General features: G+C 43.5%; 90 protein-coding genes (1 of these 90 running past the window's edge). 44 read left to right on the top strand and 46 right to left on the bottom strand.

What is annotated here, in order from left to right; translation table 11 throughout:
- The 3 genes from ACTUJY_RS00005 to ACTUJY_RS00015 all read left to right on the top strand — a co-directional run.
- Positions 1-640: hypothetical protein (locus tag ACTUJY_RS00005; RefSeq protein ID WP_463613974.1), on the top strand; the 640-nt coding region annotated here is incomplete at its 5' end.
- 219 nt (positions 641-859) lie between these two features.
- Positions 860-1,201: a helix-turn-helix domain-containing protein gene (locus ACTUJY_RS00010; protein WP_463613975.1), complete on the top strand. Its 342-nt coding sequence runs from the start codon at positions 860-862 to the stop codon at positions 1,199-1,201.
- Positions 1,202-1,221: 20 nt separating this feature from the next.
- Positions 1,222-1,839: a hypothetical protein gene (locus tag ACTUJY_RS00015; protein WP_463613976.1), complete on the top strand. Its 618-nt coding sequence runs from the start codon at positions 1,222-1,224 to the stop codon at positions 1,837-1,839.
- 38 nt (positions 1,840-1,877) lie between these two features.
- On the opposite strand, the gene ACTUJY_RS00020 is transcribed toward ACTUJY_RS00015, so the two are convergent.
- From ACTUJY_RS00020 to ACTUJY_RS00030, 3 genes are all read right to left on the bottom strand, one after another.
- A complete protein-coding gene (locus ACTUJY_RS00020; RefSeq protein WP_463613977.1) occupies positions 1,878-2,171 on the bottom strand; it encodes a hypothetical protein in 294 nt (97 codons plus the stop codon).
- A 1-nt stretch (position 2,172) separates the two neighbouring features.
- Entirely contained in the window at positions 2,173-9,258 is a 7,086-nt protein-coding gene (locus ACTUJY_RS00025) for an RHS repeat-associated core domain-containing protein (protein WP_463613978.1), read from the bottom strand.
- Positions 9,259-9,502: 244 nt separating this feature from the next.
- Positions 9,503-9,694: a hypothetical protein gene (locus ACTUJY_RS00030; RefSeq protein WP_463613979.1), complete on the bottom strand. Its 192-nt coding sequence runs from the start codon at positions 9,692-9,694 to the stop codon at positions 9,503-9,505.
- Between the two features lie 505 nt (positions 9,695-10,199).
- Here ACTUJY_RS00030 and ACTUJY_RS00035 point away from each other — a divergent pair.
- The 5 genes from ACTUJY_RS00035 to ACTUJY_RS00055 all read left to right on the top strand — a co-directional run bounded on the left by ACTUJY_RS00035 (position 10,200) and on the right by ACTUJY_RS00055 (position 15,690).
- Positions 10,200-10,424 carry a GIY-YIG nuclease family protein gene (locus tag ACTUJY_RS00035; RefSeq protein ID WP_463614499.1) on the top strand — a complete coding sequence of 75 codons (225 nt, stop codon included), beginning with the start codon at positions 10,200-10,202 and terminating at the stop codon, positions 10,422-10,424.
- A gap of 336 nt (positions 10,425-10,760) precedes the next feature.
- Positions 10,761-11,066 carry a helix-turn-helix domain-containing protein gene (locus ACTUJY_RS00040; protein WP_463613980.1) on the top strand — a complete coding sequence of 102 codons (306 nt, stop codon included), beginning with the start codon at positions 10,761-10,763 and terminating at the stop codon, positions 11,064-11,066.
- A gap of 23 nt (positions 11,067-11,089) precedes the next feature.
- Positions 11,090-12,328 carry a type II toxin-antitoxin system HipA family toxin gene (locus ACTUJY_RS00045; RefSeq protein ID WP_463613981.1) on the top strand — a complete coding sequence of 413 codons (1,239 nt, stop codon included), beginning with the start codon at positions 11,090-11,092 and terminating at the stop codon, positions 12,326-12,328.
- A 593-nt stretch (positions 12,329-12,921) separates the two neighbouring features.
- Complete coding sequence (locus ACTUJY_RS00050) at positions 12,922-13,128, top strand: dodecin (protein WP_463613982.1); 207 nt, start codon at positions 12,922-12,924, stop codon at positions 13,126-13,128.
- A 105-nt stretch (positions 13,129-13,233) separates the two neighbouring features.
- On the top strand, positions 13,234-15,690 hold the full coding sequence (locus ACTUJY_RS00055) for a helix-turn-helix domain-containing protein (protein WP_463613983.1): 2,457 nt from the start codon (positions 13,234-13,236) through the stop codon (positions 15,688-15,690).
- 56 nt (positions 15,691-15,746) lie between these two features.
- Here the strand turns inward: ACTUJY_RS00055 and ACTUJY_RS00060 are convergent, their stop codons facing one another.
- Both ACTUJY_RS00060 and ACTUJY_RS00065 read right to left on the bottom strand, forming a co-directional pair.
- Entirely contained in the window at positions 15,747-17,174 is a 1,428-nt protein-coding gene (locus ACTUJY_RS00060; RefSeq protein ID WP_463613984.1) for an endonuclease, read from the bottom strand.
- A gap of 311 nt (positions 17,175-17,485) precedes the next feature.
- On the bottom strand, positions 17,486-18,364 hold the full coding sequence (locus ACTUJY_RS00065; protein ID WP_463613985.1) for a LysR substrate-binding domain-containing protein: 879 nt from the start codon (positions 18,362-18,364) through the stop codon (positions 17,486-17,488).
- A 109-nt stretch (positions 18,365-18,473) separates the two neighbouring features.
- On the opposite strand from ACTUJY_RS00065, the gene metE reads away from it, so the two are divergent.
- Both metE and ACTUJY_RS00075 read left to right on the top strand, forming a co-directional pair.
- On the top strand, positions 18,474-20,756 hold the full coding sequence (metE, locus tag ACTUJY_RS00070; protein WP_463613986.1) for a 5-methyltetrahydropteroyltriglutamate--homocysteine S-methyltransferase: 2,283 nt from the start codon (positions 18,474-18,476) through the stop codon (positions 20,754-20,756).
- 131 nt (positions 20,757-20,887) lie between these two features.
- Positions 20,888-21,355, top strand: coding sequence for a Dps family protein (locus ACTUJY_RS00075; RefSeq protein ID WP_463613987.1), 468 nt, complete (start codon positions 20,888-20,890; stop codon positions 21,353-21,355).
- Between the two features lie 5 nt (positions 21,356-21,360).
- Here ACTUJY_RS00075 and ACTUJY_RS00080 read toward each other — a convergent pair whose 3' ends face one another.
- Entirely contained in the window at positions 21,361-22,143 is a 783-nt protein-coding gene (locus tag ACTUJY_RS00080) for a TatD family hydrolase (RefSeq protein ID WP_463613988.1), read from the bottom strand.
- A gap of 127 nt (positions 22,144-22,270) precedes the next feature.
- On the opposite strand from ACTUJY_RS00080, the gene ACTUJY_RS00085 reads away from it, so the two are divergent.
- The 4 genes from ACTUJY_RS00085 to ACTUJY_RS00100 all read left to right on the top strand — a co-directional run bounded on the left by ACTUJY_RS00085 (position 22,271) and on the right by ACTUJY_RS00100 (position 30,193).
- A complete protein-coding gene (locus ACTUJY_RS00085) occupies positions 22,271-24,325 on the top strand; it encodes a TonB-dependent receptor plug domain-containing protein (RefSeq protein WP_463613989.1) in 2,055 nt (684 codons plus the stop codon).
- Positions 24,326-24,472: 147 nt separating this feature from the next.
- Positions 24,473-24,907 (top strand): YfiR family protein, encoded by a 435-nt coding sequence (locus ACTUJY_RS00090; protein WP_463613990.1) that lies wholly within the window; start codon positions 24,473-24,475, stop codon positions 24,905-24,907.
- A 5-nt stretch (positions 24,908-24,912) separates the two neighbouring features.
- Positions 24,913-27,753, top strand: a complete 2,841-nt coding sequence (locus tag ACTUJY_RS00095; protein WP_463613991.1) for an ATP-binding protein — start codon at positions 24,913-24,915, stop codon at positions 27,751-27,753.
- Positions 27,722-30,193, top strand: a complete 2,472-nt coding sequence (locus ACTUJY_RS00100; protein WP_463613992.1) for an EAL domain-containing protein — start codon at positions 27,722-27,724, stop codon at positions 30,191-30,193. The genes ACTUJY_RS00095 and ACTUJY_RS00100 overlap by 32 nt, the downstream gene beginning before the upstream one ends.
- A 37-nt stretch (positions 30,194-30,230) precedes the next feature.
- On the opposite strand, the gene ACTUJY_RS00105 is transcribed toward ACTUJY_RS00100, so the two are convergent.
- Complete coding sequence (locus tag ACTUJY_RS00105; protein ID WP_463613993.1) at positions 30,231-32,516, bottom strand: TonB-dependent receptor plug domain-containing protein; 2,286 nt, start codon at positions 32,514-32,516, stop codon at positions 30,231-30,233.
- Between the two features lie 440 nt (positions 32,517-32,956).
- Between ACTUJY_RS00105 and ACTUJY_RS00110 the strand changes: the two genes are divergently transcribed.
- Together ACTUJY_RS00110 and ACTUJY_RS00115 are read left to right on the top strand one after the other, a co-directional pair.
- Entirely contained in the window at positions 32,957-34,900 is a 1,944-nt protein-coding gene (locus ACTUJY_RS00110) for a diguanylate cyclase domain-containing protein (protein ID WP_463613994.1), read from the top strand.
- Positions 34,901-34,940: 40 nt separating this feature from the next.
- Positions 34,941-35,573, top strand: coding sequence for a hypothetical protein (locus ACTUJY_RS00115; protein ID WP_463613995.1), 633 nt, complete (start codon positions 34,941-34,943; stop codon positions 35,571-35,573).
- A gap of 15 nt (positions 35,574-35,588) precedes the next feature.
- Here ACTUJY_RS00115 and ACTUJY_RS00120 read toward each other — a convergent pair whose 3' ends face one another.
- The 7 genes from ACTUJY_RS00120 to ACTUJY_RS00150 all read right to left on the bottom strand — a co-directional run bounded on the left by ACTUJY_RS00120 (position 35,589) and on the right by ACTUJY_RS00150 (position 40,548).
- Entirely contained in the window at positions 35,589-36,176 is a 588-nt protein-coding gene (locus ACTUJY_RS00120; RefSeq protein WP_463613996.1) for an Hsp20/alpha crystallin family protein, read from the bottom strand.
- Between the two features lie 15 nt (positions 36,177-36,191).
- Entirely contained in the window at positions 36,192-37,547 is a 1,356-nt protein-coding gene (locus tag ACTUJY_RS00125; RefSeq protein ID WP_463613997.1) for a DegQ family serine endoprotease, read from the bottom strand.
- A 64-nt stretch (positions 37,548-37,611) separates the two neighbouring features.
- Positions 37,612-38,181 (bottom strand): Hsp20/alpha crystallin family protein, encoded by a 570-nt coding sequence (locus ACTUJY_RS00130; protein WP_463613998.1) that lies wholly within the window; start codon positions 38,179-38,181, stop codon positions 37,612-37,614.
- Between the two features lie 67 nt (positions 38,182-38,248).
- On the bottom strand, positions 38,249-38,740 hold the full coding sequence (locus tag ACTUJY_RS00135; protein WP_463613999.1) for an Hsp20 family protein: 492 nt from the start codon (positions 38,738-38,740) through the stop codon (positions 38,249-38,251).
- 270 nt (positions 38,741-39,010) lie between these two features.
- Positions 39,011-39,544 carry a DUF4166 domain-containing protein gene (locus tag ACTUJY_RS00140; RefSeq protein ID WP_463614000.1) on the bottom strand — a complete coding sequence of 178 codons (534 nt, stop codon included), beginning with the start codon at positions 39,542-39,544 and terminating at the stop codon, positions 39,011-39,013.
- A 25-nt stretch (positions 39,545-39,569) separates the two neighbouring features.
- The gene (locus ACTUJY_RS00145) at positions 39,570-39,989 is read right to left on the bottom strand and encodes a DCC1-like thiol-disulfide oxidoreductase family protein (protein ID WP_463614001.1); all 420 of its coding nucleotides are present in this window, start codon (positions 39,987-39,989) and stop codon (positions 39,570-39,572) included.
- A 28-nt stretch (positions 39,990-40,017) separates the two neighbouring features.
- A complete protein-coding gene (locus ACTUJY_RS00150) occupies positions 40,018-40,548 on the bottom strand; it encodes a GbsR/MarR family transcriptional regulator (RefSeq protein WP_463614002.1) in 531 nt (176 codons plus the stop codon).
- Positions 40,549-40,811: 263 nt separating this feature from the next.
- On the opposite strand from ACTUJY_RS00150, the gene ACTUJY_RS00155 reads away from it, so the two are divergent.
- Together ACTUJY_RS00155 and ACTUJY_RS00160 are read left to right on the top strand one after the other, a co-directional pair.
- Complete coding sequence (locus tag ACTUJY_RS00155; RefSeq protein ID WP_463614003.1) at positions 40,812-41,360, top strand: hypothetical protein; 549 nt, start codon at positions 40,812-40,814, stop codon at positions 41,358-41,360.
- A gap of 157 nt (positions 41,361-41,517) precedes the next feature.
- On the top strand, positions 41,518-43,620 hold the full coding sequence (locus tag ACTUJY_RS00160; RefSeq protein WP_463614004.1) for a tetratricopeptide repeat protein: 2,103 nt from the start codon (positions 41,518-41,520) through the stop codon (positions 43,618-43,620).
- A gap of 7 nt (positions 43,621-43,627) precedes the next feature.
- Here ACTUJY_RS00160 and ACTUJY_RS00165 read toward each other — a convergent pair whose 3' ends face one another.
- The gene (locus ACTUJY_RS00165; RefSeq protein ID WP_463614005.1) at positions 43,628-44,101 is read right to left on the bottom strand and encodes a hypothetical protein; all 474 of its coding nucleotides are present in this window, start codon (positions 44,099-44,101) and stop codon (positions 43,628-43,630) included.
- Between the two features lie 410 nt (positions 44,102-44,511).
- Here ACTUJY_RS00165 and ACTUJY_RS00170 point away from each other — a divergent pair, with 410 nt between their 5' ends.
- From ACTUJY_RS00170 to ACTUJY_RS00180, 3 genes are all read left to right on the top strand, one after another.
- Positions 44,512-45,060 carry a hypothetical protein gene (locus ACTUJY_RS00170; protein ID WP_463614006.1) on the top strand — a complete coding sequence of 183 codons (549 nt, stop codon included), beginning with the start codon at positions 44,512-44,514 and terminating at the stop codon, positions 45,058-45,060.
- 3 nt (positions 45,061-45,063) lie between these two features.
- Positions 45,064-46,137, top strand: a complete 1,074-nt coding sequence (locus tag ACTUJY_RS00175) for a metal-dependent hydrolase (protein ID WP_463614007.1) — start codon at positions 45,064-45,066, stop codon at positions 46,135-46,137.
- A gap of 177 nt (positions 46,138-46,314) precedes the next feature.
- Positions 46,315-46,506: a DUF6316 family protein gene (locus ACTUJY_RS00180; protein ID WP_463614008.1), complete on the top strand. Its 192-nt coding sequence runs from the start codon at positions 46,315-46,317 to the stop codon at positions 46,504-46,506.
- Positions 46,507-46,601: 95 nt separating this feature from the next.
- Here ACTUJY_RS00180 and ACTUJY_RS00185 read toward each other — a convergent pair whose 3' ends face one another.
- Positions 46,602-46,832 (bottom strand): DUF6316 family protein, encoded by a 231-nt coding sequence (locus ACTUJY_RS00185; RefSeq protein WP_463614009.1) that lies wholly within the window; start codon positions 46,830-46,832, stop codon positions 46,602-46,604.
- Positions 46,833-47,227: 395 nt separating this feature from the next.
- On the opposite strand from ACTUJY_RS00185, the gene ACTUJY_RS00190 reads away from it, so the two are divergent.
- Together ACTUJY_RS00190 and ACTUJY_RS00195 are read left to right on the top strand one after the other, a co-directional pair.
- Complete coding sequence (locus ACTUJY_RS00190) at positions 47,228-48,568, top strand: NfeD family protein (RefSeq protein WP_463614010.1); 1,341 nt, start codon at positions 47,228-47,230, stop codon at positions 48,566-48,568.
- Between the two features lies 1 nt (position 48,569).
- Positions 48,570-49,316, top strand: coding sequence for a slipin family protein (locus ACTUJY_RS00195; RefSeq protein ID WP_463614011.1), 747 nt, complete (start codon positions 48,570-48,572; stop codon positions 49,314-49,316).
- Positions 49,317-49,612: 296 nt separating this feature from the next.
- Here ACTUJY_RS00195 and ACTUJY_RS00200 read toward each other — a convergent pair whose 3' ends face one another.
- Positions 49,613-51,721 carry a sensor domain-containing diguanylate cyclase gene (locus ACTUJY_RS00200; RefSeq protein ID WP_463614012.1) on the bottom strand — a complete coding sequence of 703 codons (2,109 nt, stop codon included), beginning with the start codon at positions 51,719-51,721 and terminating at the stop codon, positions 49,613-49,615.
- A 298-nt stretch (positions 51,722-52,019) separates the two neighbouring features.
- Here ACTUJY_RS00200 and ACTUJY_RS00205 point away from each other — a divergent pair, with 298 nt between their 5' ends.
- A complete protein-coding gene (locus ACTUJY_RS00205; RefSeq protein WP_463614013.1) occupies positions 52,020-54,194 on the top strand; it encodes a putative bifunctional diguanylate cyclase/phosphodiesterase in 2,175 nt (724 codons plus the stop codon).
- 88 nt (positions 54,195-54,282) lie between these two features.
- On the opposite strand, the gene modC is transcribed toward ACTUJY_RS00205, so the two are convergent.
- From modC to ACTUJY_RS00220, 3 genes are all read right to left on the bottom strand, one after another.
- Positions 54,283-55,344, bottom strand: a complete 1,062-nt coding sequence (modC, locus tag ACTUJY_RS00210; RefSeq protein ID WP_463614014.1) for a molybdenum ABC transporter ATP-binding protein — start codon at positions 55,342-55,344, stop codon at positions 54,283-54,285.
- Positions 55,345-55,352: 8 nt separating this feature from the next.
- Positions 55,353-56,051, bottom strand: a complete 699-nt coding sequence (gene modB / locus ACTUJY_RS00215) for a molybdate ABC transporter permease subunit (protein ID WP_463614015.1) — start codon at positions 56,049-56,051, stop codon at positions 55,353-55,355.
- Between the two features lie 184 nt (positions 56,052-56,235).
- Positions 56,236-58,587: a putative bifunctional diguanylate cyclase/phosphodiesterase gene (locus ACTUJY_RS00220; RefSeq protein WP_463614016.1), complete on the bottom strand. Its 2,352-nt coding sequence runs from the start codon at positions 58,585-58,587 to the stop codon at positions 56,236-56,238.
- Between the two features lie 529 nt (positions 58,588-59,116).
- Between ACTUJY_RS00220 and ACTUJY_RS00225 the strand changes: the two genes are divergently transcribed.
- Genes ACTUJY_RS00225 through ACTUJY_RS00235 form a run of 3 tightly spaced genes read left to right on the top strand, consistent with a single transcriptional unit; the run spans position 59,117 to position 62,544 of the window.
- Complete coding sequence (locus ACTUJY_RS00225) at positions 59,117-60,676, top strand: ATP-binding protein (protein ID WP_463614017.1); 1,560 nt, start codon at positions 59,117-59,119, stop codon at positions 60,674-60,676.
- Positions 60,677-60,680: 4 nt separating this feature from the next.
- Positions 60,681-61,130 carry a response regulator gene (locus ACTUJY_RS00230; protein ID WP_463614018.1) on the top strand — a complete coding sequence of 150 codons (450 nt, stop codon included), beginning with the start codon at positions 60,681-60,683 and terminating at the stop codon, positions 61,128-61,130.
- A gap of 13 nt (positions 61,131-61,143) precedes the next feature.
- Positions 61,144-62,544 (top strand): sensor histidine kinase, encoded by a 1,401-nt coding sequence (locus ACTUJY_RS00235; protein ID WP_463614019.1) that lies wholly within the window; start codon positions 61,144-61,146, stop codon positions 62,542-62,544.
- A 218-nt stretch (positions 62,545-62,762) separates the two neighbouring features.
- On the opposite strand, the gene ACTUJY_RS00240 is transcribed toward ACTUJY_RS00235, so the two are convergent.
- Complete coding sequence (locus ACTUJY_RS00240; protein ID WP_463614020.1) at positions 62,763-64,997, bottom strand: tetratricopeptide repeat-containing diguanylate cyclase; 2,235 nt, start codon at positions 64,995-64,997, stop codon at positions 62,763-62,765.
- Positions 64,998-65,180: 183 nt separating this feature from the next.
- Between ACTUJY_RS00240 and ACTUJY_RS00245 the strand changes: the two genes are divergently transcribed.
- From ACTUJY_RS00245 to ACTUJY_RS00265, 5 genes are all read left to right on the top strand, one after another.
- The gene (locus ACTUJY_RS00245; protein ID WP_463614021.1) at positions 65,181-65,702 is read left to right on the top strand and encodes a hypothetical protein; all 522 of its coding nucleotides are present in this window, start codon (positions 65,181-65,183) and stop codon (positions 65,700-65,702) included.
- Entirely contained in the window at positions 65,680-66,195 is a 516-nt protein-coding gene (locus ACTUJY_RS00250; RefSeq protein WP_463614022.1) for a hypothetical protein, read from the top strand. The genes ACTUJY_RS00245 and ACTUJY_RS00250 overlap by 23 nt, the downstream gene beginning before the upstream one ends.
- Before the next feature lie 269 nt (positions 66,196-66,464).
- Complete coding sequence (locus tag ACTUJY_RS00255) at positions 66,465-68,741, top strand: pre-peptidase C-terminal domain-containing protein (protein WP_463614023.1); 2,277 nt, start codon at positions 66,465-66,467, stop codon at positions 68,739-68,741.
- Between the two features lie 302 nt (positions 68,742-69,043).
- Positions 69,044-70,066, top strand: a complete 1,023-nt coding sequence (locus ACTUJY_RS00260; RefSeq protein ID WP_463614024.1) for a porin — start codon at positions 69,044-69,046, stop codon at positions 70,064-70,066.
- 86 nt (positions 70,067-70,152) lie between these two features.
- Positions 70,153-73,269 (top strand): response regulator, encoded by a 3,117-nt coding sequence (locus ACTUJY_RS00265; RefSeq protein ID WP_463614025.1) that lies wholly within the window; start codon positions 70,153-70,155, stop codon positions 73,267-73,269.
- Positions 73,270-73,281: 12 nt separating this feature from the next.
- Here ACTUJY_RS00265 and ACTUJY_RS00270 read toward each other — a convergent pair whose 3' ends face one another.
- The 11 genes from ACTUJY_RS00270 to ACTUJY_RS00320 all read right to left on the bottom strand — a co-directional run bounded on the left by ACTUJY_RS00270 (position 73,282) and on the right by ACTUJY_RS00320 (position 88,965).
- The gene (locus ACTUJY_RS00270; RefSeq protein ID WP_463614026.1) at positions 73,282-74,163 is read right to left on the bottom strand and encodes a GGDEF domain-containing response regulator; all 882 of its coding nucleotides are present in this window, start codon (positions 74,161-74,163) and stop codon (positions 73,282-73,284) included.
- On the bottom strand, positions 74,144-77,563 hold the full coding sequence (locus tag ACTUJY_RS00275) for a response regulator (RefSeq protein WP_463614027.1): 3,420 nt from the start codon (positions 77,561-77,563) through the stop codon (positions 74,144-74,146). Before ACTUJY_RS00275 ends, ACTUJY_RS00270 begins: the two co-directional genes overlap by 20 nt.
- 239 nt (positions 77,564-77,802) lie before the next feature.
- Positions 77,803-79,488: a sensor domain-containing diguanylate cyclase gene (locus tag ACTUJY_RS00280; protein ID WP_463614028.1), complete on the bottom strand. Its 1,686-nt coding sequence runs from the start codon at positions 79,486-79,488 to the stop codon at positions 77,803-77,805.
- A gap of 138 nt (positions 79,489-79,626) precedes the next feature.
- Positions 79,627-80,358: an ABC transporter permease gene (locus tag ACTUJY_RS00285; RefSeq protein WP_463614029.1), complete on the bottom strand. Its 732-nt coding sequence runs from the start codon at positions 80,356-80,358 to the stop codon at positions 79,627-79,629.
- Positions 80,359-80,396: 38 nt separating this feature from the next.
- Complete coding sequence (locus ACTUJY_RS00290; RefSeq protein ID WP_463614030.1) at positions 80,397-81,308, bottom strand: copper resistance D family protein; 912 nt, start codon at positions 81,306-81,308, stop codon at positions 80,397-80,399.
- Positions 81,309-81,320: 12 nt separating this feature from the next.
- Entirely contained in the window at positions 81,321-81,695 is a 375-nt protein-coding gene (locus ACTUJY_RS00295; RefSeq protein WP_463614031.1) for a copper resistance CopC family protein, read from the bottom strand.
- A 40-nt stretch (positions 81,696-81,735) separates the two neighbouring features.
- Entirely contained in the window at positions 81,736-84,849 is a 3,114-nt protein-coding gene (locus ACTUJY_RS00300) for an efflux RND transporter permease subunit (RefSeq protein ID WP_463614032.1), read from the bottom strand.
- Positions 84,846-86,552: an efflux RND transporter periplasmic adaptor subunit gene (locus ACTUJY_RS00305; protein ID WP_463614033.1), complete on the bottom strand. Its 1,707-nt coding sequence runs from the start codon at positions 86,550-86,552 to the stop codon at positions 84,846-84,848. Before ACTUJY_RS00305 ends, ACTUJY_RS00300 begins: the two co-directional genes overlap by 4 nt.
- Positions 86,545-87,894, bottom strand: coding sequence for a TolC family protein (locus tag ACTUJY_RS00310; protein ID WP_463614034.1), 1,350 nt, complete (start codon positions 87,892-87,894; stop codon positions 86,545-86,547). Before ACTUJY_RS00310 ends, ACTUJY_RS00305 begins: the two co-directional genes overlap by 8 nt.
- 73 nt (positions 87,895-87,967) lie before the next feature.
- Complete coding sequence (locus ACTUJY_RS00315; RefSeq protein ID WP_463614035.1) at positions 87,968-88,387, bottom strand: hypothetical protein; 420 nt, start codon at positions 88,385-88,387, stop codon at positions 87,968-87,970.
- Positions 88,388-88,551: 164 nt separating this feature from the next.
- Positions 88,552-88,965, bottom strand: a complete 414-nt coding sequence (locus ACTUJY_RS00320) for a MerR family transcriptional regulator (RefSeq protein ID WP_463614036.1) — start codon at positions 88,963-88,965, stop codon at positions 88,552-88,554.
- 79 nt (positions 88,966-89,044) lie between these two features.
- Here ACTUJY_RS00320 and ACTUJY_RS00325 point away from each other — a divergent pair, with 79 nt between their 5' ends.
- Genes ACTUJY_RS00325 through ACTUJY_RS00335 form a run of 3 tightly spaced genes read left to right on the top strand, consistent with a single transcriptional unit; the run spans position 89,045 to position 89,951 of the window.
- The gene (locus ACTUJY_RS00325; protein WP_463614037.1) at positions 89,045-89,281 is read left to right on the top strand and encodes a GDCCVxC domain-containing (seleno)protein; all 237 of its coding nucleotides are present in this window, start codon (positions 89,045-89,047) and stop codon (positions 89,279-89,281) included.
- Positions 89,271-89,666, top strand: coding sequence for a hypothetical protein (locus tag ACTUJY_RS00330; protein ID WP_463614038.1), 396 nt, complete (start codon positions 89,271-89,273; stop codon positions 89,664-89,666). The genes ACTUJY_RS00325 and ACTUJY_RS00330 overlap by 11 nt, the downstream gene beginning before the upstream one ends.
- Positions 89,667-89,951 carry a heavy-metal-associated domain-containing protein gene (locus ACTUJY_RS00335; RefSeq protein WP_463614039.1) on the top strand — a complete coding sequence of 95 codons (285 nt, stop codon included), beginning with the start codon at positions 89,667-89,669 and terminating at the stop codon, positions 89,949-89,951. It abuts the gene before it with no gap.
- Positions 89,952-90,072: 121 nt separating this feature from the next.
- Here the strand turns inward: ACTUJY_RS00335 and ACTUJY_RS00340 are convergent, their stop codons facing one another.
- The 3 genes from ACTUJY_RS00340 to ACTUJY_RS00350 form a co-directional block, all read right to left on the bottom strand.
- Positions 90,073-90,309 carry a YheU family protein gene (locus ACTUJY_RS00340; RefSeq protein WP_463614040.1) on the bottom strand — a complete coding sequence of 79 codons (237 nt, stop codon included), beginning with the start codon at positions 90,307-90,309 and terminating at the stop codon, positions 90,073-90,075.
- Positions 90,302-91,087 carry a methyltransferase domain-containing protein gene (locus ACTUJY_RS00345; RefSeq protein ID WP_463614041.1) on the bottom strand — a complete coding sequence of 262 codons (786 nt, stop codon included), beginning with the start codon at positions 91,085-91,087 and terminating at the stop codon, positions 90,302-90,304. The genes ACTUJY_RS00340 and ACTUJY_RS00345 overlap by 8 nt, the downstream gene beginning before the upstream one ends.
- 274 nt (positions 91,088-91,361) lie before the next feature.
- The gene (locus tag ACTUJY_RS00350; RefSeq protein ID WP_463614042.1) at positions 91,362-96,293 is read right to left on the bottom strand and encodes a PAS domain S-box protein; all 4,932 of its coding nucleotides are present in this window, start codon (positions 96,291-96,293) and stop codon (positions 91,362-91,364) included.
- Between the two features lie 238 nt (positions 96,294-96,531).
- Between ACTUJY_RS00350 and ACTUJY_RS00355 the strand changes: the two genes are divergently transcribed.
- Positions 96,532-97,821: a hypothetical protein gene (locus ACTUJY_RS00355; RefSeq protein ID WP_463614043.1), complete on the top strand. Its 1,290-nt coding sequence runs from the start codon at positions 96,532-96,534 to the stop codon at positions 97,819-97,821.
- 60 nt (positions 97,822-97,881) lie between these two features.
- On the opposite strand, the gene feoB is transcribed toward ACTUJY_RS00355, so the two are convergent.
- The 4 genes from feoB to ACTUJY_RS00375 all read right to left on the bottom strand — a co-directional run bounded on the left by feoB (position 97,882) and on the right by ACTUJY_RS00375 (position 102,517).
- Positions 97,882-100,008, bottom strand: coding sequence for a ferrous iron transport protein B (gene feoB, locus ACTUJY_RS00360; protein WP_463614044.1), 2,127 nt, complete (start codon positions 100,006-100,008; stop codon positions 97,882-97,884).
- Positions 100,005-100,238 (bottom strand): FeoA family protein, encoded by a 234-nt coding sequence (locus ACTUJY_RS00365; protein ID WP_463614045.1) that lies wholly within the window; start codon positions 100,236-100,238, stop codon positions 100,005-100,007. The genes feoB and ACTUJY_RS00365 overlap by 4 nt, the downstream gene beginning before the upstream one ends.
- Before the next feature lie 142 nt (positions 100,239-100,380).
- A complete protein-coding gene (locus ACTUJY_RS00370) occupies positions 100,381-100,749 on the bottom strand; it encodes a PilZ domain-containing protein (RefSeq protein WP_463614046.1) in 369 nt (122 codons plus the stop codon).
- A gap of 10 nt (positions 100,750-100,759) precedes the next feature.
- Positions 100,760-102,517, bottom strand: coding sequence for a DUF1631 family protein (locus tag ACTUJY_RS00375; protein ID WP_463614047.1), 1,758 nt, complete (start codon positions 102,515-102,517; stop codon positions 100,760-100,762).
- Between the two features lie 321 nt (positions 102,518-102,838).
- On the opposite strand from ACTUJY_RS00375, the gene ACTUJY_RS00380 reads away from it, so the two are divergent.
- The 4 genes from ACTUJY_RS00380 (at position 102,839) to ACTUJY_RS00395 (ending at position 105,268) form a co-directional block, all read left to right on the top strand.
- On the top strand, positions 102,839-103,030 hold the full coding sequence (locus ACTUJY_RS00380; protein ID WP_463614048.1) for a hypothetical protein: 192 nt from the start codon (positions 102,839-102,841) through the stop codon (positions 103,028-103,030).
- Positions 103,031-103,220: 190 nt separating this feature from the next.
- Positions 103,221-103,691, top strand: a complete 471-nt coding sequence (greB, locus tag ACTUJY_RS00385) for a transcription elongation factor GreB (protein ID WP_463614049.1) — start codon at positions 103,221-103,223, stop codon at positions 103,689-103,691.
- A gap of 12 nt (positions 103,692-103,703) precedes the next feature.
- Positions 103,704-104,531 carry a MipA/OmpV family protein gene (locus tag ACTUJY_RS00390; RefSeq protein ID WP_463614050.1) on the top strand — a complete coding sequence of 276 codons (828 nt, stop codon included), beginning with the start codon at positions 103,704-103,706 and terminating at the stop codon, positions 104,529-104,531.
- The gene (locus ACTUJY_RS00395) at positions 104,504-105,268 is read left to right on the top strand and encodes an alpha/beta fold hydrolase (protein WP_463614051.1); all 765 of its coding nucleotides are present in this window, start codon (positions 104,504-104,506) and stop codon (positions 105,266-105,268) included. The genes ACTUJY_RS00390 and ACTUJY_RS00395 overlap by 28 nt, the downstream gene beginning before the upstream one ends.
- A gap of 59 nt (positions 105,269-105,327) precedes the next feature.
- On the opposite strand, the gene ACTUJY_RS00400 is transcribed toward ACTUJY_RS00395, so the two are convergent.
- From ACTUJY_RS00400 to ACTUJY_RS00420, 5 genes are all read right to left on the bottom strand, one after another.
- Complete coding sequence (locus ACTUJY_RS00400) at positions 105,328-106,125, bottom strand: transporter (RefSeq protein WP_463614052.1); 798 nt, start codon at positions 106,123-106,125, stop codon at positions 105,328-105,330.
- A 155-nt stretch (positions 106,126-106,280) separates the two neighbouring features.
- Entirely contained in the window at positions 106,281-107,954 is a 1,674-nt protein-coding gene (locus ACTUJY_RS00405; protein ID WP_463614053.1) for a glutamine--tRNA ligase/YqeY domain fusion protein, read from the bottom strand.
- A gap of 109 nt (positions 107,955-108,063) precedes the next feature.
- Positions 108,064-108,522, bottom strand: a complete 459-nt coding sequence (gene mlaD, locus ACTUJY_RS00410; protein WP_463614054.1) for an outer membrane lipid asymmetry maintenance protein MlaD — start codon at positions 108,520-108,522, stop codon at positions 108,064-108,066.
- Positions 108,523-108,550: 28 nt separating this feature from the next.
- On the bottom strand, positions 108,551-109,339 hold the full coding sequence (locus tag ACTUJY_RS00415; RefSeq protein ID WP_463614055.1) for an MlaE family ABC transporter permease: 789 nt from the start codon (positions 109,337-109,339) through the stop codon (positions 108,551-108,553).
- Positions 109,332-110,159, bottom strand: coding sequence for an ABC transporter ATP-binding protein (locus ACTUJY_RS00420; protein ID WP_463614056.1), 828 nt, complete (start codon positions 110,157-110,159; stop codon positions 109,332-109,334). The genes ACTUJY_RS00415 and ACTUJY_RS00420 overlap by 8 nt, the downstream gene beginning before the upstream one ends.
- 236 nt (positions 110,160-110,395) lie before the next feature.
- Between ACTUJY_RS00420 and ACTUJY_RS00425 the strand changes: the two genes are divergently transcribed.
- Positions 110,396-110,662 (top strand): hypothetical protein, encoded by a 267-nt coding sequence (locus ACTUJY_RS00425; RefSeq protein WP_463614057.1) that lies wholly within the window; start codon positions 110,396-110,398, stop codon positions 110,660-110,662.
- Between the two features lie 131 nt (positions 110,663-110,793).
- On the opposite strand, the gene ACTUJY_RS00430 is transcribed toward ACTUJY_RS00425, so the two are convergent.
- The gene (locus ACTUJY_RS00430) at positions 110,794-111,717 is read right to left on the bottom strand and encodes a flagellar motor protein MotB (protein WP_463614058.1); all 924 of its coding nucleotides are present in this window, start codon (positions 111,715-111,717) and stop codon (positions 110,794-110,796) included.
- A 15-nt stretch (positions 111,718-111,732) separates the two neighbouring features.
- Complete coding sequence (gene pomA / locus ACTUJY_RS00435; protein ID WP_463614059.1) at positions 111,733-112,491, bottom strand: flagellar motor protein PomA; 759 nt, start codon at positions 112,489-112,491, stop codon at positions 111,733-111,735.
- A gap of 215 nt (positions 112,492-112,706) precedes the next feature.
- Between pomA and ACTUJY_RS00440 the strand changes: the two genes are divergently transcribed.
- The 3 genes in view from ACTUJY_RS00440 to dxs are tightly spaced (at most 39 nt apart) and all read left to right on the top strand, a layout consistent with a single transcriptional unit that may run on beyond the window.
- The gene (locus ACTUJY_RS00440; RefSeq protein ID WP_463614060.1) at positions 112,707-112,964 is read left to right on the top strand and encodes an exodeoxyribonuclease VII small subunit; all 258 of its coding nucleotides are present in this window, start codon (positions 112,707-112,709) and stop codon (positions 112,962-112,964) included.
- The gene (gene ispA / locus ACTUJY_RS00445; protein ID WP_463614061.1) at positions 112,961-113,851 is read left to right on the top strand and encodes a (2E,6E)-farnesyl diphosphate synthase; all 891 of its coding nucleotides are present in this window, start codon (positions 112,961-112,963) and stop codon (positions 113,849-113,851) included. Before ACTUJY_RS00440 ends, ispA begins: the two co-directional genes overlap by 4 nt.
- 39 nt (positions 113,852-113,890) lie before the next feature.
- A protein-coding gene (gene dxs / locus ACTUJY_RS00450) for a 1-deoxy-D-xylulose-5-phosphate synthase (protein ID WP_463614062.1) crosses the window boundary here: on the top strand, positions 113,891-115,343 show its 5' portion. 413 nt of this gene lie beyond the right edge of the window; only the first 1,453 of its 1,866 coding nucleotides appear in the window; its start codon is at positions 113,891-113,893; its stop codon lies off the right edge, out of view.

A 115,343-nucleotide genomic window follows, 5' to 3' on the forward strand; every position in this document is an offset into this window, starting at 1 on the left:
CGAGCCAAAATATTGGGCACAGTGCCAGTGCTACATGCATAAAACCAAACTGAAACACGCCGTATTTATTGTGTATAACAAAAACAATTCGGATTTGTATATTGAAATCATCGATTATGATCCCGATGCCTGGTACACTTTCTTAGCGCGAGCTGAAGCGGTAATGGATGATCGACTGCCCGAATCGTCCTACCCGCATCGTAATCATTATGAAATCAAAAACTACAAATCAGAAGAGTATCAAGCCATTTATTGGGGTGACAAACTGCCGCGCGACGTCAATTGTCGAAATTGCATGTATGGATTTCCAAACACAAAAGAACCTGGTGCAAAGTGGCATTGCTCAAAATTCAATATCCCCCTCACGATGGAGCAACAACAAAAAGGTTGTACGCACCACGCTTGGCACTCAGATTTAGTCCCACTCAAGTTTATGAAACGTGACGAAGCGGGTGTTCACTATAAGACGAATTCTGGTCGCGTTATTGTCAACTGTGCAGAAGATTTTAAATTGCTTCCAGACCATTTATCGAGCCAGGAAATGATCACTGCTTCTGATTTTGAGTTTAGTGAAGCGTTTTTTGAATCGAAAGTTCAAGGTATTCGTGATACATTTAATACTAGAATCAATGGCAGTTAAATTTTGTGGTGCAACGTATTAATAGTTTTTTTGCAATCGTTGAACTGGATGTCAATTAGTTTTCAATGACAACTTCCCCAAACCGTTGTATAAAACTTCATGCCGTCAGTGATTTTTATAATTACGATAGCAGTGAGATAATTTTTACGACGGTATTTGAGAAATATTACGACGGGAGTTTGGCAAACAAAAAATATGCTACGATGAGAAAGTGGCAAAATGGTCGTAAAACTTCAAAATTCTACGACTGAAAATTTGGAAAAAACTACGATGGCAAAAAAGCACTCTACAGCGATTGAACTACATGTAAACCAGATTAAACGGTACGAAGCAGGTACAGCACAGCCTACCTTAGAGACCTTGGTCAAACTGGCTAAGGCACTGCATGTGACCTTGGATGCTCTGGTATTTGGTGAGGACAAGCGCGGCCCTAGCGAAGATTTCAGAATGCAGTTTGAAGCATTGGCACATTTCAGTGCTGATGAGAAGCGCGTGGCTAAGGAGATATTAGATAGCTTGATACTGAAGCATACAGCCAACCGATTGTCGACCAATTCTTAAAATAGTGTTCAGGAGAGAATATGGAATACACTAAAAACTTAGAATCAGGCTCCTCCCCAAAGATCAGAAAGGCAGCTGAAATCATATTTAAAAAAAAGCTAGAGGGGTATTGCTCTTATCTTATCGATGCCTTAGTTAAAGAAATTGAAAAGCCAAAAGCATGGAAGACACAGTGTCAGCTAATCAAGGCCATCGCTGCAACCAACTGTACAGATGCTCTGCCAACACTGAAGCAGCTTGTCGAGCGAGAATATGACAGCACAATTCTTTATAAGGAATTAGGTTTTGCCATATTCATCCTTGAGAATACTGGAGCTTTAAATCTTGAGTTCCTTTACCAGTCAATAGAAAAAGGTAATGAGCTTCAAATATGTGGTGTCTGCTCAGGAATATTATTTAAAAAAGTAATTCCACCGTCAGATGATATTAAGAAAATTATCGCTGGGATTGCCCGATATACCGAAAACGAAGGCCCTAAAATAACGCCTCGTTGCTATATTGCTGCTGTGGCTCACCTGTGGCCAAAAGAGGAAACCACAGACTTCTTACAGTCATGCCAAAAATCAACATGGGGCGGGTTGGTTGAAATTTCAAACAACGCATTACAAGGTAAAGAGAGCAAAATACAGCTCATATAAGTAAGCGATCCCCCCTTACGGGGGATCTTGGCATTTCATTATTCAGTAGAATAAATCCACTTATCTCCAACATGCTTTCTTCTTGCCACTTTATTTAGAGGGAGGTCAGCCAATTCAGAAAGAGATCCATCGAGACTCAACACATCACCAAGGCTAACCAATAACATCTTATTCATGTCATAGTCGCCATTCCCACAGTGAAACTGCCAGATCTCGCCTTCTTCTTCATCATATTCATGCGACACGTAAAGAATTGGCATATTTTCATTAACTACATATGTAGAAGTTACGACAGCCGTATTCTCCGGGATACCAAAAGAAAATTTGCTCATATTAATTATTCCATTTATCCCTATTCTGTTTTCTTGAAAGTATTTGCAAATTGGTGCTGGTTCTCGTGCCACCTTTATCTACAGAAAGAATATGGTCTATCTGAGCCTCATTTGAAGGTGGAGTAACACCTCTCATTGACTTCTTAGAGTCAACCAATATCGTGCCATCCATATCTGACCTCAATAAACCGTCATTATGCTCTCTATTGAGGCGCTTCATTTCGCGTACTTGACGAGGTGTTGGTTTGGTATTCACCAAATTTTTGGGATCAGGAATACAACTGTAATCACAAGGTCCTTTCCATCCCCCCTTTGTAACACCTTCCTTAACGGTTTCCTTGGCAGCTGTCGCTAATGCCGCTGTTGCCTTTACACTTTGATATACACCAACAGCACTCAATACAGGATAAACGGGTTCTAATGCCCCACTTTCCATAGCTAAGTTGCGTGTGCGAAGCAAATTTCCTTCGCTATCAAATGTCTTTATCGTACCATCATCATAAGCGAAGTTATACTCACCTTCAATAAGGCTAGGTATCGGAGTACCTGTGATAATTTTATTATGAGGAAGATTCATCCCACTTGGGGGAGTAAACTTATCAAAATCATTCACAAACGCATTAGTTTCTTTTTTCCGTTCACTATCTGTATCCGAGTTTGTCTTTTTAATCTTCGAATCGCTGCCATTATCAAATTGCACCAAATGTTCTATAAACGAAATCGAGCGTCTATGTTGTTCGCACTGAAGATTTCCACCACATTCACTAAGTGTTTGCGAAAGATACCCCGTCGGGTCCGTTCCCATAACCGGGTTATTCATAATGTACGAATACGGATTCAAGCTTTGCGCATTGGTTGGAAATTGAATGAAAGGATCGACCGATAAAAAGCGCCCCAACTCCGGATCGTAAGCGCGTCCATTCATATGAATGATACCCACTTCATCGTAATGGTCGTGCCCGGTAAAACCGCGGCTGCTGATGTTGGACCATAAGCCTTTCACGCCGCCCCATGCATTGTCACCCATCCAGCTGGCGTTGCGGACTTTTCCAAAGGCATCAAACCCACGTTGCTGCACCGGATTACCACTGGCATCGGTAACGGTGTCAACACTGCCGAGCCGGTCGGTGTGCAAATAACGCCACTGCCCCTGATTGCGCACATTGTCCCAAGTGTATTGCGCGTAATCGCCAATGTAGTATTTTTCGTCGTTGGCACTGCTGCCTTCGGTGATTTCCAACAGTTTGCCCACTTTCCACACTTTCGAGACTGCACCACTGCTACTCGTGCTTTTTTCGAAATACCGGCTGTTGTCGGCGTCGTAATAAAAAGACACGCTGGCGTTGCCTTTGTGGATTTGCGTGGGCACGTTTTGCACGTTGTAAATGAGGCGTTTGATTTGCGCGCCATCATCCAGTACCGATGTTAAGTTACCGTTGTTATCGTACTCAAACGATCGTGTTTTACCATTCAGTAAAGTGACAAGCCCCACCTGGTGCGCTTTATAAGCTTTACCCGCCAGTGAGCCGTATTTCATGGCCGACGAATGATTTTGCGAGTAATCACTTTTACTGATTAAGTTTCCGAGCTCATCGTAACGGTAGTTCTGTGTGATGATGACACCTTTACCAAACAAGGAACCGCTGCGCGAACTCGATACCAAACGCTGCCGACGGTCGTAACTGAACGTTTCAGTGACGTTATTCACATGATTGCGCTGCTTCGCCAAGTTGCCATAAACGTCGTACTGTTCATATTCAATACCCTGCACCGCACTGGCATCGTAAGCGGTACAGTTGGCAGCGCCAGTACACACGCTGGTCATACGGCCGGTTTGTGCATCAAAGGTTTTATGAGACGACAAGCCATTGCCCCATTTAATGCCCGTTTCGTTGCCAAACACATCCATCGATTGCACGTCTTTAATGACGCGGCCCGTGGTCACATCCGTAACGGTATCGAGCACGCCATCGGTGCTGTAACCATAACGCAACTGAACTCGGCTGTTCGGGTAAGTCACCTGATACGGCCGCCATTGGCTGTCATAACTGGTGCTGGTGGTAAACGACTTACTGCTTTCTCCAGGCGGAGACAAAGTTAATTTTTCCTGTTCCAATAATCCGTTGTTGTTGTAACAGTAATTGTGTGTGACTTCGCGTGTGCTGCTGTTAAGCCATTTGGTCATTTGCGTGACTTGCCCTGGCACTTGGGTACCGCCCGAGCAAGATTGCTCGTTATCGTACACCCAGCTGGCTTTCTTCACATTATTTTCAAAACGAAGCGTAGGACGCCCCAACACATCGTATGTGATTTGAGTGACGTTGCTGTTGGCATCCGTTTGCGACGTCAGCTGTCCAAGTACATCGTAATCGAACACCCAGCGGCCTCGATCCGGATCGGTCATTTCGGTTTTACGATTCAATAAATCATACTGAGCCGTGTTTTTGATCACTTGCCCCGTCGAGGGTTGCGTGCGTTGAATTAACACTGGGTTACCATCGGCATCGTAACGAAAATGAGTGGTTAACGATTTACTGTTACCGTATCCACTTTCCGATCCTTGATCGGTCACACTCCACCATTGATCCAACGCATTTTTACTGCGCGTAACGGTATACGCCGTATCACTGCCCACCTGAACTTTTGTTTCAAGTCCGTTGTAAGTGTAATGAATACTGAGTTGATCGTGATACCCATTAGGAAGGGTTTTCTGAGCAGGTCGATTCAGTACATCGTAGCCTGTATAGGTGGTGAAATAGCGCGCTTCACCCGTTGTGTAAGGCATGGACGTTTGCGTCACACGTCCTAAATTGTCGTATTCGGTATCTTGGTAAACATCGGTATTTAAATGCTTGGTGTGCGTTCGGATCACACGTCCCAAGGCATCAAAATAACGTGTACTCTCCGGGGCAACACCGGGCTGACTCACCGTTTGTTTGTATTTTGCGCCTGTCACACCTTCACAGCCATCGCACCAACTTAACGATGTGGTGGCAGCGGTTAAGTGAGCGGTTTGCGACGAAATCAGTCGACCAAACCCATCGTATTTTTGAGTAACGGTAACACCTTGCGCATCGGTTTGAGTTAACGCTTGCCCATACGCAGGCTCAACCGTCGACTCCACATAATGCCCCAATGCATTGTATTGCCGCTCGACAAAATACCCTTCGCTGTCAAAACAGTTCTCGGTACTTCTTGATGAGATATCGGAACCACTTACCGTGGTTTTGGTGACATTCCCGTAACGTTGAGCACCACAATAAGCGTTAACATTTTCATGGTCGTAATAGGTTCGCGTTAACAGATAATCACTGCCATTGCCGAATAACTTGGTGCTGATGATCCGGCGTCGGCTGTCCCAGGTGAATTCCGTTTTATGCACCCGCTCCTGGTTCAATACATTCGCCGGCTGTGGCGACGCGATGGAGGTCAATTTATTAGTGACGGTAGTGCTCTTCCGTTTGTTCAACCACCATTGAGTCACATCAGCCGCTTCGTACACATGCGTTTCAGTCGATTGATGCGTCACAAACTGTTGGTCGGTGGTCACCGTGGTTTTGCTCAACGGTTGCCCGTAATTGTTCAGGTTTTGTGTACTGGTCACCTGCGATACCAAGCTACCATTCTTAGGTTCGTATCGTTTACTGATGGTTTGTTCCACATACGTTAAATAGGTTTTGTTATCGATAAAACCGGTACCTTTACGATGCGCTCGAACATCCACGCGCAAATCACTGTCGTAAGGGCCATACCATTTGAGGCTGTGTTGAGTATCGGATAACAATCGACTGTCGGAATGGCGATACACTTTGACCGACTTCACCTGGCCATTCATCGGAAAGCCCTGCTCAAATTCGGTTTCGGTACGTCGATTGGCCTCAACTTCAATCGCAATGATTTTCTTAAAACCTAAGTAACCGCGCCCATGAAAATTTTGACGGCCGTTTTCGTATTTAAAGCGAACGTTTCGTTTCCCACCCACGCCATCGCTTTGACTCATTTGGTTGACCACCACCGAACGATTATAAATAAAAGGTTCAGGATAAACGGGCGCTTCGGTCACCTCGTAAATATTAGCGTTGGCGTCGTTGAGTTTTGAATAACTAAAGTCGGTATGATTGCCTAAAGAATCCGTCACGCTCTGCAATTTATCAAAACCATTCGAAACATTATTTCGATGGATTTTGTGAACGCCCCACACGGGATAATGAGCACTAGCATTGGGTCTACCTTGCGCGATGACATCCAAGTCACCGTCCAAATCGGCATCGACAATTTGCAAGTTTAAGTTAGATTCAATATTGGTGGCTGCGCTTTTAAACGTATTCGTCGCTGGATCAAACCAATATTTATTCCACCGATAAACATCCAAGTTATACGGACGGAACATGCGACACGTTCGTAATTGAAGCATCGCTTCGGCTTGGTCGCCATCGGGATTACTGGGTGCCGTAACAATGTTCAAATAGCGGTGCAACTCTTGCCATTCGTCAGTATTCAATCGTCGTTGGTTGCTGTAATACAATTGACGTTCCGCAGCTTCTTCTTCGGTCAACACATAGTCGCCAGGAATGTCTTCATAACATTGCTCGACCGTTCGTGACGGCACATAGTCGTAAGTTTTCACACCCGGTGCGTAAAACTCCGTTCGACCATCCATATCCAGGTCACCCGCAACGGCGCCAGTGAAGGTTACTGGCAAATTAATGTTACTGTTCACAAATAAATTTTGCGGGTCACCGGTGTTCCAAAAAAGCGTCGAACCACAAAAGAAATCGGGATAACCGTCGGCATTCATATCCAACAGATAGTTAAACGAGCAACCCGGAATGGTCGTGTTCGACTCATTAAAGGTCGAACCGTTCGATAACAGCACGCGTTTGATATCCGTGCCACTTATACGATACACATCGCCTTTACCGTCGGCGTTAATATCGAGTGTCGAATATTTTTTCCAAAACATTTCGATTTCATGGATTTCGCCTTGCGCAGTGTAGCCACTGCCATTGTTTATAAATATTTGAATTCTTAATTCCGCATTTTGCGCGGGACTGGTGGTAAAGCCCGTCGGTGCCAGCAAGTCATCCAATCCATCACCATTGATGTCCAAATGCAATAAACGCAAGCCACTGATGACTTTTATCCCGGTTAAGGTTTCAACAAATTGATCGCTGTTTTTGTCATAGCGAGCCACCGCCAATTCAACCAAAGGCCGAGCGCGATAAGTATGATCAACCACATGACCACTACTGGATTTATGACCTAAGAAATCGGGAATACCGTCACCGTTAAAATTGATGAACTGGTGCGCCATGTAATTGTGTTGCACAAAATAAATTTTATCGGATTTCTCCGGATGCCCTCTTTCGATGTGAATGGTGCCCGGTCCGCTCGAATAGTTGAACGAACTTTTCACTCGATCGTTGTATCCGTCGCCATCAATATCCTGGCCGACTCGAACAAAACCACCAACCATTTGATTGTCGTTGAGCGAAAACAAGTCAACGTTTTCAAATAGGTTTGCATTCGTTTCCTCACCCCAGTTAAACACCGTCGGCATCAGACACTCACGCTGCCCACTTGCGTCGGTCGCGCAGCGTTTGATGGACTTTAATAAACTCACACCCGAAGTTGCAGAGACCACATACCCCAACAAATATTCGTTCACCAACGTGGTGTTATTGACGTAGGTTTTAATCGCACTCACACGCTTTTTACGCAGGTGCTTACCTCCAGAAACGTACACCATACCGCTGGTCGCATCTTCCTCCCACTCAATCGATACTTTTCGATTGCCCAGCGTATTTTCGAATCCGGTGTATTGAATGTGTTGCAGTCGATGCTCACCGGTTGACGTATTGCGTTGGTACACGTAATCCATGCGATTGCCGTGTACGTCTTGCACTTTATTGATGGCCCAGGCGATTGGTAAACTTTGGCCTGCGTAAACCACTTTGGCATCGTTGGTGCTACCGAAAAAGCGTTGAGTACCGGACTGATCAAGCACTTCAAAATAACGGCTGCTTCCGCTGGAGCGTGCAATCACTTTTATCCAGCTTTCTTTTTCGGTGCGGTAAATTGAGTTTGCGGCACCGTAGCTTCCACCGACCAACACCAACCGTTCACCGTTCAAGCACAATGCGTCTTGGCTGTTAAATTGAATGGCTTTCATTTGATCGTCTTGTGCGAAAGTTTTGGCACAACGCTGAATTTGAGAACCCGCATTTAATGACCAACCAAACCCGGCTTCACGACTGCCACTTTTACTGGAATAACTCAGAGACACATCAGGCTGCAAACCGGCACGACCGGGTGGCACCACAATTGGCAATTGATACGTTGACGCGCCGCCTTGCACATCGGCAACACCGCCCAAGTCACCGACCACTTCCTCTCCGGTAATTTCGACACCGCCATTACCACTGCCGCCATCGCTTGGATCATCGGATTGAATAAGAACCGACACCTGTCCTACCGCGCTGAATCCAGAACATGCACTGCTGTTGCAAGCTTTTATGCGAAAGCCATAAGTCCCATTCGTTCGCGTGGTGCTGTAAGTGGTATAGGTTGTGTTGCTGATCACGGTGTTCCATGCACCGCCGTTAGCTTGCTCCTGCACCGCGTAATACGTCACTTCGCCCGAGGGTTGATCCCAAAACACGTTAACTTGCCCGACATTATCGGCCGTTACCATCGGGGTCGAAGGTGTTTCAGGTGGAGGCGTCGACACTCCCACCTTCACCACATTACTGGGTGACGACATACTGCACTCGAGTCCTGAGCCGAATCTGAGAAAACACGCTTCTACTTTGTAGGAATAATTAGCCTGTGCACGGTCTGAAACCGTAAAGCTGGATGATGTGTTCGACGAGGCTTGCGTCAGTGTATAGCTGCCAGCATTAACGCTTTCATACAGTCGGTGAATGGGTGGATTAGAGGTCGAACGCGTATAGGTAATGGTGTAGGTGCCATCGGCATCCGTAGCGGGCCCTTTGACATTCGTCGCAGGATAAGGCGCAGCGGCCGATAAAGTGGTAGCAAAAAACGCGGCCAAAAACAGACCGAGCGCAGATAAAACGCGGTGCATGAGTGTCCCCTGAAAAATCGATGTGATACTTTTTTCGTTTGCGAAATGTTTTTATTGGCGCAAACGGTTATTCATTTGGTGTCCCTGTGAAGCAACTACTCCCTGATGAGACGGCGCGAAGTATCGCAAAAGTGAAAAGTTGGCTCAAGTGAGAAATGTCTCAAATGACACTCATACATTCACCATTCCAGGTAAATATTCACATGTGAGATATATCAAAAATCAAACGGAATAATACGCCGTTTTAAGAAACTTTTAACCTCGAGTCCCGCTCAATCCCATCGGCCAATTGACGAAGACGATCTGCTACTTCTTTCGCGGTCATTTGTTTTTCAAGACGAGCGCCGTGATAGCGATCATTGATAAAAGAAATTGAAATCATTTTTCCAGAATCGTTTTCACAAACGATCTTCATATCCTTAAACGTAGGTTCCACAAAACTTCCTTAATTACTTCTAAAAAACTGTTGTTTATTACGCGCTTCCTTACGCAGCGCTGAGAGATCCTACTGCTCCAAATTTGAATCAGCAACTGTGAAAATTACACCAAGTTCAAACAAACCAACTTACTAATGATATTGGTATTAATTGTGTTCTCAACTTTGTAAAAGGTGTTAAAGTGAAAAAAGCTCTACGGCACCCAGTACATCGAAAAGTACTTCAAATACAATGTAACACCAAAAGTAACACCGAGACATTGTTAGATTAGCTAATTCTTTTTATATCAGATAGATAGAATACAGTTTCGATTCCCGCCGGCTCCACCAGTCTTCGTTCCTCCCAGCAAAGCTTGGAGGAACTTCGCCTTGGCGAACCCCTGCGAGTTCAAGCGAACTCGAAGGGGAAGGCCGCCACGGCGTAGCTATAAGCGAAGCCGGGCTATAAAACAAATTAAGGATAAGTGACGTTTAGTATGGAAAAGGAAACTTCCATTATGTTTACATTCTTACCAGCATTAATCACTCAGGAAAACATTACACTGGTGTGACTCAAAACCTTTCTGCTCGACTGAAAAAACATAACTCAGGCGAAGTAAAACATACTTCCAAGCTTCGACCATGGCAAATTGAAACGGCTATTGCAATACGGTCCCGAGAAAAAGCCTTCGCATTAGAGAAATACCTTAAATCTCACTCAGGTCGTGCTTTTGCTTCGAAGCATTTTTGAAGAAACTGATATTTATGACCTATAAAGCAAGGCCAAAGAAGGTTTAGAACACATCCCTCAGACCGTCATTGCTTCAGTGTCACTTCGCTCACCTGCAAACGACTGCATAGCTCTCTTTGCGTCATAAGTGCTTGATATTCATTCATATTGATCATCCAGTGTATTTCAGACTTAAGCTTATTTACCTAACTTTCTGACAATTTCTGTAAAACTTTCAAATGGCTACGATTCATTCCGAGATTTACGTAGAAGCTAGTTTTTATACAAAACAACATGACACAAACACAATCTGAAACTATACTTTCATTTAAGCGAATAATTGTGAGGTTTAGTTTCATGAGCGTCCGTTCAGCCGTTGTATTCCCCAAAGATTTAGAGGTTCTAAAGCAGCTTGGAGAAAATATCGCTTTAGCGATGAAACGAAGAAAAATAACTCAAACCAAACTTTCCGAGCGTACAGGACTTTCCATGCCAACACTTCGCAACATCATTCGAGGAGAAGCCAGCGTTTCAATTGGCCATTACGTCATGGTGCTTTCATCTCTCGGTTTAAGTGACGATATGGCAAAAGTGGCTTCAGATGACGCGTTTGGGCGAAAACTGCAAGATATAGAACTCCTTAAAGGTAATCGAAGCAAGTAAAGCAATAAAGGAAGTCAAACAGAATGAGTAAATCAATAGTGGTATACGCCGACTGGAGCTCCATGGATAAGCCGTTGCAAGTCGGTAAACTGGAGGTTGATCTGGTGCGGGGCACAGAAGTATATCGCTTTGCTTATGCAAATAGCTGGCTAGAGTCCCCTTATGCCATTCAAATCGACCCCCAACTCAATCTCTTTACAGGCGACCAATTCAACAATGACGCACGAAATTTTAGAGCTTTTTTAGATTCTTGCCCCGATCGATGGGGACGGCTGTTAATGCAGCGCAGGGAGGCGGTATTAGCTAGGCGCGAAGGACGACGTGTCAACAAACTCAATGAATCAGACTTTCTTCTCGGTGTACACGACACCTATCGCATGGGCGGTCTACGCTTTAAACTTTCCGAAGAAGGTCCTTTTCTCGATAACAATCAACAATTAACCGCCCCCCCAGTGTCAAGCCTGCGAGAGTTAGAATTCGCCGTTAGCCAAATTGAGCAACAACCTGATTTAGATGATCCTGACTATCTCAAATGGCTGTTTATGTTGATTTCTCCTGGCTCATCTTTAGGTGGAGCCAGACCTAAAGCCTGCGTAACCGATGGTGATGACCTATGGCTTGCCAAATTTCCAAGTCGATATGATGATCACGATATTGGCGCTTGGGAATATTTGGTTTATTGCATGGCAATCGATGCGGGAATAGACATGGCTCCCTGCCGGATCCAGCGATTCAACAGCCAACACCATACATTTTTAACTAAGCGATTTGATCGTATCGGTACACAAAGGCGTCATTTTGCATCGGCAATGACTCAGCTAGGCTACTACGATGGAGATACTGGTGCCAGCTATCTTGAACTTGCTCAATTTCTAGTCAAACATGGCGCAAAAACCAAAGCCGATCTTGCGCAACTTTGGCGTCGAATGGCATTTAATATATTTGTGCGCAACAGCGATGACCATCTACGTAACCATGGCTTTTTATTATCTGATAACAACTCAGGCTGGCTACTCTCGCCAGCATACGATATCAATATAAGCATGGGAACTACAGGACTGCACTTGAATATCGACGAATACTCCAACGCGCTTGACCTAGAATTAGCATCAGAGGTTGCGCCTTATTTTCAATTATCACTCGAACAAGCAAAACAGATTTTAACAGAACTCAAAAGCGTTATCGGCAAGTGGCGTGATTATGCCAATAGCATAGGTATCAATAGACAAGAACAACAGCTGATTGAAACAACACTAAACTAAAGCAAAAGCAGTAACATTCGCACAATTATGAAAATATAGTTTCAAATCTAATAATTGGCGCAGTTTTCTAAGATTAGTGGCGCACTTTTACAGAACCGCGCCACTTTCACCTCTATCTTGGCGCATTTATGACGCGGTTCATGTTTTTTTATTCGGTTTCGAACGCTTTTTCATATTGATAATTGCCACCAATAACAAACCCTGCCACGTAAGTGGTGGTTTTTTTATTGGCTGGAATCCGGTACGGATGCGAAACCACGTTTCGGGTTCACGAGCTGTAGTGAGTACTATCGAACATTGGAGGAACGACGATGGTCTTGTCAGGGGTGAGGCACTGGGAAGTGCCGAATAATTCCCATCGGCTCTGCCAACGTCAGACATGGCATTGACTTAAGCTTGGAGCAAGCGGCGCAGTAGAAGAGACCGCATATCACAACGACCGTCAGCGATCACCATCATAAAGACAGGTTTCGCGATTATGCGATAGATAGTACAGCAAAATCTCACGTTTACTATCTCGCCATCCATACCGCTTGCGGAAAGTGAATAGCCTATACTTTAGCCATCGCCCTTAAAACCAAAGGAAAACGCCAATGAGCGCACATGTCTATAAAATCATTGAAGTGGCAGGGTCATCCAATACAGGAACCGACGACGCCATACGCAATGCCGTGAACAAAGCCGCAGAGTCGGTTAAACACATGGACTGGTACGAGGTTGTCGAGTCTCGCGGTCATATTGCCGATGGCAAAATCGCTCATTATCAGGTCGTGGTTAAAATCGGTTTTCGCCTGGATTAAAGTCTCATACTACAAAACCGACGCCCCTCTGTGTTTGCAAAATACTTGGGTGCCGGTACAATCGACTGCACGAATCCTATAAAAGTAAAAAATGGAGGCTTGGCTATGGAATTAGGCCAATCGAATAGGGTGCAAAACCCAGAATTACAACTGGCTAAGGAATTCATTCAACACACCGGTAAACATCTGTTTTTAACTGGAAAAGCCGGTACCGGTAAAACCACTTTTTTACAACAACTGAAAGCCAATAGCCCAAAACGTATGATCATTACGGCACCGACCGGTGTAGCAGCAATCAATGCTGGCGGTGTGACTCTGCATTCATTTTTCCAATTACCCTTTGGCCCCTATTTACCAGGAAGCGACTTACAACAACGTCGATTCACGAAAGAAAAAATCAATATCATCAAAAGCTTGGATCTGCTAGTGATTGATGAAATCAGTATGGTACGCGCCGATTTGCTTGACGCCGTCGATGCCGTATTGCGTCGTATTAAACATCGCTCGCTTCCGTTTGGCGGTGTACAACTGTTAATGATTGGTGATTTACACCAGCTTGCTCCGGTAGTAAAAGACGACGAATGGCGCTTGCTTCAAAACCACTACGCAAGCAGTTATTTCTTCAGCAGTCAGGCGCTTAAACAAACCGAATTAATCCGCATAGAGTTGCAACACATTTATCGACAATCCGACGGACACTTTATTGAGTTGTTAAACCGTGTGCGCGACAATCAAATCGACGTTTCCACATTAGAAGCATTAAATGCACGTTACGTACCCAACTTTTATTCCGAACAACAAGATTACATCACCTTAACGACACACAACCGTCAGGCCGATAGTATAAACAACAAAGCGTTGGATAAGTTGCCAACAAAAGCGATAACGTTTCAGGCAACCATTGAAGACGATTATCCCGAACACAGTTACCCGGCGCCTGAAACGCTCACTCTTAAAGAGGGTGCGCAAGTGATGTTTGTGCGTAACGACAGTTCGCCCGATAAACGTTTTTTTAATGGTAAAATTGGCAAAATTATTGAGCTGGACGAACAAAGCGTTCGCATTCAATGTCCGGACGACGACGAAGATATTTTGGTCGAGCCCGAAACCTGGGAAAACATCAAGTACAGCCTCAACAAAGACAGCAAAGCCATTAATGAACAGGTGATTGGTCGCTTCACCCAGTTACCACTGCGACCCGCCTGGGCCATTACCATTCATAAAAGCCAGGGATTAACCTTTGAACACGCCATTATCGATGCCGAAGCCGCGTTTTCTCACGGACAGGTGTATGTTGCGCTCAGTCGCTGCAAGACCTTTGAAGGGTTAGTGCTCTCTTCGCCATTAACCAGTGAGGCCATAAAAACCGACGCGACTGTATCCGAATTTGTGCAACAGGCACATGAGCAGATCCCCAACCAAAAGCAACTGTTGCAGGCAAAAGTCGCCTACCAACATCAGTTACTGCTCGAGTGTTTCGACTGGCAACGGCTGGCCTATCCACTGAATCATCTGGGCAAATTGCTTGGCGATTATCAATCGTTAATTCGCGGCACTAACCTGAGTCACTTTGAAGTCATCAAACAACAAACCTTTTCGGAAGTCATCACGGTTGCTGATAAATTTAAGCGTCAATTGCAATCGTTTTTTCAGCCCGATGAGCTCCCTGAACAAAACACTCACCTACAACACAGAGTGCAAAAAGCGGTGGCTTATTTTGCCGAAAAAATTAACGGTGGAGTACAACACTGGCTCAATGAATTTGCCTTTGATACCGACAACAAAGAAATTCAAAAGCAGCTCACCAAAGCTGTCGATACGTTGCAGCACCGACTTAACGTTTCGTTGGCCGGAATAAACAGCTGCCAACAAGGATTTGAAACTCATCGCTACCTTAATGCGATAGCTCGTGCCGAAATTGAGCAAAAAGAAGCGGCTCAAAAACCTCAAAAAACCGAAATTCAACTGTCCGATCTGGAACACCCGGAACTATTTCAGCGTTTGAAACAATGGCGTGCCCAACAGGCAGAAACCGAACAGGTGGCCCACTTTCGAATTCTGCATCAAAAAGTGTTACTGCAAATTGTGGTAGAGTTACCCACCTCACCGGAAGCCTTGTTAACCATTAAAGGTATTGGTCAAAACCTGCTGGACAAATACGGTGAAGCCATAACTCATCAAGTGAAACATTATTGTGACGAGCACAATATTGAACCGCCCATAAAGCCGTTAAAACCAACAAAAAAAAAATTAACCAAAGCTTCTGATGAACCAAAACAAGACACCAAGCAGGTGAGTTTCGAATTGTTTTTACAAGGAAAAAGCATCGAAGAAATTGCAATAACACGTGAACGAGTTCCCAGCACAATAGAAGGCCACCTAGCGCATTTTGTGAAGCAAGGTGAGCTCACTTTAAGTCAGGTAATCAAAGACGACAAAATTGCGGAGATCAAACAAGTCATCGACGAGAAAGGTCAACAAAGTTTAAAAGCCCTAAAAAGCTATTTAGGAGATGATTACTCTTATGGAGAAATAAAAATGGTCTTGGATTCAATGGGATAAAGCGATTCCGTGAAAGCTCATGCAACACGCCCTTTCACGGAACCCGTTCCATAGCATTATTGACAGGATGCACCCCAAATTTGGTTTACCCAGGCTGGATAATCGACAAACGGATTTCGATTGCCTTGCTTTTCAACGATGCGAGCGTGGCGCGCGACTTCTTCATCGCTCACCGGATCTTGCACGTGCCAACTGTATAGCGAGCATAATTTTCCAAGCGTCGCTCCGCTGCTTCCTACATAATCCACCAATTGTAAGTCTTCTACACCGGTTGCATCATTGCCATTGTAACGAATGTCCATATAAAACATCATTCGCGCAATATCGCCCTTCACTTCGTCTCTTGGTTCAAAGCTGTCGTTGTCTGTAAAGTTACCGGGCGCTTCTCCAATACTGCTCCCACCATTGTCAAAGTCTTTATTCGCGCGCGTGCCATTAACAGAAGCATCGGATGGTCTTAAATGATGAATATCGGTATACGCCCAATCGCCGGAGTTTGGAAAGCCGTGACTTTTTGGCCATGTGTGTTCGCGATTCCAAGCGTCGGGGTCATTGTTGCCGCTGGAAGTAAAGTTTTTATCTTGCGAACGACCGGTATAAATGAGAATCACATTGCTGCTGTTGGCCGGATCTTCATCGGTGAATTTAAGTGCATCCCACACTTGCGAATAAGATAAACGAAAATGATTTCGTGCCGACGCTTCATTGAGTGCAGCCCGAAGCTCGCTTCCTGCTTTACCTATCGCTTCGCTGTAATAAGCTTCAAACCCTTCCCAGGTTGATCCACTATCCGCCTCAAAGCTTCCAGTTAAACTCACTCCTGAGTAGGCTGAATACCCTTGAATCAATACAAAATAGGTGCCGCTTTGCGGAGACGTTACTGAGCAGCTTTCGTTGTTCCCATTGAGATAAGGTCGACAATCGTAACTGGACGTAGTAGGCATACTGCCCTGTTTCAAGTAAAGATCCGCATCACCCGAACCGCCATTCATGGTAATCAACAAATTTCGGCTGGATTGGGGTATTTCGATTTTAAAATAGCGTGACGAATTGGATGCTCCCGTCAAACCACTAAGAGTCTGGCCATTACTCAAAGTTTCGACGACCGTTTGATCGACTTCATAAGTCGCCAACAAGGATACCCCAGAAAAACCACTGTACGCTCTCAGTTGAATGTAATACGTCGTCGCTCGTGGTGCGCTAAAGATGCAAGACTCTTCATTGCCCCACTTATAAGGACGACAGTCGTAGTGAGATGCCGTTGGCGCGGTGTCTGCGCGCACATAAAGATCGGCATCGCCACTACCACCCGACTGAGTAATCGTCAGATTGTTAGCCCCTATGGGTACCACTACTTCATAAGAAAGTGTTTGACCGGTTGAAGCGGAAAGATTGGATTCGGATACCCCTTGAGTCAAGGTTCTGGCACAAAGGTTGGATGAAAAAAGAACAGAGCACAACAAGAAGAAAGGTAGCTGTTTCATAACGCAAGTTCCTTAATTATGGTTGTTATACGGTACAATTGACGTCACAGCTCGATCGGTCGGGTCGGATCATATCGAAATTCTGATTCTGATCAACCCATATTACAAAATCATTAAATATCAAAAAATTAACTCGAACTCTGGAACACACTCTACGGTACAAAGTCGGTAAATGCTTCATTATTGGCTAAATCTAGGACGGTTTTTTAGCCATTACACGCAGGAAGCGCTTCAGTAGCGGTCAAAAATAAAACATTCGCCGACTTATAGCTCTCAATTTTATTCTCATGTATTTTGGATATTTACTAACATTAACCTCGAGCCAATTGAAAAAATGCTTCCACATAACACTTTGCCTGATCTCGCGTACGCATCCCTAGGTGGATCTGCTTTTGAATACCATTTTTGCCCAAACGGACCGAGGTAATGGGCAAATTTTGAGCGCATTCGGTTACCAACCACAATGGCAAAGTAGCAACACCACGGTTGGCAGCGACCAGTTGCACCATCATTTCGGTGGCTTCAATGACTTTATGTTGTTTCGGACAGCAATCAGCAGGGATTAAAAAGAACTTAAAGACATCCAGTCGCTCCACTTCCACCGGATAGGTATAAAGAATTTGATCGTTTAATTCATCGGGAGAGATAAAAGATTTACCCGCAAACGGATGTTGAGAACTCACCACCAACACCTGTTCATAATCAAACACCGGTGTGTAAGCAATGCCTTTTTTCTGCAGAGGATCCGGTGTAACCAGCAAATCGATTTCGTGATTAAACAAAGCCGCCATACCACCAAACTGAAATCGTTGCTTAATATCCACATCAACACCAGGCCATTTCTGCAAAAACTCAGGCACAATTTTTAACAACCATTGAAAGCAAGGATGACATTCCATGCCAATGCGTAACGTCCCTTTTTCACCCGAAGCAAATAATTTTAATGTCTGGTCTACCTGATCCAATTGCGGTAGTAAACGCTTGGCTTCACGCAGTAAATATTTGCCAGCTTCGGTGAACTGCAAATGACGACCTTCTTTATTCCACAATGTTGTGCCAATTTGCGATTCCAGCTTTTTTATCGCATGGCTTAAGGCGGATTGGGTTAAATGCAAAGAACTCGCTGCTGCAGTGAGCGAACCTTTACGTTCCACTTCACGTAAAATTTTAAAATGAATGGGTTCTAACATCACAAACTATGAATAAAATTAATCGGTGGATGAAATAATACCATTATTCTTCATCAACACCTGCTCTTACACTTTTAGTTTCAATTGAACCAAGAACAGGAACACATCAATGGTACAAATTCATAACCTGGGATTTCCGCGCATGGGTGCAAAACGCGAACTGAAATTTGCACTCGAGTCCTTCTGGAACGGTCAAAATTCGCAAAGCGAGTTATTAGCAACCGCTGCACAGTTAAGGAAGCGCCATTGGCAACAACAATCAACTTGCGACTTCATTCCAGTCGGTGATTTTTCACTTTATGATCACGTATTAGACACCAGTTTTTTGCTCGGTAACCTACCCGAGCGCATTAGCAAAGGGAAAGGCAACTCTCTGGATCATTATTTTCGACTCGCCCGCGGACGTTCCGTGCAAGACTCTGATTGCAATTGCGTTCACGCCGGTGAAATGACCAAATGGTTTGATACCAACTACCACTATATTGTGCCCGAGTTTAACGAGCACACCGAGTATCAACTCAATGCCAGTCAGCTGCTCAGCCAGTTGTCAGAAGCACAAACGCTCGGCCTGAATGTCAAACCGGTTTTATTAGGCCCAGTGAGTTATATATGGCTCGGCAAAAGTAAAGATCCATCGGATCGCCTCGCGTTATTGGAGCGACTGATTCCAGAATATGAAAAATTACTCGATAATTTAGCCAGTGTTGGTGTGAGCTGGGTACAGATTGATGAGCCCATTTTAGTAACCGAATTGGAAAACAATTGGCAACAAGCGCTTCAAAAGTCCTATCAAGTATTAAAAAATTCCCCTATTAAAATTTTGCTCACCACCTATTTCGGTCAACTGAAAAATAATTTGGCACTGGCTTGTCAATTACCGGTTGCAGGTTTCCATCTTGATGCGATCAATGCACGCAAAGAAGTGGATGAGGTTTTAAATACACTGACCGATGACAAGGTATTATCGTTGGGTGTCATTGACGGTCGTAATATCTGGAAGTCTGATTTAAACGCAACTCTCGACTGGCTTGAGCCAATCGCTCAACAATTGCGTGATCGGTTATGGCTAGCACCTTCCTGTTCGCTATTGCATGTTCCCGTTGATTTGGAGCAGGAGCAAAAACTGGAGCCGGAAATTAAAAACTGGCTCGCATTTGCGTTACAAAAAATAGACGAGCTTGCGATATTAAAAACAGCACTCAATGAAGGTCGCGAAGCGGCAGCCAGTGCACTTAAATCGAACCAGGAAAGTATTAGCCAAAGACACCACTCAAAACGTGTACACAACACAACAGTAAAGGCCGCTGTTAGTGCCATTCAACCACAACAGGGTAAACGAAAAAGCGCATTTAACGAGCGTATAAAAAAACAAAAAAAGCAACTCAAGCTACCCCTGTTTCCCACCACAACCATCGGCTCTTTTCCCCAAACCTCAGATATCCGAAAAACTCGATTGCAATTCAAAAAAGGAACGCTCAGTGAAAGCCGCTACAAAATAAAAATACGAGAAGAAATCGAGCGCAGTATTCGTGAGCAGGAAGCACTGGGACTTGATGTGCTGGTGCATGGAGAAGCCGAACGCAACGATATGGTGGAATATTTTGGAGAACAACTGCAAGGATACACATTCACTGAATTTGGTTGGGTACAATCGTACGGTTCACGCTGCGTTAAACCACCAATCCTCTACGGTGATATCAGTCGCCCGAAATCCATGACCCTTGAGTGGATCAGCTACGCGCAATCGTTAACCGCACAACCGATTAAAGGTATGTTGACTGGCCCAGTCACATTACTCAACTGGTCATTTGTGCGCGACGATCAACCACGCAGCGAGTCCTGTTTGCAATTGTCGCTAGCCGTACGTGAAGAAGTACTCGAACTCGAACAAGCCGGTGTGAAAATCATTCAGATTGATGAAGCCGCTTTACGCGAAGGTTTACCTCTGCGCCGTTCCGAGTGGCAAGAATATCTCAATTGGGCGGTTGAGGCGTTTCGTGTTGCTGCCAACGGTGTAAAAGATGAAACGCAAATTCATACCCATATGTGTTATTCCGAGTTTAACGACATTATCGAAGCCATTGCAGCACTGGATGCCGATGTGATCACCATCGAAAACTCGCGCTCCGATCTGGAGTTACTTAATGCGTTTGATCGATTCAAGTATCCGAATCAGATTGGTCCGGGCGTTTATGATATTCACTCACCCAATATTCCAGACGTAGAGCAAATAATTGCCCAGGTTCATCAAGCCGCTGAACGTATTCCCACCGAACGCTTATGGATTAATCCGGACTGCGGATTAAAAACACGTCACTGGCCGGAAGTTACAGCAGCGCTTAAAAACATGATCTCAGCTACCCATCACTTGCGTGAAGCCTATTCTCGTTAATACTTTGAAAAAGAACGTTTAAAGCCGTGTTCAATAAAACTGAACACGGTAATCTATTATCTCCATTTTATTTTTCCTTAGGGCTGTTCTACTCTGTAACCAACTCAATCACGGAAAATAGGAGAAACTCTATGAGTAAAATCGACATCGGAATCAATGAACAAAATCGATTGAAAGTTGCCGAAGGACTCAAAAAGCTGCTCGCTGACTCGTACACCTTGTATTTACAAACGCACAATTTTCACTGGAATGTAACCGGGCCACAGTTTCGCGAACTGCACTTGATGTTTGAAGAACACTATACGGAATTGGCTGTCGCTGTTGACGATATTGCTGAGCGTATTCGCACGTTGGATGTCCCCGCTCCTGGCACTTATAAAGCTTTTGCAGAGCTCAGTTCTATTCAAGAAGTGGAAGACGTCCCCCAAGCTCAAGAAATGGTAACCATTTTAACTCGTGGTCATGAACAAGTTGTAAAAACCTGTCGTGAAGCACTCAAAGTCGCACAGGAAGCAGAAGATGAATCTTCCGTGGCATTGATATCCGATCGTATGCGCATTCATGAAAAAACGGCCTGGATGTTACACGCATTGCAATAACTGAACTAAATACCAAAGAGAGACTGAGCATTTTGGGTGGTTTTAGCGGCAATTGTTTCAACATCCAATTCTTTGATTTTCGCCAATGCAAGAGCAACCTCGGGTAAGTATTCTGGGCTGTTGCGCTCTCCTTGGTGACCACTTAAGGGCATATCGGGTGCATCCGTTTCTAATACCATCGACTCTAATGGCATTCGCATTAATGCGTCTCGTGTTTTTTTGGCCCGCTCGTAAGTGATAATACCGCCAACGCCCAAATAAAAACCTAAGCGCCAAAACGACTGTGCAATTTCAAAACTGCCAGAAAAAGCATGGACGACTCCACTACTAGGTCGATATTTTTTGAGTACGCTTAACACTTGCGCATGTGATTGCACATCGTGAACAATTACTGGCTTATTCAAATCAACGGCAAGCTTAACCTGGGCTTCAAAAACGCGCAGTTGTTCCGACATGGGCGTTTTAAGGTATCTGTCTAGTCCACATTCGCCCAAAGCGACGCATTTTTTTGAATTGAACGATTCGGCTAAAACGGATAAATAATTCGACAAGGATGGTGAATCGACTGGCAAACCTAATTCTCGTTCAATCCACCAGGGATGTATGCCAGCAGACCAATAAAGTGAACTCCACTGTGTTGCAATCGCCTCTGCTTTTTGCCACTGCTTCTGAGAAACGCCCGGTATTATCAGGCGACTCACATTGATGACTTCCAATCCCTTTAAAACTTGATCTCGGTCTCGATCGAATGCGTCAAAATCGATATGGCAGTGACTGTCTATAAGCATCATTTATCCCTAAAAACACACATCTCACAACGGCATATTAGAGGTGATTTTATAATGAAATCAAACTCCTTTGCTATCATTAAAACAATAACTTACAAGTAAAATATTAAAAAGCCGGAGGCACCCGATGAAAAACCAAGGCTTATCCCAAACGGTAATATTATTTCTTTCATTCTCGCTCTTACTTAAAACCCTATTTTTATCTCAACCTGTGTTCGCAGCAGAGTCGGATCTACTCGAGCTCGACATTGAAGATTTGGTTCGACTGGAAGTCACTTCGGTTTCCAAAAAGCCTCAACAACTGATCGATTCCGCTGCAGCGGTTTTTGTCATTACTCATGAAGATATTAAGCGTGCCGGAGTAACCAGTATTCCAGAAGCGTTGCGTATGGCACCCGGTATTCAAGTCGCCCGAATTGATGCTAATAAATGGGCCATCAGCAGCCGCGGCTTTGCAGACCGGTTCAGTAACAAACTGTTAGTATTACTTGATGGACGAAGTGTTTACACGCCAACATTTTCTGGTGTGTATTGGGAAGTTCAAGACTTTTTACTCGAAGATGTTGATCGAATTGAAGTGATCAGAGGGCCAGGTGCAACACTGTGGGGAACCAATGCAGTAAATGGCATTATCAATATCATCACAAAACCAGCAAAAAACACGCAATCCAGCTTAATTTATGGGAATGCAGGTAGCCATGAAAACTCAACTGGTTTTCGCTACGGTTCTAATTTTGGCGGCGATGGCTTTTACCGTGTTTATGCCAAATATCGTGAATACGATAGTTTAGAACTTTCAAACCGAAGCGAAGGTTTTGATGCTTGGTCGAATGGTCAAGTTGGATTTCGACTTGATAAAATTGCTAACGGTGAAAACGAGTGGCATCTTCAAGGTGACTTTTACAGTGGGCAAATTAAACAGGAATTGATTTATCCTATTACCCAACAACCCTATGTGGCATTTGATCGCAATGAGTTCGATATCAGTGGCGGAAACCTTCTTTTTTCCATGACGTCGACCCATAACAGTCATGAATATCATTTTAAAACCTATTACGATTTCAACGAAAGAAAAGATCAAATATTAAGTGAAGAAAGAACCACTTTCGATTTAGAGTTTCAACATCGTTATACCATTAACGACAGAAACGAAATGATCTGGGGAATCGGTCATCGCACCAGTGAAGATGACACTCAGCCAGGTATTACCGCTCAACTCATTCCCGCGAAAAATGAGCTTCAAATCACGCATGGTTTCTTACAGTACGAATGGGGCGTATCGGAAACCAGTAATTTAATTATTGGCACCAAAATAGAAGATAACAATTACACCAAAAAAGATTATGAACTTCAGCCTAATATTCGCTACATATGGCGCAGTAGTGAAACCAGTGCGATATGGGCCTCAGCATCACGAGCGTCTAGAACACCATCGCGAGGCGAAAGAGATGCACAAATCGACTTATACACCATTCCGCCCAATACACCAACCAATCCTGGGCCGATTCCCATATTGTTTCGACTCACCGGTACTCAAAGCGACTTATCGGGTGAGCTCACCGCCTATGAGCTCGGTTTTCGCACACAATGGGGAAAAAATCTTTCGTTAGACTTAGCGTTATTTCAAAACGAATATAAGCAACTGGAATCATTAGCGATTGGCAACATTATATGTGAACCCTCTAACCAACCGTGGCCATTTTGTCCCCCAACAGATTACTGGGTTCAAGAGGCATTTATCATTGCGGCCGATCGAGCAGAGAGTGAAGGCGGCGAGCTGTCTATTAGCTGGAGCCCACTAGAAAAACTTAGGCTACAGTCCAACATCAGTTACGTTAATATCAAATCAAAATCAGATGATGGTTTTGATACAGGACTTGCTGGCGCCGATACTAAAGTGCCTGAAAAACAAGTTTCAATAAGAAGCTTATATAATATGACGTCAAACATTATGGTTGATGCATGGTTTCGATATACCGATGAGTTACCTGGTTTAAATGTCAGTCATTATAACGAGTTAAATTTGCACATCAGTTGGCAACCACAAGCCAATCTTGAGTTTTCTTTTGCTGCCAATAACCTTCTCGACGATCGCCACTTAGAGTTTGTTCAAGAAACGGTCGCGGGAACACCAAGCGTCATAGAAACCAGTTACCATTTAAAAGGTGTGTGGAAATTTTAATCGCCACCCAATACAAACAATGTCAGTTGCATGCCAAATAGCTCGAAAAAAATACGTTGTTCAATGGTACGCTCTGCGTTGCTCTGCATTATGTTATTTGTTCAATCGAGCCTATTCGCAAATGACATTAATAGAGAGGACCTGATTGTGGCTTATATTTATAACTTTGCCAAATTCACAACATGGCCAGAGAGTTCAGATAAGCCAGAGGATCTTTTTATCATTTGCGTGCTCAGTGATGAAGAACTTTTTACTAAGCTTCAGAAACTCAAAAACAAAAAAATACACGCCAAACCCATTGTATCGAGAATATTATCGTCAAAAGAGGAGAACATTGAGCAATGCCATACTTTGTTTATTGGCGATGTTTCTGAGTCGACATTAAATGACACCTTATCATTTGTAAGAAAACTTCCCATTTTAACGATCAGTGATTTAAAGTCATTTGTTAATAAAGGCTGTGTTGAATTTTTTCCACAAGAAAAGTCCGTTCAGTTTTCAATCAACCAGTCGTCATTAAAAAATGCGAATTTGGAAATCAACGCCAGACTGCTACAGCTGGCAAAGAACATTGTTGAATAAACGATATGACGTTACTAAAAAACTTATCCATCAAAAATAAAATCATACTGATCTGTTTAACAGTAACATCAACTTCTTTGATGCTTTTTTCTTTCATTGTCGTCTTGGAGTCAGAAAAAATCATTAAGTCATTACTCGTCAATCACTTAACAGCGCTCGCAAAATCGACCGGCGTAAGCAGTTCTGCTGCATTATTATTTGATAACAAAACAACGGCTAACGAATCGCTTTCTGTACTGAAAGCGTTACCGGAAATTACCAACGCCATCATTTATGACAACGCAAAAATTGCATTCGCATCCTACTCTTTGAGTCGACAACAAGAACGTAAATTTGACTTAGAAATATCAACCGAGAAGCATTTGACCTCAACCCCCCAATTTTTATTTACTAACCACTACCTGTACGTCACTTACCCGATTGAACTCGATAGTGAGCTTATAGGCTATGTGTTGCTGACATCCTCCCTTAATACGCTGGTCGACGTTCGTAAAAGCTTATACCTCGTTGTAGTACTATCTTTCTTTGCTTCGGTGGCCATTGCCTATATCACCGTTTCATTTCTGCATAAAATTGTTACTAAACCAATTGATACGTTAACGAAAGCCACAGAAGAAATATCCCATAAAAAAGACTACTCCATACGAGTGATTCGAAACAGCAACGACGAAATTGGAACATTGATTGACGGCTTCAATAATATGATTGATCAAATAGGTCGTCAGGACAATGCCCTCAAGCAACATAAAGTTGAGCTTGAGGAACAAGTGGCTCAAAGAACGAAAGAACTTCACTCAGCCAATATCAAGTTAACTCACGCATTAAATGAGATGACTACCGCCAAAGAAGCCGCAGAAGAAGCCAACAAAGCAAAAAGTGAATTTTTGGCCACCATGAGCCATGAAATTAGAACACCTCTCAACGGAGTACTCGGCATAGCCGACCTACTGAACAGTACGCAATTGACCGAACAACAACGCCGTTACCTCACCATTGCGCAAACTTCAGGAGATTTACTTTTAGGCATCATCAACGACATTCTCGATATTTCAAAAATAGAATCAGGTAAATTCTCTTTAGTTGAAGAACGTTTCCGACTCAATGAAATGATCGACAACATGGTTGACTTATTTGCTCGACAAGCTCATCAAAAACAATTGGAGTTTACTTATCATTACCCGTGGCCCATTACCTATGAGCATTTAGGCGACGAGTCGAGAATTCGGCAAATATTAGTGAATTTACTCGGTAACGCGCTAAAGTTTACCCACGAAGGATCTATTCACCTCGACGTATCGATTCAATCATCGGCTACCGGAGATAAGGTTCAATTTAGAGTAACCGATACCGGTATTGGTATTAGCGAAGATGCTAAAGAAAAAATATTCAGTGCCTTTACGCAAGCAGACAGTTCCACCACAAGGAAATACGGAGGAACAGGTTTAGGATTGAACATTTGCCAACAACTGGTCACATTAATGAATGGCAATATTGCATTAACAAGCGAACTGAACAAAGGAACAAGCTTCCAGTTTGAAATACCACTTAAAAGTTTTCATCCTGAACACAAGCTACAGAAGTCCATCGAAACCTTCCCAGAAACGCATTGGTACATCATGGATCCTTCTAGTGCGCATAGACAAGTGCTTGAAACCTTCATTCACCACATCAAAGGTTTTCAACATACCTTTAATGCGATCGATCATATGTTCGATGCCTTGAAAGAGGCCACAGAAAACAGCTATATATTTATTAATTTGGAAAATGTGATGACTACCGAGTACTACCAGTCGGGTACGCTCTTTTCTCGTTTAGAGTCTTTTAAGGCCAAGTCCTTGATAACAACTGTCGATAGCGAGGTGGTTTCCAGCGATATCGAGAACCTTTACCAAAACGTATTTATTATTGAGCGGCCCGTCCTTTACTCGCAACTTGTGAAATTAATATCCGATGAACCGGTACAGTATGACGTTATCGAAGAGCAAGTGCCTCAGCAGTCTTTTAACGCAAAAGTCCTTCTCGTTGAAGATACCTTATTAAATCAAGAGTTGGCGACTGAAATGTTAGGAAAAATGGGCTTACAGGTTACCATCGCAAATAATGGTTCAGAAAGCCTCAGTTTGCTCGAAAACAACCGTTTTGATTTGATCTTTATGGATTGTCAGATGCCCGTTATGGATGGATTTGAGGCGACACGAATCATTAAGCAACGTCAACAAAGTGGTGAGCTTCCTAAAATGCCCGTGATTGCGCTTACAGCCAACGCAACCAGAGAAGATAAAAATAAATGCATTAATGCCGGTATGGATGATTATATTTCTAAGCCGTTCAACCAAAAGCAGCTATCAACCACGATTGCGAAGTGGCTATCAGAAAGTGTCTCGTACAAGGAAGTAGAGGACTCACAGGAAAAACCTAAAAATGAGAGTTCGCTGCCTCAAAGTTTATTCGAAGCCACAACTAAAGGCATTTTAGACGAAAAGACGATCTCTAACTTATATGAAATGAGCAATCAATCAAACAAACTACTGGCCAAGCTAATTTTAATCTACTTAAAAGAAGGTCCTGTATATATAAGCAGTATTGAAACCGCAATTGCCAGCAAAGATTATGAAGCATCCAGACTGCCTGCACACTCACTCAAGTCTTACAGTTTCAATTTGGGTGCAAAAACTATGGGTGATCTATGCCAAAATATTGAAACGCTTTCCTCTCAGAATAACTACGAAAAAATTGAAGAGTATTATTCGCTATTAAAAGAACAGTTTGAAAAAGTCAGCCGAGTTTTTCAAGCTTTTCTAAAGGAACAAGACAATGAACAAAGCCTCATCACCACAAGTCACTAAGAAGCGCATACTCTTTGCTGATGATGACCACTCATTAAGAGTATTATTCAAAGAGTACATGTCTAATTCAATCTTTCAACTTGAACTGGTCGAAGATGGCATTAAAGCACTGAATCGCTCAAAAACATTTCACCCTGACGTAATCATTCTCGACATCAACATGCCAGGTTGTGATGGCCTCACGGTGTGTAAAAAACTGAGAGAAATTCCTGAAACCTCGTTTACACCTATTTTACTCATCACCGGCGCAGACGAGTCATCCATTAAAAAAGCACTAGACTGCGGCGCAACAGATTTAATCAACAAACCCATTGACTGGCCGGTCCTTATCAACCGAATTGGCTTTATGCTTAAATACAATGAGCTGATTACCGATTTAGAAAAAAAGAGCGATCAGCAAAGCGCTGTATTAAAAGCGATACCCGACTATTTATGTAAAATAGACAGCGCAGGAAATGTCAGTGAATTTAACCAAACCTTACCCAGCAAATACCCTTGGGAAAAGAAAGTGACAACCACTGCCAAACTGAATGAGCTTACCGACAGTAAAAATACCGCTGCAATAAAAAACAATATATTAAACTGCCTAGCAAAAAAAGAGGTCATTAACGATCAGCTTATTTTCATACAAAATAACGCGTTTACAATCTATGAGTCAAGAACGGCACCACTGACAGGACAAGAATGCATTCTACTTTTAAGAGACATTACTGAGCGCAAAAAATCAGAGCAACTTAATATTCGATTAGGAAAGGTATTCGATAATTCACAGCACGAAATTTACGTCGTCGATGCTCAGAATCAGCAGTTTATACAATCGAATCGTTCTGCGTTAACCAATATCGGCTATACCAAAGAGGAGCTTTATCAGTTGTCCATGTTGGACATTGTGGATCATCAACAAATTGGTGATTTACTGGACGCATTAAGTTTACTCAAAAACAACATTAAAACTGAATCCGTTATTTTTACACAGTTCGTTCGAAAAGATAAAAGTACCTACCCAGTCGAAATACGAATGCATTATAGCCCTGCGGAAATTCCACCTTGTTACATCGTCATAGTTCAAGACATTACTCAAAGAAAGAAGAATGAAGAAAGAATGCTTCAAATGGCCTACTACGATCCCCTCACAGGGCTTGCAAATCGAACCTTTTTTATGGAGTCGTTGGATCGTTCCATTCGCTTAGCTGCCAGAAACTCAAATAAATTAGCGATATTTTTTATTGACTTGGATAGATTTAAACGTATCAACGACACGCTCGGGCACTCTTCTGGCGATACGTTATTAAAAGTGATCAGCGAACGCCTGAAACGCTCAGTACGTTCTACCGATATGGTATCGACCAACAAAGCATTGGGTTCAGAACTCGCCCGAATTGGTGGCGATGAATTTGTCCTTCTTATTGAACAAGTATCCAGCTCAGACGTGGTTTCTAAAATCGCAAGTCGCATTGTTCAAGAAGTCAGCATTCCCGTTAACTTAGAACAGCAAGAAGTGAGCGTTTCACCGAGTATCGGCATTTCTTTCTATCCCGACGACGGCAATGACTCGGAAACTTTGGTAAAACACGCCGATGTCGCCATGTATCACGTTAAACAATCGGGTAGACAGGGATTTGTATTTTTTAATGAATCAATGAACGAACACTCATTGAATCGATTAAGGTTAGAGCAAAGCTTGGCTAAAGCCATTGAAAATAACGAGTTGACGCTCTATTTCCAACCACAAGTATCGCTTACCGATGGTCGAATCATAGGATTTGAGGCGCTTATACGTTGGAATCACCCGGTAAACGGCCTTGTCCCGCCCAATGATTTTATTCCTTTAGCGGAAGAAACCGGGCTCATCATCGACATAGGTGAATGGACCCTTCGCGAAGCTTGTCGAATATTTGCAGATTGGCACAAGCAAGGGCTGCCGAAAGTAAAAGTCGCGGTGAATTACTCAGCAAAACAATTTAAGGATCCTGAGCTTATACAAAAAATAGATGCGGTACTAAGTGAAACCGGTCTCGATCCAAAATACCTAGAAATCGAGTTAACGGAGAGTGTTGTTATGGAAAATGCGGAAGAAACAATAGCAAAACTGCAACAAATTAAAGAGAAAGGCATTGCTGTATCGGTGGATGATTTTGGTACTGGGTATTCATCGTTAAGTTATTTGAAAAAGTTTCCGATTAATACACTAAAGATTGACCGATCATTCATAAAAGACATCACCTCCGATAAAGATGACGACAGCATTGTTACGGCAATAATCGCCATGGCGCACAGTTTAAACCTCGAAGTCGTTGCAGAAGGCGTTGAAACCGATGATCAATATTCGTTGCTAAAACATCGAGGAGATGACATTGTTCAAGGTTTTTTAATCAGTAAACCCTTAAATATGTCGGAATGTCGTTCGTTGTTGGAAAAAAATGAAAAATATGATTTGTAATAAACCTTGATATTACCAACGATATAATACAGAAACTTTAAAACCGCTTTCCAAGGGTTAAAAGCAAACGTCGCCCCGGTTGCGGCAATCGAGAATTATACCAACCCATGCTACCACGCCATTCTAGTCCACTCGTTCCATAAAACCCAATATCATTAAACAAAGCGGAATTTTGAAACGGATCACCCGCATCAGCTTCGCGAGTTCCTGGGTGAAAATATTTTCGGTTCAACAGATTTTCAACTTTTAAGCTCAAAGTTAAGCTAGAATCAATACCAAAGCGATGTAACCAGTTAACATCAAACACATAATATCCCGGTATTCGAGAAATAGGGTTCGTATTAACGGTTTTACGAGCACTAATATAGCGGCTCATTACTGTTAATGTTGAGTTATCTGCAATATCGTTACTGTAACCTAAATAAAATTTTCGATGCGCAAGGTCTCCTATCCGCATTCGCCCAATTTTTTCGCCACTGACCATATCAAAAACATCTTCCTTTTCGCTCAAATAAAACGACGCATACAACCATAAATGACCGTTGACAAAACCTAACCAAGGCTTCAGCGTAGAAAAATGATAATCCAACCCGAAAACATCGCGTCGCCCTACGTTTCGAGCACCTCCGGCAAACGTAATAACAACATCTCGACTTTTCACTTGATACAAACTCAACCATTGAGTGTTCGTTTTCGTAGTGTGGCTCACTTGCAGTTCATAAGTGTTCGATCGTTCTGGGCGTAAATCGGGATCGCTGCCGGAACCTGCCCAAGCGCCATAAAGATTGCGCGGCGTTGGCTCTTGGAAAGCTTCGCCATAAAGCAGTTTAAAATGGTATTTATCTATCGGCTTCACATAGCCTAATCGTAAGGTTTCTTCGGTGCCATACTCCGAGTTACCGTCTATACGAAGTCCTCCATTAAAGATACTGTCATCGTCAAAGCGATAACGCGTTTGCATGTAACCGCTTTTGTCACGCCATCGACTCCGGTTATCATAATTAAAAACGCGTGAAGGTCGCTCGGGCAGGTCATCCACTCCGACGAATTCAACCGCAATAGGACCACTCGTCGGTAAATCGTAGGCCTTTTGTAGATCTTTGTACTGATACGCCAAACCACCCGCGATTGACCAAGACGCTGAAGCATATTCAAAATCTTGTTTTAACGACCAAGCTTTGTTTTGCGTTTGCCAATAAGACAAATGAATCATGCGCGCGCTTTCACCTGGCTCAAGTTCAATACCACCAACGGTTTGTGTTTGGTTGCTGGTGTTTTGAACGTTAAACCCTTCCGTATCGTAAGCATCATTGGTGATACCATCGAATTGATACCGAAGTAATGTTGTACTAATCAGTCGATCATTGAGTTGTGATTGATAACGAACGTATGCACCATACTGTTCGCGAGGCCAGCTCGAGTTCGCTGGTATACGATCGCCCGGGTAAACCATTCCATAGCCACTGTCTAACAAGGAGTATTGAGTTACGAATACCCAATCAGAGTAAGATAAGCGAAAGTCGATAGCACGAGCGCTGACCGGTGAATCGAAGCGACCTGAGTTAATGAAGGGCTCGTTCGTTAATTGGCCCCATAAGTCATGATTTGCGTAATGTTGATCAGAAAGCCAATAGTTCCTTTGTACTTCGATTCTTTCCGCCAACTCTCCTTCTTCGTATCGCGAAGCAATTCGAACACCGAAATTGTCGTCTTGAGCACACGCAGTAAAATCGGCTATCTTCGTTTGTTCGCTACCAATCGTCAATTCACCGTCAAAATCCCTATTATTTTGACAGCTTTGCTCCGTAATGATGTTGATGACCCCCATTGATGCATCAGCGCCATACACCGATGAAACCGGACCATAAACAATTTCGATTCGTTTCACATGAGTAATCGGCAACGCAGCTATCGGTGTTGTAATGGCAAAGTACAAAGTGTTCAGCTTAATACCGTCTATTAATACCAAATAGGGCGTACCAATGGTATATCGATAGCCTCGCATGTAATTCACAAACCAAGTGTCCCCAAAAGGTCGAATCACATCCATTCCCGGCAAATCATTAAGAATTTCAGACAACTCATGGTACCCACGACGTCGAATGTCTTCACCACTCAAAACAATGACCGTTGCGGGTGCTTCCGCTTGAGGCTCGCTGATGCGCGACGCTGTACTCACACGAATTTTCATAAGCTGCTCAAAATCCATAGACAGAAGTTCATCGACCGTATTTTTGTTTTCTTCAGCGTGAATTGTTTTGCCAAGGAAGAGCATGAATGTCAATGAGCCAATCATCGACAAATACTTTATAAAAGGGAGCAACCACGATTCTCCATTGTACCGCTCGTCTCATTAGTAAAGTTCAAGTTAGGTACTTTTTAAAGAATCTTCGCACAGTCAAAAGGTAACTCATCGCTACTTTGAACAAAGTTTCACTGTTAAAAGAGCACTCTAACTTATTGATTTTCTTCCAAGTTATTAAAGAGTTTATAAGCAGTGGTATTCTTAACGATATTTGCTAGTATTTTGAAAAGGCAAATTTATATTCAAAACAACAAATCAACGCCTTTAAAGTCACCTATTTATCGCGATTACATTGCTACTACTGAACGCTAAAAATCCGATGGTTCTTAAAGAGATGGAGCACTTACCGCTTTCTCCACTACCCATTGAAAGTAAGCATGGCTAACTGTTTCGAAGGAGTTAACTCAACCGTATGACTTTGTTCACCGATATCCGCCAATGAAAAGCGTCTACTCGATATGAGGGTATTGAAAAATCGGGTTAGAGCAAATCGTAAAATATCCGCCATCTTTTCTGGCTTGGTAATTTCTGTTTTAGCAAGCACAAGCAACTTTGCCCTAGAGCCCATCAAGTTGCAACTCAAATGGCAACACCAGTTTCAGTTCGCAGGCTATTATGCCGCAATTGAACAAGGCTATTATCAACAAAAGGGATTGAGCGTCACACTGATTGAAGGTCTCCCAGGAATGGATCCTATTAACGAAGTGCTAAAAGGGGCGGCAGATTTTGGGGTCGGCACCAGCGAACTGATCCTTAACCGCTTTAAAGGCGAACCTGTTGTCGTTCTAGGCGTTGTCATGCAGCACTCGGCTCTCAACCTGGCGGTCCTGAAACGCTCTGGAATTAATCATGTTCACGATCTTATCGGTCGAAAAATCATGATAGAACCCAATTCAGCGGAGTTATTTGCCTACCTCAAGCAAGAAGGCATGAGTCGCAATACATTTCACTTACTCCCGCACTCTCACCAGCTTAGTGAGTTAACGGGTAACAAAATCGACGCCATGTCGATTTATCGAACCGATGAGCTCTACGAATTGATACAACAGGAATTGCATTATCATTTATTTTCGCCACGAGCGGCAGGCATTGATTTCTATGGCGACAATTTTTTTACCTTAGAGAAAATCATAAACGAACGCCCAAAGCTTGTTCGCGCGTTCTATGAAGCAACGGTTGACGGTTGGCGATACGCCATGCAACACCCAGAGCAAATGGTCGATCTTATTTTAAATAAATATTCACAACGAAAAAGCAGAGCTCATTTACTTTACGAAGCCTCGGTGATGAAAGATTTAATGGTTCCCGAATTGGTTGAGCCTGGCCATATGCTCCCTGGCCGTTGGCAGCATATTGCAGACACCTATCAACAAATTGGCCTTTTACCGAAGGATTTTCAAGTCGAACCCTTACTGTACGATCACGAAAACAAGAAGCAATACGAAAGATTACGCCAGTTTTTTAACTATTCGCTCATCGCTCTCTTTACAATTTTAACGCTCGGAGTCGTTTTTGCTCATCTTTTCAAGCGCATCCATACGAGTCGCAAGCAACTGAGGACCATTTTTCTAAATTCCCCGGTTAGCATGATAGTGCTCGATCAAAGTGGCTTAGTGACAAGCTGGAATAAACAAGCAAGCAAAACTTTTTTATGGCGTGAAGACGAGGCTGTCGGTTGTTCACTGCTAAAGCTGATTGTAAAACCGGAAGACCACGAGCGTATTCAAAACATACTGACGGAAACACACCGAGGTAATAAACTCGTGACTTCGCAAAACATAAACATTCGCAAAGATCAATCAGAGCTTTTATGCGAATGGGTTAATACGCCTTTTGCCTCTACATCGACCAAATACGATCGCATTATTTGTATCGCGCGCGACATTACACAGCAAAAACACAATGAAGAACAGCTTGAACGCGCCGCGCATATCGATGCGCTAACCAACATACCAAACCGAACCTCTCTTACCATGCTCACCGAACAAGCTTTGGCTGATGCCAGGCGAGAGCAATCTGAAATGGCATTGCTTTTCATCGACGTAGACAATTTTAAGTTTATTAACGATCATTTTGGCCACTCAATTGGAGATATTGTGTTACAACAAACCGCTCAACGCATGAAGAATAACATTCGCGATAATGATATCGTTGGACGATTAGCCGGTGATGAATTTATTATTATTTTAAAAAACATCAGTGATCGAAATGCGGTCAATCATTTGGTTGAAAAATTATCTGCGAGCATTTCTAAGCCGGTTTTATACGAAAACGAAAGCATAACCGTTAATGCGAGTATTGGTATTGCTCTCTTTCCCGAGGACGGTAAGGACATAAAAAGTTTGCTACTTAAAGCCGATCAGCGAATGTATCGCCAGAAAGACGAACATCATAGGCATTGAATATCAACCCAATGCCTATAATGCCCGAGGATAATTGAGCATGAGCACTTCTTTAAATTTACCTACATTAAAGATTCAAAAGAAAACGTTGAAAGGTTTATCTTTAAAACGATATCAATACACACTTCAAGTCACCGAAGTTAATGCTTCCGACACCCTAGCAAGCAGCCATATTTGCGGCCATGGTGTCGGTAAAAAGATCGAAATAACCGACTCTGAACGTCAATCTTGGACATTGCAGCCCAACCGAGTGTTGATGCCCAGTCATTGGCAAATACTTAATCCTACTGGAGAGCTCATCCATCGACTGAACCCCAAGTTTTTAAAAAGTTTCACCCATCTTTTTTCTCGTGGTTTATTTTCTATTGAGTCACCCGATGGCAATGAGCTGTACCAATTAGGCGATCCCAGAGAGTCTATTCCCGATCGTATTATGGGAACAAACCCTCGAGAGTGGACGTTTTTTGAAGGTCAAACACCGAAAGCTAAAATTGTCACCTTAAAACAACCTTCTCTCCAGAAAAAACCAAGCTTCCTTAAAAAGTTGTCCAGCTTGCTGACTCTGCCAGATATTGGAATTGTGAGTGCTGGAGATACCCACTTATTTACGCCACCGGTCGCTCTGGCGATTTATATTTTATGGGATGACCTTACTCGCAATCCTGCATCTTGAGTTCGGATACAAGCCCTATTGTTTCGGAACGAGTATTAAATAGTATTCGTCTTTTTGTTCAACGGTCATTCTGGCTTCGTCTACCGCTTCCGGAAAATGAACCGACTGTGAAAAACGACTGACTTGGGTTCGTCTAGAAAAACCCGAACTCATAGTATCCTGTGTATCGAATTTCACGCTGCCAGAAATGGTTAACCGGTTGTCAGTGATTTCTGTGTTCAATTCAATTTCTTGTCCCTGCGGCACTTCAACGCGAACTTCAAAGTGATCGCCCTTATCTTGCCGGGTCACTTTTGGCCCCATATGAGAGCCCCCTAAACCTTGGCGACTGGAAAAAGTCCGGTTAAGAGACATCGACTGCATCAATTCATCCATTTGCTTTTGTATTCCGGCGAAATGCTCAGCCGGATCCCAAGCATGATTCCAAGAATCCCAATCATTCGACAGAGAAGAAATTAACGACTCGGTTGACGTATTCAACTTTGATTTTTGTTGTTTAAATTCGTGATTGATTTGCCAAGTGTAATAACTGAGTACCGTCAGACCACCCAGGCTTAGTGCTAACGCGATGGTTAACCACTTAACTTTACGTTCTAAAGACATAATGGTCTCCTAAAGTTATCGAATCACCAAATACAACGACGCACCATTACGATTTATGCGCAATAAAATGGAATTTGAATTGGCGTCGATGTTGCGCTGTAAGTCATTTAACACTTTCACACTCTGTCGGTTGACCCCTAACACAATATCGCCTGCTCTTAACCCTGCATAGGCAGCGGACGAATTGGGCGCAACAGAAACCACTCGCACACCCTCCCCTTCCGAATTATTTTCTAATTGAACGCCTCGCAGTAAAGGATGAATTTCACCCAAAGAGCGATTGATGTGTTGTGGTTCACCCACCTTAACCTTTATATTTCGAGTACTTCCATTACGTAAAACTCGAACGGAAATTGTGTCTCCAATGGCTTTCATTCCAATATGACTGCGCAACTGTCCTGTCGATTGCATCGGTACATCATCCACCGATAAAATGACATCTCCTGCTTTCAAGCCCGCTTTTTCAGAAGGACTTCCTTTCACAACTTCTGCAATCAAGACACCTTGTTGTCCATTACTCAACTCAAACGCATCGCGTAACTCTGGAGTAATGTCTTGGATTGAAACACCAATTTGCCCTCGATTCACTTTTCCATGCTCAATAATTTGCAACATACTTGCCTTAGCCATGTTGACCGGAATGGCGAAACCAATTCCAACATTTCCGCCAGCTGGAGCAATGATAGCGGTATTTATGCCGACCAGTTCTCCACCTAAATTGACCAGTGCGCCGCCAGAGTTTCCAGGATTAATCGAAGCATCCGTTTGAATAAAGTTTTCATACCCTTCCAATCCTAAACCGGTTCGGCCCAACGCACTCACTACGCCTGTTGTTACCGTTTGTCCAAGTCCAAACGGATTACCAATCGCGATAACAAAGTCACCCACTTCCAACGTATCGGAATTTGCCAAAGGGATGTCTGTTAAGTTTTTGGCATCGATGGTTAAAACGGCAATATCGAGGTCAGGATCCGTTCCTTTTATCTTGGCCTGAAAACTGCGACCATCAAGCAGAGATACGCGCACTTCATCCGCATTTTTAATCACATGATAGTTGGTAATAACGATTCCTTTTTCAGCATTAACAATGACTCCGGAGCCAGCACTTTGCTGACGTTTTTTTGGCAATGACCTTTGATCAGGCTGTGGCAAATTAAAAAAATGTCGAAAAAAAGGGTCGTTTAATAAGGGGTTGTAAGTATGTTGCGCACTGGAATAGGTAGCAATATTGACCACTGCCGGATTCACTTTTTTTAGCATAGGAGCTAACGAGGGAAACGGCTTACCAATCGCATCCACGTTGGGCAGAGCGGTGCCGCCAATCGTAGGTACGAATAAGAAAAAAAACATTATTTTTTTCAACATCTTCATTGCCAACTCCTCTAACTTTATAAAAAATAATTCGCCCAGAGCTCCTTTCCGGGCGGATAACGTTTTATTGATGCTCAATGGTAATTCGTTTTACGTCTTTCTTTTCTCCTTCTCTCCGAGGAATATCCAACTTTAAAACACCGTCTTTTAAAGTGGCACGAATATCACTGGCTACAGCGTCTTCTGGCAATGCGAGTGTTCGTTGAAAGCTGCCAGTGCTGCGCTCAACACGATAATAGTGGGTGTCTTTCGACTCATTACTTTCTACTTTATTGCCTTTAATGGTCAGTACATCGTCGCTCACATCAACCGTTAAATCCGACTCGGAAAATCCAGGTACATCCAACTTTATTTCGTATTGATGCTCACTGCCACTCACATCGATACTGGGTAAAAAGTGAGCCTGTTCTCCAAGTAAATTCATAGGACTAAGGCGATTTCCGGGTGTTCCCAATCGTTGCCAAATGTCGTCAAATATACGATCAATTTCACGGTGCAATTGAAGCATCGGATGTTGTTCGTAATTTCGAACGCCATAGGTTTGAGGCTGCTCGACTTTATGAGTTACCGGAATTTGAGCAGCGCTCTCTTCGTGCTTGAACCAGTTCCAAGGGTTCAGTTTTTTCAGATCCATAGTGACCTCCATCGATTAAACAGAGACGATAGAAAACCATGGCTGAGTGCATCAGCCATGGTTACCCTTATGCAGCCTTACCATCTTTCACTTCTGACTGCTCCGCAGCGGATTTATTGGCGTCATGCTGCAGCACATTGGAGTTATTGATGGCTATTTTTCGAGGCTTCATTGCTTCAGGTACTTCTTTAATCAAGTTAATGGTAAGTAAACCATTTTTCATTCGCGCTCCGGTTACTTCAACGTGATCATCCAAGTTGAATTTTCGCTCGAAAGTACGGTTTGCAATACCATGGTGAAGATAGTTTCGCTTATCTTCATTCGTTTTCTTACCACGAACCGTCAACACTCCTTTTTCCACTTGAATATCTAAATCGTCCTCGTCAAATCCAGCAACAGCAATGTCTATCGCGTAGCTATTTTCCTCGAGGATTTCGATATTGTACGGTGGATAGCCCGTAGTGACAGAGTCAGAACTGAACGCACTGTCCAAAAGAGAGGCCAGTCGGTCAAAGCCAATAGAATTACGATACAGAGGGGTTAAGTCAATTGAGTTCATAATATATCCTCCATTAGAAGCAATACATAATAAAAACAAGAGACGCTGACAGCAGCCAACAGCGCTCGCTGCCAGTCGATTAATTTATAGGGATCATTGGATTTTTTTCAAGAGATTTTAAGTCAAATTTTTCGAGGTTCAATAAACAACGTTATATTCTTATTATCCTTGCCTTTTGATCAGCAAACGACATCGTCGTAATAAAATTTATTTCTATTTAGAATAAGTATTAATCATAGTCATGTTTATAACCCTATTTCGGGCTGGCTTTCAAACGATACTCGAAACGGTCAAACGTCCTCCGTAAGACAACACATTACCAATGTAAGCCATTCGCACACTCACAAAAAAACAATACTCGCCATTATCGGCTTTTTCATAAGCTTTAATCCGCGGACTTAACACTTTCGGAAGCGGAATACCCAACCAACGAGTGTATTGAAAACAATAATGCAACTCACCTTTTCTCTCTTCCGCTTTAAAAAACAAAGACAGTAAACCCAGTTTTTCCACCAAAAAGGCACCTTGCCGATAAAAACGCGACTGCATCATATGACCATCAAAATTGCGTTTCCATATCATCGTATCGGCTGTATGTTCACAATCAACGGTTAACCGCGCTTTACCGTTAGGCTTTGGAAAACGAAACAGCTTACAGATTAATCGGGCTAGCCCATTACCCTGCGTCACCTTAACCGTACCCGTTAAACGTGACTTTCCCTTATGTGTTTTTTGCAGCAAAGGAGCCAGCTGGCGATAACTCTCTTGCATATGATATTCGATTAAATGGCATTGACTGTTCATCGTTCACCACGGTTAGGAGTTATTGTTACTTTAACTTTTCATCCCAGATCAAAGGCGTACCTCTCAACTTTAATAACCCTTTTCGTATCGCTACCAAAATCGGATAACTGATTTTGGCCATGATTTCATATCGAAACAAAAAGCGATTCATAACACCCATAATGCCCTTTGCAGGTAAATGATTGGCGACGTAATGCAAAGCCTGATATCCATACAGCACTCGGTCCTGCAAATAAACGATCATGCCCTTATCAATATCAAATCCTCTCGCTGCACCATCGACCACCAATACTTTGTTTTCTCTGGCATCAATCATCTTAAACTCTTGTTGAGATTCTGCTTTACAAAGGTCCAATGAACAGGCGAAGTGTAAACAAATGGGACACTTTCCATCGTATAGAATTAACATGCCATCGGCTGTCTTTTTTTCAGTAACGTCAGTCATAACCTATCGTCCAATAAAATTTTTACGTCTACTTTTTACTTGGAATGAATCGAGTGATTGCGGCGCCCATTTTCATAATCTTAAACAACGTCGACTTTGGTAACGCTTTCACCTGATCAAACCAGTCGGCCATGGTTGAAACAAACGTCAGCATATCGTTGATTTTTTCTTTGACAGTTTGTGGTGTTTGCTGATCGTGGTCCATCTCAAGAACACACTGCCTCAATAACGTTAATGTGGGTTCAATTTCCCGACGCTTACGCTCTTCCATAATGGTCATCAGCATTTCCCACGTATCGCCTTTAACCGTAAAATAATCGCGGCGGTCCCCTAAAACAGGTTCAACGATAACCAATCCCCAACTTTGCAATTCTCGGATACTCGTGCTGACGTTTGAGCGCGCTACCGATAACAACTCCACAATCGCTTCTGCAGTCATCGGGCTCGGTGAAAGATATAGCAGTGCATGAATTTGAGCCACCGTGCGATTCACCCCCCAACGAGCTCCCATTTCACCCCAGTGAAGAATGTACTTTTGAACGACCGGTGTCATGTTCATAGGCAATATCAATTAATTCAGTAATTTCTGTCAGTACAGAAATTACTGTAATCCTAACGAACTTTCGAGTCAAGCCATTCAAGCGCTTACCACCGCTACTTGGTCGGGTAAAAACCGGGAAAAGTTGAACCTTCCCGCTTTTGTCCGGTGTTTTGATTGGGCGTAGAAAAGGAAGTTTGTAGGCTAGATATCAATGGCGAGGCATAACTCACAGATGAAGCGCCAGCAAGCAAGTCATTAAACACTGATGAAAAGGAGTAACTATGAATCGCAAAACGATAGCTTTAGCTTTGGGTACAGCCCTACTAACCGGTGCGGTGCACGCCGTGCCTTGGTGCCATCGTGGAACCATTGTTGAAATTGCCGACGTCAGCTGGAGCCAAGCCCAAATTATGGCCAACTTTAGTGGTACGATTCCATCGGGAGTGAGCGACCCTGAGGTGTATACAACGTTTACCGCCACTCACAATTACGCGAGCACCTTTGCTGGTGGTGGCGGTGGGTTTGGAGGCTATTCCGTGCCCGGCTCTGGCCAAGTGCAAGTTCAAGCCTACGCACCTTATACCTATACCAACATGGTTGGGCCTGGATATTACTACACCAGCCAAGGTGTAAAGTTTAAGCTGAAAAAGTGCTACACAATACCACCATTAACCGTTCATCATGAAATTGCTAAACTGGAAAATGGCGATGATTCGGGCGGCATCAGTTTCGATCCGGTAAAAGGGCTAGAAGCCATGCCCCGTTGGTGGCAGCAACCGATTACCGATCCGGATGAAGACGCTGATTTCAACGAAGAAGAACGCAGGTAATCGTCTTAGCTTTGGGCAAGGGTCTTTGCCCAAAGCTTCTTAACGTTTCGCTTTCCTCACGAATCTCAATCATACTCGCTCTCTTATTTTTTCATTGAAATGCTAAATTTATCGAAGTAAGGTAAGCCGCACTACGTCCACAACAAATGATTTCTGAATGAAATTAGCGCATTGGCTGTTGCTTGCTTTTTTTCTATCCACTACCCAGCTTCCTCTCATAGCCAAACAAGCGATGCCCTGCTTTGATCACGCCCAACCGATCGACTCGCGTATTGATGCTTGCCAACAAGAGCTGGAACGACTCAATGCATGGCCATTAACCGATCCCGTTAACTCACTTCATGTTGAAATCATTTTAAAGTTGGTCGAGCTTTTTACGCACCAAGGCGAGTTTCACAAAGCATCTGAATGGTTAACTCACCTGCAACCTCTGAGTGCCTCACAACTCACCCCCACTTTGTACATCCAAAAATTGCGCAGACAAGGTATTTTGCATTACCGACAAGGCGAGTTAGCGAATGCACTCACCATTTTTCAACAGGCGGTGCGTTCCGCTCGAACCTTTGAATTGAGTTTACACTTGGCCAAATCCCTGTCTGATGTCGGCACAGCGAATCTGGCGATGATGCGATACGCCGAAGCGATCGAGGCTTATCGCGAAAGTCTAGCATTAAAAGAGCGATTGCAAGATAACAAAGGCATCGCTGTTACGCTCAATAACATTGGCAATGTGTATCGAAAATTAAGCGACTGGACACAGGCGCGCAGCTATTACGAGCGAACCATTGAGCTTTACGCTCAAGAAAATAATATTCGCGGCCTCGCACACACCCAAGAGAACTTAGGGGTCATTTATTTAGAACAGAAAAATACAGAGCAAGCCATCAAAGTGTTTCAACAATCGCTGCATTATTTTCAGAGTCAAAATCAACAACATAGCGTGTTACGCATTTTAATTTTGTTAACACGAGCGTCGTTATTACAAAATAATTTAGAACTAGCACAACGATATTTAACGCAAGCCGAACAACAAGAGTTAATACTAGGACAATCGGATCAGTCCATTGCCCTTAAGTTACAATCGGGACGCTTGTTAAGTTTGCAAGGAAAGTTTCAGCAAGCGGACGCCTTACTACTGTCGGGATTGGAGCTGGCCAACGCCAACAACAATGAAGCCAATCGGCTTGAACTGTTGCAGGCTTTGGTTGATAACGCAAAAAGATTCAAACAATGGAAAAAAGCTCTGTTCTACCAACAGGAATTGTCTGAAGCTCAACTGACAACACACCAAAAGTCGTTTGCAGGTTCACTGGCGCAGCAGCGTGCGCTGTTCGAATACGAACAGCAGCAGAAAACCATTGAGCTCTTAAACCATTCGAATCAAATTAAACAACTGCAATTGAAAAACAAGCAAAACCAATTCGTGCTGTGGTTTTTATTAGGCACACTGTTACTCGGACTCACGGGCAGCTTAAGCATTTGGTTATGGCGTAAGCGTCAACAATTAAAGCAAGCGTTAAAGCAAGAAAGCGAATTTCATAAACGACAGTTTGAAAAGCTGGGTGCCAGCTATGACTCGTTAAAGGCTGCTTTCGGTCAGTTCAATCAAGCCATTCTAATCTTTAACAATCGCCAGCATATTTTGTTTGCGAACAAAGCCTGTTTACAACTTTTTTCATCAACAGAGCAAGACTTTAACCAAGTGACATTGTCCGAACTCATCCCTCAGCAAAACCAAAATTTTTGGCAACTTTGGCAAAGTGACGAAACCACAGAACCCACCTACCTGAAGCAAATTACTTTGCATTGGGGGCAAAACGAGTTCCAGTACGATCTTACGGTTTCTTTTATTCAACGCGAAGAACCTCTGACACTGCTGGTGATCAGCGATCCGGCATTCACACCTCAGTCAGCAACTCTGAACGCCGTTTTACCCACTGCCAGCTTTCACCAGTTATTAGTGGACCTCATGCTGGTCAGTTTGCAAGCCTGGGAGCAAGCCACACAGTCTTCACGCATTGAACTGGCCGAAAAAAGTGGGATTTGGCGTGTCTCCATCGACGATGGACGGCTACGAACTCGCTCACTGGACAAGTACCTAGCATTGAAATCACTTCCCAAAAAACCTCGCTGGCGCGAAGTGGTAAGAACCGCTCACTTTGTATTGGCCGAGTGCTCGCTGGACAGTGCCATCAAGCGGGCATTGGAACACAAACTGGAAACGGTACTGCAACACGTTCGTGCAGAAGCCTTAATATAGAAAAAGCTTACCTCTCTGTGGCTCGCTGTTCTTGCTCCACTTCCAGTGTAGGCTTAGGCATGGTGCAAAGTCCGCAGGAAAACTCAAGCCCCTGGTCAACCGAGTACAAATCATGATGATTCACTTCGCTGTTTTTCACAGTGGCGGGTGCGTGAAAAATCGGACGCACGGTTAAATGATCACCATTATTTTTGTAAGCCAGTTCCGCTTCACTGAATGACAAACACAAACCATGCGCCGTTCGAACCGCGGCTCGATAATCATCGTCATCGAATTGCCCACAACTTTTCAATTGATTACACACCGGATTTTCTTCACCTTTAAACTTCGCTAATAGCGGCTTGTTAAAGTTAAAGTGTCCAAGAATGGTGATGGTACCTCCCTGACACCAACCGGAGTCCAAGGGCTCCTCATGTGCACCAACGAGCATTGAAAAACCGGATAAAAACCCGGTTACGGTCAATCGCTTCAAAGTTCTCATTTTGAGTTGACTTGTACTGAACATAAACAATCCCCACACATAATGAATGACTGCTCAAACATACCTTGAAAACGTGAACAAAGAATCCAATTCTGCGGGAAAAAAAGGGAAAAGTTTCGTAGTCAATTGATTTAAAAGAAAATAGTTAAAACGAAAGATAAGCGACTTTTGTTTCGCGTATCGCTTTTGCACCATAAATTCATAACACTCAGGTTGTGTTTTTCTCAAAGAGATACGATATGTTGGTCACATTTCATTGTACATAAATAGGTATGTATAAAAAATTCGGAGCCTACTCATCTATACTAGAAAAACGTCTTAGTCTCTAACTCAATGCCGTGCTTAACTTACAATTGGTCCTCGACAAAGCCTTAGAACTTGCCAGCAAAAGCTCCTGGGAGTCCTTCAGTTTGTTAGCTCTCGCAGACGAGTTAAACACATCGCTCGCAGAAATAAAACAGAGATTTCGCTCCAAAGATGATATCGCTGAAGCACTTTTTAACCGCGCCGACGAAGCGATGTTAAATCTTTGTTCAAATCCAGAATACCAAGCACTCACACCGCAGCAAAAGCTGGTTGAATGCATTATGCATTGGTTTAAAAGTCTTTCACCCTATCGCTCTATTGTTCGTGAAGTGCTGGCGTATAAGTTAGAGCCAGGGCATTTTCATTTGCAAGCGCACGGGATCACACGCATCAGCCGGACAGTGCAGTGGTTTTTGGTCGTCGCGGAACGCAATTTCTCTGGCTTTCGACGCGTGGCAGACGAGGTGGCCGTGACCAGCGCGTACCTGGGCAGTTTTGCATTTTTTCTGCACGACACTAGCCCAGATTATTTTCAAACCCAATCGCTTTTACGCGGATTGATCGACAATATCGATCGCGCCCACCAGGCGTTTCGTTGCCCTTTTCGTCGTAAAGCGTTTCAAGCCGATTCAAACTCGCAACCTCCGTCATAAAACATGGATGCATTCACTCATATGTTGGTTGGTGCGTCACTGGCGCAATTACCAAAGCAAAAACAAAACACCAATCAGCCACAAATCACATCACACAATGATATAAGTTTCTGGCACCGAGTTAGCGTTGGCGCTTCGGGCGCATTGTTTCCCGATATCGATTATCTTTATTTCTGGGTCAATCCTCTGGACTTTCTTGCGTATTGGCACAGAGCGGAAACTCACTCCCTTCTACTCGCTCCATTTTGGGCGTTATTGCTCATGGTGTTCTGGACAAAATGGTTTCGCCACCAATACAGCCAACAGCTCTTATACCTGATTAGCCTGGGAGGAATAGTCTCGCATATTCTGATCGATACGATGACCACTTACGGAACCGCCTGGTTCGCGCCCTTATATAATGCTCGATTCAGTTGGGAGTGGCTATTTGTTGTCGATGGCTACTTTACGTTCTGCGTTTTACTTTGTTTAATCGCATTGTATTTCAAGCCTCAAGTTCGACACTCAGCATGGTGGTTTTTATTGCCCTTCAGTTACCTTGCATTGGTCATCTTTAATAAACATTTACTGTACCAAACGCTTAAATCCAACGTGCCATCCACGCAGACCAAGAGTAAGCTGGTATTACTGCCTCAGCCTTTTTCACCCTTTTATTGGCAGGCCATTTTTCAAGAAAAACAAAAAACGCATCAAGCCTATGTAAAGTGGGTGCCCGATCCGGTGGCTCAATGGATCACTTCACTACTCGGCAAGCCCCAATACAACCACGCCTTTCATCCACCCCAAGCGCTGCGGTGGCAAACCTACGATTTAATCCCCGAAAATATAGAACAAAGAGAGGTCGCGCAAAGCATCTGGCATCACCCCGATTTTAGAGCTTTTCGTGACTTTGCGGTTTTTCCCGTATTTTACCGGCTCGACCACACGACCGAAGCTTATTGCGTTTGGTTCAGCGATCTGCGTTACCATTGGCCAGAGTTTGAACCGTCGTTTCGATATGGCATGTGTCAAAGTGACCGTCACACTTGGAAAACTTATCGCCTGAAATACTTCAGTGAAAACAAAGTTCCTCTTTAATTATCAATACGTTATAAAGTTCCCTGCTTACCGACAATTAATATTATTCCTTTGCGATAACAACGAAAATGTGAGACATATCTCACAAAAGTTTGAGCCATTTCGTCTATTCAGCTTTATTGAAATTCGTAAAATGAGCGCCAGTTAAAAACCACCTGTTCATTTAGGATGCAGTCAATGAGAACAACGGATATTTTAGAGCAAGATATTGTCCGCTCGTCACGATACACACTGGTCGATTCTCAATGGTATTTCAAAACTCGGGAAGGTGATTTACTAGGGCCTTATAACGGCATTTTGGAAGCCGAAAGAGGGGTAGAAGTATACATTGCGCTTATTTCTTTAAGCCAGGACGTTGATGCAGCATAAGCAGTTTTACCGAAAGAGCACACCTTAATTAGATCAGAATAACCAACACCTCAGTCACGATAAGACTGAGGCACTTGTCTTCAATAACCGTTAACTTACTTTACCGCACCAACGCTTTTACTTTCAGTTCCAGGAACCGTCATCAGCACATTAAAGCAAGTGACTCTTCGAATATAGTGACAAAGCTCGCGCTCAGCCTCTACTTCTGATCCGTAAGGCCCAAGTTCGGTGTTCTCACGCGTTTGAAACCACCACCCATCGGCGGTGTGGTAAATACGATTTGAACGAAACCAAAATTTAGTGACTTCTCCAGCACGTGTTTGCATGGTACTACCTACTAAATTGGGGAAGGTTCATTAAGTGTAGCCATCAATAAATCTCATAGCGAAATATTATTTACTCATCAAAAGCCCAACCTAATGTAGGTTTTAAGTATATGGATTTTGTAGTGTACTTCCTAACCAACAACCAGCCTCTCATACCCGCACTTGATGATAAGACAGGGGATCATTGTAGGAAAAGAGGCTTCACATAAAAGTACGCATCGAATTATGTTTAATCGTATTTCTACACCGTTCTCTCATAGCCATCTGTGCTAAAGAGTAAAAATTTCTATAGAGTTTGAATGAACTTAATCAAGCAAGAGCTTGCTTCTCTCCATTCATCGCCATTTAAACGTCTATACTGATTTAAAAGGAATACCACATCATCGTCGTGCTCTATGCTGCTACCACTTAAGTCACTGCTGTTGTTTGCCTGCTTGCTTTCGCTGGCTGGAAGTTCAGCGATGGAAGAGAGCAGCAAAGTGTATCGGCTCACTGTGAATCACGCGATAGGACCGGCCACCAGCGACTACTTTAAACGCGGCTTACAAACAGCAGTGAAAGACGAAGCTCACTTAATCGTTTTAGTGTTGGATACACCCGGCGGATTAGATGCTGCGATGCGCGATATTATTCAGGCCATTCTCGATTCACCTATTCCAATTGTAAGTTTTGTTTACCCGAAAGGGGCGCGTGCAGCCAGTGCAGGCACATACATTCTTTACGCCAGCCATGTTGCAGCCATGGCACCTGCGACCAATTTAGGATCGGCCACCCCCGTTTCCATTGGCGGAATTCAACCGAAAAAACGTGAATCACAACACGAGCAAGAATCGAACGACGATTCACCGTCCGATAACAGCGACAATATGCAACGCAAAGTCATCAATGATGCCATTGGTTACATTCGCAGTTTGGCACAACTGCGCGGTCGAAACGAAGATTGGGCCATCAAAGCCGTTTCCGAAGCAGCCAACTTACCCGCCAGTAACGCATTGGAAATGAAAGTGATCGATTTAATCGCTACCGATATCAACCACCTACTGCAGCAAATGAATGGCTTTCAACCAAAAGGCGGTGAAGTGATCCGGTTAATTGATCCGGTCATTATCGATTACCAACCTGACTGGCGCAATCGCCTGCTGGAAGTGATCACCAACCCTAATATGGCTTACATATTGTTAATGATCGGCGTATGGGGATTAATGCTGGAGTTTTATCATCCGGGTGGCATGGTGGCCGGAATCGTGGGTGCCATCTGCTTGTTGGTGGCACTCTACGCCTTTCAAATGCTTCCCATCAATTACGCAGCAGCCGGACTTATTCTACTCGGCCTTGGTCTGTTAGCTGCCGAGGCTTTTGCTCCCAGTTTTGGTGCGTTAGGTGTAGGCGGGATTGTCGCCCTAACCATTGGTTCCTTTTTATTGATGGAGTCGGACATTCCTGAGTACCAAATTTCGCGCTCTCTCATAATCTCGCTGATGTTGATCAGCAGTTTACTTACCGCGTTTGTCATTGTGCTGGCTTTAAAATCTCGAAAACGTCCCATTGTCAGTGGCAGTAATGCCTTATTGAGCGAAACCGCAATAGCCGACAATGACTTTGAGGGCCACGGTCGAGTTTGGGTGTTAGGAGAAATCTGGCAGGCCGATTGCGAACAGCCTATTCGGAAAGACCAACCATTAAAAATTACACACATCGATGGTTTAACACTGACCGTTGAACCGAAGGAGCACTGATATGTTTCCACAAGTTACTTTGGCGCTAGCTATAGCGATCCTGTTTTTATTGATGAGCGCATTTCGCGTGCTCAGAGAATACGAACGCGGTGTGATATTTTTACTGGGTCGCTTTCACAAAGTAAAAGGGCCGGGATTGATCATCGTGATCCCATTGATCCAACAAATGGTTCGGGTGGACCTACGAACGGTAGTAATGGATGTACCGACGCAAGATGTGATTTCACGCGATAATGTTTCAGTTAAAGTGAACGCCGTTATTTATTTTCGTGTGATAGATCCGCAAAAAGCAATCATCAATGTAGAAAACTTTTTTGATGCGACCAGTCAGCTTGCACAAACCACTTTACGAAGCGTATTAGGACAACACGAATTGGACGAAATGTTGGCCGCTCGTGATCGCATGAATGCCGATATTCAAAACATTCTCGATAAACAAACCGACGGCTGGGGCATTAAAGTTTCTAATGTTGAAATTAAACACGTGGATTTAGATGAAAGCATGATTCGGGCGATTGCGAAACAGGCCGAAGCTGAGCGTGAGCGACGCGCTAAAGTGATCCATGCCGAAGGTGAGTTGCAAGCATCACAAAAACTGTTAGAAGCCGCTCAAACCTTGGCAAAACAAAGTGAAGCCATTCAGCTACGATATTTAAGTACCTTAACCGAAATCGCTGGAGAAAAAAGCTCGACCATTGTATTTCCAATACCATTGGATATTTTTTCCAAGATGAATGGAAAACCTTAAGTTTTACGACTTATAATTTAAAATAGTTTGAATATTAGTTTTTTAAAGTGTTAAAAGATGGTTTATCACCCATCCTAAGCTACAATGTTCGCTATTTCCCAATACATAAAGAGGATAGGTGATAGCCCACTTTTAAAGTAAGAACATCGCGACTAAAAATTCAAACTGCTTATCGATGTTAAACAAAGTAGCTTAGAAGCATAAAAGCAAATGACAAGTTAACGCACATTATTGCTACCCAAAAGAACTCCCCCCCTTAATTTCAGTTTGAAAGTTAGGGTTTAAAAACCACCTCTTTAAATGCTTTCAATAGCAGCAACACTTTCCACACTAATATTTTCATTCGATTTTACTTTCGCTCGCAATAAATTCTGGTGTGCCACATCAAGCAAATCAACCAGTTCAACATCACGCTCATCATCATAAGCGGCAAGGCCAATGGAAACATGGATAGCGACTTGACGTCCTCGAATGATCAAGGTTTGACGGTCAAGAATATCCAGGAGTCGTTTGGCTACCTGCTCACCCGTTTTACAATCGGTTTCTGGAAAAATCACCGCAAAATCAACACCCGAATAATGGCCAACAATGTCGTGACCACGTAACTCTTGTTGCATAATGCCAATAACCGTGTGCAACGTTTTATCGGTTGTAACCGCACCGTTATCATTGTTAATCTGCATGAGATTATCAATATCAATCATCAGCAGCGACAACGGTTTACCATTACGTTGTGCTCGATTAAATTCACGCGTCAATATATCGGAAAAATAACGTTGGTTAAACACGCCCGTAACCGGATCAGAATTACTGAGTTGATTCAGCTCCGACTGTAGCCGTTTACGTTCTGTGATGTCGTGTAAAATACCAGTAAATTTGCGCGACTGCCCTTCCTGGTATTCGCTAACCGATAAGTAAAGATCCAGTGCACAGCCATCACGACGAACTCCGGTCACTTCTCTTCCCATACCAATGATTCGACGCTTGCCTTCACTGCGATATTTTTGTAAATAATAATTATGCATTGCGCGGTCCTGACCAGCCATCAGAACACGAATGTTTTGACCGACTAACGAGCCTTCCGGATAATCGAAAAGTGCTTCGGCAGCGCGATTACAACGCTCGATAATCCCTTCCTCATCAATCTGGATAATGCCATCGGTTGCCGTATTAAAAATACTGCTGAGCTTTTCTCGTTCATCGTTAATGGTATAAATTTGCTTTTCCACTCGACGCGTTAAGCTTTCAAACTGTCGCGCCAATTCGCCGATTTCATCTTTACGTTCTACCGGTAATTTATTGATCAAAGTTCTACCGTCGTAGTGTGTCAGCGCTTCTATCGCCAAGCGTAAGGGTTTCACAAAATACCAACTGAGTAATAAAATCAGCACCACTTCTAAAAAGCCGAAACCGATCACTGCACCTACAGCGGATCGTATCAAAGGTTCAGAAAACTGCTCGATGTGTTCATCGGGTACAAAAACCGCGAGGCCCAGCCAGCCGACCACACTGTCGCCCGGTATCATCACACGTTCAATCACCATAGCTCCGGCCGAATCACGCAGTTGCTCCCACCGAAATTGTTTTTGTGGTGACTCAATATAAGCCTCAGTTTGCGGAAACTCATCTTGTATACGATATCGATGACCCCGCTCGAAACCAAACTCTCGTGCTGTATCCGGATGAAACAAATAATCGCCTCTTTGATTAACAATATAAAGACGTTCATTGTCATAAAGCGTGTTATACAACGATTCGAATACAACTTTTATATCCAGATCAATAACGACAATGCCTTCTGCCTGTTGACTGGTGTCGCTTGCATACACTGGCTTTGCAATACGTAATGTAGGTTGATTAGGTAACGCCAGCTCCTGCTGCTCGCGATTCAGTTGAATCGTTGAATAAAAGTACCCACCTGGCGAGAGAGAAATGGTATTGCGAAAATAATCTTGTTCAGCACGCGCTTGTAGGCCTTCATCTTCAATAGGCAATAGTACCAGTCCGTTACGATCCACACGAACAACTTCTTTACCCTGATTATTCATTCCAATGTAACGAATTTTGGCGTACCAGTGCTTCTCATTAGCCAATGCCATAAACAATGCCATAGCATTATTTTTTTGCATGTCGCTTTCTGTATCCAGTTCACGTATCGCTTGGTAGTTAGCAAGTAATGAAATATCGTTTTTAGCGACAATAAATACTGACTTTAATTTATCCGCAATGAGAGCGGTTCGATGCTCAATATCCTTGACCGCTACTTGGCGTAAGGTATTAACGGTGAGCTGAGTGAAGACATAACCAATGGCCAGGGTTGTTAAGAGTACAAAACCCCAGATGGTGAAAGTGACCTTTCCAGTTATTCCGAGTTGCATCGCTAATGCTCCTTTCCATGGGTTCATAAACCCATTTGAAATCCAGTGAAAATGAAAGGCAAACACGCTCTACAGAGGTCTGGAGCTATTATTCATTCTTTGAGATGAATTTCTGTTAACAATTTAGGTCAACGGCATACCGGAGTCAACTTCCAAGCCTTTGATTACAAAAGCCTTTGTTAAACTAAGGGCACCTGACTCAAATCACACCGTTTTATTGGTATATGAAATACTTAAAAGTGTGCCACTTTCAAACTGAGTTGAATTAATAGAAATTCAGACTAGGCTTAACAATGACCTTTATAGCGAATTAACTGTAACCTGCTTGAACAAGAAGCCCTCTCCGATCCAGCACCTGCTCACCGGCACAAAAACTCTGGTATTCTTTACTAGTGCACTATTTTTACTGCTCCTGCTTTGGAACAGCTATTCTGTTTTCCTTACCCATTCTCGCTACCAACATGCGCTGATGGACTCAGTAAGCAACAATGTTTTATCAGAATATCAGGAGCACTTTCTCCAATTACAATTGGCCATTCGAAAATTTCAAACACGCTATCAAAACGATATTCAATTGCTTTATCAACAAGGCCCAAAGGCCAATAAAAGTGACTATCTATTTTTATTAAAAAAAATACGTAACGAAATTGATCATGTCCGACTGTTTACGTTGATTGACAACGAAGGCAACGGCTTGCTGAAACATATTACCGGAGACTTTCTTGAAGACTGCAAACAAGAAATCTCTACCACCATTGCACAAGGCAGCCAACAACAACTGTTTATGCACCGTAACGACAACAGCATTCATTTCGATTTACTTCAGCCATTATCATTTCATGACGATAAACAATCGTTTTTCTTCGTAGCTTTCAATCCCAATGTATTTCAAAATTTATTAAAACAGTTTCAACTGCCGCATCAACAATTATTTTTAATGCGAACCGATAAGCCGGGTAAAATTGAGCTTTCCAATGACGAAACAAGCGGTCAACTACAATTAGAGATGAGTTATGAAGAAGTCAAAAGGTTCAGTTTTCTAAAACCCATTCCCAATACGCGTTGGCAGTTAGCGATCCGCCTTGCGCCCGAATACAATCACCAACTGTTATGGACTACACTTGTCAACGCGCTGCTCATTTGGCTGTTCATATCGGCAACACTACTAGGCTTTTATTATCTACAAAAAAAACGACAACTGCATCAGAAAAAAGGTGATCAACAACTGGCGCGTCAATTAGCACACGATAAATTAACGGGACTGAGCAATCGTGATAAATTTGACCAAACCGTTACCGAATTCTTAAAGCATCGCACGCTCACCGATCATGGTGTAGCACTTTTAATTGACATCGACGAATTTCAGCAAATTAACAATCGCATTGGCTACTCCTTCGGCGACCAATATCTGTTCCAATTTTCAACACAGCTGCGCAAGCAATTAGCAAATGATTGCGAAATTAGTCGACTGGGTAACGATGAATTCGCGATACTGTTTCCCGACCAAGCTCATTGGGAGTCTGAGACATTTGCCGATGAATTACGTAAACGCCTGAATGAATTTGAGCATGATCAACTGACGCTTGACTATCCTGTCACCGTCAGCATTGGCGTTCTCAATATCGATGAATCGTTCAATAACTTTGAACAAGTACTCGGCTCATTAACACTTGCAACCAATTTAGCAAAACAAAAGGGGCGAAATCGCGTTCAACTTTATCAAGGTGACGACGACGTCCTAATACTGCATGCCAATGAAATGGCAGTGGTGAAAAACATCAAGTTAGCGCTGCAGAACAACTCGTTGGTGCTCTATCGACAAAGACTAAAGTCATTAAAGCACAAAAATGTGCCTGCTCAGTATGAAGTATTGGTTCGTATGAAGAGCGACTCCGGAAAGCTGGTTCCACCCAATCTGTTTATTCCGACAGCGGTAAAATACGATTTAATTGCCCCCATTGATCGCTGGGTGATTGAGGCCACGTTTAAAACCATTGCCGAAACCGAAGCCGACAGCGACTCGCAATACGGAATAAACCTTTCAGGAGCAACGCTTGATACAAGCGATATCGGTGACTTCATCCACGAGCTGTTTCGTAAATATCCGATTAATGCCAATCGTATCGGATTTGAAATCACCGAAACCTACGCCATTACACATTTACAATCGGCATTGACATTTATTCAAAATCTTTCTCAACTTGGCTGCCAGTTTTACCTGGATGATTTTGGCAGTGGGTTATCATCGTTTAACCACCTACAACAACTTCCGGTTCACAGCTTAAAAATTGATGGTACGTTTATTAAAGACATTTGCAACAATCAACTCAAGTTAACTTTTGTAGAAACGATTTTACGTATTGCTCAGGAACTTGATAAAACCACAGTTGCTGAGTTTGTAGAAGATGAAGCAATAGAAAACAAAATTCGCGAGCTAGGTATCGATTATGCGCAGGGGTATTTTGTGCATCGACCTGAGCCTTGGGTAGAGGTTTTCTGATCAAATGCTTTAGAGTGAGAATTTAAACCCAATGCTCTAAAATATTTCAATGTTATGTATTAATCTTATCGCTCTTTTTGATGTGAGTTTACCGAACCAATGCAACCGACTTCACCTGCAACCAAACATCTGAGTTCAAAGTGATGGACAGTTGCTGTAAGGAACGTCGCGTTAAGCGCGATACAAAAATACTTTGACCAACCATAACTTTAACTAAAACTGTAGCCGGATGCAGGTCATCACAAACGTCAATCACTTTGCCGCGCAACACGTTTAAAATACTCGATGTTTCGGGCTCGCGAGTTGCGAGGCTAATATCACGAGCCATCACTCGCACGCGTACTTGCTCACCCACACGATAATGGTGATCTCGCACCCAAAGTGTTCCCCCATTGAATGCCACCTGACACAAAGACCACTCGGTATCACAATGTTCAACTCGAGAAGGCAAGACAACAGCGGGCTCTTCTCTTAACTCAACCGGTAACGGGTACATTCCCAACACCTGCTGCAATTCACCGCTAACCACCACCTTTCCCTGTTGCAACACCACCAGATGGTCCGCCAGGCGCGCCACTTCGTTATCAGCGTGAGTGACATAGATAATCGGTAAACGCAAATCGGTCTTAAGCCGTTCCAAATAGGGCAATATTTCCTGTTTGCGTTTTCTATCGAGCGAAGCCAGTGGTTCATCCATTAACAGCAAACGCGGTGACGATAAAATAGCACGTGCCATCGCAACCCTTTGTCGTTCACCACCCGAAAGAACGGTCGGCTTTTTATTCAGACAATGTGAAATATCGAGCAAATTGATCAAGGTCGACCGGTTAATGATAGGCGCTCGCTTTGCTCGTTTGATTGCGAAATCAAGATTACCCGCAACGGATAAGTGCGGAAACAATACAGCATCCTGAAACACATATCCAATGGCTCGTTGGTGAGTAGGTATAAAACGCTTTTCATCCTGCCAGCAATCACTATTAAAATACAACTCGCCTTTTGCCCGATTTAAACCGGCAATACAACGTAATAAAGTGGTTTTACCGGAACCGGATGCGCCGTATAAGCAACTCACCCCAGACATCGGCATTTGCAAATCGACATCCAGTAAAAAGTCATCCAATGATAAATTGAATTTCGCTCGAATCATTTCTCATCCTAAACAATATTAACGCCAGAAGCTCGAACGCGACCGCCAGGATTTATTGTATAAAGAGCCAGCAGAACCAAAAACGAAAAAATGAGAATAATCACGGAAAGTGAATGCGCTTGAGCATAATCGAGCGCTTCAACATGATCATATATTTGCACGGAAAGTACGCGAGTCACACCCGGAATATTGCCACCGATCATTAACACCACACCAAACTCACCCAAGGTGTGTGCAAATCCGAGCACAGATGCGGTTAAGAATCCTGGCTTTGCCATTGGCACAGCAACCGTAAAAAAACGTGACCAGGGGCCAGCTCCTAATGTTGCTGCAGCTTCTAGCGGTTGGTCCCCCATCGCCATAAATGCGTTGTGCAAGGGTTGCACCACAAAAGGCAACGAGTAAATCACCGAACCAATCACTATGCCTGTAAAGGTAAATGGAAAGGTACCAAATCCCATCGCTTGCGTTGCCTGCCCAATCCACCCCTGCGGCCCCATCGCGAGTAGCAAATAGAAACCTAAAACAGTTGGCGGTAAAACAAGAGGCAATGCAATCACGGCGCTTACTGGACGTGTCCAACGGCTGTGTGAACGGGCTAGCCACCAAGCAATGGGGGTACCTATGAGTAACAGAATGACGGTTACCCAAGTTGCTAATTTAAGTGTTAACAAAATCGCGGTGAGATCAAGGTTGGTGAGTTGCAAATGTTTACCTTTTTATTTTAACTTTTCGGTTCGCTGCATCGGTTCTTACGCTCATTCATGGTTGCGACACCGAGCGCGGCTCGGATACCACACCCTACCCTCCAGGAACGCAATGACAACTGCATTCGTGTAACTTTAATGAATGACGAATCTTAAAGGTTTGAAATGAGAATGGTAATGCAGATTAGGAGGCAACGCTACCGGAAACCGGCGCCGATTGAGTAATTAAAGACTGAAAGTCTTGCCAGGAAAGTGGACTGGAAAGGTAATACCCTTGCAACAGTTCGCAACCGCGATCTTTCAAGTACTTCACTTGTTCTTCATTCTCGACACCTTCTGCAATAACATCCAGGTGATAAAGATCCGCCAAAGCCAATACGATATCCACCATACGCTGCTTTTCCGAGATTTCTCCAGTGAGCCCTTGAATAAAAGACCGATCGATTTTCAAACGATCCACCGGAAACTCCATTAATTGACTGAACGCCGTGTATCCTGTACCAAAGTCATCGAGTGACAAGTTCACTCCCAGCTCTTTCAACTGCTTTAACAGTTGAATACTTCCTGTGACATTATCTACAAAGCTGGTTTCGGTTATCTCCAACTCCACCCGCCCCGGAATAACTTGGTGTCTGGCAAGTTGTTTTTCTACTTGGCTGACAAATTCACGATTGTGCAACTCCACCGCACTGACATTGATTGCAAAAAAGCCCTGAAAACCGTAACGATCCTGCAGGTAGTTCATCCGACCTAACGATTCATTCAGTACCCAAATGTCGATTTCCTTTATCAAACCAGTGCTTTCCGCAACCGGAATAAACTCTTCAGGCCCAATCCCTTTTTGTGCCAAGTTTGGACAACGCACCAAGACCTCCACACCCGCCACCGCCAGTTTTTTTGCTTCAAAAATAGGCATAAACTCCAAGGTAAAGTGCCCATGATGAATCGCTTTAATAAGCACTTTTTCGATGTACTGTTTGCGTTGTATGCCACCGGCAATTTGTTGGTTATAAAACTGGTATCGATTCTTCCCTTTTACTTTTGCCTGATACATGGCGGCATCGGCGTTTTGCAATAAAACCTGGCCGTCCGTTCCATCATCTGGGATCATGACAATACCGATACTGGCTTGCACATTATGATTAATGCCATCCACTAAAAATCCGCTGTCAAACATTTTCAAAATTCTTTCAGCCACTTTTTCTGCCGCTAAAGCATCTTCCACATCGGTGAGCAACAACGAAAACTCATCACCGGCCAATCGAGCAATCTCCCCTTTGCCTAATGTCGCAGCCACATCGGTAGGACGGATGGACTTTTGCAATCGTTCACTAAACAGTTTTAGCAAGCGATCGCCGGTTGCGTGTCCAAAGTGATCATTAACGTGTTTGAAATTATCAAGATCGATATACAGTAACGCCATACGCGTTTCTAACCGTAAAGCACGGCTGAGCTGTCGTTCAAACTGAACTTGAAAACTGATGCGATTGGCAAGCCCGGTAAGGTAATCAAAAGACGCCAACTTGTTCAGCTTTTGCAACATATGCACATAAGCGTTATGCAGTTGCGCAATCTCAGTATTACCGGATAACTTATCAATATCGACGTCGTCACCGAATCGGGTGTTATTGATTCTGTCCAACAACTTAGCAATAGGCGCAACAACTTGCTGTCGTAGTAATAAAATCAATATGAGGTAAGCCAATAAAACGACCAATAAGGCGAACATCATGAGTTCAGACAGATCATAAGGTAAACGTTGAATCAGAATACTTCGAGGCACAGCAATTGAGAGGTTATAATCATTACGCAACAATGTCAGATGCAGATCGTGCTCAAACTTCGTTTGAATATGGCCAAACTTCACCGGCTTGACTACAGGATCTTGAAGTGCGGTTAAATCGAAAATGATGTTTTCACCGTAGGTTTCCACCAAGTGAGTGCGAAATGCCTCAGCGACGTCGATCCGGCTCACAATCACTGCCAGATGTTCAAACGTGTGGTTGGTAATGACATCTCGCGTTAACAAGTAAAAGGAGTGTTGGTGCCAGAGCTTTTGATTAACATTACGAAAAAAAGATTGGCTAAGCGGTCGAATTTCACTGCTGATCCCCGTTTGCCCTTCGGTATCAGGCGGCAAAGGTGCTAGCTGAATGATCGGCGCATAGGCGTATGCGCCCTGCAAATCCGAAGACAACAAAAGATTGCCGGCTTTATCAAACAGCTGGATCAACTCAATCTGGGCGCCAGCGTCATTCATGCGTAATTGCAGCAAACGCAATACCTGATTCTGTATTTGCTTCTGACTGTTGATAATTTGAGGCAAATTGGATGCCAGTTCAATCGCAATAATATTCACTTCGTCCACTTCTTCTGCCATCTGCGATTGAAAATGCATAAATTCCTTTTCCAGTTCCTGCTGTAACTCCTGCTTGTTATAGAATAGCATTTCCTGATAAACAAACAGCACAAAAAGCACTGCGAATATAAGAATGATAGGCAGCAAAATAATGTTAATTTTTTCAACCAACTTCATGCTAGAACTCGCCAACTCCTTATGCAGTTTTTATCTTAACGAAAGCTCGGTTTTAAGTTCGGAGCCAACATAAAGGTCATCGGAACTTCAGAATGCCGATAATGGTATAAGATCTTGTTAACTATAGGTGAAAACGAATGAAATTGGCAGTCAACCTAGGCTTTAATTGTCCTCGTAGCCAACCAACAGTTGCCGACGAGGCAATACATTAAATAGGAAGAAGCGATGCAACTGTAAATTTTCCCCCGTCTAACTATACCGAATATGAGATTTTTCAGAGACTTACTGTTATTTTTTTGCTAATTAATAAGCAGTAAACCTATACTTTTCAGTAAATTTGTCCATTTAAACCGGTTTCATTGTAAGGTTTTATAACCAATAAGAAGCACTCATTGTGATGCCTCAGCATTTCATGCAATGACAATTATATTTGTGTTTTTCTAAAGCACCCAATTGTGAAGCCGAGTCTGATCAGGATCAAAACAACTTAAACATTCATGGATCGAATGCAACCTGCCTTGGAGAGGCAATGGCAACTAGTGAAAACCGAGTTATGAACCATCCGGAAACAGCGCCCACTCAGCTGCCCGTTATTGAGCAGTTTCCATGGTGGAGAAAGGTGTCGATCCGCTCGCGATTGCAAGCTACCGTTTTAATTTTTACTCTACTGCTGCTTACCATTTCAACCATTACCCTGCTGTTGGCTGCGCAGAATTATTTTCACCAGAGCGCACAACGCGACTTAACCACACTTTCACATATCATCGCTTATAATAACAAAGCCGCTCTCAGCTTTAATGACGCGGATGCTTCAACCGAAATATTGCAGGCTCTAAAAAACGATGCATCCGTTGAGCAAGCCATTATTTTTAAAGACGACCGAGTATTCAGTGCCTACACCAAGAATCAAAAATCTGCAACATTTCGGCCAATAGAAATTGAAAGCGAACATATTTGGCAAGATGACAATCGCTACCACATCATTACCCCCATACAGGTTGGCAATAAAACCTTAGGGCAACTGATGCTCAGTAGCAACATGGATGAATGGCAATATCTGCTTAATGGTGTTTTCTGGTTTTTCGTCATCATGTTAACGGGTTCTCTCATTGCCATTGCCCTCATGTCGTCCTGGCTTCAGGTCAATATAATTAAACCACTGGAATATTTATCAGGTTGGGCGCAAAGACTTTCTACTAAACGCGAATTTAATGAAAAAGCCGTTAAAAAAAGCGATGACGAGCTCGGGCAGCTGGTCGACAGTTTAAACCACATGTGCGAAGAACTTTCAGAGAAAGATCGAATAACGCAACTGAACCAACAATTAAAAAGTGAAATTGACATTCGTCGAGAAGTCGAACAAAAGCTTTTAAGTAACAGTAAAAAATTGCAACAACTGAACACTGAGTTACAAGAGTTTGTGTACGCCGCCAGTCACGATTTACGCGAACCCCTGAGAACCATAATCGGCTACAGCCAATTTTTGAAAAAAGATTTAGGCGATGAGCTTTCTGAAAAAGTGGAACAGGACATTGGCTTTATTTTAAGTGCCGGCAAGCGCATGGATCGTCTAACTGAAGATTTGCTATCGCTTTCACGAGTTGGCACACACGAGCTGCGTGTTGAAGATTGCAATTTAAACCAAATTGTTTCATCGATTAAAGAAAACCTGTCCATCGCCATTCGTGAATCTGATGCTCAGATTCATACCCAGACGCTGCCTATCATACAAGCCGACGCTTCCCAAATTCAGCAGGCCCTCCAAAACCTGATTCAAAATGCAATTAAATATCGACGAAAAGAGGTCGCTCCCGAAATTACAATAACGGCGGATCAAACCGATTCAGATTGGGTAATCAATGTAAGTGATAATGGTATTGGCATCGAGCCTCAATATCATCAAAAGATCTTTACCGTGTTCAAACGCCTTCATGGTGTTAAACAATACAGTGGCAGTGGTATTGGCCTGGCAATTGTAAAAAAAATTGCTCAACGACATCATGGTCAAGTTCGCGTGGCGTCTAATTTAGGCGATGGATGTTGTTTTACGTTGCAACTTCCCAAAACAATACCAACAAGCAGAGACTAAACCTATGAATGATAGAACGGCGAAAACAGCAACCATTTTAGTAGTGGACGATTCCGATGCCGATCGCGAGATTATCAAACGCTCACTGTTCGATGGCAAAATTGCGTGTAACATCAGTGAGGTAGAAGATGGGCAGCAAGCGCTTGATTACCTGGTAGGAACGCCCCCCTTCGATAATCGCGAGCAGTATCCTTTACCGAGTTTGGTGTTACTCGACATTAATATGCCCAAAAAAGATGGTAAAGAAGTACTCAGTGAAATACGCTCACACCCCGAATTTCGCACATTGCCTGTTATTATGCTGACCACTTCGCAGTTGGAGCGCGATGTCATTGATTCTTACGAGTTGGGTGTTAACGCTTATATGACCAAACCCGTAGACCCCATGCAATTTATGGATTCTATTGCCATATTGGAAGCCTTCTGGTTTCAATTGGTCACTTTACCGAATTAAGCTGGATTGCCCCATGCCCTTGCTGAAAGCTTTAATTATTGATGACAACGAAGCAGATGCGATTTTATTGTGCCGCTTGCTGGAAGACGTGAATTACTGGTACATCGAATCAACCGTCTGCCACGTTCCGGATCAAGGCCTTTCCAGCTTTGAAAAGTTGTATCCTGATCTAGTGTTTGTCGATTACGAATTAGGTGCGATCACCGGTGCGGTTGTCATTGAGCGCATCCGCGAAATGAATCCCAGTGTGCCTATTATTTTACTTTCTGGTCACAGTGAAAAAGAAATACTCACCGCTGCCATGCGGGCAGGTGCCATCGACTACATTCAAAAAAGCGAATTAAACGCCCATTCATTACAAGATACCATACAACGGGTCATGGCCCGACAAAATGAGTTGATTCAGCAGCAACAAAGTAAAGTTCAAAACCGAATGGATCTGGTAGTAGAAGCGGCCCCAAACGGAATGATTCTTGTCGATGAAGCCGGCTATATATTAAGCATTAATTCAGCGGTTGAAAAAATGTTTGGTTATCAACGCGAAGAGCTGCTCGGAAAGCCCATAGAGCGATTGGTTCCAGAACGAATTCGACAAGATCACCCAAGGTTAAGACGCAACTACAACGCCAATCCAGTATCTGGAGCGATAGGCGTTGGCCGAGATTTATTTGGACTCAAAGCCAATGGTGAAGAGTTTCCCGTTGAAATTGGATTAACTCCGATTGAAGTGGAAGATCGCTTCTGCGTACTGGCATCGGTAGTCGACATTACTCAGAGGAAGAAGTACGAAAAAGGATTAACCTCGGCTTTACAGGAAAAAGAAATTTTGCTCATGGAAATTCATCATCGCGTTAAAAATAATTTACAAATTATAGATAGCTTGATCAACATGCAAATGGAAGAAATAGAAGACACTAAATCTAAAATGCTTCTAAAAGAATGTCAAAATCGTATTCAATCTATGGCTTACATTCACCAGTCGCTCTACGAGTCGAAGGATTTTTCTAGAGTGAAATTTAACGATGTTATCGATAAAGTCACTCAGCAATTGCTTCACTTTTATGGCCGAAACGGTAAAGCTTTAAGTTTTCAGAAAAAAGTTCAACCTATTTACTTATCAATAAAAACCGGTATTCCTTTAGCATTAATTCTAAACGAACTACTTACCAACTCAATTAAACACGCAAAAACATCCGACAACCACATTATCATTACCATTGAACTCAATAAAAAAGACAAGACAATATTTTTTTCCGTATCAGATAACGGCGACGGATTACCTGAAGACTTTAACATCAACAACCAAACGTCTTTGGGAATGCAGCTTACACAATTATTGACTGAACAGCTTAATGGGAACCTGACCATTCAAAAACATCCGACAAAATTCAACATTCAGTTTGTGAACGAGTAAACTTTCATGCCTTCCCTTGCTTTATTAAGTTTACAAAGGCCAAGATGGGTTAACACCCACCCTACCAAGCCACGCATTTCTCGGAAGTGTCGTAGGGCGGATGAAGCATAGCGTAACCCAACTTCTTAATTGACAAAAAGCATTTGAACTTTATTGATTTTAACGACCATAACTCCAGCACAGCTAAAAAATAACGGCGATAATTTCATCAATACTTTCTATTGCCATTGAACTTCCGATGTCGGTTGAAACGACATTTGTAACTTGGGCTTTAACTGCGACAAAGCACTGCGAGCGTCTTCCAATAAAGAAGGAAACAATCGCTCATCATATTCACAATGATAAAAATCCATGCCCACCCACGCATTACGTTTATTTTTTTTTGCTGCATATAAGCATAGGTCGGCAATCTCAATCGTCTGCGACCAAGAAATGGCTTTAGGTTGTTGCTTAAAACACGGGTAAGCAGAAAATCCAATAGAACAAGTGCGCTGAATGGTTTGACCGTCGCCGATATGAAACGAGTGTTGTTCAAATGCCACGCGCAACCGTTCCGCATAAGCATTTGCTTCTTGTCGATTAATAAAGCGCATAATAACTAAAAACTCTTCCCCACCCCATCGTATCAGATAGTCGGTAGTGCGAAATACTTGAGCCAATAAATTGGCCACTTGCATCAACACGTTATCACCCGCCGCATGGCCGTACTGATCGTTAACACTTTTAAAATGGTCAAGATCAATCAGGAAAAAAAGTAAATCACTATCGCTAGGTGGAGTCACACCTCGCACGTGTCGATAAACGTCATTAACTTTATCTATATCATTTTCAATATGCTTCAATACGAAACGTCGGTTATTTAAACCCGTTAAGTCATCGGTTAAGCTCTTTTCCTCAACCATCTCATAGGCTTTGACGAGTTCTTCATTTTTCCGTTTTAATTCCTTCGTTCGTTTTTCTATCAGCTCAGTGAGCTCTAGGTTTAGCTTTCTTTGTATGTGCCGCTTATACAAAAGAAACCCGAGGACAACAGTAGCAACCATTAATATCGCGAACATATTGCGCTCAAACACCTTTTTATCAAGCAATAGTTCGCTACGACTTAACTCCGCATCCGAAATCAGCTTTTCTTGCGTCAACCGCTCTATTTCATTTTGCTTTTGCTCAGCTTCAAATTTTGCGCGTAAGCCCGCTATCGTCTTGTCGCTTTTTGAATTAAAGATTGTATTCTTTATTTCGGTGTATTTTTTGTAGTGATACAATGCCAGTTGATAGTTTGATTTACGTTCATAAATTTCAGATAAAAGTTGATGTGAATCTTGTACATTTTCACGGTATTGCCATTCGTTCGCAATGGCCAACATTTCATTCGCATGCACTAAGGCTTTATCCAGCTCGCCTTTTCCCAACAGGGAGGCGGCAATGTTTCTTTTTGGTCCAAAAGTGATGGTTGCATCGCCTTGCTGTTCAGCAATTTCCAATGCTTTTTGAGCGTACTCAATCGACTCGTCCCATTTATTTTGTCGTCTAAAGGTACTTGCCAATCCATTTAAAGCACGAGAATATAACCCAATCGCTTCAGACTTTTTTGCAGTTTCTGCGGCTTGCTCAAAGTAACGAATGGCCGCGTCATAATGCCCCAAGTCGCGATTCGAAATGCCCAAATTATTCAACGCCAAAGCTTGACTATCAATATCACCATGTTTTTCTGCGAGCTGCAGTGACTGTTGATAAACTTTCATCGCTTCATCCGACTGATCCATTCGGTTCAAAACGTTCGCTATATTATTGTAAAGCGCGGTTTGTGCTCGCACATCATTCATCTCTTGGGCAATGTCGAGTGCTTTCATATACAAGTTAAGCGATTCATCATGCCGACTTTGCTGACCGAGTAATATTCCTACAACGTTTGCCGAACGCCCCATCCACTTTCGATGTTGCAGTTCTTCAAACGTATCCATAGCCTGTTTCGCCAACTCCAAAGCATTTTCCGTTTCTCCTTGATAAAAGAGAATAACGGATTGTTCATGCATTATTCTGGCGCGTAAATAAGGATCGTTTCGATCGTCTAGCAAACTTTCAGCTTGTTGGAGTACTTGCATTGCCTCAACTAACTGTGATTTGCTGCGAAATATCACCGACCGAACAATCATTGCTTTAATATCGGCATGGGTATTTGGCGACTTTTCGCCAATGGTCAATAACGTTTCAAGTAAAGATTCAGCTTCATCGTATCGAGACTGAACCACTAACATTGAAGTAAGCTCAAATAAAAAATCAACATGCTCTAAAGAGTGTGTTTCCAATAACGCTCGCTTGAAGAGCGAAAGTCCAATGTCAATAGCCTCATCCGGACGCCTATCTTTCAATCGATTAAACTCATCCATTGTCGCATTAACCGTTGCTTTCTGCTCATTGGCTGAATTTTCCGAAGGAAACTCATTGGTTTTCACCTCAGTAATCCCTAGCAAAAGCAATACTAATAGCCCTATTCGATACACAATTAATTACTCGACCTTAAAAACTCAATGCAATTATAGCGTAACAAAGCGCTGTAGAAGAGGTTAAAGAACGGTTGATAAATATCGAAGTAAGGTTAAAAATGGATTAGACACTATATCAATAGGAACCTAACGATGCGACTACTCATGTGTTTACTATTCATCTCAGGTATAAATCTTGTACAAGCGACAGATACTCTTCTTCCTGAACTGGAAAAATTTCGCCCTTTTATCGGAAAAACCTATCGCGGTGAATTTGAGGGCTCCACGAAAGAAAAGCCTGTAGTCGATATTTCGCGCTGGGAAAGACACCTTAATGGTAAAGCTATCCGTATCGAACATTCCATTAACGACGGACAATATGGCGGTGAAGCTCTGATTTTTTGGGACAGTGCCGACAAAAAGCTGCGTTATTTTTACTTCACGACCGAAGGTTTCTTTACTGAGGCCGTCGTCGTTTTTGAAGGTAATACTTTCACCAGTTTAGAAAAAGTGAAAGGTGAAGCAGGCGGCGTTACAGAAGTGAAAGCCAAAGCATGGCTTTTAGAAAACGGCAATATGAGAGTCGAATCGCAATATTTTAAAGACAATCAATGGCATCAAGGTCACAGGGCAACTTATATTCCCGATGCCAATGCAAAAGTACGCTTTAAATAAGCGTCATTGCTACCTGATGATGTTTCATCACTTACAACGCCTCAAACTTTCGTATTTGAAGTGGCTTTCTGTTTTGCCACTTTTTTGGTTTTCATTGGGTTGTACTTCCGAAAATGAGTCCGGCGCTTTCACAGCCATTGCCAAAAGCGGAAATACAACCATGGACCAAGCGGCTGTCTTTACCCATCACATCATCACGCAAGTAAAAAGTGAGTCACCCAACTGGACTTCTCAACAAGTCATTACCTATATCACTTCAATTGAAGGCAGTGCGTCTCTTTGGCCACCTAATCCGGAAACCGAGCCCGACTTCGCCGATTATTACAAAGGACCAAGACCACCGGCTACGTCCGACGTTGCCATCGCGTTAAACCGCAATCACCCATTCGCCAAGCAATTTTTGGTACTTTCGGTAAATGATAACGGAGACATTTTAGCAGAAGCTTTTCAGAACAAATCGATCAAGGCCCCTTACTTTCGTTGGCGTTGGTGAATACAAACACGGCAACACACCCGTTTACATCGCAATAAAAAATAAAAGACATCTCGTTCATTTATGAACATCAAAAATGTTCGTTAGTGCCCCCTTTCGCGTTTGAAGATTCAACTTTCACTCACTATATTTTTTCGCGGAATAACATTCTATTCCGATGACGATTTAATTATTCGCGTGCCGGTTACACTCAGAGCAGTCACTGGATCTTGATTTGAAAGTTGTTGAGCGTTTGGTCAATGGTACGCCATCACCAAAAGGTTCATAACATGAATTACAATAGAAAAAACCTCGCCACTCTGTTTTTAATGGCGTTTCTCTCGCTTTCCACAGCAACTCATGCAGAAAATATTTCTCCACTTTCACAAGAAGCGTCTGTACGCCTTGCTGAGCCACAACAGATGGTTTTGCCAACTTTAAATAATGAGCAATTACGTAGTCGTGATGCTCAAGCGCGCACTCAAACCACCACTCCGGTATTACAATACGCCGAGCCGGTTACGGTTGATGTGTCACCCCAATCCGGATGGCAACAAGTTCGATCGGTTTCCCACAGTGAGCGCATGTCAGTTTGGCGCATGACCGTGCAATCACCCGGTGCGTTATCGCTTAACCTTGGGTTTACCGAATTTTATATGCCGGCTGGCGGTGCGCTTTTCATCTACACGCCAAACGGTGAACACAAATTACGAGCCTTTACCGCCAAAGACAATGACGATCACGGCCAACTCTGGACCCCCATGCTCCCCGGAGATACGGCCGTACTGGAAGTGAATGTTCCGACCAACAAACGCCACTTTTTGCGTCTAAAATTAACGCGCGTCAATCATGGCTACTTGGGCGCATCGATGCGTCAGGTGTTCGACGCCATTACCATAGAGTCTGGTTCCTGCAACGTGGATGTGGTGTGCCCGGAAGGTGACGACTGGCGACAACAAATTCGTTCGGTTGCCGCGATCAGTACCGGAGGCAGTTTGTTTTGTACTGGGAGTGCACTCAACAATACGGCGAATGATGGCCGAGGATTTTTTCTCACCGCGGATCATTGCGGCGTAAATTCCGGCAATGCTGCCTCACTGGTCACTTACTGGAACTACGAAAACAGTTATTGCCGCACACCGGGCAGTGGTGACAGTGGTGGTGCAGGCGATGGCAGCCTCAACGACTTTAACACCGGAGCTACCTTTCGCGCTGGCTACGGCAACTCCGACTTTACTTTAGTTGAGTTGGATGACCCCTTTAATCCCGAACATCAGGTTTTCCTTTCCGGCTGGAACGCCAACCCAACACTCAACACTACCGCAGTGGGAATCCACCACCCCAACGTGGATGAAAAACGCATCAGTTTCGAGAACGACAACGTTGTACGTACCGACCAATACAGCAACTCGCCGAATCCAAACGGTACGCATGTACGAGTGATCGATTGGGATCTCGGAACCACCGAACCTGGCTCTTCGGGTTCACCATTGTATGACAACAATAAGCGCGTCATCGGTCAGTTAACAGGTGGTGGAGCAGCTTGCGGTAACAATTCCTCAGACTGGTATGGTGCCATGGCCGCCAACTGGAATGGCGGAGGTACCAACAGTACACGCGCCAGCAATTGGCTCGATGCCGCAAATACCGGGCAATTAGCAATCGATGGAATGGAAGCCACCAATGGCGGAGGCGGGCAAGATCCAAACGCCGCCTTCAGTTGGCAATGCGATCAATTAAATTGCAACTTCGATGGCTCAGGTTCGACCGATAACGATGGCAACATCGTCAGCTACACTTGGAGTTTTGGCGATGGCAATAACGGCTCTGGTGTTTCACCTTCGCACAGCTATTCATCGTCTGGCAATTACACCGTTACGTTAACCGTTACCGATAATGACAATCGATTCGACTCAGTCACTCATACCGTAACCGTTGGCGATGTGAATGATGGCGAGCTCACCAATGGCGTTCCAGTGAATAATTTATCCGGTACCACAGGAGACATTCAGGAGTTTTATTTGCAGGTTCCAGCAGAAGCGAGCCAAGTGACGTTCACTATGTCGGGCGGCAGCGGCGACGCTGATCTTTACGTACGTTTTGGCGCCAAACCCACCACCAGCAACTACGACTGCCGACCTTATACCAGTGGCAATAACGAAACCTGCCAGTTTAATGCGCAAACCGGCATTTATTATGTCATGGTGCGCGCTTACAACAGTTATTCAGGCGTTTCTCTGGTCGGCAGTTATCAAACCGGTGGCAGTGGCGACAGTGGCAGTAATCTTAACATTACCTTGAGTTCAAAAAGTTGGTTCCGTCATACCATTGAAGTGCCGGCTGGAACCGCTCAACTTACGGTTACGACTAGCGGCGGCTCTGGCGATGCCGACTTGTATTTGAATCATGGTACCGCACCAAGTACCAGTAACTTCGATTGTCGTTCGTGGAGTTATAGCAATAATGAATCTTGCGTGATCAATAATCCGGCGGCCGGCACTTGGCACGTGGGTGTTCATGCGTATCGCGCGATTTCAGGAGTGAATGAAGAGTGGGAGTATCAGTAATCATTCTTAATGTTAAAAGATGAGCTAACACCCATCCTATAAAATCTACGCACTTTTTTGTAAGATGGGTGCAGCGCAGCGAATCCCATCTTTTTCATTTTTTAATTTAATCCGATTTAAAAATACCTGTTTATGTGTCCTCGTGCTTAACCTCGTCGCCTGGAAATAACGTAGCGACTTTTGGGTTCTTTATTGAAGTTAATTGAACACTGCCACAATAATCCAAACAGATATAACCACAAAACACCGGATTTATCGACTACGCTTAATCAATCTGTTTTAAAACACATTCAAAAACACTGATGACGCGCCGATCACTACCGCTTTTGTTACTCATAAACACGCTCTTTTTAAACGCAACGGAGTTAACACCTTACGGACTGATTCACATATCCGTCGAGCAAGTTGACGATGGCAACGAAAGCAATATTGCGGTATCAAGCAACTCCTCCCGAATAGGGCTGGACGGCTCACACTTCCTCGCACCTAAATTGGAAACCTTTTTTAAGTTAGAGTGGCACTTAGGTGTCAGCGATGGTGCAGGAAAAAACCTCGCACGACGGAATCATTACTTGGGAATCAAAGGCAACTATGGTCTCCTCATTATCGGTCGTTACGATATGCCAACCAAACGACTGGGCAGACGCGCCGATCTTTTTTTCAGTTCGCAAGTGGGTGAAAACCGCGCAGTGACCGCTATTAATGGCTACGACGCTCGTTACGACAACAGCATCACCTATCGAAAAACCTTTTCCTCCGATTGGACATGGGACATTGCTTATGTGACCGATGCCAACTTTGATAACGCAAACAATCGCATCGACGATAATCGAAACCAAGTGTTCTCCAGCAGTTTAAAATATCAAAAATCAGCCTTGATGTTAGGTATCGCCGTGGAAGAAAAAAGTGGTAATGCACTTAATGGCCCAGATGCTAGAGCCTTGCGAGCGGTCGTCAATTACTCGCAACGCAATCATCGTTTGACCGGTTTTTTTGAGTCCGCCAAAAATATTGCATTTACCAATACTAACAGAGACCTTGTAGGCATTGGCTGGTCACTGCGTGACGAAACAGTCACCTACAAAACGGCTTTTTATTACGCGGACTCGCTATCCAACAGTACTCAAACCGGTTTCCGCTTAATCTCGGTAGGTGTCGATAAATCATTTTCGGAAAAATTCATCGGTTACATCACATTTGCGACGGTGTTGAATCAAAACCAGGGCGATGGTGCGGTGATTGGCGTGGGTCATGACGGACAAATTACCCCTATAACCGGAAAAGATAACTACGCCTTAAGTTTAGGTGGAATCCTTCGGTTTTAGCGCTGAAAAGTGAATTCTCCCTGATCCTCAACTACTATATTAATGAATCGAAAATAAAGCCTGAAACGGCCATAGAAAAAAGACCTATGCCTTTAAAGCGAAGCATTCTTATCTCCTACCTCTTGCTATCGTTAGTGCCAGTCACCTTATTTGGCATCATAACCTACTGGCGAGTCTCTCATCATATTGAGCAAGCCGCCATCGAACAATTACAGGCGTTACACAAAATTCAAACCCATCGCTTGAAAGAACTGATCAAACATTACCAGGATAAAGTGGCCTTAATTGCGAGCCGCACGAAGCTGCGCCTTTTGGTCAGTGACAGTTTAGTGCGTCAACTGAATAAAAATGAAAAAAACCTGCTGAATAAAATTTTATCCGATTCAATTTGGTCGGTTGACGGTTTTAAAACCGCCTCACTTTTCAACACCAGTTACAGTGTTATCGCTTCCGCCAGTCGCAATGAAAGCCAACAAGCCGCCCCCAATACCAATCAAATGTTAAATGCGGCTCATTACCTTATACACAAAGATTCGAGCGGTGAACTGGAACTTCGATTAAAGCTGCCCTTGATTTTGGACGAACGATTACTCGGGTATCTGATGGTTTACATCAGCGCCGATGTATTTTTGAATATCTTTAATGAATATCAGGGCATGGGGTTGACCGGAGAGACACAGCTGGCCCGGCGAACCGAACACGGTGACATTATATTTTTACACAACTTAAGGTTCACTAGTAATTCAGCACTCGAGCCGCACGTAACCATTGCCGAAAATCGCTATCCGATGACACAGGCTTTTGAAAACAGTAACCCTAAAGTCATCCGTCACTTAAAAGACTATCGAGGTGTACCGGTTGTGGCCATCGCTTCACATATTCCGGAACTCAACTGGGGAATTGTCACCAAAAAAGATCACTCGGAAATCGTAGCGCCGTTAAAAGAAGAGCTTTTTTTCTACTCGTTAATTTTAATGTTGCTTACCGCAATTTCCGTGATCGTTGCCTTACTCACCGCCAATAAATATTCGGTTCCCATTGCCAACTTGGTCAACAGCATTCGAAAAATAAAAGCGAACCACCTATCCGCGCGAATAAACAAATTACCGGACAATGAATTTGGTGAACTCGGAGCTGCGTTTAACCAATTGCTCGATCACATAAAAGAAATCAATGACAACCTGGAACAACAAGTCGATGACCGAACAAAAGATCTCAAAGAAGCGCAAACCAAAGCCAATGATGCCAACGTCGCTAAAAGTCGCTTTTTAGCTAATATGAGCCACGAAATACGCACGCCCATGAACGGTGTAATCGGTGTGATTGAACTGCTGCAAGATACAACTCTCGATGAGAAACAGCAAAAGTACGTAACGCTAATTGACAACAGCGCACATTCTTTATTGAATATTTTAAATGCCATATTGGATCTTTCGAAAATTGAAGCCGGCAAACTGGAAGTGGAAAGTACGGACTTTAATTTCGAAGACAAACTGGGCGATATTGTGAAAGGTTTTGCACCAACCGCTTACAATAAAGGATTAGAGTTGCATTATCGTGTATCCAATTTAGTGCCGGCCTGGTTGAAGGGTGATGTGGTCAAGTTTTCACAAATTATGTACAACTTACTGGGCAACGCATTAAAGTTTACTCGCAAAGGGCAGGTGTGGGTAACCGCTGATATCGACGAAAAGGCGCCTCATAAGTTCTCTCCAGGAGACGCTGTACAATTAAAAATAAAAGTGGGCGACACAGGTATTGGTATTCCAGCGGATAAACAGGAATCGATTTTCGATTATTTTACGCAAGCCGAGAGCAGTACCACTCGTGAATTTGGAGGCTCGGGTTTGGGGTTAAACATTGTCGCCAGATTGGTCAAGCTGTTAGGGGGCGACATTGCGGTAAACAGTACAATAAATAAAGGTTCCGAGTTTACGCTCAAACTGACGTTTGCTGTCGCAGAAGCGAACGAACAAGCGCTCGAATCAGCAATGACCATTTCTGGTGATTTTATCGGTAGTAAACACATTTTGATTGTTGATGACAACAACATTAACCGCTTGTGGCTGGTTGATATTGCAATGTCGTGGGGTGCAAAAGCGCAAACTGCTGACTCTGTTGACGAAGGCATTCATATTTTAAAGCAAGTACAAAGGCAGTCGAGACACTACGATATTTTAATTCTGGACAAACAAATGCCAGGCAAAAGTGGGTACGATTTTATTCACGAAGCCCAAAAACAATCCGTTAAACTGCCCGAGTCGATCATCATGTTGTCTTCTGCGCAAGATTCTGGCGACGTAAAAAAAGCACAACAAATGGGTATTCATAAATATTTAATGAAACCCATTAAACGCTCGGAAATGTACGATGCCATTAACGAAACGCTGTACAAGCAAACAGCAAAATCCATGGGAGGCGCAAAATCCACTGCCACTACTCAGGAGTACCCCGTACTGGTAGCCGAAGACAATAAAGTCAATCAACTCATTGTTGAAGGTTTACTAAAACGACTGGGGTATCCCTGCCATAGTGTCGAAAACGGCATTATGGTCATAGAAGCAGCGCTAACACATCGCTATCCAATCATTCTGATGGATGTTGAAATGCCTCTGCTCGATGGTTTACTGGCAACTGCGTTTATCAAATCGTATACCGAAGTCACGAACACAACCCTTTTTATTATTGGTGTCACCGCGCGCGCCTTTAAGGAAGACGAAAAAAATTGCTTGGAAGCGGGTATGGACGATTACCTCAGCAAACCGATCCAAACCCATGTTCTGCAACAAAAACTCGCGCATTGGTCGACTCAATGTAAAACACAAAATATCAACATCGTGCCATCCAATAAAGCGTCACCGGAAAAAGAAGCTTCCGACGAATCCCATATCGTTCACCTTAAGTTTACCGACAAACACATTTCCCTTGCCTCGCTTAAAGAAAAACTCGAAGAAATTGCGCTTTGTATTGCGCTGCTTTACAAACACTTTCAGGAAGATAATCCAGAAGCGTTCAAGCAAAATCTGACTCGATTAAACGAATGTATTGATTCTATTGCATCACCGGAGTTGATGGACCACCTACGCAGTTTAGAAAAGTCCGAATTTTTACAGACAATGGATCAACCCGAGTCATTAGAGTTATGGAAAACAATGAAAAAGGAACTATTCGTATTTTACCGCCAGTTATTTTTGCATTTATAAAAAACAGTACAGTTAACCCAATACCACGCAATTACGCCCTTGCTCTTTCGCCTGATACAATGCCTGATCGGCTCGAACAAAAGTAAACTCAGGAGAGCTGTCTGAGCCTTCGCGCATGGTAAGGCCAATACTCACGGTTAACGGCAAGCGTAAATCATCCGCTAACTGGAGTGAGGTATCTTCTACTGCTTTTCGAATTCGCTCAGCGACTTGAACAGCGCTGGCTTCATCCGCAGAAGGCAGTACCGCTAATAATTCTTCGCCGCCATAGCGACCAAGATAGTCGTACTGTCGTAATTCTTGCTGAACCACAGTAGCAAAATGTCGAAGCGCGTCGTCACCAATTTGGTGACCATAATCGTCATTGACACGCTTAAAGTTGTCTAAATCCAGTACCAAAATCGATAGATGCGTATTTTCACGCTGCGCTCGACGCCATTCATTATTATAAAACTCCAAAATCATGCGCCGATTCCATATATTCATCAGCTCGTCGTTTTGTGCGTAAGTGGTTAAACGTCGCTCTTGTTCAATGATTCGCCGTCCAACGCGAATACGAACGCGCAGCTCTTCAGGAACAAAGGGCTTGGTAATAAAATCATCCACTCCGGCATCCATCGCTTCCACCAGATAATCCGTTCCTTTACGGCTGGTCACCATAATTACATAGAAAAAACGATTTTGCTGCGCTCTCAACTTTTTACAAAACTCCACACCATTTAGCCAAGGCATCATCCAGTCAATAATAAGCAGCTGTAAATCTTGATGTTGCTCAACCAAATCCATCGCCTGCAAGCCGTCTTCCACATTCAACACTTCGTAGCCCCAGCGTTTCAGCGTTTCTCTCAGTGCTAACTGAGTGACCAAATCGTCTTCAGCTATTAGCACTTTCATGGAGGCTGGTGCTATTATCTCTGTGTTGTTTTGCATAATCAGTTAACTCAAGTTGAAATTGTTGCAGACGGTTTTTCAATGACTGCCAATGCGGTTGAAATTGGCTTTCATTTTCTTCTTTCGCGTAACTTTCGGCCTCTTCAAAACGTTGAACCAATTCCGACGTGCACAGATTTGCGACCATACCTTTGGCTTTGTGCAGTGTTTTATTCAATTGCGAAAAGTTTCTTTGCTCTATGGCGTCGTCCACCGAGAGTATTTCTTGGGGCAACAATTGCAACGTCATATCACATAATTGAACAATCAATCCAACATTATTGTCCGACACTTGAAGCGCTCGTTGTTCACTGAAATAATCAAAATTGAATGACTTGACGGCTTCGCTTTCAGTATGCGACGTCATGATTGGAGAATAGTTAACCCTAATCTCATTCGACTGTAATGCCTGATTGGATGTAGACTTTTGTTCAAGCTCTTGTTTAATAGACTGTGTTTGTTCAATAGACGTATTTTCGGCTTTATGGTTTTCCAACGTTTGCAGTAACAAACGTGAGTTAATGGGTTTACTCAAATAATAGTCCATTCCAGCTTTTAAACAAACTTCCTTGTCGCCCGTTAATGCATGTGCGGTAAGTCCGATGATGCGCGTGTGTTTATCCGTGCCTTTTTCAAGCTTTCGAATGCGTCGTGTAGCTTCCAGACCATCCATTTGTGGCATTTGTACGTCCATAAAAATGGCATCGTAGTGGGTATCCCGACAAAAATAAACCGCATCTTTACCATTATCCACCAGCTCCACTCGATGACCACGTTGTTCCAGCAAATCCAATATCAATCGCTGATTTACTGGATTATCTTCCGCGACCAGTACATGAAGCTTTTTCTGATCCGACACGAGTTTGTCTTCCGGCTGAAACACTTGAGTCTCTGGCAAAAGTTGCAAAGTCGATACTAACGAATTAAAAACTTCCGATTGTTTTACCGGCTTAACTAAATAACCATTTATGTTCAACTCATCGATAACTCGGGTGTCGTCGCTGGTATAGGCCGACGACAACATAATAATGACTTTCGGCTTGCTGATATTGTTTTCACTGAGCCGCTCAATCATTTGAAAGCCATTCACTTTCGGCATGTGCTTATCGACCAGTATTACATCAAACCCTTGTTGCTTTTTTTCCGCCTCACGAATCAACTCTATGCCTGCCTCAGCCGAAGCCGCGACTGAAACATTAATACCCCACGCTTGCAACATATCTTTCAACCAACGTTGATTAATTTCGTTATCGTCCACTACTAAGCAATCCAGTTGGTGGAGTCTTTCCGGGTCGGTGTACCAAGGCGTTAATGACTGCATCTCTTCTTGTTCAGCACGGCCGACCTTAACTGGAATTTTAAGATGAATGCGCGTGCCAATGTCGGGCTCGCTTTCAATCTGAATCTCACCTCGCATGATCTCCACCAATTGCCGCACGATGGTTAAACCAAGACCGGTCCCACCGTATTGTCGTGTGGTGGATGTGTCAGCCTGCTGAAAGGGCTCAAAAATGTGAGCCAGCTTTTCTTTGGATATGCCAATGCCACTGTCGTTTACATGAATACACAATTTGAATGGTTCGCCTGGAAGACTTTGCTTTAACTCTTCAGCATGAACCTCCACCGAAATGGTGCCTTTATTGGTGAACTTCACCGCATTGCCGACCAAGTTAAACAGAATTTGTCCCAGCCTTACCGGATCGGCTTCCACCCATTGCGGAACATTAGGCGATATATAAGTGTTGAGTTCAACTCGGCTAGCGTGTACTCGGGGAGCAAAACTTTTCAAAATATCGCCAATGTGTTGATCCAGTGAAAACACCACCAGCTCCAGCTCCATTTGACCCGCTTCTATTTTCGAGATATCCAAAATATCATTCAGAATATTTAACAAAGATTCAGCCGAGGTTTGTATCAGTTTTAAGTATTCCTGTTGCTTGCTGTCCAATTCGGTTTGCCCCAATAATTCGGCAATACCGATCACACCGTTCATTGGTGTACGAATTTCATGACTCATGTTGGCGAGAAATTCACTTTTGGCCTGATTGGCCCGGTCGGCTTCAATTTTTAACTCTTGCAGATGCGCCATAAGCTTTCTTTCGTCCGAAACCTCTCGGTTACTACCAATCATGCGCAATACGTCACCTTTTTCGTTATACACGTAACAGGCTGCGGCCTTAATGTGCTTAATCCGTCCATCGGGCATTAACAAGCGAAACTCATGGCTCCAGTTGCACTTTTCTCGCAACGCTTTTTGTATTGAGGCTTCCGTTTCAACCACATCGTCCGGATGAACTCTTTCGCGCCAGATGGCATATAAAAGGCCTTTGCCTCGTTCCAATTCTGGCGTCTCGTATATGGCGTGCATGGATTCATCCCAAACCAAATTGTCGTTACCCAGCTCCCACTCCCAAATGCCCAACCCTGAAGCGTCCGTCGCCAGCTCTAAACGACGACGCGCTTCCACCAATTCATGGGTGATTTTTTGCTTGCTGTTAATTTGCCTACGCAACTGCTCTGCTTGCGTAACGCCGCGAGCCCAAGAATAAAACAAAATGGAAATCGCTAAACTAATCGCCAATCCGCCTAGTAAAACAGCGTAATTTCTGCTGTAACCGAAATCCTGATACGACTGCGCGCTGTAAGACAGTTGACCGGACCACTTCACATTACCCACCGATACGGGAAAGCTGACGACTTTATTTTTATTTAAAAGTTGGCCAAGTTGAAAAATGAGTTTGTCGCCATCATTCACCGTTAGCGCAAACGCATGATCACGGAAAAATTGCGTTTCCGGCTCTAATAAAGCATCGGCACTGAATAACGCCATTAAATATTTGCGTTGAATTACTCCCTTAGCATTACGCCACTCCATAGGTATTTTTACCAAAAACGCATCTTCCTGCTCGAGCATGGTGGTGGTTCGACTCACCAACACATCTGTCACAAGTGTCTCACCGTTCTGTTGACTTTTGAGTTCACCATCGAATTTAAAAATGCCAGGCCGCTCAAAAATCATAAAGTATCGATTTTGCGGCTCTAGCCATTGTAATTTGTTGGTGTCATCAACAATGGCAAGCGCACGCAATGCCTTAAACTGTTCAATATACGATTGTGCATCTATACGCCAACTGGGCTCACTCAATCCTTGATTTACTTGCCAGCGACTTTTCATCCGTTGCAGCGCCGTAATGTGCATTGCCCAATGCAACTGGAAAGACGACTGCAGCTGTCCTTTTAATAAACGTAATTTTTGATTTGCCAGTTCTTGCGTTCTGGATTCCAACCCATACCAAACGACAATCGTCATACCGATCAAAACCAAACCGATACCAGAACTGATCCAAAGACTTTTCGCTTTCATATCGAGCAGCGTTTTCCTCTACATTAACAGCCAACCATTCTCACAGCGAGATTAACAAGTAAACTGTTCAACTATCAATGAGTTATTTGGCAAGTATAGCTCATCGAGAGGCACTTACTACGCTTTTAATCGATAAAAAGCAGTGGTTTCGAGTGAACTTTCGGAATTACTTCTATTGAAGAATTGGTGAGCGTTTATCGAAGATAATTTCAGTATTTCAACTTCAGTTGGCCATTCGATTAATGGTTATTTTGGCTTAAATTTTTTAATTGGGCGACAACGGAAAAATCAGAGAATTGAACAACGCGATTCCTTCCTAATGCTTTGGCGCGGTAAAGCGCTTCATCCGCTTTTTGCAATAATTGATTGAGCGTATCGGTTGAGTCATTAAGGTAGGAAACACCAAAGCTACACGTAATTTGAAACATATTCTTATCGGCTTTAAACTCAATTTCATTTAATTGTTGCCGAATACGCTCTAAAAGTTGCACGGATGTGCTTTCGGATGCATTGGGTAAAACAATACAAAACTCTTCACCACCTATTCGAGCTAAAATATCGGATTCTCGAAGTACTTCTTTTAAAAAAAGTGCGGCTTTTTTCAGCACGTTATCGCCAACCGCGTGCCCCCAGTTGTCATTGATGGACTTAAAGTGATCAACATCCATGATGACGCAAGCGAGCGGATGCCCATAGCGCTTAGCTCGATTGATTTCCTGCTCAAGCCTTTCGTTTAAATATCGCCGGTTATACAACCCTGTTAGGTGGTCGGTTAATGCAATGGCATCGAGCTGCCTCTTTGCTTCATCGCGCTGTTTGGTGCGCTCTATAACTTGTTCATTCAACCGGTCATTGGATGCCTTCAACGAGCGTACGATATCGTTAAAGTGATGCGTCAATTCTTTCACTTCGAGCCATCCCCTTGAATTGGAGTAACTCTTAAGGTTACCTTGACTGACTGACTCCGCATGCACTTTAAGTTGCTCAATGGGTTTTGAAATATAAAAAGAAAAACCAATACCAATCAATACGGCCAAAACAACAATCACAAATTCGAGCCAATAAATGACGCTGATTTGTTGACGAATCAAAGTAATCACTTCGGATTCATTTATTTTGGCCACCAACCCCCAGTCGAGCTCTTTAATATACCGCGTGTAAGCAAGAACGGGCTTGTCTATGTAATCGACTGCCTGACTCATTAAAATTTCATTACCCAATAAAGCCTGTACGATTGGTACATCAATACGATCGCTCCCCACTTTCCGGTTAAATGCAGCTTGATGATCATATTTAAGCGGCACAGCAAAAAGCGCATCACCGGAGTTATCTCGTACGGCAAGCATCCATTCTCCTGTTTGACCAAGACCGTGCCTGTCTTTCACCAGCTCCGAAACAAAGTCAGCATAAAATGAAACGCGTACGTACCCTAACTTTTCGTGTTCAAGCAATAATCGATCAGTACTCGAAATAAAGGTACTCTCTGCGTCTCCAGATAGTTCGATAAACGGCAATTGGGCACCTGGTTTTTTGATCGTTTTGCTCTTAGACGATTTCGATGTCGAAACAATGAGATGACCTTCCAGATCGTACAAAGCAATTTCCTTTACCCGCGATAAACTGTTTTCAGCATCCAATAGAATACGTTTCACGGTATTCAAGTGAGCTTCCTCACCTGTTTCAAACCATTTCTTTAAGCTCATACGCATTTGTGTTCGGCTTGATACGAGTAATGTATTGTCTTTAAGGCGCTCAATCGCCATTAATACACGTTGTTTGGCAATTTGAGAAAGCGTGGCCAAATTGCTTTCAATGTGAGAGCGATACAATTGACTGGTGTATTCATTGAGGTAGTGCAAGCTAATAATTAAAGGAATAACGCCAAGCAAAACAAACCCAAATATCAGCAGATACTTCAATTTCATTAGGCGGTGCCTTGATTTCGATATGAAATGACAAAAAATTCAATTACAAAAGCATAGCTCAAAAAACTATAATTAACTGACGTTCACGCCATTATTCGACAATTGAGATAACACAAAAATCTCAGATAGACATGAATACTAATGTATTTTGTCAGTACGTCGATTCACTAGCTTTTTCTCACTCAACACAAGAAAAAGGGCAGAAGAAATTCCTGCCGCCGCAAACACCATGCACATCACCATGATTTGATAGCGCGCCGCGATTAAAGGCGAAACACCCGATAGAATTTGTCCTGTCATCATACCTGGCAAGGAGACTAAACCCACGGCAAACAATGCATTGGTAATAGGAATTAATGAAGCTCGATAAGCAATGGTTCGCGCTTTCACGAAATCGTTACTTTGCTCAAATTCCGATAGTAATCGCTCGGCACACAAGCTGACGCTGTTCATAGCGTTCGCAAAGATCATTCCTGCAAGCGGAACAACATAACGAGGTGAATACCAAGGAGAGACATCTAAGACCCACTGTGTAATCACGTATAATACAAAACACCCACCCACCGTAATAGCGAATATTGAGTTCAGGAGTAATGCTTTTCGGTGCTGTTTTACGGTTCGTAAAGAAATCCAACTCGAAGCCGAAATCATGACCACCAATACGAGCAGTACAATCGAGGCATTTTCAGCGTTAAAAATAAATGCTAGAAAATACCCTACAATCATAAGTTGCACCAACATCCGGACGAGTCCGTAGCTGGCTTCTTTAACATCGGCAGACCATTTATATAAAACAAACAAAACGATCAGCGCAATGCTTAAAGCGACGCTTAAATCGTGTATCGACAAAATCGGTAACGTGTCACTCATGGGCTAATGTCCTTTGATTAACCTTGAATTGTACTTGTTTAATGCGAAGGACCTACCCAGCTGGTCAACCCCGAAGTAATGAATAGCAATATAAGTCCAACCCACATCTCCTTACCAATACTCCCAGCGAGCAATATACGATGATGATTGGCTGAGCTTACTTGCAATAACGATGGCACACGTACTAATTTATGCCACGCAGCGATCCCTAAAAGGATCAAAAATGCCAATAATTTGCTGAGCAACCAAAGTCCATACGCAGTTTCCCAAAGTTGTTGCCAGTGTTCGAACAATTCAACGGCCATTAATATCCCCGCCAACATCAGAAACACAACCGCCACGACAGCGACTCGACCATAAGCGTGCGTTAAGGAATAAAGCTGATTCGTCGAAAGGTGGTAACAAGCCACTTTCAATGGCCATAATGTGCCAAGCCAACAAAGCGCAACGCTTACGTGCACGTTAAGCAAAAGCTTAACGGCTTCTGAACTTTGAGCTAAATGGCCCTCTTCGCTGAATGAACGAGACAAAAGAAGTAAAGCGAATAACCATAACATTAAGTTAAGGCGCAGTATCCATACCTTACTGCTTTTTAAACTTAAGAGGATTGCAACGAGTAAACTTATGAATCCAACCAAACGCAGCAATAGCATCGTTGATACGCCAGTATGCCAAAGCATCTCGATCACGGTGGAATCCCACATGCCGGTCCATCCGCTTTCTGCAAAGGCCCCTACACGCACGAAAAAATAAATTGGCAATATCAGCAGCCCAAGAAAAATTCCCAACATGCTAAATCTTTGCACTTTTTGTCGAAGCGTGGGGTTACTGTTCATGCTAAAAGCAGACAAAATCTGGCTCATAAGCACGCCACCCACACCCATACCCATGGATAAATACAACATCACTTTACTGAGTAGCGAGGCCCATGCCCATGCATCAAACGCCAAAACAAGCTCCTGTTATTGATGTAAGTTTTCGTCTGTCTGCGGCTGAACAAATGAAAAATGAAAAGTGCCTTTCATTTTATGAGCATCACGACTCATCACCACCCACTCGACCTGATAATTCCCCTCATTCAAACTGGGTAAATTAAATGTAAACGATGTTTTCGATGTCAATTGCGATTTAAAATTAAAGTCAATGCTTTCACCTTCACGACTCAACGTTAATTTAACCAATCGCACTGCCTGGCTAAAAGAGAGCATTAAGTGTTGCGGACTTTGTTGCACAACCGCCCCTTCACCCGGTTCTGTTGCGATGAGCTTTGAATGCGCCCATACAGAAGCGTTGAATCCGACAAAAAGTAAAATAAATAATTTTTTAAAAAGGGCCATATTTTTACTCATCATTTAAATGGTTTGTTATGTACAAAGCTCAACGGATAGGACGAATTCGCCAAAGTAAATAAATCGCCGGCAAGATAAACAATGTTAATAAGACTGAGCTGATCATTCCGCCTACCATAGGAGCGGCAATACGACTCATCACTTCGGAGCCGGTTCCCCCACCATATAAAATGGGTAACAACCCAACAATGATAGCGGCTGCTGTCATCATAATGGGTCGCACTCGCAAACCGGCACCTTCGATAATTGCCGTTTTAACCTGAGTCCGTTCAAGTGAGGCTTCACCGGATTGCGATAACAAACGTTGATACGATTGATTTAAATAAACCAACATGATCACGCCAATTTCGACGGCCACACCCGCTAACGCAATAAAACCGACACCCACGGCAATTGAAAAATTAAAGCTCTGCCAGTACATCAACCAAACACTCCCAACCAATGCGAGTGGCAATGTTCCCATTATAATGAGTACTTCAACCATATTTTTAAAATTCAAAAATAACAACACCATGATAATGGCAAGCGTTAGTGGCACCACGAGTTTGAGTTTTTCTTTTGCACGCAACATGTATTCGTACTGACCGGACCAGTTTAGCGAATAACCGGGAGGTAACTGCAATTTTTCATTGACGATTCGTTGCGCTTGTAACACATAACTTCCAACATCAACCCCCTCAATATCGATAAAGGTCCATCCGTTAATACGAGCATTTTCACTTTTAATGCCTGGCGGACCATCTTCAATAAAAACGTGTGCCACATCGGACAAAGGAATTCTTTGTCCGGACGGTGTAACAACAGGCAACAAGTTCAACTTTTCTGGAGAACTTCGAAAATCTTGTGGGTATCGAAGGTTTATTGGATAACGCTCCAGTCCCTCAACCGTTTGAGTAACATTCATTCCTCCAATGGCCGTTGCCACGACTTGTTGCACATCGGCGATATTCAGACCATAGCGAGCCGCTTTTTTACGATCAATATCCACTTTTAAATACCGCCCACCCGCAACACGTTCAGAATATACCGAAGCGGTGCCGGGTACGTCTTTGAGTATCGATTCCAATTGCTGACCAATTGTTTGAATTTCCTTTAAATTCGGCCCCGCTACTTTAATACCTACAGGCGTTTTAATACCTGTCGCTAACATATCGATACGTGTTTTTATTGGCATTACCCAAGCATTGGTTACGCCCGGTAGCTTTACCAAATTATCCATCTCTTTAATTAAATCATTGGTGGTAACTCCTTCTCGCCATTCTTTTTTTGGTTTCAATTGAATAAAGGTTTCAATCATAGTAAGCGGCGCAGGGTCGGTAGCCGTTTCGGCTCGCCCGACTTTGCCAAACACATTTTTGACTTCCGGAATGGTCCGAATCAGTTTGTCCGTTTGCTGTAATAATTCACGTGCTTTACCAATAGAAATACCCGGGTATGTTGTCGGCATGTACATGAGATCGCCTTCATCCAATGCAGGAATAAATTCGCTGCCGATTTTTTGCATCGGCCACCAAGAGGTTGCCAACAACGCGGCAGCAATCACCAAAGTGGTTTTAGGAAACTGCAGCACTTTTTTTAAAACAGGTAAATAGGCCGCAACCAACATGCGATTCACCGGATTTTTATGTTCAGCAATCACTTTACCGCGAATGAAGTAACCCATTAGAACAGGAACCAACGTAATCGCCAAAGCGGCTGCCGCAGCCATCGCATACGTTTTGGTAAAAGCCAGCGGTGAAAACATACGGCCTTCTTGCGCTTCTAAGGTAAACACGGGCACAAAACTGACGGTAATAATTAATAAACTGAAAAACAGCGCTGGTCCTACTTCCGTTGCAGAAGTGGTCACAATTTGCCAACGATTTTCTTTCGTTAACGGCGTTTTTTCCATATGTTTGTGCATGTTTTCGATCATCACGATAGCGCCGTCGATCATCGCACCAATAGCAATCGCAATACCACCTAACGACATAATGTTGGCGTTAAGCCCTTGCCAATACATCACAATAAACGCCGTTAAAATGCCTACTGGTAAGCTAATAATCGCGACCAAAGATGACCGAACATGAAATAAAAATACCATGCACACCAAAGCAACGACCGCAAATTCTTCCAGTAATTTCACCCACAGATTTTTCACTGCACGATCAATCAAATCACTGCGATCATAAACCGTAACGATTTCAACACCTTCGGGTAACCCCGTTTTTAATTGCTCAAGCTTTCGTTTGACACCTTCTATGGTTTGTTGCGCATTTTCACCAAATCGCATCACCACAATTCCGCCGACAACTTCCCCTTCTCCATTAAGCTCAGCAATGCCTCGTCGCATTTGAGGACCAATGCTAATGTCCGCCACATCTTTTAACAGTAAAGGCGTTCCTGTCTGATTGGTACCAAGTGGTATATTGCTAATATCCTCGATGTTTTTTAAATACCCACTGGCACGCACCATATATTCGGCTTCTGCCATTTCCACTACCGACGCACCAATTTCCTGATTACCGCGTTGAATCGCCATTTGAATATGCGCCAATGGCATACCAAACGCTCGTAACTTATCCGGATCGACACGCACTTGGTATTGTTTAACCATACCGCCCAAAGCAGTGACTTCGGAAACTCCAGGTACCGTTTGTAGCTCGTATTTTAAAAACCAATCTTGAATACTGCGCAATTGACTCAAATCGTGTTGACCGGTGCGATCAATTAATGCATACAAATAAATCCAACCCACGCCGGTCGCGTCCGGCCCTAATTGAGGTTTGGCATTTGCTGGTAAACTGGGCGTAACTTGACTCAAATACTCCAACACACGACTGCGTGCCCAATACAGGTCGGTATCGTCGTCAAAAATCACGTATACGTAGGAGTCACCAAAGAAGGAATATCCTCGAACCGTTATTGCGCCCGGTACCGACAGCATGGCAGTGGTTAATGGGTAAGTTACTTGATCCTGAACCACCTGTGGCGCTTGTCCGGGGTAACTGGTTTTGATTATCACCTGCACATCCGATAAATCGGGAATAGCATCCACTGGTGTTTGCTTTAAAGAATAAGCACCAATGGCGACTAACAAAATAGTTGCAAGAACAACAAACAAACGATTACGTATCGACCATCGAATTATGGCAGCGATCATGGTTGCACTCCTTGCTCAATCGCTTCACGCCATTCCACCAAAACAAACTCACCGTTTCGAATTTCGAAAGTAAATTGGATGTTCTGTTTATTTTCAAACGACGCCATGTTCAATGACTCATCCACCCGAAAATCCAAAGTCGCAGCGGGGCGATTCCACTTTTCGATCGGCCCCCGACTGATGTTCAATATACGAGACGATGTGTTGATTGAATTGATCAATCCCGTTGTTGTCGCAGACTGCACCGTGTTGTCAGATGAGTCTGACATAATGTGTATGTCCGTAACATGATAGGTGTTATCCGATAATCGCGTGATTTCCATGTGTAAGCGAATCCCATCCTTTAGACGGGAAATATCGACGGACTCCGCAACGGAAAAGTCCATCGTCATTTCAGGCCAGTTCCACGCATCGATAGCGTCATGCGACGCTCTGATTTTTCGTTGCTCTTGATTCACATAAAGAATTTCCGCAGACGTCCAAACCGAGTCGGGTTGTTCGTCTGGCTTTTGCATACGCTTAAAGTCAGACGACTTGCTGGATTCCGAATCAATTAAAAACTGCGCAGACGTAACGACTCTATCGTCTTCCTTAATTCCCGAAAGAACTTCAAAATATTGTTCATCACTTACGCCCAAGGAGACCGCAACCGATTTAAACTGACCGTTTCCAAGCGCCAATACCACTCGATCTTGATGCCCGGTTCGGATCACCGCTTCACGAGGTACTAACAATCGCTCGTGATCAACCTGCGAATGAATCATCACCTGTGCAAACATATTGGGTTTTAGTGCTCGGTCTGAATTATCAAATCGCAAACGTAATCGCACCGTTCGCATTTTGGCATCCAATGTCGGGTAAATATAATCAACTTTACCTTCCCAACGACGACCGGGCATGAATCCTAAAGTCATGGTTACCGGATTACCCAACTGAACACGAGCGGCTTGCCTCTCAAAAATTTCAGCATCGACCCAAACTTGAGATAAATCCCCTATAGACATTAACGTTGTACCCGGCTGCACAAAAAAACCTTCTCGAATATTCAGGTTATCGACCACACCCGACTGAGGTGAATAAAAGGTGACACGGGTTTGTACTTTACGTGACGTTTTGAGTTGTTCAATCACACTTTTTGGAAACTGTAATGCGTTCAACCGTGATTGAGCAGCGGTAAGCAGTTTGCTTTGTCCTCGTTCCAGCGCCAATAAAAATTCTTCCTGTGCGTTAACCAGTTCCGGTGAATAGAGCTGATACAAAGCCTGCCCCTGCGTTACCGGATCACCTTCTGCTTTGACATACAAGGTTTCTATCCAGCCAGACACTCGCGGATGAATGTGAATCAAATGATTTTCATCGTAGGAAACATAACCGACCGTTGAAATATTAGGTTGTAATCGTTGGCGTTTTACGCGCTCGGTACGTACCCCCAAACTGTTGACTACGTTTGGAGCCACAGCAATTGTTCCGGGACCGCCTTGATCGTTAGTAGTCTCTTCGTAAACTGGTATGAGATCCATTCCCATCGGCGACTTTCCCGGCTTATCTCGCCGGTAATTGGGATCCATAGGCGCCACCCAATAAAGCGGTTTGTTTTCATTTTTTGCTGCATCCGAAATGGGTTGGGGTGAGGAAAAAAAGTAACCTCCAATAACAGCACCCAACACCAAACCAAGAAATAACATTAGTACTGATTTACTCATATTCATGCTCCGCATTTGAGTGCGTATCATTTGAAGATTCCGCAAAATAGTAATTCCATTCAGCGAACAATTTGGCTTGCTCGACGGTTACGTTTAATAAGTCTAATTCTGCATTCAATTGATCGATTCGTGCGCGTACCACTTCTGAAAAATCACCATCATCGTTAGTGTACGCGGCCAATGCCGCCTCAGCTTGCTGGTGCATTTGCGGTAACAATTGCTGTCGGTACAAATCTTCTCGCTGTTGCAGTTTGGACAACTGTTGATGTAAAGCTTGCAACTGCCCTATCATGTTGCGCAGCATTTCGATTTTTTCTGTTTTAACCGCTTGCGCAAGATACGTTGCAGCAGCAACCTGTTTATCCTGGCGATTGCTGGTAAAGATAGGTAAATCAAAACTAACCCCAATTGAGAAAAAATCCGCGCGAGACATGCCTTGAGGTGCGTCATCACGATACCCATACGCCGCACTCAAGCGCCATTGTGGCTTGTAGTTTTGCTCCGCAATTTGAATACCGGTTTTCGCGGCATTTTGTTTTTTATCCAGCGCAATAATAGCAGGGTGTTGTAGCAGCAACTGCGATAAAACCGTTACCGATAAATCGGCATTCTTATTTAGCTTTTGCGGTTGCAATACTTTAATTTGGGGTAACTCAGGATCGACACCGGTAAGCCACTTCGCATCAGCGCCTTCGCTGTTATCACTGATTAACCACTGGTTCAAAATCTGCAACTGCGTCTGCTTTTGTTGATTGAGTCGCAACAAACGATCATCGAGCCGCGTTAATTCCAACTGGGCACGCACCAAGTCGCCTTGTCGCGTTTTTCCCACCGCCGAGGTATAACTCGCTTCGACTACACGCGCTAAATGTTCAAACAACGAACGATTTGATTCAATCAAGGTAACACTTTGTTGCGCACGATACACATCAAGCCACAACTGACTCACCACCAGTCGCGTTCTTGCTTGACTGAATGCATGCATAGCCTGATATCGTTGACCATCTTGTTGATGTTTGCGTCGTGTTAATTCCGCGGAATCACCACGTGATAAAGCTTGGCTGTACCCCAGTTGCAACTGCGTCATCGGCTCTTGCGCAAAGTCAAAACTGTCCGTGGGTAAATTCATCATCATTAACGATAGGCTGGGATCCGGCTCGCTTGAGTTGGCAATAGCTAATGCTCCACTTTGTTGCTCGAGCCAACGAAACCGCTGCAGTTCGGGAGACTGACGAATTGCTATTTGAACAACCTCTTCCAACGTTGCGAAAGCATTATTTGCTCTTAAGACAGTGGAAAAAAGTGCAGCTAAACACACTGCCAATAATTTTCGTAAAAACATGATAGACACCTGAAAAACAACGAGATTAATTCGCAAAGCGAACGGCGAACACAATTATGTTTTCAGGATATTTCTAATTCAGAAACGAGCAGAACAATAAAATAAGAGGTGGACTTGAATATTCTAAATTAAGAGAAGGGGGTACAAAAAGGGATGTTTCACTAACGCGAGAATCGGTAAGTACTTCTACCAGATGCCAAACAACATGCCAATGAAAAGAATGATCAACCGACTTTGGCACGATGGTCGTTACTTCACATTGTTGACACCCTTGTTCATCGGCGGATTGCTGAACGTTATTTTTACAGCAATCATGCTCTTGTGTCTCTAAGTGATGGCCCGCATTTTCCGTGGGATTGTCACTTTCGGCATGCAACGCATGAGACTGAGAAACCTTGTGACCACTTTTTTCCGGTATTTCAGTATGAGTTTCCGCCCAGGCAAATTGCCCGCAACACTGCCCAAGCACTAGCAGCCAGGCTGCCAGCAGCATAATCCAGTGTTGAAATTTGGAAGAGCTCAAATGCATGAAAAATGGTTAAAATATAAAACGAAAGCACATTGTAAACCCTGAAGTGGGTTCAAGGTCAAGTGAAAGTCGAGAAGCATCTTCCGCAGGTTATCTAAAAACAATAGTGAACGCTTTCTATCCTTGTTTTACTTTTGAACATAAAGTGCATCAATAATTGGACAGTTTTCGATCGAATATCGATTGTCTTTGCACTGACTCACCATCCCGTTCAACGCCACTTTAAGCCGCTCAAGATCATTTATCTTCCTTTGAATTTCATTGACGTGCGAAGTTGCCATCGCTTTTACTTCACCGCAGTAATGATTGGGTTCATCGATAAATTTTAAAAGCTCCTTTATTTGCGCAATGCTAAACCCGAGTTCTCGACTGCGACGAATATAATTAAGCCGCTTAACATGAGCTAGCGAGTAAACTCGATGCCCACCTACTGTTCGTTGCGGTTCCGGCATTATCCCTGTTTTCTCATAGTAATGTACTGTTTCGACTTTACAGCCAGTTTGCTCAGCAAGCTGACCTATTGAATATTGGCACGAATTCATCTCGACTTCTCCCTTGATCCTATAGTAACTATAGGTTTTATACTAACAAATATAGACACGTTTTAACGAAGAAAAGTTGATGACAAATAGGATTGAACAATCTCAACTTACCTGCCCGAAATGCGGGTATCAAGAGGAACTTGCTATGCCGAGCAACGCTTGTCAGTGGTATTGGGAATGCGCCGGTTGCCATACATTACTCAGTCCTAAACCGGGTGATTGTTGCGTTTTTTGTTCCTATGGCTCAGTACCTTGCCCTCCCATCCAGCTTCAAAAAAACACTACTTTCAAAGGAGGCTGCTGTAATGACCACTAATCATGCTGATAAAACCTGGCTGCGGTGGTTCACACTGCTTATTACCAGCAGCACTTTGTTGTGCTGTGCCTTACCTGTTGTCATGGTATCGCTTGGATTTGGCGCAGCATTTGCCAATCTGAGCTACTACCTTCCAGGCTTTTTATTTCTGGCAGAGCACAAGTTCTCAATATTAATTCTTTCCGCGTTACTGTTAGTATTTTTAGCCTGGATGATCTGGCGACCGAACCAAGCCTGTCCGGCCGATCCAAAATTAAACACACTTTGCCAAAAATCAAGGCGTGTTAATCAATGGATATTCTGGATCAGTCTCGGAATATGGTGTGTTGGTTTCTTCTTTAGTTACTTGATGCTACCGCTCTGGCAAATCTTAGGAGGTATTTAAATGAAATCGAAACTATTAATTATTTCTTTACTCGCTTTTCAGCCTGTATTCGCCAAAATATATGAAGTGGAAATTCATGGTATGACTTGTGCCTTCTGCGTTGATTCACTGGAACGCAAATTGAAGTCTCTTTCTTCAGTCAAGAAGATCGAAATCAACTTAAACAATAAAAAGATTCGACTTGATATTCAGAACGAATCAACAAATTTAGAACCAATAAAACAAGCCATTTTTGACGCTGGATTTACACCAACAAAAATGACCGAGTTAAAAAGTGACCATTGAAGTTAGAACTCACTCTGATCGGTACGATTGTTACTAGCAATATTGTTTATCATCCGAACAAAAAATGTAGCGATTTTACTTGTTCAGTAGTCAACAACAATATTGATTATTTTTTGATACTTTATTTGTATTTTTTGCGCTCTACAATAGTTACCGATTCATTCGCTTCGCTCCATTCAATGACCGCTTCTTCGGTGCGAAGCTTTTCTCTGACTTGCTCGATCCAGCGCTCCAATTGCGTTGCTTCCATCTGATAATCTTCCAATTGTGACAGTACATACTCTTTGATCACAGTATTTAACGTTTCGGTTTCTAATTCTTGCCAGGGAATGATCATGCAACCTCTCGTATTATTCATGCTCTCGCTTGGCCAAAATATGCAAATATCGACCGATTCGTTTAAAAGGTTCGCATTCGGAATACTTTAACTCCATAGCTTCAACCTGTTCCGGAAACTGCAAACCACCTCGCGGGGACGTAATATAATCGCTAAACACACGAATGCCGGAAAGCTTTCTACTGGTTAGCTCTAAATGACTCAGCCATTTTTCAACTTGTTGCAACGAGCAGGGATGGTTCGGAGTAAGACTGCCTTTGTCGGATCGGTAACCGGCTGTTGTTTGTAATAACTTAAAATTACCCATGATCAGATTGCGAAAATCACGACCGGCCGGATTGTAAAAACACAGCGACAACCAACCGTCAGGTTTTAAATGTTTCACCATTGATTGTAGCAACGCGTGCGGTTGTTCTACCCATTCCAATACAGCATGGCAAAGTATTAAATCAAATTGCTGCTCACATTCGGCGAAAAATGTTTGCCAGGGTAAATGATGCCAGGTGATAGACTCAAAATTTAACAAACGTTCAATTGCTAAGGTTTGTGCTTGTTGCATCATTTTTTCGGAGATATCGTTGTAGGAAACCCGATGGCCAAGTTCTGCGAGACGAACACAAAACTGACCAAGGCCTGCACCGACGTCCAAAATATTTAACGATTTATTTGCTTCATTGAGTGGCAACTGTTCTAACAAATCGCGCCAAATGACTTTTTGTCGCAATTCACCTTTACGATTACCATATATTTTTTCTGTAAAATGTTCGACCAGATCGTCGAAGTTTCGATCGTTTTGCATAATGCGTTATCAAAGATCGGGGTACAATTTTTTATTTTAACTCTGGTTTTAAAGGATAGAAAGTAAAATGATTTCTAAAAACATAAATATGCTCATTCCGCTTAATACTTTTTTTAAACCCGAGAATAACGTAAAGGCTATTTAGATGTATTTTTAAAATAGGTTGTCAAAGCCAATTAAAAAAGGTGGATAAGTGCCATCCAAAATCATCGCTTTTTCAAAGGATAAATACACCTCAGGTGTGTTCATTCTTTTAAAATTTAGTCCTTAAGCTTCAGTCACTGTGCGACCAAAAATTAATTTTGCTTTCCAACGCATCAACCGTTAACGGCTTACTGATATAATCGTCCATTCCGGCGGCCAAGCACTTTTCTCGGTCGCCCTCCATAGCGTTTGCGGTTAAAGCAATAATGGTAACATTCGCTGCCGACTCTCCTGCAATATTATTGCGAATTCGACGAGTGGCTTCATAACCATCCAATTCCGGCATCTGGCAGTCCATTAAAACAAGTTCATAGTGATTTACCGTGGGTGATTTGCTCAGGCGTTCAATGGCTTCATTGCCATTATTGGCTAAATCGACCTCAAAGCCGAGTTTTTTGAGCATTGCCAGCGCAACCATTTGGTTGACTTTATTGTCTTCAACCAAAAGCACACGTCCACGAGAACCACCACCTACCGATACATTCAGCAGTTCTCCGTTTGCTTTTTTCTTACGCTCGCGGTTGAGTTCATTAACATAATGACGGGTGACAAGAGGCGACGCTTGCGTTAACAGCTTTCCGCCTTCTATTAAAATGTTGAGCGTGTAATAGAGATCCGATGGTTTTGGCGGTTTTGGTAGGTAAGCTTCAAAGCCAATATCCGCCAATTCACGAGCATCACCACGTTGCGAAACAGAGGTAAGAATAACCAGACGCATATGATCCAAAAAAGGCAAGCTCCGTATACGTCGTCCTAGTTCATCACCAGAAATACCCGGCATTTGATGATCAATTATTGCTATTTTGAAGTCATGGTGAAACTGAAGTAAATTTAACGCATCTGTCGCATTGGCGACTTCCTCAACGGTAGCCCCCCAGCGTTGTAATTGATCCTTTAACACTTCCCGCTGTGTGTTACTGTCATCAATTAACAAAATCTTTACCGCTTTTAATCGAGATTCCGGCAACGCCACTTTCTGATTGCCAGCCTCATGCAATAAAAGATCGAAGCAAAACTCGCTTCCCTTACCAAGCTCACTTGTAACAGATATACGGCCTCCCATTAATTCACATAATTGTTTTACAATGGCTAAACCTAAGCCGGTACCACCAAATCGCCTTGTGGTCGAGGTATCTTCTTGTGTGAAAGCTTCAAATAAGCGCCCAATATTCTCTTCAGCAATGCCGATTCCTGTATCACGTACACGACAGGTCAATTTAAGTTGACCATCCGATAGTGTTTTCAAACTGGCTTTAACAAGTATTTCTCCTTGTTCTGTAAACTTAATTGCATTACCAATCAAGTTCACAAGAATTTGCCGAATACGACCCGGATCCCCCTTTACCGTACTTTGAGCGACATTTCGAAGGTCAAGTATTAACTCAATTCCTTTGCGCTCAGCTCTCAGTGCCAAAAGCTCCAGTACCGAGTCAAATAAATTAGGTAAGTTAAAGTCCACTTGTTCCAGCGTTAATTTACCCGCGTCAATTTTTGAAAAGTCGAGAATGTCATTTAATAATGTGAGTAAACTTTCGGCGGAAGAGTGAGCCAGTGACACTTGATGCTGTTGACTGTCATCGAGAGTGGTTTGTTGCAGTAACTCAAGCATACCCATGACACCATTCATGGGTGTGCGAATCTCATGGCTCATACTGGCAAGAAATTCGCTTTTCGCTTTTGCAGCAGCTTCAGCCTGCTCCTTCGCATCAATGAGTTCTTTTTCGGCTAACTTTCTTTGTTCAAACGAATAAATACCACCCACTATGGTACCAATAGCAATAACGAAAGACTCTTCCGCTTGTGTCCAAACTCGCTTGAGTCCAACGTGTTCAGCACAAACAACACCTTTAATTCCCTTTCCTCCTGGAATGACCGCATCCAACATTGAGCTAACACCAAGCGGAATCAAATAACTCTCTGCAAATTCAATGGTAGCAGGATGCGTCAGTGCATCATTTGCAACCACATGAGCTTGCGATTGCATGGTAGAAAAGTAGTTAGGAAAATTCTTTCGATTCAATACCATTCCTTCACTGAAACGACTTTTACTTCTCTCAAACAATACGATACAACGCATTGATGCTTCATCATCAGAAAATAACCAGATGCTTGCTCGTTCAATGTCAAGTGTTTCACACATTAATCGTGTAATCACTTGCTTACCTGATTCCAGATCACCTTTTAAAACCGATTCGTTGATAGTTAAACTAGCAAGTGCTTGGTTGAGCATGGAAACTTTCTCGGTAGACAATTGATCTCTTTTTCGCTGGTCAATATCTTGAAAGGAACCGAATAGACGTACGGGCTGTTCGTCTTTCACTTCGACTTGGCCCGTAACCGAAACCCAAATTTCACGGCCTCCTGCCGTAATTAATTGTAACTCTTCACAAAATGCATTACCCGTCGCGATAGTGTTTTGCAAAGTTGTCTTAATTCTATTTCGGTTTTCACCCTCTTTATAAAATTGAATGTACGTTTGTAAATCGGGAAAATAATCCGCTTCGATTTCAAGAATTTGCTGCATCATAGAAGTGAAAAACATGCTATTGTCTTTCAGGCTTAACTCCCATCCACCAATACGACCTTGCTCACTCATCGCTTCCAGTATTTTTTGATGCCAAAGCAGTTTTTCTTCAAATTTCTTTTGTTGTGTAATATCCATTTCCATTCCAATATACCCTTGAACTTTTCCAAATTCGTCACGTAACGGACTGCAACGCAAGTCAACCCAGTAGGGTGTGCCATTTTTATGATAGTTCAAGGTTTCAACATGAAATGGATACTGCCGCTTCAATGCTTCGCTCATATACTTGACGGTATTGGGATCAGAACCTTGGCCTTGCAAAAACTCACCAGGCTTTCTACCTCTTACTTCTTTCAATGAATAGCCAGAACTTCGAATAAAGGCTTCGTTCACCCACTCAACTTTTCCTTCAATATCACAAATAATGACAATATTGTCGGTTTGACTGGCAATTTTAGAAAGCTTTAACAACTCTTTTTCGGTATTTTTTATGTCCGTAATATCAAATGCAGAGGCGTAGATTTGTCCTGTTTCGACGTCGGGTGCAGCATGCCAGTTTAAATGAATATATTCGCCATTTTTTTTACGATAGCGATTTTGAAAATTTACGGTAAGTTGACCTTGAGCTAAACGCCCAACTTCTTCTAACGTTCCGTTAACATCGTCGGGGTGTATAAAATCAACAAAAGAGTGTGACAGTAATTCATCTTCACTGTACCCCAGTCTTTCAGTAAATGAACGGTTTATTTTTTCAAAATACCCTTTGGTATTCGCAATACACATAAAATTATTTGAAAGACTGAAAAACTTTTCCAGTTCTTGACGAGATTGCAATAATTGCAATTCGTGCAATTTTTTATTGGTAATATCCAGTTGAGTTCCGATCATGCGCTTCGGCTTACTGGTTTCAATCCAGTCTACAACTTTTCCGGTTATGAGTACCCAAACCCAATGCCCACGCTTATGCTTTACTCTTACTTCACAGAAAAAGAAATCCGACGCTCCATCCCAGTGTTGATTTAATAAAGACTTAAAGTTACGTAAATCATCCGGATGCAACAAACTCATCCAAGTATCAATATGCAATGAAGGCATCTCACTTTTTGGGAAACCTAAAATTTCTGACCAACGCTCGTTGACAACAACATCTCCACTGTTAATAGACCAATCCCAAATACCAACGGCGGTACTGTTGATGATCAACTCCAGTTGCTTATTTTTTTCTTCGAGAAGGTATTCTATTCTATTTCTTTCGGACAAATCTTCTACGATAGACCACACATATTGCTTACCTCCGGCATCGCGTACCAATACACCACTCACTAATACCGGGTAACATTCACCAGCTTTGTTGATAAACTCCTTCTCATAAGGACCGTATCGCCCTGCTTCCAGTAATGCTTCACTTAACGTCTGCTCTTGTTCGTGATAGCGTTCAGGTGTGATATCAATATTCCTTAACGCCCTAAGCTCCTCTTTACTGTAGCCAGTGGGGATCGACATCGCTTTATTAAACTCAATAAACTTTCCAGTTTTATATTCATTTAGCGAAATGCCAATGGGAGATAACTTAAACATCGCCAACAACAGGTCTTCACTGCGTTGACGACTTGTGATTTCCCTAAATACAAAATACAAAATCGCAATTAACAAAAAAGCGATCCCAAACACTGTGCTTCTGAGCAACCAAATCGTTGCAGAAGGTAACTGCCATCCCTTTAACGGTACCGCCGCTATCTTCCAGGTTCCTCCTGGAAAAGTGATGTTTTGAATGACCGGATTTTTTCTCGAAATACTGAGGTCGCCCCACAACGGAGGCGTTTTTGGTAAGTTTCCAGATGTCGTTACAGCGACCTGATACTTGCTTTCCAACGAGTGGATACCTGAGCTTTCAAACAATGTTTTCAAGTCAATAACAGCCGATACCATTCCCCAAAAATTCTGTTTATTTTCCTTTAGAAATACCGGAATTTTTGCAATCACCCCCCAACCGCCTTGCAATAACTCAATGGGTTCGGTTAATTCGATTTCACCGCTATCTCGAGCCGCTTTCGCCGCCTTTCTTTGCTTTGGAAAATTCAAGTAATTAAGCCCAAGTGCTCTTTCGTTTCCTTCCATTGGGTAAACCATCGATACAACCATATTGGGCGCTGTTTCAATATTTTTTAATGCGGTTGCTTTTGCAATTAACGGCCGCGCAAACGATTCAAAAAGCTTGTGGTTCAGCTGAGGTTCGGCTTGAATTAACGCTTTCAGACCATGCACGGTTTGAATATTGGACGCAAGCTCTCCTTCGAGCTTCGCTCGAAAAACGGAGACTTCATCAAGAACTTCACTACGCCATTGATCGATCAAGCGCTGATGATTCATGCGGTCAATAACAAAAGCAATTGATAAAATATAAGCGATTAAAAAACCATAAACCCAACGGTAAAAAGATGGATTCCTTCTTTTTCGAGGTTGAAAGTATCTTTCCATATCGTATTTTTAGGCTCTTTATTATCGTTCAAGCTCACGTGATTTAAGAACGACAGGTATGCCATAACTATAGTTAACGGTAACTTTTTCGCCAGTCATAGAACTATTTTGAGGACTCAACCGACTAACAAAAATCGGTGTGATTTTGTACAACACGTGCTAACTTGAGCGCTCAAGCTAGCATCATTCATTTCATTAAGAGATAATCTCAAAAACAAAGTAATACCTACTGAGCCACATGCCACTACACATACAAATTTATCAAGCGCTGATCCAGTCGCCATTAACCCTTTTACGCCACAAGCGTCAATCGCTGCAAATGCTGTTGATATACCTATTGATAGGCTTGGCAATATTTTCTGCAATCGGTGCCTTGTTATTGAACCATCAGGAGTCGCTTAAACAACAACTGCTTGATTACTTGTTTCCACAAGCTTGGCACACTATTTCTGAGCAATTGTTTGCGTTTTTTTTCAGCAGCCAAGCAAAACAAGTGATTGCAAATGCAGTAATCAGTGGCTCGTTGGTTGCGGCCTCAATTGTCTTATTTCCAATTAAAGAAAAGTACTCCGCTGTATTTGAAGCCGAGCAAGGTTTTCCGAATGGCGTGCCTCAAGAATTTCCGTTATCTATGCAGGCGTTAGAAGAAACCCGACTGTTTTTGTTTTACCTCACCACGCAACTCGGAATTTTATGGATAGGCTATTACCCTTATGACTGGACCAATCAGTTATCCATAGTACTGAGCTATTTGTTTCTGTTTTATACTTTTTCGTTGGATTTAATATCGCCCACTTTCCAACGACATCGCATTAAATACGCAATGATTAATAAATTGCTGACTCGTAATCTTTTTGCCGCTTTATGTTTTGGCATGGTTTACAGTTTGCCTGCGATTGCATTAAGTCAGTGGATCATGCGCATTGAGTCGTTAAACTTACTCGAAGTGTCAATCATACTTTTTGTGGTTAATTTGTTATTGATCGCCATTGCCATTCCGGCCGGAACGCATCTGGCCAATGTACTGATGCCAAAAGTAAAGCACTTAAAGCCGGTATCTCAATTAACCAAAGTGGTCGCTTACTCTTTCATGTTTGTACTACTTGCAGTAGAGCTGGTTTTGCACAGCCGACTGGTGCAATCGATGCACCATAAAAGCCAGTTACTGAAAGCGCAATACAGCATTGACTGGAACTCGTTTGCTTTTGATTACTCGTCATTAAGCAATATTTTTAATGGCAAGTCATTTGGTCAATTGCGTTTTGAGTTAACCATAGAAAATCCGACAGAATTTGACCTGGTATTTGAAAACAGTCGTGTTTTGATTGTGAAAGACGAAGTAACCGTGAGTGATATTGCCATTGTCGGCTTTTCCGTTCTCGCGGGTGAGTCGAAGGCCGTTAAACTAAAGTTTGATGCCATTTCTGACTTTTCGCAACTGACGGATATCGCCTCGATCACTGAGGGCTGGCAAGTCCAGTTTCGAATTGAATTGTTTCCGGGCATTCCCTTTATCGTAGGAATTTAGATGCATCGAATGTGGTGAAACGTAGCGTAACCCGGCGGTAACCGTTGCGAGTTACGAACTTTATCCTAAATTCACCACAAAAACATCGTCATTACGAACACGCTTACCAACATGCTTCAGCATCCGAACGAACAAGAGCCAACCAGCAACCATCGCCGTGATCCAGACACTAGCAAACACGGGTGCATCCGCCCAATGATAGAGCTGATATAAACTGGTGGACAGCGCGTAAGCCAAATACGTCGTCCATCCGATAACCAACCACATCCAAAGGCTGCCAGCTTCACGTTTAATTGCACCCAGAACGGCCACACAAGGTGTGTATAACAGGATGAGTACCAAGTAACAAAAGGCACCAAACTGACCGTCGAACAAGCTGGCCATTTTGGTCAACGTCACTTGGTTCACATTTTGTTCAGCGGTCACCGTTTCGGCATCGGCAACACTGGATAGCCCTAGCGGATCCCCAAGCGCACCCGCCAAACCAGCAAAATTATCTGGAATGGTTTGCAACGCTTCTTTGGTTGACGCCCACAGGTCTAGCTCGCTCAATTCTGACTCGGCTCCGACATAAAGCGCATCGAGCGTTCCAACGATGGCCTCTTTAGCAAACATACCGGTAAAAATGCCAACCGTGGCAGGCCAGTTTTCTTCTTTGATTCCAAGCGGTTGAAACGCAGGTGTAATTACTTGGCCGATTTTGCTTAACACCGAATTTTTGCTGTTCTCATTACCAAAACTGCCATCGGTACCAATGGAATTTAAAAAGCTAAGCAAAGTCACAACCACAACGATGGTTTTTCCAGCACGCCAAATAAAACCTTTCAAACGCTGCCAAGTGGTAATGAAGATATTGCGCCACACTGGAATGTGATAAGCCGGCATTTCTATAAAAGAAGGTGTCGCTTTGGCTGCAAATATTTGTTTTCGGAACAACCATCCTGATAATACGGCAACTAAAATACCCGCCAAATACAACATGAATACAATATTTTGTCCGTTGGTTGGGAAAAATGCAGCTGCAAAAAGCGCGTAAACTGTTAAACGCGCGCCACACGACATAAACGGTGCCATGACTATGGTCAATAGTCGATCCGATTCGCGGTTCATGGTTCGGGCCGCCATAACCGCCGGTACATTACACCCAAAGCCGACGATTAAAGGAACAAAGGCATTACCGGGCAGTCCGATTTTCGCCATCAGCCGATCCACCACAAAGGCTGCACGAGACAAATAGCCGCTGTCTTCCAGAATCGACAAACACAAATAAAGCACACCAATCACGGGAATAAAAGTTGCGACCAACTGTATTCCACCGCCAACGCCATTGGCCAATAGCACCTGCAACCATTGCGGTGTACCAAGCGAAGCCAGTAATTGCCCAGTACCTTCCACCAGAAAAGCGCCGAACAAAATATCAAAGAAATCGATGAATACCGCACCCAAATTTATGGCAATGGTAAACATTAGGTACATCATGAAAAGAAACACCGGTATACCGAGCCAGCGATTTAGCACCCAATGATCGATTCGCTCGGACCAGTCGGCTTTGCCCGGCACCATGGTGACGACTCCTTCGGTGAGCGACTTCACCCGATGAAAGCGACGTTTACCGCGTTCCAGAATATCTTCATCGGTAATGGCTTTTGGCGACTGTGTTGTTTTACTTTTTTCAGCTTGCGTTTCATTCTGTTTGGTTAACCATTGCTGAATTTCTTGTCGCAGTTGTTCGAACCCTTTGCCGTTTGAGCCTACCACGGGCATTAACGGAACCTGCAACCGTTCATGAAGCAAGTTCAGCTTCAATTCCAGACCTTTTTGTTGTGCTACATCAACCATATTCACTGCAACCAACATCGGTTTACCGAGTTCGGTGAGCTGAGAAGTAAGCACCAGATTTCGATTCAGGTTACTGGCATCAACAATATTAAGAATTAAGTCATAATCGCCTTGATGTAAGCATTGCGCTGCAATTTGCTCATCTTTACCGGCATCGATTTGATCAAGATTATAAAGACCCGGCAAATCGATGATTTCAACACGTTCACCAGAAGCGAGTATCATCGTTCCGGATTTACGTTCAACGGTGACACCCGGCCAGTTACCGACTTTTTGACGAGCGCCCGTTAGGCGGTTAAAAACGGTCGTTTTACCGCAATTGGGGTTTCCAACCAGAAGTATTTTCATGAAGCTGTAGGAGAAATATGAATGAGTTCGGAATCGGCAATACGGACGCTGATAAAAGTGGCTCCGGCTTTTACTTGCATAGGATCGCCGAGCGGGGCATGACGTAAGACTTGAATTTCCTCACCTGGCACAATGCCTAAGGCCACCATACGGCTAACCAGTGAGGGGTGATTGGGATCGAGACCGGCAACAATGGCTTTTTCTCCCGGTTTCAGGTCTTTTAAAGTCATGGGAATGAGTACCTAAATACGAATTGTTCTCATTATTATCCCTTTTTGAGAAATTTGCAATTGATCCTTTGAAAATACGGTGATTCGTTTTCGAAATCTTAGAGGTGTAGTGAATTGCGAGGAAATGGTAACTCGAAACTGTCTAATCCACCTGCTGCATCCAGTGACTTAAATCAGAGTCTTCAGCATCCAACAACTCAAATCCACACTCAAACTCATCGTCACTGGCGCGACACCATCGCACTTCGGCAAACAGTAACATTAACTGACCTTTAGAATTTTCAATACACAACTCGGTGATGAATCCGATTGGTAATTCTCGTGCTAATTTTACTCTGAGCCCAGTTGCCGATATATCGAGTGTTTGACAACTCACTTTCACCGACTCCATGGTTTGATCAAGAAAACTGATTTCAAAATCTACTGCAGCTTGTCGCTCTCTGCGCGGAGCCACTCGTCGTTCATCATTCGATAACTCACTCTGCGAAATTTCTTTATCGTCTTTATTCATGATGCCTACCTTATCCTGTTGACGATTGCTGTCGTTTGTTTCGTTGAGCGGCAACAATCTGCTCCATGGTTTGCTCATTACTTTGCCGACTGGCAAGTAACTCGACCTTACCATCCACCATTAAGACCGCCATTTCTTCCGGTAACCATTGCGCAACTTTAACACCGCGTTTGTCGACAAAAACCATTTTTCCTGAATGCTTCAAACGCAACACAAACTGGATCATCATGCTGTCTTGCTGGTGGTAAGTGAAGGTCGAACCCGCTGCGAGATTTTGTAAAACACGTTCGGTTTCTTTGATCTTTTGTAACCGCAGTTGTTTGTTTTCCAATTCTCGTGCTCGTTTTTCTGCATCGCGTTTCGACTTTTTAATTTGTAACCGCTCTCTTCGCGACTGCTCAAGACGCTCAACCACTTGCCGTTTCAGCTGTGCTTTTTCTTTAACCTCGAGTTGCTGTTGAATATTATTGGCCTGAGTGGTTAAGTAACTTTTAAGTTGTTGAATTTTTTCTTCCAATTGGCTGTGTAATGTGAGTGGAATCAGTTGTTTTTGACTCAACAGTTTTGCAGCCTGTTTAAAGTTTATGGCATCCACACGAGCACCGGAATAGTTCACTAAGATAATGACACTGAGTGCTACATCGCGTTCAACTACTCGACAACGGTATTGGCGATCGTTTTTTTGATACTCAAACCAACTTCCAACTTTACATTGAGCAATGACTTGCTGATTCAGTTCGGTGTCGTTTTCATCTATAGGCTCGTTTGGCACTTCTAGGCTTAGCCAAGATTGATTGTCTTCCTGCCCTTCCATTAACAAGACAAAGTGTTGTTCCAGCTGTTGTAAAAACTGATCGAGAATGGACTCATCCATTACGATGGAAGCAAACAGGTGACGAATTTTAGATTGCAATGGAAAAATACGCTCACCAAAGGCTTGTTGTACTTCTTGATAGCCCGTGATGTTTAAGCACTCGATTAACTCTTTGAGCATCGATTGGCCTTGTTGAATTAAGTCGTTTTCAGCGCTCTGTTTAAGCAAATTTAAATGGAACAAACGTTGCCAATGCTCCGAAACAAACTGATAAACCCAATGCGGTAATTCAGTGCCAGCAGCGACTTCAGCAATCAACTTCTGCGCGGCTATGCTGGCACTTAGGTTTTGTGCTTGCTGCTTTTCCATGGTGATCACCCGCTCTTCAAACATACGGGTTTTTTGTTGCATTTTCTGGAACTTTTGAGTCAACTTATTTTGCAGATCAATAAAATGCTGATTGTCGGCTTTCTGTTGCACAATGGGTGTAAAAACTTCACTGAATTCTAACAGCAGGTTTTCGAAACTGCGCCCGGCGTTTTCGTCGAAAGGTCGAAGTACACGAGTAATAAACTCAATGATCATCTGAAACTCGTGATGGTACTTTTGGTGTCCAAACTGCAACATCCAGTAGCGCATTAACCACAAATGAAAGGTTTTAATGAATTCCGGTTGCCTTAGCCGCAACAGGTTTGCCGGAACCAATTGCCCAAGCAAAATCTCGCTGATGGAGTTAAACAGGTAAATCGGTGGATGGGTTTTCAATAAAACCGCGGGGATCATCGTCTGATTTTCCATATCTTCTGACACACTTTGCCGCCAAATTGCAGTATCACTTCCCAGTTGCAAGCAAAGTGCTCGTGACGATTCACCTATATCCTCATCGATTGCCTTGCAGAAGCTGTCCAAGTACTGCTGCAGCGGTTGGTCGATGTGTGAAAATGCGGTTTCCATTAGCTACGATACGGATGGGATGGGCCTCTGGTAAAGTATAGTCACCTCAATTCAATTCGCTTTCTGGATTCCGATTAATTTGAAGGACATCGCAAAAATGGGTGAGCTAAATCATCCCCAAGAAAAATCCGAGTCATACAATTAAAAAGTATCTCATTGTTTTTTAATGAGTATTTAATAAACTTCGCTTAGGGTGTGGTCACAGGACTTCTTCCTACACCAATGTGAGAAATGGCTTACAAAATAAGTTTCCTTACGCTGGCATGGTTATTTTTCAACCTGCACTAAACTGGTACAAATATTCACCAGCGGAGTAAACTTATGGCAACAAATCATCATTGGGTCACTTTTACCAAAGGTCGCATACACATCACCGGATGTGCGGGTTGCGGGCAAATTTTACTCCCAACCAATGAAAGTTCGCCTTGCCATAAAGTGGCAATTGAAGACAACCTACTCATTAAGAAAGGCTACCGTATTTCGGGTAATGTGCCTGACTCCGAAGTTGCTTAAAACCGACTAACAGCGAGTTCGCATCAACCGTGTGATCTGAAATCGAGACTGCTTCCGCCATTTAAGCCCCCTTCAGTACATTTCATTCATGCAGTAACGGAACTTACTGCTTTCAGCTTCGATCGGCTTGACTCTTACAATCGCTCACGTAACATTGAGCCTTCTTAATCTCAGGGCCAAAATTCGCTGTATGAGCCGCTCTCCATTGATTACTCCAGAAGGCGCTACACGCTTGCGTAACGAGCTTTCCGATCTTTGGAAAAACAAACGACCAGAAGTCACCCGCGCACTCGCTGCCGCAGCCGCGGAAGGTGACCGCTCAGAAAACGCAGAATACATTTACCGAAAAAAGCAACTGCGCGAAATGGACCGGCGTATTCGCTACTTACAAAAACGCACCAGTGAAATGCAAGTGGTGGAACACAAACCCAGCGACCGCTCTAAAGTTTTTTTTTCGGCCTGGGTAGAACTGGAAAACGAACAAGGCGATGTGCATACTTACCGCCTGGTTGGTTCAGACGAGTTCGATTTTAATGAAAACTACATTAGCATCGATTCTCCACTGGCCCGTGCCCTGATTAAAAAACAAGTGGACGATGAAGTTCAGGTGACAACCCCGAAAGGTGCACTTGTTTATTACGTGAATAAAATTTGGTACTAGGTTTTTTATAGTATGGCGTTATTACTACGGTTATTATCTGCACTGCTCTTCTTACTGTTGTTGAGTTCCACAGCCGCTGAAGAAGCCCCTCTCAACAATGAACACTTTTACGAAATTGGGGCCGGCTTTTCCATTATCGATGTTCCCCATTACGCAGGAAGTGATGAAAAAAACTTTTATGCGCTACCCTTTCCTTATGTGATTTATCACAGTGATAAAGTTTCCCTCAATCGCGAAGGCCTTAAGCGACACTTGGCAACGAACAGCCGTTGGTCACTTGATTTAAGTTTTGCCGGTACTTTACCGGTGAATTCAGAAGACAATCGAACACGTCGTGGGATGCCCGACTTAGACTGGGTTGGGCTTGGTGGGCCGTCCCTTAACTATCGTATATATGGAAGCAGCCATTCTCGATTACGCGTAGTGCTCCCCATCCATTTAGCGGTTGCAACAGACTTTGAACGAATCGACTACGCAGGCTGGGAGTTTGCCCCCAGTTTAAGATGGGATCATGCCATTGAGCAGCGCGATGTGCGTTGGCGACTGGTTTCTTCTGCCAGCTATTTTTACAGCAGCAATGATTTCAACAGTTACTATTACGAGGTTTCCCCCGAATACGCCACTAACGAACGACCCGCCTACGAAGCCAAACAAGGCAACGCCGGATACCAAACCATGTTTGGATTAACCCGCAGGCAAGGTAATTTTTGGATGGGAGCATTTTTGCGCTACCGAAACTTAAACAGCGCTGTATTTGCTGAGAGCCCATTGGTGAAGCAAAAAGAAAACGTTTATGCTGGGATCGCATTTGCATGGGTGATTACATCACAAAAACTTTAATACAGCTCTCTCTTTTCAGTCTGATTGCCGCTTGCCAGTGGGTACGCCCCATTGATGTGCCGTTAACACAGCATTGGTTTCATGGCGCTCAATCGCAACACAAAAATCTGTGGATTTTTTTACCTGGCGTTGGCGACTCACCCAATGACTTTTTAGAGCAACAATGGGTTCAAAGCCTTTTGCACCATTACCCTTCATTCGATGTGATCACCGTCGATCTCCACCCTAATTATTATTGGCAGCGACAAATTATCCCGAGAATGTTGACGGATGTGATTCAGCCGGCAGCACAAATGGGATACCAACGAATCTTTTTAACGGGAAACTCGATTGGTGGATTTGGCGCACTGTTAACGGCGCAACATGCTGAGCAGTATATCGATGACTTGGTTTTATTGGCTCCTTATCTTGGGTTTAACAACTTTGCTTCATTTATCGATCGGCCAAAATCACAATGGCCTAGAGAAAATATAGGGCCCGCACAGTGGTTGGTGAGCCAACAAAATGTACCCTACGTTATTTTATACGGTGAACAAGATAAATTAACCGGCGCTATCGAACAACTGAAAGGTATTGCTAATAATGGTTACTTTCAGCAACAACCTGGCGCGCACAATTGGAATACCTGGAGCAACTTATGGTTTAACTTTTTAGAGCAAAACAAATCATTGGATCAAAAGATATTATTGATTGAAAAAGAGAACGTTTCTAACGACTCAATTGAAGTCGACTATTGAAAACAAAAATGCGATTCCGATCGCATAATATTCAATACACGGTATCGTTTTCTAGAGCACTAAAAGTAGAAACTTACACCTAAAGTCCAAGTATCGTCGAGTGAAGAGTCATTCAACCCTTTGCTGCGTATTAATGAAATACTGCTCATTTGCTGGAAAGTATAACTCAGTGAAAAATCCAATTGCTTAATGTTATCTTCCTTCAAGTTACCATAATATAGACCCAACCCAGCACTCGATAACTCAGTAATGTTATAGTGAGCCCCACTTTGAATAAAAAAGAAGTCTTCGTTATTAAGCCGACCGTGTTCACCTGTTTTTACATACCCCAATGCAATTTCGGGAGTCCACTGTTCAAAAAAATATTGATAATTCATTCGTAACGTATAGTCTTTGCTACCCGTTCCTAAACCTTTACGTTCATCACCATTATCGAGCTTAACATCCAAAGAAAGAGACAACTGATACAAGTCGAAAAATTCATCCGTTAACACGATACCGGGGGATAAAGTGACGTCACTGGTTCCAGAGATTTCAAACTGAGCAATTTGATCGACCGTGTGAATGCCTAATAGTCGCAAAAACTCTCGCCGACGATCACTGTCCAATCGAACAAAATATCGTAAAGGTATCATCCGTAATAACGCTGCTGGTCCTTTAATTTCGGTATAGGGCAAAGAAAAATCAAAAAAGTAACGATCCCATTCAGCAGAAAACTGAAGGCTGTGAACTTTAAATTCACTTTGGACCGGTAATCCAAAATGACTTTCACTACGACTTTGTTGATAGGCCAAAGCGTAATCTAGGGCGACAACGGGTTGAACCAATAGGCACATCAAAGTGATCAGCTTTTTCATAGCAACTCAGTTTAATGAAACAAACAAATTATATCGCATTTTAAAAAGGCTTCTCCTTAAACAGCGTAATATGCCGATGCGGGGTAGAAGCCTTTATATTAAACGGTGTGTGCATGGAGCCTATAGGAAAACCGCACTTGGACTGATTATAAACTTTAACCTTTATTCTCAATTTTAGCCCAGCTGTCTCTGAGCGTGACGGTTCGATTAAAAACTAAATGATCGGGCTTACACTCATACCGATCGGAACAAAAATACCCTTCTCGTTCAAACTGAAACCGCGTTTCTGGCTTTACGTTTTTCAAACTCATTTCAACTCGAACATTGTCCAATATTTGTAGCGAGTCTGGATTTAAACACTCGGTAAAATTTTCTACGCTGCCAGGGTTAGGTACATTAAATAACCGATCGTATAAGCGAACCGTTGCCGGTAATGAGTGCGAGGCTGAAACCCAATGAATCACGCCTTTGGGCTTACGCCCTTCCGGGTTTTTACCCAGAGTTTCCGGATCGTAAGTACAGTGTATCTCGATAATGTCCCCTTGATCGTTTTTGATCACGTCGTTCGCTTGAATAACATAGCTGTTTCGCAGTCGAACCTCTTTACCTAAAACCAGTCGTTTGTATTTTTTGTTCGCTTCTTCACGAAAATCATCACGATCAATCAATACTTCACGTGTCATATAAAGTGTGCGAGTTCCCATCTCTTCTTTTTGTGGATGATTCGGAGCTATCAACTCTTCTACTTTATCTTCCGGATAATTGGTAATAACGATTTTTAATGGATCCAGTACCGCCATAACCCGCGCAGCATTTTTGTCGAGGTCTTCACGTACGCAATTTTCAAGAACACCCATTTCCGTCGTGTTTACTTTTTTAGTAATACCAACACGCTCACACATATCGCGAATAGCCGCGGCAGTAAAACCACGACGACGCATACCGGAAATGGTCGGCATACGAGGATCGTCCCAACCATCAACGTGCTTATCCGCGACTAAGGTGTTGAGTTTTCGCTTGCTGGTTACGGTATGTTCCAGATTTAAACGAGAAAATTCTATTTGCTGCGGGTGACATTCGATACTGATGTTGTCCAGAACCCAGTCGTATAGAGGACGGTGATCTTCAAACTCCAAAGTACACAAAGAGTGCGTAATGCCTTCAAGGGCATCGGAAATACAATGAGTAAAATCGTACATCGGATAAATACACCAATCGTCGCCGGTACGGTGATGGTGCTGATGTTTGATGCGGTATATAACCGGGTCTCGCATGTTGATATTCGGCGATTTCATATCGATTTTTGCGCGCAAACACATTTTGCCATCTTCAAACTCACCTTCGCGCATGCGCTTAAAAAGAGCCAAACTTTCTTCTTTCGATCGGTCACGAAACGGACTGTTTTTACCCGGCACTTCAAAGGTACCTCGGTACTCTCGGATTTGCTCTGGTGATAACTCATCCACATAAGCCAAACCTTTCTCAATCAACTCCACCGCATAACCGTACAGTTGTTCAAAATAGTCTGACGCATGACAAATGTCACCTTGCCATTGATAGCCGAGCCAATGCACATCTTCGGCAATGGCTTCGGCGTAAGCCGCTTCTTCTTTCGCCGGATTAGTATCATCAAACCTTAAATTACACTGCCCTTGGTAATCTTTCGCAACTCCGAAGTTGAGACAAATCGACTTGGCGTGCCCCACATGTAAAAAGCCATTAGGCTCCGGAGGGAAGCGCGTAACAACCTGCTGGTGCTTGCCCGTCTCCAGATCATGATCGATGATTTGACGGATAAAGTTTTTCGGCTTTTCGGTTGTGTGACTCATGCTTGATTCCAGTTAATTTTATTTGGGAAGTCTTCCCAAAAGAAAATAGCGTCAAAAGACGCTATTCTACTACAAGACCGCTAATTTTAGCATCCGTACAATACAGAGATTACCCTTCTTTATCGGCATTAAAAATAAACTTACCGATGAGCTCTTCAATATCCAGTGAAGACTCGGTCTGCTCAAACTCACTGCCATCTTCGAGGTATTCCTCTTCACCACCTACACTGACCTTGATGAATTTATCACCAATGATTCCTGAAGTGCGAATCGATGCGACCGAGTCGGTGGTCAGTTTAATATGATTGGGAATTTCCATTGTTACGACCGCTTGAAAACGTTCGGCATCAAACTCAATTTGCGTCACTTTTCCGACTTTTACGCCAGCCATTTCTACGGCTGCACCTTCTTTTAAACCGGAAACGGAATCGAATCGACCGGTAACTTGATAACGGCTTTGCTCTTCAAAAAAGCCGATGTCGCCCATTTTCACAGCCATATAACTGACAGCAACCAACCCTGCGATCACGAACAGGCCAACAAAAAATTCCAGTTTTAATTTATTCATGATTGTGTAAAGCCTCAGTTAACTCGAACTACATCATAAATGCAGAAATTAAATAATCTGCGAATAAAATCGACACCGATGTCATCACGACCGCCTGCGTGGTTACCCGACTAACCCCTTCTGCTCCGTAAGCTCCTTGTTTGTCCAGGTGTAACAAATAACCTTTACCGGTAGAAATCCAGACAATAAGCAGAGCGAATACCAACGACTTAACAAGCCCCATGTTCAACTCGTGCCAGCCAATAGCTCCAAACATACTTTGAAAATAAGCACCCGAAGACACATCAAACATCACAACACTGGCGATGTAACCACCCATAATGCCCACCACATCGCTAATCGCCACTAAAATAGGCAGTGATATTAACGTTGCCCAAAACTTGGGCACCATTAAAAATTTATAGGGGTCGATGGCCATGCATTCCAACGCATCGAGTTGCTCGTCGCTGCGCATGATACCGACTTCGGCACACATGGCCGATCCGGCCCGACCGGTTAATAAAAGCGCGGAAAAAACCGGCCCCATTTCGGTGATCATACTGAGAGCCACCACGCTGCCAAGCCGATCCGATACGCCAAACTGTTCAAACTCAAAATAGAGTCGCAACCCCAACACCAGCCCAACCGTTAAACTGGCGAGCACAATCACAAACGTGGATTTTGCACCGATAAAATACATTTGCTGCAACAACGCCCGATAGCGCATTGGCAACATGAACATTTTTGGAATCACCTGCAACAGAAATAAGGTGAGTTGACCAATGTGTTCGCAGTTTTCAATCACCCGGTTGCCAACGCGCGATATCACTCTAATCATCAATATGCCCTCGGTGTGGTCGCCCTGCCTGAACACGGGTCAGTACTTCGAGGTATTCCTCAGGTGACAACTGCTGCCGCGAGGGCCTTCGGTTTAACAAGTTTTGCACCTGTTGATGATTGCTCTGCTTCACTTCATCGACCGTACCGGTGATTAACATTTTACCTTTATCCAAAATGGCGATGCGATCAGCGATGCGAAACGCACTTTCTAATTCGTGAGTGACCACAACAATGGTCATGTCCATCGACTTTTTCAGCTCCAAAATGTATTCATCGAGCTCCGCAGCAACAACAGGGTCCAGTCCGGCAGACGGTTCATCGAAAAACAACAATTCCGGATCCATTATCACCGCTCGTGCCAATGCCGCCCGTTTGACCATACCCCCAGACAATTCTGCTGGCATGAGATCATCGAAACCGCTCAGGTTCATCATGTCCAGTTTCATTCGACTCATGATTCGAATGGTATTGAGATCGAGGTTGGTGTGTTCTTTTAAAGGCAGTTGTACATTGTCTATCAACGACAGATTGCCAAATAAAGCACCACCTTGGAAAGCCACACCCATATTACGACGCAATTGATAAAGTTGTCGGTGAGATGCGTGAGTCACATCCACCCCCATAATGGTCACTTTACCGCTGGACGGTTTGTTTAAGCCTAGCAAGGTTCGCAGCAACGTACTTTTACCGGATCCACTGGCTCCCATAATCACCAGAACTTCACCACGATGAACCTCAAGATCCAGATGATCGAGGATAAGGCGCTCACCGTAGTGTGTGGTTAATTGTTCCACCTGAATGATGGGATCCTTGCTCACTTAGTCCAACTCTTTGAATCGTTTGAAATTATCCACTTATTGTAGCGGTAATGATTCCATTTTCATATTGAAGATTCGAATCCCGTCATTCGACCGCACGTTTAGCCTAGGCTCAAGCGTTTACCTCTTTTTGCAACCAACAAGTCGTTACGCATTGTTGCGAATGAGAGTTTGAGTGGAAATTGCTGTTTTTTTGAACTATTGGTTAATAGAAGGGTGTAACCCGGAGTAAGAAGATGAAGTCCTCCAATTATTTACGACAAGCCAAACGACGCAACCAACGCCGCGCAGAAAGCGAAGGTAATGAGCAATGGCAAGACAAGGTTGTCGGTAAATACCAATTAACGCTGATGTTGGATATCAATCGTGCCCAACTGGATGCCTGGATCAAAGAAGGTATGCCGGTGATTCATCAAGGCAGTCTGGGGCGAGAGTGGGAATTTGACCTGGTTGCGGTAAAAGCTTGGGCTCACGCCCAGGGGTATTTAGGTTCCAAGTTCTAAGTTCTAAGTTCTAAGTTCTAAGTTCTAAGTTCTAAGTTCTTAAAGAATGTTTTGGACTAACCAGCATGCCAACTTTATTTCTGATTTTATTATTACTTATCACTTAGTGCTTTTTACTTAGTGCTGAAGCGTTAAGACTCTGTACTATCCACTTCATCGCCACTTACGCCAATGATGTTGCTCGAAGGCGTGCTCCCTTGCACAATGATGATTTCCACTCGGCGATTGCGAGCGCGGCCTTCCGCAGTATCGTTACTGTCGAGCGGTCGGGTATCGGCGTAACCATTTATCACAAATCGCTCTCGATTGAGCGCTGGATTTTTTAACAGTTCTCGCACAACACTGCCAGCGCGGCCACCCGATAATTCCCAGTTGGATCGGAACCTCGGCGTATCAATGGGCAAGTTATCGGTGTGTCCGGCAACACGCACTTCACCGTCCGTTTCTTTTAAAATATCAGCGATTTTATCTAATACGCCAACAAAACTACGCTCTATGCGATCGGAACCCGAAGCAAATGACCCACTTTCACGAATACGAATGACGACCATATTGTCTTTCGCCAGAAGTTCAATTTGACCGGAATCCAGTTGTGCGGCCATACGGGCAGCAATTTCTCGAGCTAACTCTTCCGCTTGCTCTTGGGCCTCTTTCCCACCGCGTCCAATGTCGCTGCTGTCACCCTGGCCTTTATCACTTTGATCACCTTCACCTTGTTCCGGTTTTTCTTCGGTAGGCTCATCAAACTCCAGCGACTCTTTGGTAATTTCCACCGTATGCTGCATGATGGCTTCGATCATCGTTGGTGTGGGCTTACCGGGAGAAAATTCTTGCGCAATGATACTGGTCCCTTTAGGTATGTCTTTCACTTCCACTTTATTCTGCACGCCAAAAGCGTATTTCATGGAGCCAGCGATTTGTTTGAATTTCAAAACATCCATTTCAGAAAAGGCGAGCAGCAACACAAAGAAGCACATTAACAACGCCATTAAGTCGGCAAAAGTTCCCATGTACTGGGGTAATCCTTCGGGGGGGCAATCGCATTCCTCTTCCATAACCCGCTCCGCTAGCTAGTCTTCGGCTGATGGACGTTGGCTTTCGGCCAGGTACCCCAATAGCACCTGCTCGATCACACGGGGATTTTGGCCCGCTTGAATACCGAGTAAACCATCGATCATTAGGCTGCGGGCAATTTTTTCTTCTTTGTCACGCAACATCAATTTATCGGCAAGAGGAGTCGCCATCATATTTGCAATCATGGCGCCGTACAGCGTCGTGAGTAAGGCCACCGCCATAGCAGGTCCTATGGATTTCGGATCATCCATATTACCGAGCATGGCCACCAGGCCAATCAGCGTGCCGATCATCCCCATAGCCGGAGCCACGCCGGCAAGACCTTTAAAAACGGCAGCACCGGTTTCGTGACGCTTAGAAGCCATCTGCACATCTTTTTCGAGTATGGATTTCACTACTTCACCATCGTGACCATCCACCAATAACCCTACGCCTTTTTTTAAAAAAGGATCGTCCACCTCAGCACCTTCTAGCGACAATAAACCACCTTTACGCGACAGATCCGCTAACTCAACAATTTTGGCAATGATTTCCTGGCAGTCGGGGGATTTGAAAAAAATGGTTTTCATTCCGGCTTTAGCAGCATTGATAAAATCAGCCAAAGGAAACTGCCCTAACACCACAAGATGAGAGCCAATCACAACGACGAGCACTGAAGGTACGTCGACAAATTGCCCAAAACCTCCGGCCAAAATCATGGCCAAGGCAACAATACCTACCGCTCCAAACAAACCGATGAGGGTTGCGATATCCACGTGAAAACATTCCCGTTTAATCTTTTGTTTTTCTCATTAAAAAGGTTAGTCCCTTTTGGCTAAGATGCAATATCCGCCTGAAATCCATAAAGAAAGTGCAGTAATCCCATTTCTATACGAATATCGGCTTGATACAGAATACGGTTTTCAATAGCAGCAAATTAGGGGAAAATAGGCAGAAACTTAAAAAGCCTTTACTTTTTTAGAAAAAACTTATGACACCAAGCAAACCAAAACACTCGTTCGAGTCGCAACTGGCGGAGTTGGAAAAAATCGTTGAAGCCATGGAGCAAGGTGAGTTGCCACTGGAAGAAGCCCTAAAAAAGTTTGAACAGGGAGTAAAACTGACAAAAAATTGCCAGCAATTACTCGATCAAGCTAAGCAACGCATTCAAATACTGACCGAACAACAACAACTGACCGACTTTCAAATTGCTGAAGAGTCTGCCGAATACCAGCGCAATCCCGAATGAATTTCGAACAATTCAAGCAGCATTTTCGCGCCCGGGTTGAAGCGCGAATGGTTGACTATTTACCCAATGCCGAAACTTCGCCACAAAAATTGCACCAGGCTATGCTTTACAGTGCGCTTAATCCCGGGAAACGCATGCGACCGTTACTGGTATACGCAACCGGGCTGATGTGTGGTGCGACAGAAGATGAGCTGGATGGTGCAGCGGTTGCCGTTGAGTTGATACACGCTTATTCGCTGGTTCATGACGATCTTCCCTGTATGGATGATGATGATCTCCGACGCGGTTTGCCCACCTGTCACATCCAATTCGATGAAGCTACTGCTGTGCTTACGGGTGACGCCTTACAAACGCTCGCTTTTCAATGCTTATTGCAACACCCAATGCCCCATGCCGGTAGTGTGCAAAAGATCGCCATGCTGACCTTGTTAACGCAAGCTTCTGGCTCTCTCGGTATGGGTGGAGGTCAAGCAATCGACTTAGAAGCCACCGGAAAAACGTTATCGTTGGAACAACTCGAAACAATGCACCTTATGAAAACTGGAGCTCTAATTGAAGCGGCAGTACTAATGGGGTATATGAGCAGTGGAAAAGATAACGCTCAGGAACGAAAAGCGCTGCAAAATTACAGTCGTGCAATTGGCCTTGCATTTCAAATTAAAGACGACATTCTCGACATTGAAAGCGATACCGCTACGCTTGGTAAACCCCAGGGCTCGGATCTCGCAGCCGACAAAGTGACTTATCCCGCATTACTCGGGCTGGAGGGCGCTAAGCGGCATGCGCAGCACCAATTGCAACTAGCGTTAGCTGCCCTTGACGAGTTGCCGTATAATGGCCAGCTTTTACAAAAGTTTGCCCAGCACATAATCGAACGCGACCGCTAAGGTAACGTTACGCGAAAATTGAAGGAAGTCCCGGCACTCATGAATGCAACACTGAGTAATTACCCACTACTGGCAACCGTTAATTCACCAGAAGACTTAAGAGAGCTAGAAGCCAGTCAGCTGCGTGATTTGGCAGATGAATTACGCCAGTACCTCATTGATACCATTAGCCGTTGCGGCGGGCATTTTGCTGCCGGATTGGGTACAGTGGAACTGACAGTGGCCTTACATTATCTGTATAACACGCCCGAAGATCGGTTAGTTTGGGATGTTGGTCATCAGGCCTATCCTCACAAAGTATTAACGGGACGTCGCGATCAATTGGAAACCATTCGCCAAACTGACGGTTTACATCCTTTTCCGGTTCGTAGTGAAAGTGAATACGACACATTTGGTGTTGGCCACTCCAGTACGTCTATCAGCGCAGCGCTGGGTATGGCAATTGCTGCCAAGCGTAAAGGAGAAGAGCGTAAAACGGTTGCTGTCATTGGTGATGGCGCCATGACAGCGGGAATGGCCTTCGAAGCCATGAACCACGCCGCCGATGTTGATGCTAACTTGCTGGTGATTTTGAACGACAACGATATGTCGATTTCTGAAAATGTCGGGGGATTAAATAATTATCTGGCTAAAATTCTTTCCGGTAAATTTTACTCTTCCATCAAGCAGGGCGGAAAAAAAGTCTTAAAAAACATGCCAGCCATCTCCGAATGGGCCCATCGAGTGGAAGAACACATGAAAGGCATGATGTTGCCAGGAACCTTGTTTGAGGAATTGGGCTTTAACTACATCGGCCCTATCGATGGTCATAACCTAGACGCCCTACTCGACACATTGGGTAACATGCAACATTTGCCCGGTCCACAGTTGCTGCACGTGGTTACCAAAAAAGGAAAAGGTTACGAACCTGCGGAAAATGACCCCATCGCCTATCATGGTGTACCGATTTTTGATCCCAAAAACAATTCTTTACCGGCAGGAAAGCCAAAGCTCACCTATTCCAATGTGTTTGGTCAATGGTTGTGTGATATGGCCGCGGAAGATGAGCGTTTGATTGGCATTACGCCGGCAATGCGTGAAGGTTCCGATATGATCGAGTTTTCACGTCAGTTTAAAGATCGTTATTTTGATGTCGGTATTGCCGAACAACACGCGGTAACCTTGGCAGGCGGTTTAGCTTGTGAAGGTATGAAGCCGGTTGTTGCAATTTACTCGTCATTTTTGCAGCGCGCTTATGACCAGTTAATTCATGATGTTGCGCTCCAGGATCTCGACGTACTATTTGCGATCGATCGCGGTGGTTTGGTGGGTGGCGATGGCGCTACGCATCACGGCGCGTACGACTTAAGTTTTCTGCGCTGCATTCCTAACATGGTGATTATGGCGGCAGCCGATGAAGACGAATGCCGAAAAATGTTAACGACCGGGTACCAGTATCAAGGACCGGCAGCGGTACGTTACCCACGAGGAACCGGACCCGGTGTCACCATTG

Source organism: Pleionea sp. WD8-19, assembly GCF_055326765.1.

Coding starts and splice junctions, on each gene's coding strand:
- ACTUJY_RS00345 (WP_463614041.1), bottom strand. CDS start 91,087: ATGCAAAACGATCGAAACTTCGACGATCTGGTCGAACATTTTACAGAA.
- ACTUJY_RS00235 (WP_463614019.1), top strand. CDS start 61,144: ATGCCCTTGCTGAAAGCTTTAATTATTGATGACAACGAAGCAGATGCG.
- ACTUJY_RS00375 (WP_463614047.1), bottom strand. CDS start 102,517: ATGGAAACCGCATTTTCACACATCGACCAACCGCTGCAGCAGTACTTG.
- ACTUJY_RS00275 (WP_463614027.1), bottom strand. CDS start 77,563: ATGAAAGCGAAAAGTCTTTGGATCAGTTCTGGTATCGGTTTGGTTTTG.
- ACTUJY_RS00010 (WP_463613975.1), top strand. CDS start 860: ATGGTCGTAAAACTTCAAAATTCTACGACTGAAAATTTGGAAAAAACT.
- ACTUJY_RS00220 (WP_463614016.1), bottom strand. CDS start 58,587: ATGAAGTTGGTTGAAAAAATTAACATTATTTTGCTGCCTATCATTCTT.
- ACTUJY_RS00140 (WP_463614000.1), bottom strand. CDS start 39,544: ATGAACAGTCAATGCCATTTAATCGAATATCATATGCAAGAGAGTTAT.
- ACTUJY_RS00015 (WP_463613976.1), top strand. CDS start 1,222: ATGGAATACACTAAAAACTTAGAATCAGGCTCCTCCCCAAAGATCAGA.
- ACTUJY_RS00390 (WP_463614050.1), top strand. CDS start 103,704: ATGGCGTTATTACTACGGTTATTATCTGCACTGCTCTTCTTACTGTTG.
- feoB (WP_463614044.1), bottom strand. CDS start 100,008: ATGAAAATACTTCTGGTTGGAAACCCCAATTGCGGTAAAACGACCGTT.
- ACTUJY_RS00315 (WP_463614035.1), bottom strand. CDS start 88,387: ATGCTGCTGGCAGCCTGGCTGCTAGTGCTTGGGCAGTGTTGCGGGCAA.
- ACTUJY_RS00365 (WP_463614045.1), bottom strand. CDS start 100,238: ATGACTTTAAAAGACCTGAAACCGGGAGAAAAAGCCATTGTTGCCGGT.
- ACTUJY_RS00330 (WP_463614038.1), top strand. CDS start 89,271: ATGACCACTAATCATGCTGATAAAACCTGGCTGCGGTGGTTCACACTG.
- metE (WP_463613986.1), top strand. CDS start 18,474: ATGGTACAAATTCATAACCTGGGATTTCCGCGCATGGGTGCAAAACGC.
- ACTUJY_RS00145 (WP_463614001.1), bottom strand. CDS start 39,989: ATGACTGACGTTACTGAAAAAAAGACAGCCGATGGCATGTTAATTCTA.
- ACTUJY_RS00255 (WP_463614023.1), top strand. CDS start 66,465: ATGAATTACAATAGAAAAAACCTCGCCACTCTGTTTTTAATGGCGTTT.
- ACTUJY_RS00085 (WP_463613989.1), top strand. CDS start 22,271: ATGAAAAACCAAGGCTTATCCCAAACGGTAATATTATTTCTTTCATTC.
- ACTUJY_RS00045 (WP_463613981.1), top strand. CDS start 11,090: ATGAGTAAATCAATAGTGGTATACGCCGACTGGAGCTCCATGGATAAG.
- ACTUJY_RS00025 (WP_463613978.1), bottom strand. CDS start 9,258: ATGCACCGCGTTTTATCTGCGCTCGGTCTGTTTTTGGCCGCGTTTTTT.
- ACTUJY_RS00350 (WP_463614042.1), bottom strand. CDS start 96,293: ATGGAAAGATACTTTCAACCTCGAAAAAGAAGGAATCCATCTTTTTAC.
- ACTUJY_RS00135 (WP_463613999.1), bottom strand. CDS start 38,740: ATGAACTCAATTGACTTAACCCCTCTGTATCGTAATTCTATTGGCTTT.
- ACTUJY_RS00155 (WP_463614003.1), top strand. CDS start 40,812: ATGAATCGCAAAACGATAGCTTTAGCTTTGGGTACAGCCCTACTAACC.
- ACTUJY_RS00130 (WP_463613998.1), bottom strand. CDS start 38,181: ATGGATCTGAAAAAACTGAACCCTTGGAACTGGTTCAAGCACGAAGAG.
- ACTUJY_RS00055 (WP_463613983.1), top strand. CDS start 13,234: ATGGAATTAGGCCAATCGAATAGGGTGCAAAACCCAGAATTACAACTG.
- ACTUJY_RS00040 (WP_463613980.1), top strand. CDS start 10,761: ATGAGCGTCCGTTCAGCCGTTGTATTCCCCAAAGATTTAGAGGTTCTA.
- ACTUJY_RS00120 (WP_463613996.1), bottom strand. CDS start 36,176: ATGTCTTTAGAACGTAAAGTTAAGTGGTTAACCATCGCGTTAGCACTA.
- ACTUJY_RS00200 (WP_463614012.1), bottom strand. CDS start 51,721: ATGAACCCATGGAAAGGAGCATTAGCGATGCAACTCGGAATAACTGGA.
- ACTUJY_RS00110 (WP_463613994.1), top strand. CDS start 32,957: ATGAGGGTATTGAAAAATCGGGTTAGAGCAAATCGTAAAATATCCGCC.
- greB (WP_463614049.1), top strand. CDS start 103,221: ATGAGCCGCTCTCCATTGATTACTCCAGAAGGCGCTACACGCTTGCGT.
- ACTUJY_RS00245 (WP_463614021.1), top strand. CDS start 65,181: ATGCGACTACTCATGTGTTTACTATTCATCTCAGGTATAAATCTTGTA.
- ACTUJY_RS00065 (WP_463613985.1), bottom strand. CDS start 18,364: ATGTTAGAACCCATTCATTTTAAAATTTTACGTGAAGTGGAACGTAAA.
- ACTUJY_RS00125 (WP_463613997.1), bottom strand. CDS start 37,547: ATGAAGATGTTGAAAAAAATAATGTTTTTTTTCTTATTCGTACCTACG.
- ACTUJY_RS00115 (WP_463613995.1), top strand. CDS start 34,941: ATGAGCACTTCTTTAAATTTACCTACATTAAAGATTCAAAAGAAAACG.
- ACTUJY_RS00400 (WP_463614052.1), bottom strand. CDS start 106,125: ATGAAAAAGCTGATCACTTTGATGTGCCTATTGGTTCAACCCGTTGTC.
- ACTUJY_RS00395 (WP_463614051.1), top strand. CDS start 104,504: ATGGGTGATTACATCACAAAAACTTTAATACAGCTCTCTCTTTTCAGT.
- ACTUJY_RS00150 (WP_463614002.1), bottom strand. CDS start 40,548: ATGAACATGACACCGGTCGTTCAAAAGTACATTCTTCACTGGGGTGAA.
- ACTUJY_RS00325 (WP_463614037.1), top strand. CDS start 89,045: ATGACAAATAGGATTGAACAATCTCAACTTACCTGCCCGAAATGCGGG.
- ACTUJY_RS00430 (WP_463614058.1), bottom strand. CDS start 111,717: ATGGAAGAGGAATGCGATTGCCCCCCCGAAGGATTACCCCAGTACATG.
- ACTUJY_RS00405 (WP_463614053.1), bottom strand. CDS start 107,954: ATGAGTCACACAACCGAAAAGCCGAAAAACTTTATCCGTCAAATCATC.
- ACTUJY_RS00425 (WP_463614057.1), top strand. CDS start 110,396: ATGAAGTCCTCCAATTATTTACGACAAGCCAAACGACGCAACCAACGC.
- ACTUJY_RS00050 (WP_463613982.1), top strand. CDS start 12,922: ATGAGCGCACATGTCTATAAAATCATTGAAGTGGCAGGGTCATCCAAT.
- ACTUJY_RS00265 (WP_463614025.1), top strand. CDS start 70,153: ATGCCTTTAAAGCGAAGCATTCTTATCTCCTACCTCTTGCTATCGTTA.
- ACTUJY_RS00295 (WP_463614031.1), bottom strand. CDS start 81,695: ATGGCCCTTTTTAAAAAATTATTTATTTTACTTTTTGTCGGATTCAAC.
- ACTUJY_RS00340 (WP_463614040.1), bottom strand. CDS start 90,309: ATGAATAATACGAGAGGTTGCATGATCATTCCCTGGCAAGAATTAGAA.
- ACTUJY_RS00180 (WP_463614008.1), top strand. CDS start 46,315: ATGAGAACAACGGATATTTTAGAGCAAGATATTGTCCGCTCGTCACGA.
- ACTUJY_RS00380 (WP_463614048.1), top strand. CDS start 102,839: ATGGCAACAAATCATCATTGGGTCACTTTTACCAAAGGTCGCATACAC.
- ACTUJY_RS00310 (WP_463614034.1), bottom strand. CDS start 87,894: ATGTTTTTACGAAAATTATTGGCAGTGTGTTTAGCTGCACTTTTTTCC.
- ACTUJY_RS00280 (WP_463614028.1), bottom strand. CDS start 79,488: ATGAAATTGAAGTATCTGCTGATATTTGGGTTTGTTTTGCTTGGCGTT.
- ACTUJY_RS00060 (WP_463613984.1), bottom strand. CDS start 17,174: ATGAAACAGCTACCTTTCTTCTTGTTGTGCTCTGTTCTTTTTTCATCC.
- ACTUJY_RS00160 (WP_463614004.1), top strand. CDS start 41,518: ATGAAATTAGCGCATTGGCTGTTGCTTGCTTTTTTTCTATCCACTACC.
- ACTUJY_RS00305 (WP_463614033.1), bottom strand. CDS start 86,552: ATGAGTAAATCAGTACTAATGTTATTTCTTGGTTTGGTGTTGGGTGCT.
- ACTUJY_RS00320 (WP_463614036.1), bottom strand. CDS start 88,965: ATGAATTCGTGCCAATATTCAATAGGTCAGCTTGCTGAGCAAACTGGC.
- ACTUJY_RS00095 (WP_463613991.1), top strand. CDS start 24,913: ATGACGTTACTAAAAAACTTATCCATCAAAAATAAAATCATACTGATC.
- ispA (WP_463614061.1), top strand. CDS start 112,961: ATGAATTTCGAACAATTCAAGCAGCATTTTCGCGCCCGGGTTGAAGCG.
- ACTUJY_RS00020 (WP_463613977.1), bottom strand. CDS start 2,171: ATGAGCAAATTTTCTTTTGGTATCCCGGAGAATACGGCTGTCGTAACT.
- ACTUJY_RS00100 (WP_463613992.1), top strand. CDS start 27,722: ATGAACAAAGCCTCATCACCACAAGTCACTAAGAAGCGCATACTCTTT.
- ACTUJY_RS00260 (WP_463614024.1), top strand. CDS start 69,044: ATGACGCGCCGATCACTACCGCTTTTGTTACTCATAAACACGCTCTTT.
- ACTUJY_RS00175 (WP_463614007.1), top strand. CDS start 45,064: ATGGATGCATTCACTCATATGTTGGTTGGTGCGTCACTGGCGCAATTA.
- ACTUJY_RS00225 (WP_463614017.1), top strand. CDS start 59,117: ATGGCAACTAGTGAAAACCGAGTTATGAACCATCCGGAAACAGCGCCC.
- ACTUJY_RS00440 (WP_463614060.1), top strand. CDS start 112,707: ATGACACCAAGCAAACCAAAACACTCGTTCGAGTCGCAACTGGCGGAG.
- ACTUJY_RS00285 (WP_463614029.1), bottom strand. CDS start 80,358: ATGAGTGACACGTTACCGATTTTGTCGATACACGATTTAAGCGTCGCT.
- ACTUJY_RS00185 (WP_463614009.1), bottom strand. CDS start 46,832: ATGCAAACACGTGCTGGAGAAGTCACTAAATTTTGGTTTCGTTCAAAT.
- ACTUJY_RS00190 (WP_463614010.1), top strand. CDS start 47,228: ATGCTGCTACCACTTAAGTCACTGCTGTTGTTTGCCTGCTTGCTTTCG.
- ACTUJY_RS00195 (WP_463614011.1), top strand. CDS start 48,570: ATGTTTCCACAAGTTACTTTGGCGCTAGCTATAGCGATCCTGTTTTTA.
- mlaD (WP_463614054.1), bottom strand. CDS start 108,522: ATGAATAAATTAAAACTGGAATTTTTTGTTGGCCTGTTCGTGATCGCA.
- ACTUJY_RS00230 (WP_463614018.1), top strand. CDS start 60,681: ATGAATGATAGAACGGCGAAAACAGCAACCATTTTAGTAGTGGACGAT.
- ACTUJY_RS00415 (WP_463614055.1), bottom strand. CDS start 109,339: ATGATTAGAGTGATATCGCGCGTTGGCAACCGGGTGATTGAAAACTGC.
- ACTUJY_RS00300 (WP_463614032.1), bottom strand. CDS start 84,849: ATGATCGCTGCCATAATTCGATGGTCGATACGTAATCGTTTGTTTGTT.
- ACTUJY_RS00080 (WP_463613988.1), bottom strand. CDS start 22,143: ATGCTTATAGACAGTCACTGCCATATCGATTTTGACGCATTCGATCGA.
- ACTUJY_RS00335 (WP_463614039.1), top strand. CDS start 89,667: ATGAAATCGAAACTATTAATTATTTCTTTACTCGCTTTTCAGCCTGTA.
- ACTUJY_RS00075 (WP_463613987.1), top strand. CDS start 20,888: ATGAGTAAAATCGACATCGGAATCAATGAACAAAATCGATTGAAAGTT.
- ACTUJY_RS00165 (WP_463614005.1), bottom strand. CDS start 44,101: ATGAGAACTTTGAAGCGATTGACCGTAACCGGGTTTTTATCCGGTTTT.
- ACTUJY_RS00250 (WP_463614022.1), top strand. CDS start 65,680: ATGCAAAAGTACGCTTTAAATAAGCGTCATTGCTACCTGATGATGTTT.
- ACTUJY_RS00270 (WP_463614026.1), bottom strand. CDS start 74,163: ATGAAAGTGCTAATAGCTGAAGACGATTTGGTCACTCAGTTAGCACTG.
- modC (WP_463614014.1), bottom strand. CDS start 55,344: ATGATTCGAGCGAAATTCAATTTATCATTGGATGACTTTTTACTGGAT.
- ACTUJY_RS00370 (WP_463614046.1), bottom strand. CDS start 100,749: ATGAATAAAGACGATAAAGAAATTTCGCAGAGTGAGTTATCGAATGAT.
- ACTUJY_RS00355 (WP_463614043.1), top strand. CDS start 96,532: ATGCCACTACACATACAAATTTATCAAGCGCTGATCCAGTCGCCATTA.